The organism is Streptomyces bullii (assembly GCF_042657145.1).
GTDB lineage: Bacteria > Actinomycetota > Actinomycetes > Streptomycetales > Streptomycetaceae > Streptomyces > Streptomyces bullii.
The window spans coordinates 54,401-167,090 of sequence record NZ_JBHSNY010000001.1; the positions used below are offsets into that span (position 1 = coordinate 54,401).

Sequence of the window (112,690 nt, forward strand, 5' to 3'; positions counted from 1 at the left end):
TGTCCGCCTACGTCGTGGCGGCCCGCCGCACGGACGGCCCCCACGCCCGTTCCTACGGCGCCTTCCTCGAACTCGCCCTGGCCGTCGTGCTCATCCGCCTGTTCTTCGCCGTCGCCCTCGGCTCCCCGATCCCCGGCACGCACGTGATCGCCACGCTCCCCGAACTGCCGCTGCCCGACTGGGCCCAGGGCATCCGCCTGGGCGGCCGGGTCACCGCCGAGGCCCTCGTCTTCGCCCTGTACGACGGACTGAAACTGGCCACCCTGCTGGTCTGCGTCGGCGCCGCGAACGCCCTCGCCAACCCCTCCCGCCTGCTGAAGTCCCTCCCCGGCGCCCTGTACGAGACCGGTGTGGCCGTGGTCGTGGCCCTCACCTTCGCCCCGAACCTCGTTACCGACGTGCGGCGGCTGCGTGCCGCGCGCCGTCTGCGGGGCCGCCCCGACAAGGGCGTACGAGGGTTGCTGCAGGTCGGTCTGCCGGTGCTGGAGGGTGCCCTGGAGCGGTCCGTCGCGCTGGCCGCCGCGATGGACGCGCGCGGCTACGGCCGCAGCGCGCGGGTCCCCGCCCCGGTGCGCCGGACCACCACCGCCCTCACCCTCGGCGGCCTGCTCGGCGTGTGCGCCGGAACGTACGGGCTGCTCACCGCCGAGGGCGGCACGTACGGGGTTCCCGTCCTGCTCGCCGGTCTCGCCGCCGCCCTCGGCGGGCTGTGGCTGGGCGGCCGGCGCTCCCTGCGCACCCGCTACCGCCCGGACCGCTGGAACACCCGGGCCTGGCTGGTGGCCGGTTCCGGCGTTGCGGTCGCGGCGCTGCTGGCCCTGGCCGCCTCCCGCGACCCGGCGGCCCTGCACCCCGGCGTGGTGCCCCTGGTCGCGCCGGCCCTGCCCGTGTGGCCCGCCGCGGCCGTCCTCCTCGGCCTGCTCCCGGCCTTCGTCGCCCCGGACCCCAAGGAGCCGTCGTGATCCGTTTCGAGGGTGTCTCCGTGACGTACGACGGGGCGCCGGGACCGACCGTCAGCGGTGTGGACTTCGAGGTCCCGGAAGGGGAACTCGTCCTGCTCGTCGGCCCGTCGGGCGTCGGCAAGTCGACCGTGCTCGGCGCGGTCAGCGGTCTCGTCCCGCACTTCACCGGCGGCACCCTGCGCGGCCGGGTCACGGTGGCCGGGCGGGACACCCGTACGCACAAGCCGCGTGAACTCGCCGACGTGGTGGGCACGGTGGGCCAGGACCCGCTGTCCCACTTCGTGACGGACACCGTCGAGGACGAACTCGCCTACGGCATGGAGTCGCTGGGCCTCGCCCCCGACGTCATGCGGCGCCGCGTGGAGGAGACCCTCGACCTGCTGGGCCTGGCCGACCTGCGCGACCGGCCCATCGCCACGCTCTCCGGCGGCCAGCAGCAGCGGGTCGCGATCGGTTCGGTGCTCACCCCGCACCCGCGGCTGCTCGTCCTCGACGAACCGACCTCCGCCCTGGACCCGGCCGCCGCCGAGGAGGTCCTGGCGGTCCTGCAACGCCTCGTGCACGACCTCGGCACGACGGTCCTCATGGCCGAACACCGTCTGGAGCGCGTCATCCAGTACGCCGACCGGGTCGTCCTCCTGCCGCGTCCGGGCGCCGCCCCGGTCCTCGGCGCCCCGGCGGAGGTGATGGCCGTGTCCCCCGTGTGCCCGCCGGTGGTGGACCTGGGCCGCCTCGCGGACTGGAGCCCGCTGCCCCTGACGGTCCGCGACGCGCGCCGGCGGGCGGCACCCCTGCGGGAGCGGCTGGAGCGGCGGGCGGCCACGGCTCAGGGCACGGCGCCCGCCGCTCCCCCGCCGCCCGTCCCCCGCCCGGCTCCCCTCACCCGGTGGCGTCCGCGCAGGCGCCCCGCCCCGGCCACGGCACCGCCCGCCCACGCGGCCGACGTGCGTTCCCTCGCCGTCCGCCGCGGCCGTGTCCAGGCCCTGCGCCACGTCGACCTGACCGTCGACGCCGGTGAGACGGTCGCCCTCATGGGCCGCAACGGCGCAGGCAAGTCGACGCTGCTGGGCGCGCTGGCCGGGCTCGTGGAACCGGCCGCGGGGTCGGTGCGCGCCGGTGACGCGGTCCCGCACCGCACCCCACCGCGTGACCTGGTCCGCCGCGTCGGGCTCGTCCCGCAGGAGCCGCGCGACCTGCTGTACGCCGACACCGTGGCCGCCGAGTGCGCGGCGGCCGACGAGGACGCGGGCGCGAGCCCCGGCACGTGCCGTGCCCTGGTCTCCGACCTGCTCCCCGGCGTCACCGACGACATCCACCCCCGGGACCTCTCCGAGGGCCAGCGGCTGACTCTCGCCCTGGCCGTCGTCCTGACCGCCCGCCCACCGCTCCTGCTGCTGGACGAGCCGACCCGCGGCCTGGACTACGCGGCGAAGGCGCGCCTGGTCGCCGTGGTGCGCGGCCTGGCCGCCGAGGGGCACGCCGTCGTGCTCGCCACGCACGACGTGGAGCTGGCCGCCGAGCTGGCCCACCGGGTGGTGCTGCTCGCCGACGGCGAGGTGATCGCCGACGGCCCGACGGCGGACGTCGTGGTGTCGTCCCCGTCCTTCGCCCCGCAGGTCACCAAGATCCTGGCCCCGCAGCGGTGGCTCACCGTCTCCCAGGTCCGCCGGGCGCTCGGTTCGTGCTCCGCGCCCCACCCGGGAACGGCCTCATGACCCCCGGGCATCCCTCGGCCCCCACGCCCCCGACCGCCGCGTCCGCGACACGCCCCAGGTCCCAGCGCCAGGCCCAGGCCGTCCGGCTCGGCCCGCGCTCCCTGGCGGCCCTCGCCCTGGTCAGCGCCGTGGGGGTCGTCGCCTTCGGCTGGCCCTTCCTCGCGCCGCCGGGCTCCGGGATCGGCGCGCACGCGCAGGACGCGCCCTGGCTGTTCGCGGGGCTGCTGGTGCTGCTGGTCGCGATCGTCGCGGCGACGATCTCCGAGTCCGGGCTCGGCCCGAAAGCGGTCGCGATGCTCGGCGTCCTCGCGGCCACGGGCGCGGCCCTGCGCCCGATCGGCGCCGGCACGGCCGGCATCGAGCCCATGTTCTTCCTGATGGTGCTGAGCGGCCGGGTCCTCGGCCCCGGCTTCGGCTTCGTCCTGGGCGCGGTGACGATGTTCGCGTCCGCGCTGCTCACGGGCGGGGTGGGCCCGTGGATGCCGTTCCAGATGCTGGCCCTGGGCTGGTTCACGGCGGGCGCCGGCCTGCTCCCCGGCCCGGACCGGCTGCGCGGCCGTGCCGAACTGCTCCTTCTCACCGGCTACGGCTTCCTCGCCGCCTTCGCCTACGGCCTGGTCATGAATATGCAGGGCTGGCCCTACCTGGACCCGGACGGCTCCGCCATCGCCCCCGACCCGGACGCCGGGGCCCTCGCGAACGTGGCCCGTTTCGTCACGTACTGGCTGGCCACTTCGCTCGGCTGGGACCTGGGCCGCGCCACCGTCACCGTCGTGCTCACCCTCACCCTCGGCACTCCTGTGCTCAAGGCGCTGCGCCGTGCCACCCGCCGCGCCGCCTTCGAGACGCCGGTCACGTTCGAGGACGCCGCCGAGGTGAAGCGCCCCACATGACGTGGATCACCTACGAAGCGGGGCCGTACTCACCACGGGCCGGCCACACCTCCCGCTCACCCTTCTGACCTGGCGATTGCGAGCCGCGTCACAGAACGGCCCGTCACCTCACATGCGACCACCACTAGTAAAAGGGGTGATTGCGGACGAATCACCGGCCTGTTTCTCTGGACGGGTCGCCAGGCGCCGACGTGCCCCCCGGGCCGCGGCGCCGACGCATGTCCCCCCACCGCGCATCGCGTGGTTCCGGCATGCCGCGACAGCCCCGTCCCCCACGAAAGGCCCCCTGTGACCGCCGCCGTTTGCGTCCTCCGCCGCATCGCCACCCCGAAGAAGGCCCTCGCCGGCGCCGCCGTCGCCGCCGGCTCGCTGCTGGCCGCCGGCCCCGCGCAGGCCGCGACGACCGGGTCCTCCGCCCAGGCGATCGCCCAGAAGATGATCGGCGACTCGGCCCAGTACCAGTGCTTCTCGAAGATCGTCGAGCACGAGAGCGGCTGGGACGTGAACGCCACCAACGCCTCCAGCGGCGCCTACGGCCTGGTCCAGGCCCTGCCGGCCGCCAAGATGGCCTCGGCCGGCTCCGACTGGAAGACCAACCCGGCCACCCAGATCGAGTGGGGCCTGGACTACATGAAGGACCGCTACGGCAGCGCCTGCGACGCGTGGACGTTCTGGCAGGCCAACGGCTGGTACTGAGCCCCGGCCCGGCCCCTCGGAGCCGAAGGCGGCGGCCCCCTGGATCCCCGGGGCCGTCGCCTTCGTCGTCCCCGCGCACGCCGACGCCCCCGCGCGAGCACGTCGGCGCGTACGTCAGACCGCACTCACCCGCAGTTCCTTCACCCCGTTGATCCACGCGGACCGCAGCCGCCGAGGCGCGCCGACGAGCCTCAGTCCGGGCAGGGCGTCCGCCACGGCGTCGAAGATCAGGTCGATCTCCAGCACGGCCAGCGACTTGCCGAGGCAGTAGTGCGGCCCGCCCCCGCCGAACCCGAGATGCGGATTGGGGTCGCGGGTGACGTCGAAGGTGCCGGGCTCGTCGAAGACCTCGGGGTCGTGGTTGGCGGAGGCGTAGAACAGGCCGACCCGGTCCCCCTTCCTGACGTGCTTGCCGCCGAGCTCGGTGTCCTGCGTGGCCGTGCGCTGGAACGCGGCGACGGGCGTCGCCCAGCGCACGATCTCCTCGGCCGCCGTCGCCGGGCGCTCCCTCTTGTACAGCTCCCACTGGTCGGGGTGGGTGAGGAAGGCGTGCATGCCGTGCGTGATGGCGTTGCGGGTCGTCTCGTTCCCCGCCACGGCCAGCATCAGCACGAAGAAGCCGAACTCGTCGGAGTTGAGGTTCCCCTCGCCCTCGGCCGCGACGAGCCGCGTGACGATGTCCTGGGCCGGGCACTGCTTGCGGTCGGCGGCCATGCTCATCGCGTACGCGAGGATCTCGGTGGCCGACTGCGCGCCGACCTCCTCGGTGATGGCGTACTCCGGGTCGTCGTACGCGATCATCCTGTTGGACCAGTCGAAGATCCTGCTCCGGTCCTCCTGCGGTATGCCGATCAGCTCGGCTATCGCCTGAAGCGGCAGTTCGCAGGCGACCTCGGTGACGAAGTCGAAGGGCCCGGGGTGCGCCCGGGCGCCGGCGACGATGGCCCGCGCCCTGGTCCGCAACCGCTCCTCCAGCGCACGGATCGCCCGGGGTGTGAACCCCCGCTGCACGATCTGCCGCACCCGGGTGTGCTCGGGCGGGTCCATGTTGAGCAGGATGAGCCGCTGGGCGTCGATGGCGTCCCGCTCGATGTGCTCGCTGAAGCGGATGATCGCCGTGTTGAGGTACGACGAGAACAGTTCCGGGTGCGTGGAGACGTACTTGACGTCGGCGTACCGGGTCACGGCCCAGTAGCCCTCGTCCTGGAATCCGGCCAGACCCGCCGGCTGGGGGATCCAGCGCACCGGCTCGGCCCGGCGCAGTTCGGCGAACTCGGGCAGGGGCACACGGTGGTGCAGCAGATCAGGGTCGGTGAAGTCGAACCCGTCGGGCAGCGCTGGACAGGACATGGCAGGCTCCAGCCATCTGACGGACCATCAGCGAGTCGCGGTGAAGGTAGTAACGGGTTCTACAAGGCGCAAGGGCTTCGACGCCCGCAATCCAGCGCCGAGTTCGCCCGGATCACGACTTCGGCGACTGCACGACCCTTGCGGTGACGCGTGCCATATCCGCAGACTGCACACAGAACTAGAACGCGTACTAGTTCTGGACGAGCTCCCGGAGAGGACCCGCACCCATGGCCGCGGAACCCGTGATCGTCGAAGCCGTACGCACCCCCATCGGCAGGCGCGGCGGCGCGCTCGCCGCTCTGCACCCCGCCTACCTCCTGGGCGAGACGTACCGAGAACTCCTCGGCCGCACCGGCATCCCCGCCGACTGCGTGGAACAGATCGTGGGCGGCACGGTCACCCACGCCGGCGAGCAGTCCATGAACCCCGCGCGCACGGCCTGGCTGACCATGGGCCTGCCCTACGAGACGGCCGCGACGACGGTCGACGCCCAGTGCGGGTCCTCGCAACAGGCCTCCCACATGGTCGCCAACATGATCGCGGCGGGTGTGATCGACGTCGGCGTCTCGTGCGGGGTGGAGTCGATGTCGCGGGTGCCGCTGGGGTCGGGGTCGAAGCACGGGCCCGGGAAGCCCTTCCCGGACGAGTGGAACGTGGACCTGCCCAACCAGTTCGAGGCGGCGGAGCGGATCGCGCGGCACCGGGGTCTGACGCGGGAGAACGTCGACGCCCTCGGACTCCTCTCGCAGCAACGGGCCGCGCACGCGTGGGCGGAGGAACGGTTCAAGTGCGAGACGTTCGCCGTGCAGGTGCCGACCACGGAGGAGGAGCAGTACGCCGGTCAGGGCATGTGGCGTTCGGTCGACAAGGACGAGGGGCTGCGCGACACGTCCCCGCAGGCGCTGGCCGCGCTCAAGCCGATCATGCCGACGGCCGTGCACACGGCGGGCAACTCCTCGCAGATCTCGGACGGCGCGGCGGCGCTGCTGTGGGCGTCCAAACGGATGGCGCGCGCGCTGAAGCTGAGGCCGAGGGCGCGGATCGTCGCCCAGGCGCTGGTCGGCGCCGACCCGCACTTCCACCTGGACGGGCCGATCGACGCGACGAACGCCGTCCTGGGCAAGGCGGGGATGTCCCTGCGCGACATCGACCTCGTGGAGATCAACGAGGCGTTCGCGTCAGTGGTCCTGAGCTGGGCGCAGGTGTTCGACCAGGACCTGGACGCGGTCAATGTGAACGGCGGCGCGATCGCGCTCGGGCACCCGGTGGGAGCCACCGGGGCCCGGCTCGTCACCACCGCACTGCATGAACTGGAGCGGGCCGACAAGGAGTTCGCGCTGGTGACGATGTGCGCCGGTGGCGGGCTGGCCACCGGGACGATCATTCAGCGGCTGTAGAAGCCCGCCCCGCGCAGGCGGCGAACGCGGCGGGGGCGACCACGCGGCAGCAGTCCCGACTGTGGTGAGCCGGCCGCTCCCGCTGACGCCGACTGGCCACGGCCACGAGTCGCCCGGTCGCCTCCACGGAAGGGCGTGACAGCCGTCTTCATCGCGCGCACCGCCCGTCGCGGGCGTAGACGATGACCTGTCCGCCGCGCAGCCGGGTGCGCTCGCAGATCTGGAAGTACGCCTTCAGTGTCTGCCGTTTGACCAGTTCCCGGGCGAAGGGATCGAGCGGCTCGCCGGGCAGGTCGGACAGGACGATGACGCGGTCCGACGCCAGGATGCGCCGCCGGATCGTCTCGGCGGGAAGCTCGGTGCCCTGAAGGGTGCGCGAGCGCACCGGCGACTCGGCGAGGGCCAGGTCGTCCAGTCGGCCGTGAAGGGACGGGTACGACAGCAACCACTCGCGGCGCCGGGCCGGCATGAACAGCACCCCGTCGCCGGGACGCGCCGCGTGCTCGACGGCGTGCGCGAGGGCGACGACATCGTCTTTGCGGCTCTCCGGCGAACGCACCAGCAGCGACCACGGCAGCAGAACCGCGACGGCCGCCGCGGCGAGGCCACCGGCGATCAGCGTCCGCACGGCGGGGGCGAAACGCCGCCGCAGACCCACCGCCCGGTCCAGCGCGGCTCCGGCCAGGAGCGCCAGCCCCGTCATGCCGTACAGCACGTACCGCTCCACGTACCACGGCGTGACGAGGGAGACCGCCATCAGCAGGCCCGCCGGCACCACGAGTACGGGCAGCGCGAGGGATGCCAGAAGCCCCCTGCCGAGAAACCGGCACAGGAGCACTCCCACGGCCACGGTCGCCAGGAACTGAAGCCACAGGGCGAGGCCCGGCCGACCGAGCCAGCCGAGTTGCCGGTCCGCCTGCCCGGCGCCCACCACCGCCAGCGGCACCACGGTCACCAGCACGCCTGCCGACGCCGCGCCCCAGCGCCGCCACACGCGGTGCGTCCCGCGCAGCCACCACAGGGTCAGCCCGTGGGCCACCAGGACCAGCGCGGCGAACGCGTGCAGCCAGCAGCCCAGTGCGAGGAGCAGCGCGTACATCGCCCACCACGGGCGGCGGTCCGCTCCGATCCCCCGGAGGAAGGCGTACGTGGCCCATGTGACGGCGGCCGTGACCAGCGCGTACGAACGGCCTTCCTGCGCGTACTGCTGCGTCACCGGCAGCAGGACGAACACGAGTCCCGCAAGAGTCCCCGCCCGGGGTCCGGCCAGCCGGGCGCCGATGGACCCCACCCCCGCCGCGGCGAGGGCCGTCGCCACCGTCGACGGCAGCCGCAGGGCCGTCAGGCCGCCGTCCCACAGCGCGAACACGGCATGCATGAGGAGGTAGTACAGGCCGTGCACGGCGTCGATCGTGCCCAGCAGGTCCCACAGCTCGCCCAGGGAGCGATGCGCCACCTGGTAGGTGACCGACTCGTCGCGCCACATGCTGTCCTGGCGGTCGATGCCCCACAGTCCCAGGACCAGTGCGGAGACGGCGGGCACCAGCGCGGGCGCCGCCCTCCCGACGCCCCGGCTCGGCCGGTTGGCCGCGGTGCCCGGGCCGCCGGTCCCGCTCCCGCTCGCAGGGCCTGACACAAGGTCGGGATGCCGGCTGATGATCTTCTCCTGAGAAGTCCGCGTGCTGATCGCCCGACCGCGGCCGGCAGCGCTCGCCCGTGACTCCTGGGGTCCGGTCCGGACCCTAGGGCGCCGGGACATGTCCCGGCCGTGCCGTCGCCCGGGCATCCGGCCGGCGTGTGTCCGCGACGCGGTCCGCGACGACTGCGCGCGGCCCGAGGAGGAGGTGGGCCAGGCCGAGTCCCGCGCCGACCACCAGGGCCCCGCCGACAGCGTCGAGCACCCAGTGGTTGGCGGTCGCGACGATCGCGCACAGGGTGCACAGCGGATGCAGCATGCCGAGCGCCTTCATCCACCACCGGGACGCCAGGAGCGCGATCATGACCCCGCACCACAGGGACCAGCCGAAGTGCAGGGACGGCATGGCGGCGTACTGGTTGGTCAGCTCGGTCATCACCCCGTAGTCCGGCCTGGAGAAGTCCTGCACGCCGTTGACGGTGTCGATGAAGCCCAGCCCCGGCATCAGACGCGGAGGGGCCAGCGGATACAGCCAGAAACCCAGCAGCGCCAGAACGGTGGCCAGGCCGAGTGCGGAGCGCGCCCACCGGTAGTCCGCGGGGCGGCGGACGTAGAGCACCGCGAGGATGGCGAGCGGGACGACGAAGTGGAACGACGTGTAGTAGAGGTCGAAGGAGAAACGCAGCCAGTCCACCTTCGCCACGGCGTGGTTGACCGCGTGCTCTATGTCGAGGGACAGCCGCTTCTCCAGTGCGTGGATCCGGTGCCCGTGACGCTCGGCGGTGGCCCGGTCGGCCGTCGCGGCGAGCCGGACCTGCTGGTAGGCGGCGTACGCGACCCGCGTCAGCAGCAGCTCCAGCAGGAGGTTCGGCCGGCTGAGGACGCGGCGTGGGAACGGCAGCAGGGGAACACGCCACAAGCGGGCGGGCACGGGCGCGGCGTACTCGGTCGGTACGGGCGACCGGTAGCACGGCGAGGAGCGGGGCAGGAACGGTACGGCGGTGGCGGCGGCGAGCGCGGCCAGCAGGACGACGTTGTCACGCAGCGGGAGCAGGGCCCCGATGTTCGGCATGATCATCCTGGTCGGCAAGGTCATGACGAGGACGACGGCGACCGGCCACACGTACCGGTCGCAGGCGCGTTCGCCGACCCGGCCGACGACCGCGAGCAGCACCCACAGCAGCTGGTGCTGCCACGCCGTGGGCGACACGACGATCGCTGCGCACCCGGTGACGGCGACCGCGAGCAGCAGCTGTCCGTCACGGGCGTAGCGGACGGCGCGGCGCAGACCGAGCGCGACGACGGCCGCGCCGACCGTGAGGAAGAGCGCGATCTCCAGGGGGCCCGTCAGGCCGAGGCGCAGCAGGGCGCCGTGCAGGGACTGGTTGCCGAGGTCGTCGGCCCGGCCGCCGAGGCCGACGCCCGCCATGTGGTGCACCCAGTAGATGGAGGAGTCGTGCGGCATCGCGGCCCAGGCCAGCGCCGTGCATCCGGCGAACATGGCACCCGCCGACTGCGCGGCCCGGCCGCGGCCGGTGAACCACAGCAGCGGCGCGAAGAGCAGCAGGGTGGGCTGGAGCGCGGCGGCGACGCCGATGAACAGGCCGCCGGTCCTCTGGCCGTGCGCGACGAAGCAGCCCAACAGGACGAACAGCACGGGGATGATGCTGGTCTGGCCCAGGTGGAGGGTGTCGCGCACCGGCAGCGACAGCATCAGCAGACTGATGGCGACCGGCGCGGCCAGCTGGGCGGTACGGCGGCCGACCGGCTGCGGCAGGGCACGGGCGGCGACCAGTCCGAGGGCCGCCACGAGCAGCAGCGTGCCGAAGGTCCAGCCCCAGCCGAGGGCCTGTTCGGCCGACCGGGTGAGCGGCTTGAGCACCAGCCCGCCGAAGGGGGTGCCGGTGAAGCGCGTCGAGTCGTACAGCGACCCGTTGACGTGCAGGACGCCGTTCGGGCCGACCCAGGTCTCCAGGTCCGTCAGCCGCTCTCCCCGCGGGGTGCTCAGCACGACGGCGACCTGTCGTACGCCGAGGACGGAGGCGATCAGCCACAGTCCGAGGCGCGCCACGCGCAGACTCGCCCCGGCCTCACCGACGGCCGTCGGCCCGAACGCCTCCGCCGGTCGCCCGCCGCGTTCCGCATTCGCCACGCCTCGTCGGCCTCCCGCCCCGTTCGTCCCAGCGCGCACCGCCGCGCCGGGGTTCCCTCGGCGAACCCGTGAGTGGCTCGCACCACCCCGGAGTGAGACGCAGGCCACCCCGCTGCTTCACCTGACGCCCGCCTCCATGTGTCCGGACGACGATAGTGCGCAAGCGGTCGAGTTGCCTCTCATCGGCGCGAGAAGGATCACACGGGCTTTCCGGAGAAACCACCCGGCGGCGTGCATACGTGCCTGCGTATCGGCCGTTTAGATGCACTGCGCAACGATCGGCGTACCCCCCGTAAGGGAGCGAACGGCGCCTATCGTCGCTTTTCGGCCCGCCGACAGCGCCGCCGCGCGGACCGCGTCCCTGTCCCCGTCGAAAGGTAGGCGAGCGAAGTCTTGTCGACTGCCGCAGTCGCCGCTCCCCCCTCCCTGAAGAAGACCGGAACCGCGCACTCCCCCGACGCCACCGTCACCGACCCCGCGCTCGTCAGGCGCGCCGTGAAGGCGGCCGCGCTCGGCAACGCCATGGAATGGTTCGACTTCGGTGTCTACAGCTACATCGCGGTCACGCTGGGCAAGGTCTTCTTCCCCTCGGGCAACCCCACGGCCCAGCTGCTGTCCACGTTCGGCGCCTTCGCCGCGGCGTTCCTGGTCCGCCCGCTCGGCGGCATGGTCTTCGGCCCGCTCGGCGACCGCGTCGGCCGCCAGAAGGTCCTGGCGCTGACGATGATCATGATGGCGGTGGGTACGTTCGCCATCGGCCTGATCCCGTCGTACGCGACGATCGGCGTAGGCGCGCCGATTCTGCTGCTGACGGCCCGTCTGGTGCAGGGCTTCTCCACCGGCGGCGAGTACGCGGGCGCGTCCACCTTCATCGCCGAGTACGCCCCCGACAAGCGGCGCGGCTTCCTCGGCAGCTGGCTGGAGTTCGGGACGCTCGCCGGGTACATCGGCGGTGCGGGGCTCGTCACGCTGATGACGGCGCTGCTGTCCTCCGACGACCTGACGTCCTGGGGCTGGCGCATCCCGTTCCTGATCGCGGGCCCGATGGGCATCATCGGGCTGTACCTGCGGATGCGGCTGGAGGAGACCCCGGCGTTCGCGGCGGAGGCCGAGAAGGCGGAGGCCGCGCGGCCGAAGGTGCCGCTGCGGGAGATGGTGGCCGGGCAGTGGAAGGCCCTGCTGCTGTGCGTGGGTCTGGTGCTGGTCTTCAACGTCACCGACTACATGCTGCTGTCGTACATGCCGAGCTACCTGACGAGCGAGCTGCACTACGACGAGACGCACGGCCTGCTGGTCGTCCTCGGCGTGATGGCCCTGATGATGATCGCCCAGCCCTTCGTGGGCGCGCTGACCGACCGGGTCGGCCGCCGACCGGTGATCGCGACGGGCTGTGCCGGTTTCCTCCTCCTGTCCGTCCCGGCCCTGCTGCTGATCCGCGAGGGCAGCGTGTTCGCCGTCGCGCTCGGCATGGGCGCGCTGGGTCTGCTGCTGGTGTGCTTCACGGCGGCGATGCCGTCGGCGCTGCCGGCCCTGTTCCCGACCCGGGTCCGCTACGGCTCCCTGTCGATCGGCTTCAACGTCTCGGTGTCCCTCTTCGGCGGCACGACCCCACTGGTGGTCACGGCGCTGATCGGCGCGACCGGCGACATGATGATGCCCGCGTACTACATGATGGCCGCGGCCGTGATCGGCGGCGTGGCGGTGTGGCGCATGGCGGAGTCGGCGGGCCGGCCGCTGCCGGGCTCGGCACCGGCGGTGGCCGACGCGGAGCGCTGAGCGCGTGGGGCTGAGCGCGTGGGGCCCCGGTTTGGCCGCGTGCGCCGGGTGCCTCGGCGGCCTGTGCGGCTTCCGTTGGGGTTGCCGTGGCGCCTGCGTGTGGGTGGTGGGTCGGGGCCGCGCCGGCGGGGTCCGGCCTCGGTCCGCCGCCCTGCGCCTCACGGGGTGCTGTGCGTGTCCGGCAGCCGCTGCGGGCGGGCCCCCGACCCGTCCCCTTCCCGCCGTGGACGACCGCATCCAGCCGCGGGTGCGCGGAGCCGCCCGGCCGACTCGGTGGGCGTGGGCGGCACCCCGTCGAGCACGCATCACCGCGCACCCTGAGCCACGCAGCGACACACTGGTGGGAAACCCACCCGCGGACGAGAGACTCGCGGCTATATTCGTTAGCACAGCTAGTTAGAAACTCTAACTAGCCTAGGGAAGGCTTAGGTGCATGAGCGAGTCGCAGCTCTGGGACGACGTCGACGACTACTTCACCGCCCACCTGGCGCCGAACGACGACGCGTTGGAGGCCGCCCTGCGCGACAGCGAGGCCGCTGGGCTCCCCGCCATCAGCGTCACGGCGAACCAGGGCAAGCTGCTGCAGATCCTCGCCCAGCTCCAGGGCGCCCGCCACATCCTGGAGATCGGCACGCTCGGCGGTTACAGCACCATCTGGCTGGGCCGCGCCCTCCCGGCCGACGGCCGGCTCATCTCCCTGGAGTACCACCCCAAGCACGCCGAGGTCGCCACCCGCAACATCGCCCGGGCCGGCCTCGACAAGCTGGTCGAGGTGCGGGTCGGCCCGGCGCTGGAGTCGCTGCCCAAGCTCGCCGACGAGAACCCGCCCCCGTTCGACCTGGTCTTCATCGACGCCGACAAGGTCAACAACCCGCACTACGTCGACTGGGCCCTGAAGCTCACCAGCACGGGCAGCCTCATCGTCCTGGACAACGTCGTACGGGGCGGCCGGGTCGTCGACGCCCACAGCGCCGAACCCGACATCCAGGGCACCCGCGCGGCGATCGAACTCATCGCCCGCCACCCGAGGTTGAGCGGCACCGCGATCCAGACGGTCGGCGGCAAGGGCTACGACGGCTTCGCCCTGGCACGCGTGCTGGCGTGACGCCCTCCGCGGCGCCGCACGTCACGCCTCGTGGCAGAAGCCGACGTTCACGCTGCGCGGACCGGTGCGGTCCTGGATGACGATTTCGCCGCTGCCGCCCCGGGGCAGCGGCACGGTGCCGCCGTACGCGACGGACTGGGCGTACTCGCCGATCGTCAGCCGGACCTCGGAGGACGGGTCGGGCTGGGAACCGCGCAGCCAGGTCAGCTGCCAGCCGCCGTCGGGCCCGCACAGGAACTCCAGGTGCACACGGGAGACGAACAGCCAGTCGTCCGGCGTCGCCAGCCGGCACACCGACTTGTCGCGGCCCACCCGCAGCACGGCGCCCGGCTCGCTGGGCGCGTCGGCCATGAGCATGCCGGCCGTGGCGCCCGCGTCCGCCGCGGAGACGGCGGCCATGGTGAGTTCGAGCACGTGCGCTCCTCCTGAGACTCCTGAAGACCGGGAACGGCCTTGCCCGGTGGCCGGGTTGGTCACCGCCGCCGCATGATAAATCGCCCGGCAGTACGGTGTCCGGCACAATGGCCTCATGACCGAGCGAAAGCCACCCGGTGTTCCGTTCGAGTCCTGGGTCGAGAAGCAGATCCGCGACGCCGAGGCGCGCGGTGAGTTCGACCGGCTGCCCGGCGCGGGTGAGCCGCTGCCGGGAGACCTGGAGTCGTCGTACGACGAACTGTGGTGGGTGAAGCGGAAGTTGGCCCGCGAAGGCGTCTCCGTCCTGCCGCCGGCGCTGGCGCTGCGCAAGGAGGCGGAGGACGCGCTCGCCGCAGCGTACGCGGCCCCCTCCGAGCAGGCCGTCAGAAAGGTCCTGACCGACATCAACGGCAGGATCCGCGACATGATGTTCAAGCCGCCGCCCGGCCCCCCGCTGGGCATGAAGCCCTACGACGTCGACGAGGTCGTACGCCAGTGGCGGGAGCGCCGGGCGGCGCGTGGATCACAGGGCGGCTGACTCGGTGCGCCCCGCTCACCGGGCTCACACGCGCAGCAGCCGTTCGGCCAGCTCCCGGTAGTCCCGCAGGGCCAGGCGGAGCTGTTCGGTGTCGGTGCTGGTGGTGGGCTTGCCTCCGCCCGCGTCGGCGGACTGCCACGACCTGCGCAGCGTACGGCGGCGCTGTGTCACGGCGTCCGTGAAGCGGGAGGCGATCTCCTCCAGCGCGTGGTCGGCCTCTTCGACGGCGTCCCGGGGGCGGTCGACGAACTCGGCGACGGCGTGCTGCAACCGCGCGGCGAGCTGGTCGCACTCCTCGTGGGGAAGCAGTTGGGCGCCGGTACTCCCCTGGCCGTCCCGCCGGCCGTCCCTCGCCGGGCTGCCTGCCGTGCCGTCGTCGGCGGCGCTGGTCTCGCCCGCGCCACGGACGTTCCCCACGGCCGGGTCGGCCGTGCCGGGAGTGCTCCCCGTTCCGGTGCCGAGGGCGGTCTCGCCGCGGGCGTCGGGGGTGGTCTGGCCGCGGTCGGCGGAAGTGCCGTCGCCGGGCGGCCGGGTCACGTCGGACATGTGCCTCAACTCTCCTTCGCCTGACGCCGGTGGAACACGGGCAGGTGGCCACGGGCGGCCGGGGTCCTGCGGCCGCCGTTCAGGCCGGCCCCGTGCCGCCCGCCGTCGTGCCGCCCGCCGTCGTGGTGGGCCGGCCGCACCAGTTCCTCGAACAGGGCGCGGGCCTCGACCATGGCCTCGCGCATCTCCTCCGTGCCCGCGCCGCCGTCCTGGTCGCCGCTCACGCGTGCCACGCGGTGGACGCGCCGGTAGCCCTCGACGTGGTGGGCGTGGTGCACGGACAGCGCGGCGAGCTGCTCCTCGTAGTGCCCGCCGTCCGGGAAGCCCCGGGCTCCGGCCAGCTCGGCGAGGAGCCGGTCCGCCTCGGCGACCGCTTCCCGCGGCGAGTCGACGAACCGCTCCTGGGCGGCCGTCCAGCGCGCCTCGAACTGCTCGCGCTCGGCGGGCTCCAGAGGCCGCTCGCGCAGGTCGCCGTGGCGCTCCACGCGTTCGGCGAGCTCGCGCTCGGCTGCCTTGGCGTCCCCGTCGTGCCGGGCGACGGCCCGGTCGTACTCGGGCCCGAAGCGCCGCTTGAGGCTCATACCGCGCTGTGGTCCGCGGGAGCGCAGGGTCAGGACGGCCGCGACGAGGACGACGGCCGCCACGATCACGATCAGAGCGATGATCACGCCTGTGGACATGAATGCCTTCCGGGTTCTCGACCCAGCCGGCTCCTGTCGAGCCGGCCCGCCGACCGGGTAGCCCCGCGAACAGCCCTCAAACGGCGCGCCGGCGCGGGAGCCCCTCCCGGGCCCAGGCATCCCCCACGGCAGCCACACGCCACGTCAGGCCCGCCTGCGGTGGCCTGCGTGCCTGGGGGACGCTTGCGGTGGCATGTGCCGCGGGGGGTGGGGATGCCCCAGCCGCGCAGCCAGCCCAGGCACACCCCACCAACCCGCACAGGCCGCCGCGGACATCCCCGCCCCCCCCCCGCAGACCTCAACCCGCCCGCACCACGCCCCGCTCCTCCCCGGGCCGCTCACGCTCCGACCCGCACAGGTCCCTGTTCAGCTCCTTCACCAGCCGCACCAGATCGGTCGGCCTCCCCGGCCCCCACCAGTCGCCGAGCAGTTCCGCCAGGGACTCCTCCCGCGCCTGCGCCAGCCGCTCCGCGACCTGCCGCCCCTGCTCCGTCAGCACGAGGTCCAGCCCCTGCCGGACCGCGAGCTGCCGCTCCTCCACCTGCCGTGCGGCGTCCATGATCACGGTCAGCGGAACAGGAGCGCGCTCGGCGAGCACCGCCGGCTCCACCGAGCCGTACTTCCTGATCCGCAGCAGCAGCCAGCTCGCCCCCGGCAGCAGGTCGTAACCCGCCCGTGCGGTGATCTTCTGGTAGATCTCCCGTCGCCCCTCCCGCGTCCCGAGCACCGACAGCGCCCGGCACGCCTCGTCGTACGACGACCGCTCGACCGGATTGCTGGCGAACGTCTCCGTGCCGTCGGGCGCGGTGACGGATCCCCGCAGCCGGTCCTCCCTGAGGAACCAGGCCAGCACGAACGCGAGGAGCGCGACGGGAGCCGCGTACAGGAAGACGTCCGTGATGGCCGACGCGTACGCGTCCACCGCCGCCGGACGCAGTGCGGGCGGCAGCGCCGCGATGCCGCGCGGGTCCGCCTCGATCGTGTCCGCCGAGACACCGCCCGGCAACCGCGCACCCCGCAACGCCTCCGTCAGCTTGTCGCCCAGCCGGTTCGCGAAGATCGTGCCGAAGACGGCGACGCCGAACGACGCGCCGATCGAGCGGAAGAAGGTCGCGCCGGACGTGGCGACGCCCAGGTCCTCGTACGCGACGGCGTTCTGCACGATGAGCACCAGCACCTGCATCACCAGGCCCAGCCCCAGCCCGAACACGAAGAAGAAGCCGCTCATCTCGGCGGTGGAGCTGCCCTGGTCCAGCCGGTGGAGCAGGAGCAGGCCGACCGTGGTCACGGCGGTGCCCGCGATCGGGAACACCTTCCAGCGGCCGGTACGGCTGACGATCTGTCCGGAGACGGTCGAGGACAGCAGCAGACCGAACACCATCGGCAGCATGTGCACACCGGACATGGTCGGGGAGACGCCCTGCACGACCTGGAGGAACGTCGGCAGGTACGTCATCGCGCCGAACATGGCGAAGCCGACCACGAAGCTGATGACCGCGGAGAGGGTGAACGTACGGATCCGGAACAGCTTCAGCGGCAGCACGGGTTCCGCGGCCCGCCGCTCCACGGCCACGAAGACGACGGCCAGCACGACGCCCAGCACCGCCAGCCCGACGATCTGCGGCGATCCCCAGCCCCACGTCGTCCCGCCGAGCGAGGCGACCAGCACCAGGCAGGTGGCGACCGAGGCGATGAGGAAGGTGCCGAGGTAGTCGATGACGTGCGGCATGCGCTTGCGCGGGATGTGCAGCACCGCCGCGATCACCGCGAGCGCGACGACGCCGACCGGCAGGTTGACGTAGAACACCCACCGCCAGCTCAGATGCTCGGTGAACAGCCCGCCGAGCAGCGGCCCGAGCACGCTGGCCGCCCCGAACACGGCGCCGAACAGACCCTGGTAGCGCCCCCGCTCCCGAGGCGAGACGATGTCGCCGACGATCGCCATCGACAGCACCATCAGCCCGCCGCCGCCCAGGCCCTGCACCGCCCGGAACGCGATCAGCTGGGTCATGTCCTGCGCCATGCCGCACAGCGCTGAGCCGACCAGGAAGAGCAGGATCGCGGTCTGGAACAGCTTCTTGCGCCCGTACTGATCGCCGAGCTTGCCCCACAGCGGGGTCGCGGCGGTCGAGGCCAGCAGGTACGCGGTGACCACCCAGGACAGGTGCTCCATACCGCCGAGTTCGCTGACGATGGTGGGCAGCGCGGTCGCCACGATGGTCTGGTCGAGGGCGGCGAGCAGCATGCCGAGGAGCAGCGCGGCGATCGAGACGAGGACGTTTCCGGGCACGTGCTCGTCGTGCCGTTCGGGCTGCGGTCGCGGGGCGTGGTCCGCCGTTCCCGTCCTACCGTGCACATCCCCGGTCATGCAGACCTCCCGAGGGTCTCGCGACACCATCCCATGGTGAAGGGTGTGACCCGTTATGGCCTGTTGAGTCCACTTGGAATTCGGCATTCCGGGGGCTTCCGGGCGACGGTGTGAAGGAGCTCTGCATAATCTCTGGAGTTCGCGAGGGGGAGTTACGCGAGGGGAGGGAAACGCGTGGAACAGCCCAAGGGCCACCCGTGTCCGGAGTGCGGTGCACCCAGAGAGCCGGACAACACGCCCTCCTGCACCTGCGCCGAGCGCGCCGCCGAGGCTCTGCGCGAGACGCGTACGGCGGAGGCGGCCGCCGCGGAGGACTTCGATCCGCTGCGCATCCGGCCGTACGTCGCACTGGACGCCGGCCCGCAGGACGGCGCGGGCGGTACCGCCGCGGCCGGGAGGACGATGCCCCTGCCCACCGCCACGCCCGCGGCGCGTCCCGCCGCCGCGGCACCCGCCACGCCTGAGGCGCACCCCGCCCCGGCGGCACCCGCCACCCCGGACGCGACAGCGGTCCTTCCGGCCGCGTCCACGGCCACCTCCTCGGCTGCCCCCTCGGCCGCATCCACGACCCCGCCGACCGGGGGCCCGGCACGGGACTTCGCCGGGCCGGGCCCGTACGAGACCGGCGAACAGCCACCACGCCGTCGCCGCGCCGCGTCCGTGGTCGCCGTCGCGGGGGCGCTCGTCGCGGTGGTCACGGCGGCCGGGTACGCGAGCGGGCTGTTCGCGTACGAGTCGCCGTCCCGGGACACAGCCCTGCCGGACGACGTACGGGCCAGCGTCCCGGACGACGCCTCGGCGGGCGCACCGTCGACGGAACCGGCCCCGGCCACGCCGTCCGCACGCCCCGGCAGCGCCGCGCCCGCGCGGCCGCCGGCCTCCAGCGCGAGCCCGTCGCCCTCGCCGTCCCCGTCGGTGACCAGCGCGTCGCCGAGCCCGACGCAGCCGTCCGGGCCCGCGTCGCCGGCCCCGACGGCCTCCGGTGCGAACGGCTCCATGCAGGCGCCCGACGACGACGCCGAGAGGTCCGCCCCGGTCCTGCGGCGCGGCGACCAGGGCCCCGAGGTCACCGAACTCCAGCTACGCCTGCGCCAGCTGTACCTCTACAACGGCCCGGCCGACGGCCACTTCAGCAGCCAGGTCGAGGACGCGGTGCGGACCTACCAGTGGTCACGGGGTGTCTCCTCCGACGAGCTGGGGGTGTACGGCCGGGAAACACGGACGAAGCTGGAGTCGGAGACGAAGGAGCCGTAGCCGGTGTTCGGCCTTCCGACTTCCGTCGTCCGTGTTCCGTCGTCCGTGTTCCGGCGTCCCTGTTCCGGCGTCCCTGTTCCGACTTCCGTGGTTCGACTTCCGTGGTTCGACTTCCGGCTTCCGTCTTCGAAGATGCCTGCGGCGGCCTGCGCGGCTTCGGTGGGGCTTGTTGTAGCGCCTGCTCGTGCGTCGTGGGTCGGAGCCGCGCCGGGGGGTATCCATCCTCGGTCTGCCGCACGGTCATTTACAGCGGCTGCTCTGCGGTTCCGGCAGCCGCAGCGGGCGGACACCCCCCGACACGTCCCCTCCCCGCGGTGCGCGACTGCGGCCGCGCGTGAGCCCAGCTGCGGGCGGGCGAGCCGCCAGCTGCGGGCAGTCGCGCCTCCCTCAGTGTTTCAACGGCCTGGGGGGACAGCCACGGCGGCACGGGGTGAGCGCAGCGGCACCCCGTCGCGCCGGGCCGCGCAGTCCCCCGCCCCCAGCGCAACGCACGCCGTCGAGGCGCCACCACCCAGGCGGTCGGGGTGCTGCACGCTCGGTCACGGACCAACGCCGCGCACCCGACAACCGGCCGCACCGACCAGCCCAGCGCCCGCCCCGGGCCCTCACCCCACGTACAGCCGAACCGTCCCGTCCCCGAGAACCTCCAGCCGTACCTCCGTGAGATCCCGCACCACCACATCGGGCTCATGGGCCCCGGCCCGCGGCCCGACCCCCACCACCCTCATCCCAGCGGCACGCCCCGCGGCGATCCCGGCCCCGGAGTCCTCGAACACCACACAGTCCGCCGGCGCCACTCCCAACTCGGCGGCTCCCTTCAAGAACCCTTCAGGATCGGGCTTGCTCGCGCCGACCGACTCCGCGGTCACCCGCACCTCGGGCATCTCCAGCCCGGCCGCGGCCATCCGCGCCGTGGACAGCGCGACGTCCGCCGAGGTCACCAGCGCATGCGGCACCTGCGGGACCTGCACCGCCCCCACCGGCCCCCCGCGCAGCGCGGCGAGAAGCTCCCGGGCCCCGGGGATCGCGACGACCCCCTCGGTGTCCGCGGTCTCCTCCGCGAGCAGCCGTGCGTTGTCCGCGTAGTTCTGCTCCATCGGCCGGTCGGGCAGCAGCAGCGCCATCGAGGCGTAGCCCTGCCGCCCGTGGACGACCTTCATGACCTCGTCGCCGTCGAGTCCGTGCCGCTCCGCCCAGCGGCGCCAGACGCGTTCGACCGAGGCGTCGGAGTTGACGAGGGTGCCGTCCATGTCCAGCAGGAGGGCGCGGGCGGTGAGCACGGCGGTGGCCGTCATCGGCAGCTCCAAGGCTCAGATGCGCGAAAGGGCCCCCGGGCCCCGGAAGGACAAGGCGGCCCCGCCCGCCGGTCAGGGAAAACGGGCGGGAGCCACTTTGTTCCTCCACGGTACAAAACAATCCCGGCATCCCGCCACCGTCTTCTCCAACTCTTCACCGGCCGTTCAGTCGCAGACCGGCACAGACCGCCCCGGACCGACTCGGCCGACGCGCGGCGACCGTCCGCGCCGACAGCGAACAGCCGGTCGCGGCCGACCCGGCCGGCCAGGGTCACCCGGACACCGCCTCCCACAGGCTCCACACGCCGAGCGCCAGCATCACCAGCGCCGCGATCTGCGTGATCAACCGCAGCGGCACCCGCTTCATCAGGGCCTTCCCGCCGACGATGCCGAGCCCGGCCACCGCCCACAGCGCCAGTACCGCGCCCAGTCCGACCGAGAGGGGATCGTCGTACCGCGCCGCGAGGTTCGCCGTCATGATCTGGGTCAGGTCGCCGAACTCGGCGACCAGGATGAGCATGAACCCGGACCCGGCGACCTTCCAGAAGGACTGGTTCTCCGGCTTGCGGATCTCCTCCTCGCCCTCGCCCTTCTTCATCAGCAGCATCGCCGCCCCGCCCAGGAACAGCACACCGGTGAGCGCGTGCACGATCTGCTGCGGCAGCAGCGTCAGCACGCTGCCTGCCGCGACGGCGAGCGCGACATGCAGGGCGAAGGCCGCGGCGACGCCGGCGAAGACGTAGGAGGCGCGGTAGCGGGTGCCGAGGACGAGGCCGGCGAGTGCGGTCTTGTCCGGCAGTTCGGCGAGGAAGACGACGCCGAAGGCGACGGCGGTCACGGTCAGGCTGATCAAGGTTCCTCAATCGGTCGGGGCTGCCCCACCGAGAGTGTGCTTGCTGTACGCGGACACCTCGGCACGGCAGCGCACACGGGCACCCGTGCCGTGGGGCACGGGCGTGCACTGCTTGCCGAAGGTCTCGCTGGCCAGACCGCCGTACGCGTGATCCGTACGGGCTCCGGCTCCGGGCGCCGGCTCAGCGGGCTGAGCAGTATGTCGACGGTCCGGCGAGGAGCTACTCCCCTTCTGCGCGTCCCATCGTACGCGACGCGCATCCGGCAGAAAGTTCGACCGTGAAGCTTGTCGTGTCATGTACACGTCATTAACTTCTTACCGAACGCACACCTCCCCGCAACACGGTGCGGCGAGCATTCCCACGCTCGCAGCTCAACGCCCCCACCCCACAAGGGAGTTCGCATGCCGAAGTTCTACGCGCGTCGACGGCTCAGCATACTCGCGGCGCTCACCGGGCTCATAGCCTGCGTCGGGCTCTTCAACGGCCCGACCGCCTCCGCCGCCCTCCCCACCCCGGTCAGCGGCTCCACCGCGCGCGGCTACCTGGCCACGCTCACCGTGGCCACCGAGGACCGCACCGGCTACAACCGTGACCTCTTCCCGCACTGGATCACCCAGTCCGGCACCTGCAACACCCGCGAGGTCGTCCTCAAGCGCGACGGCACGAACGTCGTCCAGGACTCCTCCTGCGCCGCCGTCGGCGGCAGCTGGTACTCCCCGTACGACGGTGCGACCTGGAGCGCCGCCTCCGACGTCGACATCGACCACCTGGTCCCGCTCGCCGAGGCCTGGGACTCCGGCGCCGACAGCTGGACCACCTCCCGCCGCCAGGCCTTCGCCAACGACCTCACCCGCCCCCAGCTCATCGCGGTGACCGACAACGTCAACCAGGCCAAGGGCGACCAGGACCCGGCCACCTGGATGCCCTCGCGCACGGCCTACCGCTGCACGTACGTCCGCGCCTGGGTCCAGGTGAAGTACTACTACGACCTCTCGGTCGACCCGGCCGAGAAGTCCGCGCTGCAGAACTACCTCGCGAGCTGCTGACACGCGCGTTTTCGTGTCGGGGCCTCCCCGCCGACCTCCGTCGTTCCGTACCGTACGGGGCGACGGAGAGGGGAACGCCATGGCCGGACTGCGCCTCGGACCACTGCTGAGATACACCGACGGCTCGTCCGCGACCGTGTGGGTCGAGGCGAGCCGTCCGTGCACCGCCGAGGTGCGCTGTGCCGACGGCGCCGGCGGCACGGCCCGCACCTTCCAGATCGCGGGCCACCACTACGCGCTGATCCCGGTGACCGGTCTGACGGCCGGTACGACGACGACGTACGAGGTCCTCCTCGACGGCACCCGGGTGTGGCCGCTGCCCGACTCCCCCTTCCCGCCGTCGGCGATCCACGCGCCGGGCCCCGACGGCGGACTGCGCGTCGCCTTCGGCTCCTGCCGCTGGGCCGCCCCTCCGGCCGGCGGGCACGACCCGGTCGGCCCCGACGCCCTGGACGCGCTGGCCATCCGCCTCGCGGCCGATCCGGAAGGTGAGCGGCCGCACGTTCTGCTGCTGCTCGGCGACCAGGTGTACGCCGACGAGACCTCCGACAGCACCCAGCGCTGGCTGGCGGCCCGCCGCGATCTGAAGGACCCCCCGGGCAGCGGGGTCGCGGACTACGAGGAATACACGCACCTCTACTACGAGTCGTGGCTCGACGCGCGCATCCGCTGGCTGCTGTCCACCGTGCCCAGTTGCATGATCTTCGACGACCACGACGTCATCGACGACTGGAACACCTCCGCCGCCTGGCTCGCCGACATGCGGGCCACCGACTGGTGGCGGGAGCGGCTGCTGAGCGGCCTGATGTCGTACTGGGTCCACCAGCACCTGGGCAACCTCTCGCCCGACGAGCTCGCGGCCGACCCGGTGTACGAGGCGGTCCGCGCGGTCCCCGACGGCACGGATGTGCTGCGCACCTTCGCCGCGCGGGCGGACGCCGACCCGACCACGGCGCGCTGGAGCTACCGGCGCGACTTCGGGCGGGTACGGCTGGTGATGGTGGACAGCCGGGCGGCCCGCGTCCTCGACGAGGGCCGCCGCGCGATGCTCGCCCCGGCTGAGGACGCCTGGCTGCGCGAGCAGGTGCTGGGCTCGCCGGGGTCCTACGACCACCTTCTCGTCGGCACCTCCCTGCCCTGGCTGCTGCCGCATCTGGTGCACGACGCGGAGGGGTGGAACGCGGCGCTGTGCCGCGGGGAGCGGGGCGCCCGCTGGGCGCGGCTCGGGGAGAAGGTGCGGCGGGGGGCCGATCTCGAACACTGGTCGGCGTTCCCCGAATCGTTCGCCGGGCTGGCGGACCTGATCGCCGAGGCCGGATCGGGGCGGGACGCGCCGGCGACGGTGTGCGTGCTGTCGGGGGACGTGCACCACGCCTACGTCGCCGAGCCGTCCTGGCCCGGCCGCGGACTGGACGCCCGGGTCGTCCAGTTGGTCTGCTCCCCCGTCCACAACTCCGTCCCGCTGTCGATCCGCCTGGCCTTCCGCGTCGGCTGGAACGCGGTGGCCCGGACGATCGGCCGCTGCCTCGCCCGGCACGGCCGCCTGTCCCGCCCGCCGATCCGTTGGCGCAAGACGGGCGGCCCCTGGTTCGGCAACCAGCTCATGACCCTGACGCTGCGGGGCCGTTCGGCCCGGCTGCGCCTGGAACAGGCACGGGCCCGGGAGGGAGCAGGCCCGCACCTGACGGCGCTGCTGGACTCCGAGCTTGCCCCCTAACCCACCCGTTCCGCCCGTTTGCTGTCACCGTGCCCCCGATGCTCGTGACGCATCCCACAGCGAGCGTCAATCCTTCCCCACGGCCTCGGTTTACCGCTCTCCGCGACGGCATGATGAGGCGGACCGTCCGCTTCCCCGCCGACGGACCGCCGACACGCGCCCACAAGCCCGGGAGTCCCACCCTTGTCTGCGTCGACCGAGGAATCCGTACCGGCCGAGAATCCCGCACCGGTCTCCGTCGCCCTGGTCGGCGCCGGACCGCGCGGCACCAGCGTCCTGGAACGCCTGTGCGCGTCCGCCGGCGAACTCCTCCCGCCCGGTGCGCGGCTGACCGTCCACGTCGTCGACCCGGCCCCGCCGGGCCCCGGCCGCGTCTGGCGCACCGCGCAGTCGCCCGAGCTGCTGATGAACACCGTGGCCTGCCAGGTGACCCTGTTCACCGACGACAGCGTGGACTGCTCGGGGCCGATCCGCCCGGGCCCGAGCCTGTACGAGTGGGCGGGCGGCACGCTGGGCCCGGACGAGTACCCGACCCGGGCCCACTACGGCCGCTACCTGGAGTGGGTCTTCGCGAAGGTGGTGCGGGAGGCGCCACCCGCCGTGCGCGTCGAGACCCACCGGGCCCGCGCGGTACGGCTCGACGACGCCCCCGACGGCCGCCAGTCCCTCACCCTCGACGACGGGCGGGTCCTGACCGGCCTGTCCGCCGTCGTGCTCGCGCAGGGCCACCTCCCGGCGGTCGCGGACGCGGTGCAGCGGCGGCTGGCCGCGCACGCCGAACGCCACGGCCTGCGCTACGTCCCGCCCGCCAACCCGGCCGACGTCGACCTGTCGGCCGTGGCCCCCGGTGAACCGGTCCTGCTGCGCGGCCTCGGCCTCAACTTCTTCGACCACACGGCGCTGTTGACGACCGGCCGCGGTGGCCGTTTCGTACGGACGGCCGGCGGCGCGCTGCGCTATGTGCCCTCCGGGCGGGAGCCGCGTCTGTACGCCGGTTCGCGGCGGGGCGTCCCGTACCAGGCGCGCGGCGACAACGCGAAGGGGCCGTACGGCCGTCACGTCCCGCTGGTGCTCACCCCCGAGGTGATCGCGGGCTTGCGCAAGCGCGCGGACTCCGGTGAGGCGCCCGACTTCCTCGCGGAGATATGGCCGTTGGTGGCGAAGGAGGTGGAGACGGTCTACTACACGGCCCTGATCGGCCGGCCCGGCTTCACCGAACGGTTCCTCGCCGTCCCGCACCGCGATCCGCACGAGGCCCGGCTGCTCGACGAGTTCGGCGTGCCGGAGGCCGACCGCTGGTGCTGGGACCGGGTCTCCCGGCCGTACCAGGGGCGTTCCTTCCCGGACGCGGGCGCGTGGCGGGAGTGGTTGCTGGCGTATCTGCGCGAGGACGCCGCGCAGGCCGCGCTGGGCAATGTGCGCGGCCCGCTCAAGGCGGCCCTCGACGTCCTGCGCGACCTGCGCAACGAACTCCGGCTCGTCGTCGACCACGGCGGGCTGACCGGCGTCTCCCGCCGTGACCACCTGGACCGCTGGTACACCCCGCTCAACGCCTTCTTGTCCATCGGCCCGCCCCGGCGCCGCATCGAGGAGCTCGCGGCCCTGCTGGAGGCGGGCGTCGTCGAGGTGCTCGGACCCCGGCTGGATGTGAGGGGCGAGGCCGGGGGGTGGGTGGCGCACTCGCCGGAGGTACCGGGCTCCGCCATCCGTGTGACCACGCTCATAGAGGCGCGTCTGCCGGAGCCCGACCTGCGGCGCACGGCCGACGATCTCCTCGCCTCGCTGCTGAAGACGGGCCAGTGCCGTCCTCACGTCGTCGACGGTTACGAGACGGGCGGGTTGGATGTCACCCAGCGCCCCTATCATCTGATGGACCGTCAAGGATGCGCCCACCCAAGGAGGTTCGCCTTCGGGGTCCCGACGGAGGGGGTGCACTGGGTGACGGCTGCGGGGGCCCGGCCAGGTGTGGATTCAGTCACACTGTCGGATGCCGACGCGGTGGCGAGAGCCGCCCTACGTGCGGTCGCGCCTCCAGAGACTGGCGAACCGGAAGTGCACCTATGGCCAAATGTTGAACTTGCAAGCATTGATTAGGTTCACCTAGCGTGGCGTTACCAGTCGGTTTCTGTCCCCAGACCGGCCCGCCCCGGGGCCGGCCTACCGAAGGAGCGACCCCCCACATGACCGGACGCCTCAACAGCGCCCAGCCCTACGCCCTTGGCCTGTTCCGCATCGTCGTCGGACTGCTCTTCGCCTGCCACGGCGCCATGGGCCTGTTCGGCGCCTTCGGCGGCGTCGACGGCAAGGGCGGCGCAGCCCAGACCGGCGCCTGGCCCAACTGGTACGCGGCCGTCATCGAACTCGTCGGCGGCGCCCTGGTCCTGCTCGGCCTGGGCACCCGCATCGCGGCGTTCATCGCCTCGGGCGCCATGGCGTACGCCTACTTCAAGGTCCACCAGCCCCAGGCCCTGTGGCCGATCGAGAACAACGGCGAGGGCGCGGCCCTGTACTGCTGGGCCATGTTCCTGCTGGTCTTCACCGGCTCCGGCGCGTTCGGCGTGGACCGCCTGCTGGCCAGGCGCTCGTCGGCGCAGAAGCCGGCGAGGGAGCAGGCCCCGGTGGCCGCCTGACCTCCTCCCACCGAATGTGACGCCGGGCGGTGTCCTCCCCGTACGCGGGGAGGACACCGCCCGGCGTCGCGTCGAGCTCCTCGGCGGAGCGGGGCGTCACGGCTCGGCGGGGGAACACCAGGCTCGGCGGAGTGAACTCCGTGCCGGACACACGAGCCCCCCAAGAACCTCCTGTCACACCCCAGGCGTACGCTGTATGGCTGTCATCGGCCACTCCTGCCGCTCCCCCCGCGACACAGCGCGGCACGGTCTGGCCCACGGGGGAGTCACGGGGAGTAGCGGTGCTGGAAAATATGGGGTCGCTGACCGGCAGCCCATGGATCTACGCGGTGGTGGCCCTGTCGGTGCTGCTCGACGTGTTCCTGCCGGTGCTGCCGAGCGGCGTGCTGGTGATCACGGCCGCCACGGCGGCGGCCGCCGGCACGGCGACCGACGTGCCCGACATCCTCGTCCTGACACTCTGCGCGGCCACCGCCTCCGTCATGGGCGACCTGGTGGCCTACCGCCTCGCCTGGCGCGGCGGCGCCCGCCTGGACCGGGCGATCGCCCGTTCCCGCCGCCTGACCACCGCGCAGGAACGTCTCGGCGCGGCCCTGGCCCGGGGCGGCGGCGCCCTGGTCGTCCTGGCCCGTTTCGCCCCCGCCGGCCGCTCGGTCGTCTCCCTCGGCGCCGGCGCCGCGCACCGCCGCGTCCGCGAGTTCCTCCCCTGGTCCGCCCTGGCCGGCGCCTGCTGGGCCCTGTACAGCGTGACCCTCGGCTACCTCGGTGCCCACTGGCTCGGGGCGACCTGGCTGGCCACGGCGGTCTCGGTGGCAGCCCTGTTCGGCGCGGGGGCGGCAGCGGCCTACCTGATGCGCAGACAGCCGCAGGCGGCTTCGGAGGCTTCGTAGCCGCCCAGGCGTCGAGCCTCCGTGGCGTCGGAGACGTCGTAGCGGCCTGCAGCCCTGGAGGCGTTGTAGCGGCCCGTGGCAGCGGAGGCGCGGCACAGCGCCTGACGGCACCGGAAGCGTCACAACGCCCCGCGGCATCGGAGGCGTCGTGGCGGCCAGCCGCGTCGGCCGGCCGCCACCCGCCGGGTGCTACCCCACCCGCCGGGTGCTAACCCGCCCGCCGGGCCGCGGCCCCCCGCACCTCCAGCCCGTCCAGCAGCTCGGCCGTGGCCTCCGCGATCACATCGACGGCCCGTTCGAACACCTCCTGGTTGTGGGCGGCAGGCGCCCGGAAGCCGGACACCTTCCGCACGTACTGCAGCGCGGCAGCCCGAATCTCCTCCTCGGTGGCCTCCTCGGCCAGCACTGGGGGACGCAGCGTCTTGATACTCCGGCACATGCCCCCAGTCTGACCCGCCGGACCTGCCTGGGACCACACCCCGCGCACTTGCGATGATCACCGCGGCGGCCACCACCGAGGGGCCGACCGACGAGAGGAACATCCACCATGGGCAACGAACTCACCGTGGCCGTCCTCGGCCCCGGCGGCGTGGGCGGTCTCCTCGCCGCCCTGCTGTCCCGCGCAGGCCACCGGGTGATCTGCCTGGCCGGCGAGGCGACGGCCGACACCCTGCGCACCCGGGGCATCCGGGTACACAGCGCCCGGTTCGGCGACGTCACGGCCGAGGTCGAGGCGGACACCCACCTGCGCGAACCGGTCGACGCCTGCCTGGTCACCGTCAAGCACACCAGCCTCGACAGCGCGCTGACCCGGGTCCCGCCCGCCGCTCTCGGCGACGGCCTCCTCGTACCGTTCCTGAACGGCGTCGAACACCCCGCCGCCCTGCGCGCCCGCTACCGTCCCGACCGGGTCGCCCCCGCCGTCATCCGTGTCGAGTCGACCCGCGTGGCCCCCGGCGTCATCGACCACGGCAGCCCGTTCGCCGAGATCGACCTCACCGGCGCCCAGGTGCCCCCCGCACTCCTCGACATCCTTGCCGGAGCCTTCGGCGCCGCCGGCCCGGCCACCCGGGTCCTGGCGGACGAGACGGCCGCCCTGTGGGCGAAGATGGCGTTCCTCGCGCCGTTCGCGCTGCTGACCACCCGCTACGGCCTCCCCCTGGGCGACGTCCGCACACGCCACCGCGCGGAGTTGACCGCCCTGGTCGAGGAGACGGCGGCGATCAGCCGCGCCTGCGGCGCCCCCGGCGACCCGGCCGAGGCCCTCGCCCGTTACGACGCCTTCCCTCCGCAGACCAAGTCGTCGATGCAGCGCGACGCCGAGGCGGGCCGGCCCCTGGAACTGGACGCCATCGGCGGCGCGTTGCTCCGCGCCGCCGCACGTCATGACGTACCGGCCCCGGTCACCGCCCGGGTGACCGGGGAGTTGAGGGCTGCTGCCGGACACTGAGGGCGGCCGGTGTCGGTCGGGGCCCGTTCGCATGAACCACGGGAAGAAACACGCCACCTAAAATCGAACAGGCGTATCATTGGGTCGTGGCTACGACCTATGACTTTCCGAGTGACCTCCTCGCCGGTCAGGAGGAACTGCATCAGGTCCGGGCCGAGCTGTCGGCCCTGCTGAAGCGGCTGCCCTGGTCGGTCGAGCCGCTGGACGGCTTCAGTGACGACAACGGCTGGCGCAAGGTGGAGCGCCCCGCCTCGCCCGGCTGGACCGCCGACGAACAGGCCGAGGTGGAGAAGCTCCGCAGACGCGAGCACGAACTCGCGGTGTTCGTCAGCACCCACCGCTACTGGTCGGAGCTCACCGGCCCCGACCGGGTGGACGCCCGCTCGCAGCTGAAGCACGCCCATGAGGCTCCGCCCGAGGACGCCGAAGAGGCATGAGAGGGGGGTGGGGAGGCAGCCGACGCGGTACGCCGGCTGCCTCCCCACCCGACCACCGTCAGACCGTCAGCCCTTGCCGAGCAGCTTTTTCATCTCGGTGATCTCGGCGTTCTGGGCCGTGATGATGTCCTCTGCCAGGGCCTTGGCCGGCCCGTTACGCCCCTCCGTCTTCTGCGTCGTGGCCATCTCCACGGCCCCCTCGTGATGCTCGACCATCATGGTCAGGAACATCGTGTCGAAGGTCTTGCCGGACGCCTTCTGCAGCTTCGCCATGTCCTCCTCGCCCATCATCCCGGGCATCCCGGAGTGACCCGAGTGGTCCATGCCGGGCATCGACTCGGGCACCTTCTCGCCCCAGGTCTTCAGCCAGCCGGTCATGGTCCTGATCTCCGGGTCCTGCGCCTTCTCGATCCGTACGGCGAGGTCCTTGACCTGCTCGGAGGCGGCACGGTCGGCGGCCAGCCGGGCCATCTCCAGCGCCTGCTGGTGGTGCGGGATCATGCCCTGCGCGAAGGCGACGTCCTGGGCGTTGTGCGCACCGGCCGTGGCCTCGGCGCTCGCGGTGGCCTCGGAGCCCGCGGTGGCATCGGCGCCGGCGGACGGCGTGGTGCCACCGTGACCGCCGTGGCCACTGCCGCCCTGGCCGTCTCCGCCGCAGGCGGCCAGGACGAGTCCGGCGGTCGCCGTCACCGCCACCAGGGCGGCCCGGCGGGTCAGCGTACGGGTGCGGGAACGGATGCCGGTACGGGTGTTGCTGGTCATGCGTGAACTCCTGCTGTGGAGAGGGGTTGGGGTCGCGTTGATGCGCCGCACCGCGCCGACGGGGCGTGGCACGGCCGGGGCGGCCCTAGATCCGCAGGAGTTGGAGTTCGGCGAGGTCCGGCGGGGCGCGCGCACCGTCCGGACCCGCCGCCGCCCACGCCGGTACGGCATCGGCCCGTACGGGCACGGGAGTCGGGTCGGCAACGATCACGGGCAGCGCCGGCCCACCGCTCACCGCCCCCGACGCGCAGGTCGGGTCGGCGTGCTGGGCGTGTCCGCCGCCGCAGTGACCATCGGTGCACTCGCCGTACAGCGCTGCTGCGAGAGGCGTGGACGGCCGGTGCTCGGCGACGACACCCGTCGTGGACGGCCGGTGCTCGGCGACGACACCCGTCGTGGACGGCCGCTGCTCAGCCGCGACGGCAGCCGTGGAAGACCGATGCGCCGCGGCGACAAGCGTTGAGGGCCGAAGCGCGGCTGCGACGGCAGTCGTGGACGGCTCGTGCGGCGTGGGCCCGACCGTCATGGACGCCGTGGACGGCCCGCTCGCTGTGGCGCTCACCGCCATGGAGGTCTCGTGCGCTGTGACGCCGACGGCCGTGGACGACCGGTCGTGGGAATGCCCCGTCGCATCGCCCCCGGGCGCCAGCCCGTGCATCGCGAGCACGCCCGCCAGCAGCCCGAGCACGCACACGGCCCGCCACCACCGCACGCGCGGTCGCGGGTCTCGCTGCTCCGGGCTGTTCACGGGGCCCATCCTAGAGAAACGCCCCGGACCGAGGGCGGCCCGGGGGCGTTACATGGGTGAACTGGGTGGGCGCGGACGGTTTCGAACCGCCGACATCCTGCTTGTAAGGCAGGCGCTCTACCCCTGAGCTACGCACCCGTTCCCCGGGCTGCGCCCAGGTCGAGTCGACAGCCTACATTGCCTGGGCCCAGGTCCGGCAAACCCGTGTGCAGGGGGTTATCCCCACCTGTGATCGGGGTGTCCGCCCGATCGTCCGGCGGGCGGCGGATCCCTACCGTTCTCAGGAGTGGAACCGACCGACTCGGACCTCGGTCCGGCCCCAGGGGGAGAACATCATGGCCCGTACCACCACCGCTTCGGCCCGTGCGGCCCTCGTCACCGGTCTCGTCGCGGCGCTCGCCGCCACCGCCGTCGCCTGCGGACCCTCCGCGACCGACGACAAGGACCCCGACCAGCGGGCCTTCGAACTGGACGGCCGTACGCTCACCGTCGACGCCGACGACTCGGCTCTGGAGATCGTCGCGTCCGACGACACCGCGGAGGGCACGGTCGAAGTCACGCGCTGGTTCAAGGGATCGGTCGCGATCGGCGAGGACCCCAAGGCGCGCTGGTCGATGGAGGGCGACCGCCTGGTGCTGCGCACCGACTGTTCGGGCTTCGTCTCCGCCTGCGGCCCGGCACCGCATCGAGGTCCCGCGCAAAGTCGGCGTACGGGTCGACAACAACGACGGGAGCGTGCGCGCACGGGGCTTCAAGGAGGCAGTGGACATCACCACCGCCGACGGGTCCGTCGACGTCACCGACTCCAGCGGGCCGCTCGCACTGCGCACCGGCGACGGCTCCATCCGGGCGGAGGTCACCTCCCGCCGGGTGCGCGCCCGGACCAGCGACGGCTCGGTGGCCCTGGAACTCGGCGCCGTACCGGACCGGGTCGAGTCCCGTACGCAGGACGGGTCGGTCTGGATCACCCTGCCCAGGGCGGAGTACCGGGTCTCCACCCGCACCGGTGCCGGTGCGCAGGAGGTGTCCGTGCCCCGGGACGATTCCAGCTCCCATGTGGTCAAGGCCGAGACGGACGACGGCAAAGTCACCGTCAGTACCGCGAACTGACCGGCCCGTGTGTTCGTCCATAACCGGTGGGACAATGGCACCGGGCAGGGTGGACGACAGTGCGGGAGAGGGATGTGACGGCGACACCAGCACAGCCGGACTCGCCGTCGGTGCCGCGCGCCCACCGCGCGCGTCGTGTCGTACACCGCGCCGTACCAATCCGCCCACGCCGCAGCGGACCGGCCCGGCCGCGCCGGGCGCCCGGGCCGGTCCGCGACGCGCTCACCCTGATCGGTCTGCCGCTGATCGCCGCGCTTGCGCTGCCCGCCGCGTTCGCCGGCGGCGGCACCCGGCGCTGGTTCGGCGGGCGGGCCGAGAGCCAGCGGGCCGAGGCACAGGCCGCGAAGGACGCGGCGGCAGCCGCGTTCTACGACCTGGACACCGCCCAGCGCGACCTGCGGATCTCCATCGAGACGATCACCGCCGTCGACGACTCCCCCGCCGCCCGGCGCGCGGTCGCCGACTTCGAGGCGCTCGGCCGGCGCATCGACGAGGTCAGCCACCGGTACATCAACGCCGTCGACGCCCACGACCTGGACCGGGACGACCTGGAGGCCTCGGCCGCGTCCCGTGCGCGTGCCGAGCTGACCGCCGCCAAGGAGGAGCTCGGGCAGGTCAAGCAGGAGCTGGACCAGTTCGCCGACGGCCTGGGGCCGCTGCTCGGCAAGGCCGAGACCCAGCTCGCCCGGCTCGCCCCCGCCGTCGAACGCGCCCGGCAGGCCCTGCTCGCCGCCTCCAATGCCCTGGATACCGTCCGCTCCTCCGGTTTGAAGGCGGACGACCTCGCCACCCGGCTGGCCGCCCTGTCCCCGGAGCTGACCCGACTGAACCAGGGCGCCGGGCAGCACGGTGTGCCCCAGACCCTGGAACGGGCCGAGCGGGTCACCCGGGAGGCCGAAGCGGTCCGTGTGGAGGCCGAGCGGCTGCCCGAGCGGGCCGCCGAGATCGACCGCCGGCTGGTCTCCCTGCGCACCCGCGCCCAGGCCCTCACCACCCGCGCCGAGCAGGTCGAGCCGGTGCTGAGCGAACTGCGGCGGCGGTTCACGGTGGCCTGCTGGCAGGACCTCCAGCACGTGCCCGAGCAGGCCGCCGAGACCGTACGGCAGGCCGAGCGGAAGCTGGCCGAGGCGCAGAGCGCACGGGACGAGCAGCGCTGGGCGGACGCGACCGCGCTGCTGTCGACGGTGCGGGCACTGCTGAACGCCACCGACGAGGCCGTCTCTGCCGCCGGAGACCGCCTGCGGCGCCTGAACGCCGTGCAGAAGGACTCCCAGCACGAGATCGAACGCACCCGCTTCGCCATCCGTGACGCGCAACGCCTCGCCATGGCCGGCCGCAACACCCCCGACCCGCGCCACGCCCGCCCCCTGGACGACTCGGTGGCCCGTCTGGACCGCGCGATCGCCACCCTGGAGGGCCGCCACCCCGACTACTGGCACTTCTTGACGGAGACGGAAGCGGTACGACGGACGGTGGCACGGGTGGTGGCCCAGATCCGGGAGGAACGGGGAGCCGCACCGCACTGACGGCCGGCGGCCCGGGGGGCCGTACCGACCGGGGCAGTGGCGCCGGGGCGGCACCGGTTCCGTCCCGCATGGTGTACCGGACGCCCGCCGCGCACGCCGTCCGCCGGTTAACCTGTGCCCATGCCTCGCTACGAGTACCGCTGCCGTACCTGCGGCGACACCTTCGAACTCAGCCGGCCGATGGCCGAGTCCTCCGCTCCCGCCGCCTGCCCCGCGGGCCACGACGACACGGTGAAGCTGCTGTCCACGGTCGCGGTGGGCGGCACGGCCTCCTCCGCCCCGGCTCCCGCGCCCCGCGCGGGCGGTGGGGGCGGCTGCTGCGGCGGCGGATGCTGCGGCTGACGCCGGGGCGCCGTCCCGGGGGGCCGGCTCAGCTCCCCAGGTAGCGGAGCACGGCCAGGACCCTTCGTGAATAACCTTCACCTCCCGTCAGCTCGAGCTTGTCGAAGATCGCGTCGGTGTGTTTCTCCACCGCGCTCTGCGAGATGTGCAGCCGTCGCGCGATCGCCGCGTTGGTGTGCCCCTGCGCCATCTCGGCCAGCACGGCCCGCTCCCGTGCGGTGAGCCGGGCGAGCAGGTCGGTGTGCGTGGTGCGGCCGAGCAACTGGCGTACCACCTCCGGGTCGAAGGCGGCCCGGCCACGGGCGACGCGCTCCAACGCGTCCAGGAACTCGTCCACTTGGACCACCCGGTCCTTGAGCAGGTAGCCCACGCCTTCGGAATCACCGGTCAGCAGCTCCGTCGCGTACCGCTTCTCGACGTACTGCGACAGCACCAGCACACCGACCTGCTGGGACTGGCGCTGCGCCGCAACCCCAAGCGGGCCCACCTGGATCGCGCCGAGAAGGCCGAGAGCCCAGCGGCAGGCCACGTACCGCAGGGCCCGCACCTCCGTGTACGCGGGCGGGATGGGCACGCCCAGCCAGGTCTTCAGCCGGGCGCGCTCCCACTCGGTCAGTCTTCGCGCGCCCGTGAGAAGGGGACGGAGCACGGCGCGGCGGCCGGCCGGCCAGGCCAGCACCGGCAGCAGGGTCAGGCCGGCCAGGACGGTGAAGGGCAGCTCGACGGCGGCCGCGGCGGCTCCTGCGATGAGCCCCACCGCGCACCTCAGTCCACGTCGCGCCATGTCTCGCATGATCGCGAGGCCAGCCCGGCGCGAGGGCCGAGCACACTGCGGAAAACCGCAATTCCCGCCTGTGGTCGACCGCAGGTCATCGTGCGGTCCTCCTCAGGGTCTCTTCAGCCGCGATTTCCTAACGTGATCGCATGACAGCCATCGCAGCGCAGACGATCACGGCGTCCACGACGGCCGGGGCACCGGTACGGGTCCTGGCCGCGGACGGCGGTGCCGCACCGCAGTGGGTCCTCGACCTCATGGACGCGTTGGGCGCGCCGGGCGCGGGCCTGGCGATCGCCTTGGAGAACCTCTTTCCTCCCCTGCCGAGCGAAGTGATCCTGCCGCTCGCCGGGTTCGCGGCCGGCAGCGGCCGAATGAGCCTGCTCGCCGCCCTGTTGTGGACGACAGCGGGCTCAGTGATCGGCGCGCTCGCGCTGTACGGAGTGGGGGCGCTGCTCGGCCGCGACCGGACGCTCGCGATAGCCGCCCGGCTGCCGCTGGTGAAGGTGGCGGACATCGAGCGTACGGAGGCGTGGTTCCTGCGGCACGGCACCAAGGCGGTGTTCTTCGGCCGGATGATCCCGATCTTCCGCAGCCTGATATCGGTGCCAGCGGGCGTGGAGCGTATGCGCCTGCCCGTGTTCCTCGGCCTGACCACGCTGGGCAGCGCGCTGTGGAACACCGCGTTCGTGCTGGCGGGTTACGTGATGGGGGACAACTGGCCCGAGGTCACGCGCATCGTGTCGACGTACTCGAAGGTGGTCCTCGTGGGGGCCGCGCTGGCGGTGCTGGTGTTCATCGGCCTGCGTCTGCTGCGGCCGGGCGACGGCCGGCGTCGGCGGGGGCGGGCGGGCGCACGCCCCCAGGACGCGGATGTCACCGTGGCGGCCGCACCGCCCGCAGGAACTCCCGCAGGATCCGTTCCCCCGCCAGCACACCCCGCTCGGGAAGCGCGCTGATCGCGGGGGCCGTCCAGCCGCTGTCGGCCAGCTCGCCGTGGCCGGGGCGCCAGCCGCGGTCCGCGGCGAGGAGGAGGTCGGCGTCGAGGAGGGAGTCTCCGGCGGCGAGGGTGAGGGTGGCGCCGGCGCGGCGGGCGACCTCGTGCATGGCCGCGCTCTTGGTGAGCGGCTTGGGAACGGCGTAGATCTTGCGACCTTGAAGGGAGACGGTCCAGCCGCGGTTCTCCGCCCACACCGCGAGTTCCTTCACCCAGTCCTCGGGCAGGAGTTCCCGCTCGACGACGAGGTAGGCGAAGAGATCCTCGGCGATCCGGTGCTTGCGGACCCAGACCGGGTCGGCGGCGCGCAGCAGGTGCTCCTGCACCTCGTCGAGCGGGGCGCACTCGTCGGCCAGGTGGGCGGTCACGCGCGCGTGCCACTCGGGGTCGCTCACGCCGTCCACCAGCAGGTGCCCGCCGTTCGCGCAGATCGCGTACTTCGGCGGCGGGCCGGGCAGGTTGATGCGCTGGTACTGCTTGCGGGTGCGGGTAGTGGTGGGCACGAACAGCGCGGTGTCGCCGAGGTCGGTGAGGAGCTGGGCCGCCGTCTCCGTCATGTACGACAACGGCTTGCTCTCGTGGACCTCGACACAGAGCAGCCGGGGCGCGCGGGCGTCCGGCATGGTCAGTGCAAGAGCAGCGGAGGAGTAGATCAGTGTGCGATCGAGGTCGCTGGCGACGATCACCGGCATCAGACCGTCACCGCCTTGCCGTCGGCGCCGGTGGCGCCCCGGGTGTACTTGGGGTGGATCAGGCCGACACAGGTGTAGTGCAGGTCGGTGACCTCCTCGACGGGCACGCCGCGCTGTTCGGCGAGCAGCCGGACGTGGTCGAGGTCGCTGCCCGCGCCGGCCCGGGCCAGCACCTTCCAGGGCACGCGGCGCAGCAGCACCCGGGTGGTCTCGCCGACCCCGGGCTTGACGAGGTTGACGTCGTGGATGCCGTACTCCTCGCTGATGCGCTCGACCGCCGCCCAGCCCTCCCAGGTGGGGGTGCGGTCGGTGGCGAGCAGTTCCTTGGCCTGGGTGTCGACCGCGTCCGTGACCTCCGGGAAGCGGGCGGACACGGCGTCCACGAAGGCCACCGAGACGTCGACGCCGGCGAGTTCGCGGTAGAACTTCGCGCCGTGGTAGTCGTGCGGGCCGACCAGGTCCGCTCGCAGCACGGTACGCGAGATCAGGCCGGAGACCGTCGAGTTGAGGCAGGCGGAGGGGATGAGGTAGTCCTCGCGGGTGCCGTAGGTCCGCACGCACGAGCCGGGGTCGGCCAGCACGGCGATCTCCGGGTCGAAGCCGGTGATGCCGTCGGACGTCTCGAACTCTTCGAGGGCCTGGGCGAGTTCGCGGGTGATGGCGCCCTTGCCGGTCCAGCCGTCGACGAAGACGACGTCGCGCGGGTCGTGGTGTGCGGCCAGCCAGCGCAGCGCGTTGGCGTCGATGCCGCGGCCGCGGACGATGGACACGGCGTAGTGCGGCAGCTCGACGCCGTGCCGGTACTGAGCCCAGCGGCGCATCAGGATGCCGATCGGGGTGCCCGCGCGGGCCAGGGAGACCAGGACGGGCCGGGGCGAGCGCTCCGCGAGGACCGTCTCGGTGACCACGCCGACCGCCTGGGCCAGCCGGGCCGCGGAGGCGTCCAGGGCCGAGTGGAACAGGCGCTGGTACTGCTCGCTCGGCTGGTACTCGACCGGCAGCGACTCGGCGTAGTGCGCGCCGCCACTCTGGATGGCCTCCTCCCGCTCCTCGGTCGGGGCCTCCAGCGTCACCTCCGAGAGGTCCTGCAGCAGCCAGCCGACCTCCTCGGGCGCGTACGAGGAGAAGACGGGGCCACGGAGCGGCGCTGGCAGCATGGAGGGCCTTTCGGGGGCGGACGGCGGTGCGGGGACGTAACTGGGCACGACCGCGAGGAGGACCTGCGGGGTGTGCGCGGCGAGCCGGGCGAGCAGGCCGTCGGGCGCGCGCAGGGCGGGGGTGTCCGCGACCGAGTCGACGACGGCGACGACGGCGTCGAAGCCGGCGCCCGCGACGTTGTAGGCGTAACGGTCGCCGGGGCCGTCGGCGGGGTCGTCGTGGGCGGGGAAGACCAGGCGGGTGCGTATCGCGTAGCCGGGGTCGTCGACGGCGAGGACGGGCGAGCGGGTCGTGGTGGAGTAGCGCACCTCGGCACGCACCGTCTGCTCCAGCGCGTGGGCCAGTCTCAGCGGCGCGTACATCAGCTCCTCGAAGCCGAGGACGAGCACACGTCGGGCGTCGCGGGGCAGCGCTTTCGAGAGCCGCGCCGCCATGGCGGGCAGGGCGGCCTCCAGTCGTGCCCGATGCGCGGGGGTGAACCCGTGCCGCCCGCCGTCGGGCAGTCCGCGGGGCCAGTCGAGGTCGACGCGGGTGACACGGCCCTGCGACGGCGGCTGCTCGGCGGCTTCCGGCGGCTGGTGCCGCGCCACCAGTTCCTGTCCCTTGTGCAGGACTCCCTCCGGCAGGGTCACCGTGCCGGAGGCCGCCGCGACCAGGTCGACGCGGGCGCCGATCTCGCGGGCGAAGTCGTCGAGGCGGTCCGCGTCGGCGGCCGAGCGCATGTCCACGAGGGCGACCACGACGTAGCGCCGGCGCGGGTAGCGGGCGTGCAGCTCGCGGATGGTGTTCAGCACCGTGTTACCGGTGGAGAACTCGTCGTCGACGAGGACCAGCGGCCCGTCGCCAGCCAACAGCGCCGGGTCCTCGGGCAGCAGGAGGTGGGAGGTGGCGTGGGAGTGGGACTCCTCGAAGCCGCCCGCCTGGGCGACACCGGTGACCGGGCGGCGGGTGGAGTGCAGGTAGGGCGCGGTGCCCAGGCCGTCGGCGACCGAGTGGCCGAGCCCGGTCGCGGTCTCCGCGTAGCCGAGGACGACCGCCTCGCCCGCCTGGTCTGCGAGCAGTTCGCGCACGCGCCGGCCGAGCGTGACGCCGTGGCCGTACACGACGGACGGCGACTGCGGGACGTGCTTGCCGAGCACGTTCGACACGAGCAGGTGGGCCCGCTTGGGGTTGCGGCGCAGCGCCAGTCCCAGCAGGTCGGTCAGCGTGTCGTCACCGGTGAGCTCGACACCGAGCCGTTCGGCGACCCAGCTGCCGGACCAGACACCGCCGGCTCTGTCCGCCGCCCCGGCCCGCGCCGCACGGCGCGCCTCGGGGCGTTCCCCCTCGTTCACTGCCTTCTCCCTGAGTTCCTTGCGTCGGTTTCCCTGCATTCTGCCTGGTCAGTCGGGCAGTCCGGCGGCGAGCAGCTCCACGAAGCCGATGTCCTCGTTGGCCACGCCGAAGACCTCGGCGCGCAGCAGGGTCCGCTCGGCCCAGGCCCGGTGCGGTTTCACCTCGTTCATCTTGTTCGTGTACGCCGACCTCAGCACACCCCCTCCACAGCGCTCGGGCTTCAGGATGTCCTGGGCGTCGCTGTACTCCTCGTGACTGACCACCGACAGCGCGTGCACCGCCGGGACGTGCGAGGGGTGGATGCAGGTCTTGCCCAGCAGGCCGTTGGCCTGGTCCAGCGAGATCTCCCTCAGCAGGCCGTCCATGGCGTGCTCAATCAGCTTCTCGCGCAGCTCGACGGCCTGCACCTCCAGGAAGGGGCTGTGCCGCAGCTGTGGCTTGAACATGCGCTCCTGGACCCGGAAGTACTCCCAGACCGGCCCGGTCACGGTGAAGCCGGTGCCGTCGGCCCGCCCCAGCATGTTCACCACGTCGGCGATCACGGAGGCGACGATCTGGACGTCGTAGGCGGTCATGTCGGGCGCTCTGCGCAGTCCGTAGGAGGAGCAGAAGTCCGTCACGCCGAGGCGCAGGGCGAGGACGCGCTCGCGGTACTTGTCGACCGCGCGGTAGATGCCCTCCAGGGTCGCCACGCGGGACTCCCGGTACAGCAGCTCCGGCGACTCCAGGACCGGCATGGCGAAGAGCCGCTGTCCGCTGTCGGCCTCGGTGTCGGCGAGCGCCTCCAGGAAGGGCATGCCGCGTTCCTCGGTGAACTTCGGCAGCACGAACCCGGACAGCAGCCGGACGGACGGGCCGAGACGTCGTGCCAGGTCGGGGATCTGCTCGGGGAAACGGACCCGGATGAACAGCAGCGGCAGGTCCGCCCCGGGCCGGGCGGCGAGGTCCGCGAACTGCCGGACGAGGTTCTCCTCGCCGGCGGCGACGTCGGCGTCGTCGATCGAGTCCTCCAGGCACAGCACCATCGACACCACGCCGCGGGCCGCCTGCTTCACGATGTCGTCGGCGAGGCGGGGCCTGGTAGCCGGACTGTAGAGCGTGGCGCCCAGGGCCGCGGCCAGGAGCCGGGCCGGGGACTCCGGCGTGAACGCGCACGGCTCCCGGTGGAAGAGACGCTTCCGCAGCTCAGGGGCGATGTGCCCGAAATGACGCATGAGACTCCCCCGTGGTGGTTGGGCGACCTGTGGACTGCCCGAAGGTGGCCGGTAATAGTACGTAGAACTCCATGTCGGAGGTTCCCTTCGCGCATGAACTTCCGGTTACCCACCTGCGTCGAGGACCTACCCCCGCGTTGTCGTGAGCAGGACCGAGACGGCAGGATGACGGCATGACGCACGCGATGCTGAAGGGGTCGAACGTCCCGCTGGAGGCCACCACGGTGCGCGCCGTGCTGCGCTGGACGCCCGGGCAGGGGGTGCCCGACGTCGACGCGTCCGCGCTGCTCCTCGGCCCCGACGGTCGTGTGCGCTCCGACGAGGACTTCGTCTTCTACAACCAGCCCCGGCACCCCTCGGGCAAGGTCTGGTGGCTCGGCAAGAAGCGGGTCGCCGACGGCTCCACCGACACGATCCAGACCGATCTCGCCGGTGTCGAGTCCGAGGTGAGCCGAATCCTGCTGGTCGCATCGGCGGACGACGTCCCCTTCGACCAGGTGCCGGACCTGCGCATCCTGCTGTACGACGCCACGGTCGCCGACGGTGAGCCGCTGGCGTACTTCGACGTCGAGCCGCAGACGGGCAAGGAGACCGCGCTGATCTGCGGTGAGCTGTACCGGCGCGGGGAGGGCTGGAAGTTCCGCGCGCTGGGCGAGGGCTACACCAACGGCCTGAAGGGCCTGGCGACCCAGTACGGCATCACGGTGGACGAGTCGGAGGCGGCGGAGGAGGAGCAGCCCGCGGCGGCCACATTCGCCGCTCCGGCCCCGTCGACCGCTGCCACCCAGCCGGTTCCGCCCCAGTCGACGCCCGAGGTGTCCCAGCCGCTGCCACCGGAGCAGCCGACGACGGCGCCCAGCCAGCCGTCGGCGCCCGCCCAGCCGACGGGTGTCCCGGCCCAGCCCGCGTACGGCTACCCGCCGCAGCAGCCCCCCGCGACGACGCAGCCGGCGTACGGCTATCCGCACCCGACCAGCCAGCCCGCCTACGGCTATCCCCAGGCGCCGGCTGCCGCGGCGACCGCAGCCCCGTCCGGCTACGGCTTCCCGCCCCCGGGCGCCCCGGTTCCCGACCCGGACTTCAGGCTGCCGCCGCAGGGGCCACAGTTCATCGGACGTTGAGAAGGCGCATCTGAGGGGCGCCGGGACCGGGCGACAAACCGGCGGCGAAGCGCAGCCGCCCACGCCCACCGCGCCCCGAGCGCTCGGGTGCCAGCCGAGTCACCAGGCGAAGGGCACGGAGCGGCGGCGGCGAACCGTCACCGCTCCACCTTGCTCTTGTAACCCCGCCCCCACTGCAGGCCCCACCCGTACAGCCGGTCCAGCTCGGCCTGGAACCCGTACACGAACTTCACCTCGCGCCGGACGATGATCTCGTTCTTGACGTTCTCGATCATCACCACGGCGCAGGAGCGGGCCTGCGGCTGCCGTTCGTCCAGGCCTATCTCGATGCGCGGCCCGTTGCTGGGGAACAGCGTCACGAGTGCGTGCGTACGGTCGAATGCCGGCGTCTGGTCGTAGATGTAGACGAAGACCAGCAGTCGCCTGATGGACTCGCGGTGGTCGAGGTTGATGTACATCGTCTCGCCCGACGCCGATCCGAACCGGTCGTCTCCGCTGAGCTTGACGTACGGCGCTGCGTTGACGTCCCCGAGGAAGCCGCCGAGCGGCTGTACGACGCCCTTGGTGCCGTCGGACAGCTCGTACAGGCAGCCGAGGTCGAGGTCGACGTTGACCATGCTCTGGCTGTGGCCCATGACCTCGGGCGGCTTGAGCGCCCGGAACGGGTGCCGCCACAGGCTCTCCCGCTGGGAGCCGCCGAAGTCGGACGTGCGCATCCGCCAGGACAGATTGATGCGGAGGTGGCCCGAGGCCGCCCCCTGTTTGGTCAGCGACACCGTATGGTGCCGTTTGGTCAGCTCGATGGCGCTGGACCCCGGGCTGCCCGAGTCGAACTCGGCCGCGCGTCCGCCCAGGAGACCGTCGAAAAAGCCCATTCCCGCCCCATGTCCTTACGTCGTCAACGCCGCGGGGCGGCCGTCGAGGAGTCGTCCCCGATGGCCGCCCCGCACAGAGCGTTCCTCACACGGAAGGTCGTCACACTCCGGACGAGACCTCAGTCTTCTCGTCCGACCCGGCTTTTCCCTCGGCCGCCGCCAGTGCGCGGTTGCGGCGGACGGAGGACCAGAAGGAGGCGCCGATCAGGACGACACCGATGAGACCGGTGATGATCTCGTTGATCTCGTACTGGATGGTGACGAGCAGGATGACGGCGAGGGCACCGATCGCGTAGTGGGCGCCGTGCTCCAGGTAGACGTAGTCGTCGAGGGTGCCCTGGCGCACCAGGTAGACGGTGAGGGACCGGACGTACATGGCGCCGATGCCGAGGCCGAGGGCCATCAGCACGATGTCGTTGGTGATGGCGAAGGCGCCGATGACGCCGTCGAAGGAGAAGGACGCGTCCAGGACCTCCAGGTAGAGGAACATGAAGAACGCGGCCTTGCCGGCCAGCGCGACGGCGGACTTGGGCTTTCCGGTCCGCTCGGCCTCTTCCTCCGCTTCGTGCTCGCGCTCCTCCTCCTCTTCGAGCTTGTCCTCGAAGTAGCCGGACAGACCGCCCACGATCATGTAGGTGATCAGGCCCGCGATGCCGGACAGAAGCACCGTCTCGGCCTTGTCGACGTGTGCGCCGCCGTGCTGGTGGGCGTGGGTCGCGAAGGTCATCGCCGAGACCAGCAGGATGATCAGCGCGATGCAGACCGACAGCATGTCGACCCTGCCGAGCTTGGCCAGCGGCCGCTCCAGCCAGCCCAGCCACTTGATGTCCCGGTCCTCGAAGATGAAGTCGAGGAAGATCATCAACAGGAACATGCCACCGAAGGCCGCGATCGCCGGGTGGGCGTCGGTGACCAGCTCCTGGTAACGGTCCTTGTCGCTCAGCGCGAGGTCGACCGCCTCGATCGGGCCCAGCTGGGCGCTGACGGCGACGATCACGACAGGGAAGACCAGCCGCATGCCGAAGACGGCGATCAGGATGCCGATGGTGAGGAAGATCTTCTGCCAGAAGGCATTCATCTTCTTCAGAATTCCGGCGTTGACCACCGCGTTGTCGAAGGACAGCGAGATCTCGAGGATGGACAGGATCGCCACGATGCCGAAGGCGGTCCACCCCCCGAAGAGGATCGCTGCGACCAGGCCGAGCGCGGTGACCGCGAACGACCACCCGAAGGTTTTCAGAACCACTGGCTACCCAATCGTGTGTGTACGGGGCTCCCCCGCGCCGTACCCGGCTTTACGAAACATTGACTCCGAAGTCTAGAGCGATCCCCCGCAGCCCCGACGCGTACCCCTGTCCCACGGCCCTGAACTTCCATTCGCCCTGGTACCGGTAGACCTCACCGAAGATCATCGCGGTCTCCGAGGAGGCGTCCTCGCTGAGGTCGTAGCGGGCGAGTTCCTGGCCGTCGGCCTGGTTCACCACGCGGATGAAGGCGTTGCTGACCTGGCCGAAGGTCTGGCCGCGCTCGTCGGCCATGTGGATGGAGACCGGGAAGACGATCTTGTCGACCTGCGGGGGCACCTTGGAGAGGTCGACCAGGATCGACTCGTCGTCGCCGTCTCCCTCACCGGTGAGGTTGTCGCCGGTGTGCTCCACCGAGCCGTCGGGGCTCTTGAGCTGGTTGTAGAAGATGAACCACTCGTCCCCGAGCACCCGGCCGCCGCCGCACATCAGCGCGCTGGCGTCGAGGTCGAAGGGTGCTCCGGTGGTGGAGCGCGCGTCCCAGCCGAGCCCGATCATCACCTGCGTGAGGTTCGGTGCGGCCTTGGACAGGGAGACGTTGCCCCCCTTGGCGAGCGTGACGCCCATGATGCTGGTCCCTCCCCTGTTGGGCCTGTCTTTTCGGATCACCCCGGGGCGGCGGGGCCCGGCACGCACACCGACCCCGCTCACCGGCGCTTGTCCGGCACCGCCCCTCGGAGTCGGGCTGACCCGAAAGACAGGCCCGGTGATGCTTCTCTGGCTGTCCTGCGCGTCCGGCGCCGCACGTAAACCGTGCGACGCCGGACAGAGACCTTCGAAAAGGCGAATGGCTCAGACGTTCACGCCGAAGTCCTGCGCGATGCCCCGCAGACCCGAGGCGTAACCCTGGCCGATGGCACGGAACTTCCACTCGGCGCCGTGCCGGTACAGCTCGCCGAAGACCATGGCGGTCTCGGTGGAGGCGTCCTCGCTGAGGTCGTAGCGGGCGATCTCGGCGCCGCCGGCCTGGTTCACGACGCGGATGAACGCGTTGCGGACCTGGCCGAAGGACTGCTGGCGGTTCTCGGCGTCGTAGATCGAGACCGGAAAGACGATCTTCTCGACGTCGGCCGGGACCGCCGCGAGGTTGACCTTGATCTGCTCGTCGTCGCCCTCGCCCTCACCGGTGAGGTTGTCGCCGGTGTGCTCGACCGAGCCGTCCGGGCTCTTGAGGTTGTTGAAAAAGATGAAGTGCTGGTCGCTGGCGACCTTGCCGGAGTTGTTCAGCAGCAGCGCGCTGGCGTCCAGGTCGAAGTCGGTGCCGGTCGTGGTGCGGACGTCCCACCCCAGACCGACGATGACCGCGGTCAGGCCCGGCGCCTCCTTGGTCAGCGATACGTTGCCGCCCTTGCTGAGGCTGACTCCCACGAGTCCTCCATTGGTGTCCAGGGGCGGGGTGCCCCGTAGTGCTCGGATGTCGGATCAACGAGTCGATCCTAGTGACGGGTTCCCGCCCCCCGCAGGCCCCGGAGCCGAAGAATCACACGGTGTCGGCCGTGCCCGGCGGCGTCACAGGGTGTCGAGCGCCTTCACGTAGTCGTTCAGGTCACGCGCGTCCGGCAGTCCGTTGACCACGGTCCACCGCACGACGCCTTCCTTGTCGATGATGAAGGTCCCGCGCACGGCGCAACCCTTGTCCTCGTCGAAGACGCCGTACGCGCGCGAGACGTTGCCGTGCGGCCAGAAGTCCGACAGGAGCGGGTACTCCAGCCCCTCCTGCTCGGCGAAGACGCGCAGGGTGTGGATGGAGTCGTTGGAGACGGCGAGCAGCTGGGTGTCGCGGTCGGAGAACAGCGGCAGGTGGTCGCGCAGCTCGCACAGCTCGCCCGTGCACACGCCGGTGAAGGCGAAGGGGTAGAAGAGCAGCACCACGTTCTTGCGGCCGCGGAAGTCGGAGAGCTTCACGGTCGCGCCGTGGTTGTCCTTGAGCTCGAAGTCGGGAGCCTTGTCGCCGACCTGGATCGCCATGGTCCTGTTGGTCCCTTCGGAGGTCGTTCGGGCGAGAACACCCTACGCAGGGCACACCACAGGCCGACGGGCGGGCTGACGTCGTCAGCCCGCCGCGTCCGTACGACTGACGTCCGGATCTCTAACGCTTCGACTTGGCGGCCTTCGGGGTCGCCAGCCGGCTGCCGCTCCAGTCCTTGCCGACGCTGACGCTCTTGGACGCCGTCAGGCCGGCCGTGGTGGCGGCTTCCGAGATGTCGCTCGGCTCCACATACCCCGCACGGCCGGTCTTCGGCGTGAGAAGCAGGATCGCGCCGCCCTCTTCGATGTACGTGGTGGCATCCACCAGCGCATCCGTCAGGTCGCCGTCGTCGTCACGGAACCACAGCACAACGGCGTCGGCCACGTCGTCGTAGTCCTCGTCCACCAGGTCGCCCTCGACGGCTTCCTCGATGGCCTTGCGGAGCTCCTGGTCCACGTCTTCGTCGTAGCCGATCTCCTGGACCACCTGCCCGGGCTGGAACCCCAGCCTGGCGGCAGGGTTCGTCCGCTCCTCCGCGTGGTCCGCGGTCGCGCTCACGGGTTGCCTCCTGATCATGTCTTGGGAATATCTCAGCCACGCGCGTGCGCGAAGCATTGGCCGTAGTCCACACGGGCGGGGCGGATCGCGCAAGTACCCGGCCGTTCAGACCGCCGAAACGGTGACGATCCTGGTGGTCTCACCGCAACTCCATGCACACCATCATGGTCCGAGGTGACACACAACACACCTTTCTGCCCTGTTTGCACGTTTGGGAATCGTCTGTGGGCAACCGCCCCTGGTTACTCCTCAGTAGAGGTGACGTTTTCCGCCCCGAGGTACACGATGGGGAGCGGTGCAGGCACCCCCGAACAGCGGCCCTAGACAGGTGAGGAACAGCGTGGCTTCCGCATCCGATCGCAACCCGATCATCATTGGCGGCCTTCCGAGTCAGGTTCCTGACTTCGATCCCGAAGAGACGCAGGAGTGGCTCGACTCCCTCGACGCCGCCGTCGACGAGCGCGGCCGGGAGCGGGCCCGCTACCTGATGCTGAGGCTGATCGAGCGGGCCCGCGAGAAGCGCGTGGCCGTGCCCGAGATGCGCAGCACGGACTACGTCAACACCATCCCCACCAAGAGCGAGCCGTTCTTCCCGGGCAACGAGGAGATCGAGCGCAAGATCCTCAACGCGACCCGCTGGAACGCCGCCGTAATGGTGTCGCGGGCCCAGCGCCCGGGCATCGGCGTCGGCGGCCACATCGCCACGTTCGCCTCCTCCGCGTCCCTCTACGACGTCGGCTTCAACCACTTCTTCCGCGGCAAGGACGAGGGCGACGGCGGCGACCAGGTCTTCTTCCAGGGCCACGCCTCGCCGGGCATCTACGCCCGCGCCTTCCTGCTGGACCGGCTCGGCGAGCAGCACCTGGACGGCTTCCGCCAGGAGAAGTCGAAGGCGCCGTACGGGCTCTCCAGCTACCCGCACCCGCGCCTGATGCCGGACTTCTGGGAGTTCCCGACGGTGTCGATGGGTCTCGGCCCGATCGGCGCGATCTACCAGGCGCGGATGAACCGCTACATGCACGCGCGCGGGATCGCCGACACCTCCAAGTCGCACGTGTGGGCGTTCCTCGGCGACGGCGAGATGGACGAGCCGGAGTCGCTGGGCCAGCTCACGCTCGCCGCCCGTGAGGGCCTGGACAACCTGACCTTCGTCGTCAACTGCAACCTCCAGCGCCTCGACGGCCCGGTGCGCGGCAACGGCAAGATCATCCAGGAGCTGGAGTCGGTCTTCCGGGGCGCCGGATGGAACGTGATCAAGCTGATCTGGGACCGCACCTGGGACCCGCTGCTCGCGCAGGACCGCGACGGCATCCTGGTCAACAAGATGAACACGACCCCGGACGGGCAGTTCCAGACGTACGCCACCGAGTCCGGCGCGTACATCCGCGAGCACTTCTTCGGTGACGACCACCGGCTGCGCGCGATGGTCGAGCACATGACCGACGACCAGATCCTGCACCTGGGCCGGGGCGGTCACGACCACCGCAAGATCTACGCGGCGTACAAGGCGGCCGTGGAGCACAAGGGCCAGCCGACGGTCATCCTGGCCAAGACGATCAAGGGCTGGACGCTGGGGCCGAACTTCGAGGGCCGCAACGCCACCCACCAGATGAAGAAGCTGACGGTCGACGACCTCAAGCGCTTCCGGGACCGTCTGCACCTGCCGATCTCCGACAAGGAGCTGGAGTCCGGCCTGCCGCCGTACTACCACCCGGGCCGGGACTCGGAGGAGATCCAGTACATGCACGACCGCCGCAAGGGCCTCGGCGGTTACGTCCCCACCCGCGTCGTACGGTCGAAGCCGCTGCCCCTGCCCGACGACAAGACGTACGCGACCGTGAAGAAGGGCTCGGGCCAGCAGTCCATCGCGACGACCATGGCCTTCGTCCGTCTTCTCAAGGACCTCATGCGGGACAAGGAGATCGGCAAGCGGTTCGTGCTGATTGCGCCGGACGAGTACCGCACGTTCGGCATGGACTCGTTCTTCCCGAGCGCGAAGATCTACAACCCGCTGGGCCAGCAGTACGAGGCGGTCGACCGCGATCTGCTGCTCGCCTACAAGGAGGCGCCGAACGGCCAGATGCTGCACGACGGCATCTCGGAGGCCGGCTGCACGGCCTCGCTCATCGCGGCCGGTTCCGCCTACGCCACGCACGGCGAGCCGCTCATCCCGGTCTACGTCTTCTACTCGATGTTCGGCTTCCAGCGCACCGGCGACCAGTTCTGGCAGATGGCCGACCAGCTGGCGCGCGGTTTCGTCCTGGGCGCTACCGCCGGCCGTACGACCCTGACCGGCGAGGGCCTCCAGCACGCCGACGGCCACTCGCAGCTCCTGGCCTCCACCAACCCCGGCTGTGTGGCGTACGACCCGGCGTTCGGCTACGAGATCGCGCACATCGTCAAGGACGGCCTGCGCCGGATGTACGGCGGCTCCGAGGAGCACCCGCACGGCGAGGACGTCTTCTACTACCTGACCGTCTACAACGAGCCGATCCAGCACCCGGCCGAGCCGGAGAACGTGGACGTCGAGGGCATCCTCAAGGGCGTCTACCGCTTCAGCGAGGGCACCGGCGGCGCCGTCCCGGCCCAGATCCTGGCGTCCGGCGTGGCGCTCCCGTGGGCGATCGAGGCCCAGAAGATGCTCGCCGAGGAGTGGAACGTCAAGGCCGACGTCTGGTCGGCGACCTCCTGGAACGAGCTGCGCCGCGAGGCCGTGGCCTGCGAGGAGCACAACCTGCTGCACCCCGAGGAGGAGCAGCGCGTTCCGTACGTGACACGGAAACTGGCCGGCGCGCAAGGGCCGTTCGTGGCCGTGTCTGACTGGATGCGGTCGGTTCCCGACCAGATCGCGCGCTGGGTGCCGGGCACCTACCAGTCCCTCGGCGCCGACGGCTTCGGCTTCGCCGACACGCGGGGCGCGGCCCGCCGCTTCTTCCACATCGACGCGCAGTCGATCGTGGTCGCGGTCCTCACCGAACTCGCCCGCGAGGGCAAGGTGGACCGCTCGGTGCTGAAGCAGGCCATCGACCGGTACCAGCTGCTCGACGTGTCGGCGGCCGACCCGGGCGTCGCGGGCGGCGACGCCTGACGGACGAGGGCTGTCCAGGGGTGGTGCACCCGCGGGTACACCACCCCTTCACGTTTCCTACCATTCGCCCATGAAGCTGCGTTCGCCCCAAGCCCGTTGGGAACAGCACACACAGCGGCCGCTCCTCGGCCTGGCCGTGGCCTTCGCCGTCGCCTACGCCGTGCCGATCGTCCGGCCCGAGGCGAGCCGGGACGTCGTCGAGGTGTGCACGGCGGTGGAGTGGGTCGTGTGGGGCGCGTTCGCGCTCGACTACGTCGTACGGCTCGCCCTGGCGGAGCGGCGCTGGCAGTTCGTACGGACGCACTGGCTCGACCTGGGGGCGGTGCTGCTGCCGCTGCTCCAGCCGATGCGGCTGCTGCGGCTGGTGTCGACGCTGCTGCTGGTCGGGCAGCGGGCGCGGATGGCCTCGCAGATACGGCTCACGACGTATGTCGCCGGGTCGGTGGTCGGGCTGCTGATGTTCGGCTCGCTCGCCGTGCTGTCGGTGGAACGGGACTCACCGGACGGGAACATCAGGACGCTGGGTGACGCGGTGTGGTGGTCGTTCACGACGATGACGACGGTGGGGTACGGGGATCACGCGCCGACGACCGGGCTGGGGCGGATGCTGGCGGTGGGGCTGATGCTGTCCGGGATCGCGCTGCTGGGTGTGGTGACGGCGAACATCGCGGCGTGGTTCATAGCGCGGTTCGAGAAGGACGACGTGGAGGAGCGGCGGCAGACCCAGGCGATACGGGAGCTGACGGAGGAGGTACGGGCGCTGCGGGACGAGGTGGCCGCGCTGAAGGGGCTGAGGGGAACGTCGGCGACATAGCGCACCCGCAGGGTCGCGGCCGGGGCCGGGCGGGTGTGCCACCCCGCGCGGCCGGGGCCGGGCGGGTGTGCCGCCCCGCGCGCGGGGGACCACGGCGCCCACTCGCGGCCCCCGGGGATACCTCCCCGCCCTCGAGGCGCCGGCGGAGGCACGCATGCCCGCCGCTCACGCCAAGCGTCGCCCCGTACGGCTCCGGCGCCTCGCTCCCCCGGGAGGCAGAAAGGGGCCCCCGGGGGAAGCAGAAAGGGGCCCCCGGCCGGTCGCCGGAGGCCCTTCCACTTGCTTCCCCGGGTCAGAACAGCATGCCGTTGCCGGGGGTCGTCGCTCCGGCGAGCCAGATGACTGCCAGGAGCGTGTCTATGGCGCCCAGGACGAGGGCGACCACGGCCGTCACAGGGCGGGAGCCCGCCCAGGTGCGGCCCATGGCGAGCCAGCCGCAGACGATCGCGACGGGGCCGAGGATGATCCCCAGCACGAAGAATCCCGCGATCGCGCAGATGACTCCGATGACTCCGAGCGTCGCGCGATCCGGCCCGGTCCGTGACCACGTCCGGCCACGTGAGCGGGGGTACCTGCGCGTTCCGTGTCCGAAGCTCGCCATCATCAACTCCCTGAACCCCTCAGACAGTTGGATGCGTTACGGGGTTCGGTGCGGCGAGTACCACCCGACACGGCGGCCATTCCTCCCGTTTTCAACGGAAGTAGGCACTACGGTCCGCTGCCTGCGCGCTGCCCCCCTCCAGCAGCGCGCCGCAGCCGGCGTCCCCCATGCCCTGCGGAGGACTTGACCCACTGTGACCTGCGATGCCGCTGGAGGGGAGAGATCAGCGGTCTTGTTCACCCTGATAGGCGAACGAAACCCCGTACCGGGTCAGAGGTGACCCACGCCCGCGCCGGCCTCCGCGTTCGCCCCGCGCTTGGTGAGGAACGCGACGAGCACGGCCACGGCGGCGACCCCCGCCGCGACGAGCGAGGCCAGGCTCATGCCGGAGATGAACGTGTCGTGCGCGACCTCGGTGATCTTCGCGGCGATCGGCTCGGGCGTGCCCTTGGCGACCGGTGCCACACCGACCTGGACGGCCTCGGCGGCCTGGTCCAGCTGGTCCGGCGTGAGCTGCGGAAGCCCGGCGTCCTTCCAGTTGCCGACGAGGTCGCTGTCGACCTTGGACGCCATCACGGCACCCAGCACGGCCGTGCCGAGGCTGCCGCCGATCTGCATCGCCGCCTGCTGGAGGCCGCCGGCGACACCGGACAGCTCCATGGGCGCGTTGCCGACGATGACCTCGGTGGCGCCGACCATGACGGGCGCGAGGCCGAGGCCCAGCAGGGCGAACCAGACGGACATGGTGCCGCTGCCCGTGTCCGTCTCCAGCGTGGACATGCCGTACATGGCGATGGCGGTGAGCGCCATGCCGCCGGCCAGCGGGACGCGGGGACCGAACTTGGTGATCATCGCGCCCGCGAGCGGGGAGCCGACGATCATCATGCCGGTGAGCGGCAGCAGGTGCAGACCCGCGTCGATCGGGCCCATGCCGTGCACGTTCTGGAGGTAGAACGTCACGAAGAACAGGCCGCCCATGAAGGCGATGGCCATCAGGACCATCAGCACGACACCCGCGGAGAGCGGGACCGAGCGGAACAGACCCAGCGGGATCAGCGGCTCCTTCACCTTCGTCTCCCAGAAGGCGAAGAGCGCGAAGCCCACGGCCGACGCGGCGATGAACGCCCACGTCCTGCCGTCGCCCCAGCCCCACTCCGGGGCCTTGATCAGCGCCCACACGAGGCAGAACATGGCGGCCGACAGCAGGGCGATGCCCAGCACGTCGAAGGAGCGCGGGGCGTTCTCGGCACGGTGGTCGAGCAGGATCACGACGCCGAGGACGACGGCGAGGATGCCGACCGGCACGTTGATGAAGAACACCGACTGCCAGTTGACGTGCTCGACGAGGACGCCGCCGAGGATCGGCCCGCCGGCGGTGGAGGCGCCGATGACCATGCCCCAGATGCCGATGGCCATGTTGAGCTTCTCGGCGGGGAAGGTGGCCCGCAGCAGGCCGAGCGCGGCCGGCATGAGCAGCGCGCCGAACAGGCCCTGGAGCACACGGAAGGTGACGACCAGAGCGATGCTGCTGGACAGGCCGATGGCGCCCGAGGCGGCGGCGAAGCCGACGACGCCGATGAGGAAGGTCTGCCGGTGTCCGAAGCGGTCACCGAGCTTGCCCGCGGTGATCAGGGAGACCGCGAGGGCGAGGAAGTAGCCGTTGGTGATCCACTGGACCTCGGCGAAGGTGGCGCCGAGGTCCCTCTGGATGGCCGGGTTGGCGATGGCCACGATGGTGCCGTCGAGGGCCACCATCATGACCCCCACTGCGACGGTTATGAGGGTGAGCCAAGGGTGCCCGCGCAGCCCCTTGGCCGGCGTCGCGTCCGACGGGGCTGCCGGCGCCTCGCCCCCCGACCCCGTCGTGTCGATGGTGGTCTGACTAGTCATGTGTTCGAGGCTAATGACAGCCACTGACAGTTGACAAACCAATTCACAAGTCGGTGACTGACACGACACCACGTATAGCCTGAACTGGGAGAACGGTGCGGAGGAGAGGCCCCTTGAAAACGGCGGACGGCGAGCACAGGGTCCTGGGCCTGCGTGAACGCAAGAAACAGCGCACCCGGGACACCCTGCTGCGGGCCGCCCTCGAACTGTTCACCACGCGCGGGTACGAGGAGACGACCGTCGACGACATCGCCGCGGCCGCCGACGTCTCGCAGCGCACCTTCTTCCGCTACTTCGCCAGCAAGGAGGAGGTCGCGTTCTTCGTGCCACGCCTGGCGGAGTCGCACATCGTGGCCGCCGTGCGCGCCCGCCCGCCCGGCGAGGCGCCGCTGGAAGCGCTGCGCCGGGCCGTGCTGGAGAGCTGGGACACCATCAACGAGGCCGTCGAGCGGATCGTGCCGATCGACCTCCACATGCGGGTCTACCGGGTGATCGAGTCGACGCCCGCCCTGCTCGCCGCGCATCTGCGGCGCTCGGCGGAGCTGGAGGAGCAGCTCGCGGGCATCGTCGCCGAGCGGGAGGGACTGGACGTGGACGCGGATCCGCGCCCGCGGATCCTGGTCGCCTGCTTCGGCGGGGTGATCCGCGTCACGGAGCGGATGTGGTCCGCCGGGGACGACTTCAGCCTCGACGCGATGCGCGCGCTCATGACCGCCTACCTCGACCAGGTGGGCCCGGCCCTCGCGGGGAACTGGCGTACGGATTGAACCCCGAACGCTTCTGACGAAACGTGATCCCAGTCACTTGGTTAACGTGAGACCCTCTCGTTCTCCTAGTGTGTCCTTTCAGTGACTTCCTTCGACACCTCCCCGCAACTGAACGTCTGGCGTGCGCTGCTCGCGCTGGCCGTGGTCTTCGTGATGCTGGCGACCACCGGCTGGACCGCCCTGCGCAACCAGCGGAGCGAGACACCGCTCCAGGCCTCGCTCAGTGCCTGGGAGCACGGCCGGATCGGCGAGCACCGGCTTCCGGACCCGCAGTCGGCCCCCCTCCGCCTGGCCCGCTTCTTCTCCTCCCTCACCGAGGGGCAGCGCGCCTCCCTCGCCCGCCGCTATCCGCTCGCGGTCGGCAACATGAACGGCGCCCCGGTCGACCTGCGCTACCGGGCCAACCGCATCGCGCTCGGCCAGGCGCGCAAGGTCGAGCTGACCCGGAGCCGCGACAGCCGCCTCACCCCGGCCGGGCAGCAGGAGGCGGACCGCCGTATGCGCCGCTTCGAGGTGCTGATGGAACCCGGCCGCCGCATCCTCGCCTTCGACCCGGAGGGGTCGGGCCGGGTCGCGGAGGTGTTCGGCGATCTGCGCGGGGCCGACCGGGTCTCCGTCGTCGTGCCCGGCGTCGACACCGACCTGCTCACCTTCCAGCGCACCTACCGCAAGTACTCGGCGCCCGTCGGCATGGCCGAGTCCCTGTACGCGGCCGAGCGCGCGGCGAGCCCTACGACCCGTACGGCCGTGATCGCCTGGGCCGACTACACGGCACCCAGCGGCCTCGGCATGGACGCGGCCACGGCGATGCGCGCCGAGGTCGGTGCGGTACGGCTCAACGCGATGCTGCGCGGACTGCCCGGCGCCGCGCCGGTCTCGCTGTTCTGCCACAGCTACGGCTCCGTGGTGTGCGGGCTCGCCGCGCGCGCCCTGCCGGGCCGGGTGACGGACATCGCGGTGGCCGGCAGCCCCGGTATGCGCGCCGAGAAGGCCTCGAACCTGCGTACCACCGCCCATGTGTGGGCCATGCGGGACTCCGACGACTGGATCCAGGACGTGCCGTACCTGGAACTGGGCGGGTTCGGCCACGGCGCCGACCCGGTGTCGGCCGGGTTCGGGGCGCGGGTGCTGTCGGCGCGGGGAGCACAGGGTCACAGCGGCTACTTCGTGCCCGGCACGCAGAGCCTGACGAACTTCGCAGAGATCGGTGTAGGCGCGTACCACGCGGTGCACTGCGCGCACGAAGACGACGTCTGCCGGACGGGTTTGTCCGGTACGACGACGGCCGGACGCGCGTAGAGGCGGGAGGGACTGCGGTGTGCGCGGGGATGGGATGAAGGAGCGCGTGCCGCATACGATGAGCCGCATGGGTGACGTACTGGCCGGATTTCATGCCGCCTGGGAGTTCGAGTCCGACTCCGTGCTCATCCGTTACGAACGGGGGATTCGGACACCCAAGTTGTTCCAGGCGCTCGGGGAGCGACGTGTTCCCCTGGAGGCGCTCGCGAGGGTGACGCTGACGCCCGGCAGACGCGGCACCGTCGTCCTGCGCGCCGAACCGCGCCCGGGCGCGGACCCCTTGATGGAGGTGGCGGCGGGGCAGCTGAAGGAGAGCTGCGACCCCTACCGGCTGGTGCTGCCCGCCGAGCGGGAGGTGCTCGCCGAGTACTACGCCGACGAGTTGCGCGGGCGGCTGACCGAGTCCGGGCCCGCCGAGCGTCACCTGGTGGCGGCCCCCGAGGCGCCGCTGCGGTTCAAGGCGTACGACGGCAAGGCGTCCTTCGACGGCACGTCGGTGTCCTTCCGGTGGTTCTGGACCGGGGCGTCGTCGGCGAAGTGGAAGGCGGGCGACCAGACGTTCGCGGTCGCCGACCTCAGCGGGGTGGAGTGGCGGTCCCCCGAGGTGTTCGAGGGGCATCTGCGGTTGCTGCGGCGTGATGCGGACGCGCCGGGTGTGCAGCCGGACCAGGATCCGGCCGCTGTCGTGTTCGGGCTGGGATACGGGCCGGTGCACGAGTCCTTGCCGTTCGCGGCGGCGGTGTCGGCGGCGGTCCGGGACCGCGGGCCCGTGGCCGCCGTCCCGGCCGCGGCGCCCCGCCGCGACCCCGCCGACATCGCCGAGCGCATCCGTCATCTCGGGGAGTTGCATCAGGCCGGGCTGGTGACGGATGAGGAGTTCTCGGTGAAGAAGGCGGAGTTGCTGGCGGAGCTCTAGCGCCTGCCGGGTTCCCGTCGTCGGCGGGTGCGGGTCGGCGTCGGACGCTCGCGCCGTTCCCCGCGCCCCTGAGGAACCTTCACTCGCGGCCCGCGGAAGCGAACCGCATGTCCGCGTAGCGGTCGCCCGCGACCTGGTCCGCGATCGGGTCCAGCAGGGCCAGTTCCTCTTCGGTGAGCACGATCCGAGTCGCGCCCACGTTCTCCTCCACCCGGGTCGGCCTGCGGGTGCCCGGGATCGGGACGACCGGGAGGCCGTGGACCGATGCCTGCTGCTGGACCCACGCCAGGGCGATCTGGCCGAGGGAGGCGCCGTGGGCCTCGGCGACGGCACGGACGGGTTCCAGCAGGGCCGCGTTGGCGGCCGCGTTGTCGCCGGTGAAGCGGGGCTGCTGGCGGCGGAAGTCGTCGGCCGTGAGGTCCGTCTCGGCGTTGACGAAGGACCCCGTCAGGAAGCCTCGGCCGAGCGGGGAGTACGGGACGAGCGTCACGCCCAGTTCGCGGGCCGCGGGCACGACCCTGGGCTCGATGTCCCGGCTGAACAGCGACCACTCCGACTGCACGGCGGCGATCGGGTGGACGGCGTGCGCGGCCCGCAGTTCGCCGGCGGTGACCTCGCTCAGGCCCAGTTGCTTGACCTTGCCCTCGCGGACCAGCTCGGCCATGGTGCCGACGGTCTCCTCGATCGGCACGTTCACATCGCGCCGGTGCATGTAGTAGAGGTCGATCACGTCGACGTCGAGCCGCTTCAGGCTGGCCTCGACGGCCTGGCGGATGTAGGGCGGGTCGTTGCGCACGACGCGGCGCGTCGGGTCGTCCGGCGGGATCGACAGGGCGAACTTGGTCGCGATGACGACCTCGTCGCGGTGCGCCTTGAAGAAGGGGGAGAGGAACCGCTCGTTCTCGCCCGCGCCGTACGCGTCCGCCGTGTCGTACAACGTGACGCCCAACTCCAGCGCCCGCTCCAGGGTGGCCCGGGAGGCGTCCGCGTCCACAGGCCCGTAGGCGAAGCTCATGCCCATGCAGCCGAGGCCCTGGATGCCCACTTCCGGGCCGTCGCCGCCCAGCTTCACCGTCGGTATCTTGCCGTCCGTCATCGGGACCTCTCCGACGCCAGGGCGCGCCCGGCGTCCGCGTAGAAATTGATCTTCCGGTCGAGCACGGCCAGCGTGCCCTGGAGTTCGGTGATCCTGGCCAGCACGTCCTCCCGGGTCGCCTTCAGCAGCTCGAATCGCTCGTTGTAGGTGTGGTCGCCCTCGCGCACCAGTTCCGCGTAGCGGACCATGTCCGCGACCGGCATGCCGGTCAGGCGGAGCTTGCCGACGAGGTCCAGCCAGTCCAGGTCGCGGTTGGTGTAGCGTCGCTGGCCGGTGTGGGAGCGGTCGATGTGCGGCATCAGCCCGATGCGCTCGTACCAGCGCAGGGTGTGCGCCGTCAGGCCGGTGAGGGCGGCGACCTCGCTGATCGTGTACTTGTCCTCGCCGTCCGGGCGCCGGTTCTGCGGCCGCGGACCGGCGCAGGTGTCGGTACTGGTACTCGTCGTGGTCTCGGTCTCCATCACCGTCATGGCCTCAACGCTAGGACCTTGGAGCGCACTCCAAGCAAGCGTCGGCGGTAAGAAATCGGCAGGACGCGTCCTGATCCGGCTGGTCGGCGCATGGGTCAACGGGGCGCCGGGCAGGTGGCGCTGACCGCATCCGCGATCCCAGCAGGGCCGAGCCGCCGTACCCGTGGCTCGGCCTCACCCGGGACCGGGACCCCTCGATGCGCCTGCGCCGGGGAGCGGCTTAGGCTCGCAGCATGTCCTTGAAGAGCCTCACGTTGATCGAGAACTGGCCGGTTCCCACCGCCGCGGTGGGCGTCGTACGGGCGGACGGCACCGTCCTGGGCGCCCACGGGCCGGTCGACCGGCGTTTTCCGCTGGCCTCGGTCACCAAGCCGCTCGCGGCGTACGCGGTGCTCGTCGCGTACGAGGAGGGGGCGGTCGAGCTCGACGAGCCGGCCGGGCCGCAGGGCGCGACCGTACGGCACCTGCTCGCGCACACCTCGGGGCTCGCCTTCGACGAGCACAAGGTGACGGCCCCGCCCGGTGAGCGACGGCTGTACTCCAACGCAGGGTTCGAGCAGCTGGCGGATCACCTCGCGAAGGCGACCGACATCCCCTTCGCGGAGTACCTGCGGCAGGCGGTGCTCGAGCCGCTGGGCATGACGGGGACGGCCCTGGAGGGCTCGCCGGCCAAGGACGGGGTGTCCACGGTGGAGGACCTGCTGCGTTTCGCGGCCGAGGTGCAGGCCCCCCGCCTGCTGGACCCGCGGACCGTCGCCGAGGCGATGACCGTGCAGTACCCGGGCACGAAGGGCGTCCTGCCCGGCTACGGGCACCAGAACCCGAACGACTGGGGGCTGGGCTTCGAGATCCGCGACGCCAAAGCGCCGCACTGGACGGGGTCCTCGTCCTCACCGCGCACGTTCGGGCATTTCGGGCAGTCCGGTACGTTCCTGTGGATCGACCCGGAGGCCGGTGCCGCGTGTGCGGCGCTGACGGACCGGGCGTTCGGGCCGTGGGCGATCGAGGCGTGGCCGGCGTTCACGGACGCGGTGCTGGCGGAGATCCGTTAGTCGGCCGACATCTCCCACATCAGCAGTTCCGCTCCCGAACCCGCCGCGACCGCCTCCAGGTCCTCGGCGCCCGTGATCCGGGCCGCGTCCGCGGGGCCCAACTCCTCGCCGCCCAGGCGCACCTGGCCCCGTAGGACGTGCAGGTACACGTACGCCGCGTCCGGCACCGCCGTCCGCTGCCCCGCGGACAGGCGGCGTACGTGCAGCATCGCGCCCGCCTCGGGGAGCGCGTACGGCGTGGAATCGGCGATGCCGTGGACGACCTCGTAGAAGGGGTCGCCGCCGGGGTCGCGGGGGGCCAGCCACATCTGGAGGAAGGTCAGGGGGGTCGGGCCGTCGTTGCGTTCGACGTGCCGGACGCCCGCCGCCGCGCTGAGGCGCTGCACGTCGCCGGGGCGGACCACGCTCTCGTGACCCGTGGAGTCGCGATGGGTCAGTTCGCCCTCGACGACCCAGGTCACGATCTCGGTGTGGCTGTGGGCGTGCTCGTCGAAACCGGCGCCGGGGGCCAGGTGCTCCTCGTTGCAGGCGATCACCGCGCCGAAGCGAAGGTTGTCGGGGTCGTAGTGGGGGCCGAAGGAGAAGGCGTGCCAGGTCTCGATTCCGGCCGCCGGTTCGCCGCCCCGGTAGCGCTCGTCCGCGCGCCGTACGTCCATCACGAGCACCACCGTAGACCCGCGACGGACCCGCCGAGGACCTCACCTCCCCGAACCCTCCGCTCCGCGCGAGCAGGGGGTACCCACCCCGGCAGCGCACCCTCCCGTCCAGATAAGGCAGTCTTGTCCCCGTGCCCGAACCCGAAGCCAGCAAGAACGAAGCCGCAGCCCACGGCGACCACCCGCACGCCGCGACGCTGAAGCGGCTGGAGAAGTCCTCCGGATCCCTGGCCGCGCAGGCCATCGCGCGGATGGACGAGACGCTGCCCTGGTACCGGGCCATGCCTCCGGAGAACCGTTCCTGGATCGGGCTGGTCGCGCAGGCCGGTATCGCCGCCTTCACCGAGTGGTTCCGGCACCCGGACGCCCCGCAGGCCATCTCCACCGATGTCTTCGGCACCGCGCCGCGCGAGCTGACCCGGGCCATCACCCTGCGCCAGACCGTGGAGATGGTGCGGACCACGATCGAGGTCATGGAGTCCGCGATCGACGAGGTCGCGGCACCCGGCGACGAGTCCGTGCTGCGCGAGGCGCTGCTCGTGTACGCCCGCGAGATCGCCTTCGCCACCGCCCAGGTGTACGCCCAGGCCGCCGAGGCACGCGGTGCCTGGGACGCGCGGCTGGAGTCCCTCGTGGTGAACGCCGTGCTCAGCGGGGAAGCCGACGAGGGCGCCGTGTCCCGGGCAGCCGCCCTCGGGTGGAACTCGCCGGAGCACGTGTGCGTGGTGCTCGGGACCGCGCCCGACGGCGACTCGGAGCTGACCGTGGATGCCATCCGGCGCGCCGCCCGGCACGCCAAGCTCCAGGTGCTGACCGGGGTGCTCGGGGACCGGCTCGTCGTCATCGCGGGCGGCAGCGACAACCCGCTGGCCGTCGCCAAGTCGCTGATCGGACCGTTTGCGGCGGGGCCGGTCGTGGCGGGCCCGATCGTGCCGGACCTGCTGGCCGCGACCCGGTCCGCGCAGGCCGCCGCGGCCGGTCTGAAGGCGTGTTCTGCCTGGCAGGACGCCCCGCGTCCGGTCCTGGCGGACGACCTGCTTCCGGAGCGGGCGATCGCCGGCGACCCCTCGGCCCGTGAGCAGCTGGTGGAGGAGATCTACAGACCGCTGGAGGAGGCCGGCGCCGCCCTCCTGGAGACGCTGAGCGTCTACCTGGAACAGGCCAGCAGTCTGGAAGGCGCCGCCCGGATGCTGTTCGTTCACCCCAACACCGTGCGCTACCGGCTCCGACGTGTGACTGACGTCACCGGCTGGTCGCCCTCCGATGTACGCTCGGCCTTCACACTGCGGATCGCGCTGATCCTGGGGCGTCTGGCCGATGGAGATCTGCAGCCCTAGGGTTTTGTCGGGGCTCCACAAAACCCCTTCCTGTTCTTCGTCCTTGTCCCCACGGGCGGCCGTGGCCGTCCCCAAGAGAGAGTGTGAGAGTGCTCGTACTCGTCGCTCCCGGCCAGGGCGCCCAGACGCCCGGCTTCCTGACTGAATGGCTCGAACTGCCCGGTGCCGCCGACCGCGTCGCCGCCTGGTCGGACGCCATCGGCCTCGACCTCGTCCACTACGGCACGCAGGCCGACGCGGACGCGATCCGCGACACGGCCGTGGCCCAGCCGCTGCTCGTGGCGGCCGGGATCCTCTCCGCCTCGGCACTCGGTGACATGACCGACATCGCGCCGGGCGCGGTCGCGGGGCACAGCGTCGGTGAGATCACCGCCGCGGCGTTCGCCGGGGTTCTCGACGACACCGCCGCGCTGAGCCTCGTACGCAAGCGGGGGCTGGCCATGGCAGAGGCCGCCGCGATCACCGAGACCGGGATGGCCGCGCTGCTCGGCGGCGACCCCGAGGTGACCGTGCCGCACCTGGAGAAGCTGGGCCTGACCCCGGCGAACATCAACGGCGCGGGCCAGATCGTGGCGGCCGGCACCACGCAGCAGATCGCCGCGCTGGAGGCCGACAAGCCCGAGGGCGTGCGCAAGGTCGTCAAGCTCCAGGTCGCCGGCGCCTTCCACACGCACCACATGGCCCCCGCGGTCGACGCGCTGGCGAAGGCCGCCGAGGACCTGGCGCCCGCCGACCCGAAGGTCACGTACGTCTCCAACAAGGACGGCCGGGCCGTCGCCACCGGCGCCGAGGTGCTCGAGCGCCTGGTCGGGCAGGTCGCCAACCCGGTCCGCTGGGACCTGTGCATGGAGACCTTCAAGGAGCTCGGCGTCACCGCACTGCTGGAGGTCTGCCCGGGCGGCACGCTCACCGGGCTCGCCAAGCGCGCCCTGCCCGGCGTGAAGACGCTGGCCCTGAAGACACCCGCCGACCTCGACGCGGCTCGCGAGCTCATCGCCGAGCACAGCGCCTCCTAGGAGCCCACATGGCGAAGATCAAGCCCAGCAAGGGCGCCCCGTACGCGCGCATCCTCGGTGTGGGCGGCTACCGCCCCACCCGGGTCGTGCCGAACGAGGTGATCCTGGAGCGGATCGACTCGTCCGACGAGTGGATCCGCTCGCGCTCCGGCATCGAGACCCGGCACTGGGCGTCGCCGGAGGAGACCGTCGCGGCGATGTCGATCGAAGCCTCGGGCAAGGCGATCGCGGACGCCGGGATCGACGCGGAGCAGATCGGCGCCGTGGTCGTCTCGACGGTCTCGCACTTCAGCCAGACCCCGGCCATCGCCACCGAGATCGCCGACAAGCTGGGCACGAACAAGGCCGCCGCCTTCGACATCTCCGCGGGCTGCGCGGGCTTCGGCTACGGGCTGACCCTCGCCAAGGGCCTGATCGTCGAGGGTTCCGCCGAGTACGTCCTCGTCATCGGCGTGGAGCGGCTCTCCGACCTGACCGACCTGGAGGACCGGGCCACGGCCTTCCTGTTCGGCGACGGCGCCGGCGCGGTCGTGGTCGGCCCGTCCCAGGAGCCCGCGATCGGCCCGACGGTCTGGGGCTCGGAGGGCGACAAGGCCGAGACCATCAAGCAGACCGTGCCGTGGGACCGCTACCGCATCGGCGATCTCGCGGAACTGCCCCTCGACGCCGAGGGCAACGTCAAGTTCCCTGCGATCACGCAGGAGGGCCAGGCGGTGTTCCGCTGGGCCGTGTTCGAGATGGCGAAGGTCGCCCAGCAGGCGCTGGACGCGGCCGGGATCACCCCGGACGACCTGGACGTCTTCATCCCGCACCAGGCCAACGTGCGGATCATCGACTCGATGGTGAAGACCCTGAAACTGCCGGAGCACGTCACGGTCGCCCGTGACATCCGCACCACCGGCAACACCTCGGCCGCCTCGATCCCGCTCGCGATGGAGCGGCTCCTGGCGACCGGCGAGGCGAAGAGCGGCGACACCGCGCTCGTCATCGGCTTCGGGGCGGGTCTCGTCTACGCCGCGACTGTCGTTACCCTCCCCTAGGCACTCCGTGCCGGATCATGCGGTCCGGCACGGGACAGCAAACACCTGCCGCTGACGCGGCGGGCCGCAAACCCTCTGAATATCTACGAAGGAGCGCCGACATGGCCGCCACTCAGGAAGAGATCGTCGCCGGTCTCGCGGAGATCGTGAACGAGATCGCCGGCATCCCGGTCGAGGACGTCCAGCTGGACAAGTCCTTCACCGACGACCTGGACGTCGACTCGCTGTCCATGGTCGAGGTCGTCGTCGCTGCCGAGGAGCGCTTCGACGTCAAGATCCCGGACGAGGACGTCAAGAACCTCAAGACGGTCGGCGACGCGACCGACTACATCCTCAAGCACCAGGCCTAAAGGCCCTGCCTGGGCCGTGTCCCGGCCCCGCCACCCGGCGGTGGCGCCGCTGATCCTCGTATCCGTTGGAGAAAGAATTCCCGTGAGCTCGACCAATCGCACCGTGGTCGTCACCGGTATCGGCGCAACCACACCGCTGGGTGGCGACGCAGCCTCTACCTGGGAGGGCCTGGTCGCCGGACGTTCCGGCGTCAAGCCCCTGGAGCAGGACTGGGCCGCCGAGCAGGCGGTCCGCATCGCGGCCTCGGTCGCCGTGGAGCCGACCGAGGTCATCCCGCGGCCGCAGGCCCGACGCCTGGACCGCTCGGCGCAGTTCGCGCTGATCGCGGCCCAGGAGGCGTGGAAGGACGCCGGTTTCGAGGCCAAGGCCGGTGAGGGCGCCGACGTCGATCCCGACCGGCTCGGCGCGGTCATCGCCTCCGGCATCGGTGGCGTGACGACGCTGCTGGACCAGTACGACGTGCTGAAGGAGAAGGGCGTCCGCCGCGTCTCCCCGCACACCGTTCCCATGCTGATGCCGAACAGCCCGTCGGCGAACGTGGGTCTGGCCGTGGGCGCCCGCGCCGGTGTGCACACCCCGGTCTCCGCCTGCGCGTCGGGCGCCGAGGCCATCGGCTACGCCATCGAGATGATCCGCACCGGACGCGCCGACATCGTCGTCGCCGGCGGCACGGAGGCGGCGATCCACCCGCTGCCCATCGCCGCGTTCGGCAACATGATGGCGATGTCCAAGAACAACGACGACCCGCAGGGCGCCTCGCGTCCCTACGACGTCGCCCGCGACGGCTTCGTCCTCGGCGAGGGCGCCGGCGTGATCGTCCTGGAGTCCGCCGAGCATGCGGCCAAGCGCGGTGCGCGGGTGTACGCCGAGGCGGTCGGCCAGGGCATCTCCGCCGACAGCCACGACATCGTGCAGCCGGAGCCGGAGGGTCGCGGCATCTCGCACGCGCTGCAGAACCTGCTGGAGCGCACCGGCCTGGACCCGGCGGAGATCGTGCACGTCAACGCGCACGCGACGTCGACGCCGGCCGGTGACATCGCCGAGCTGAAGGCGCTGCGGAAGGTGTTCGGTGACGACACCGACCACATCGCGGTGTCCGCGACCAAGTCGATGACCGGGCATCTGCTGGGTGGTGCCGGTGGGGTCGAGTCGGTGGCGACGGTGCTCGCGCTGTACCACCGGGTGGCGCCGCCGACCATCAACATCGAGAACATCGACCCCGAGGCCGAGGCGAACGCGGACGTCGTCCGCGGGGAGGCGCGCAAGCTGCCGGTCGAGGGCCGCATCGCCGCCCTCAACGACTCCTTCGGGTTCGGTGGGCACAACGTGGTGCTGGCGTTCCGGACCGTGTGATCTCTGAACGTCGTTCGGCCCGGATTCCGCAAGGAGTTCGGGCCGTCGTCGTTGTGGGGTCCGTGACGCGCCGGGTGCTGCTCGTCCGTGGCTGGTCGCGCGGTTCCCCGCGCCCCGGGAGGGCGTTGTCGGGCAGGTGTCAGACGACCTGGTGGAGCCAGCGGACGGGGGCGCCCTCGCCGGCGTAGCGGAACGGTTCCAGTTCGTCGTCCCAGGGCTTGCCCAGGAGCTTGGAGATGTCCGCCTCCAAATCCGTCTCGCCCTTCTGGGCGCGGAGCAGGGCGGCGCGCAGGCGGTCCTCGGGGATGAGGATGTCGCCGTGGATGCCGGTGACGGCGTGGAAGATGCCGAGCTCGGGGGTGCAGCTGTAGCGCTCGCCCTCGGCGGTGGCGCAGGGCTCGGCGGTGACCTCGAAGCGGAGCAGGTGCCAGCCTCTCAGCGCCGAGGCCAGCTTGGACGCCGTGCCCGCCTCGCCCTGCCAGGAGAACTCCGAGCGCCAGGTGCCCGGTGCGGCGGGCTGCCGGATCCAGTCCAGGCTGACGCGCGTGCCGAGCACCCCGGCGATGGCCCACTCGACGTGCGGGCACAGCGCGCGCGGCGCGGAGTGCACGTACAGAACTCCACGTGTCGTCACCGGAACCTCCGGGCAGAGCGGGACATCTTGGAAACGGGCGGAACGGCCGTGGCCGGGCGGGCCACGCTGATGGCGAGGCTACCGTGCGGCGGCGCAAGGAGTGTGACGTACCGTCGGTCCCACTGCCGGGAAACGCCTGCCATTCACCCAGGGGGACGCTTGTACGGGTGTGAGCCGTTGCACCTGGCCCGGCGGGAACCCTCGTGCGTTGTTATTGGTTGGGGACAGTGGACGGCGAGGCGAGGGGATGGACCGGGGCATGCCGAAACGAAGCCGCCGTTTGCAGGGCGTTCTCGCCGTGGCGACCGCGGCCGTCCTGGGCGTCGCCGGGTGTGACGCCGTCGGTGGCGACTCCCCCGCACCCTCCCGCACCGAGGGCAGGCAGGGCAGGCCGTCGCCGAAGCCCACGCCCGTGTGGGACACCACCCCCGCGTCGATCGCGGCGGTCGGCGACTCCATCACCCGCGGTTTCGACGCCTGCTCGGTCCTGGCGGACTGCCCGGAGGCGTCCTGGGCGACCGGCAGCAGCAAGGAGGTCGACAGTCTCGCGGTACGGCTGCTGGGGCGGGCCGGGGCGGCGAAGCGGAGCTGGAACCTCGCCGTGTCGGGGGCGCGGATGGCGGACCTGCCCGGCCAGATGGCCCGGGCGGTGGCGCACAGGCCCGCGCTGGTGACGGTGATGGTGGGGGCGAACGACGCCTGCCGGCCGACGACGTCGGCCATGACGCCGGTCGCCGGCTTCCGCGCCGACTTCCAGGACGCCCTGCGCGCGCTGCGTGCCGCCCTGCCGAAGACGCAGGTGTACGTGGCGAGTGTGCCGAACCTGAAGCGGCTGTGGTCGCAGGGCCGTACCAACCCGCTGGGCAAGCAGGTGTGGGAGCTCGGCATCTGCCCGTCGATGCTGGGCGACGCGGACGCCCTGGACGCGGCGGCGACGCTGCGGCGGGACACGGTGCAGAAGCGGGTGGAGGACTACAACGAGGTGCTGAAGGAGGTCTGCGCCAAGGACGAGCGGTGCCGTTACGACGGCGGCGCGGTGTACGACTACCGCTTCGGCCCGGAGCAACTGAGTCACTGGGACTGGTTCCACCCCAGCGTGAACGGCCAGGCGCGGCTGGCGGAGATCGCGTACCGGACGGTCACGGCGAAAACCCGCTGACCTAGAGTTCCGCGCATGAACGAACTTTTCGGCACACTTTCCGACGGCACCCCCGTCCACCGCTGGACATTGCGACGGGCGGGCGTACGGGTGCGGATCCTGTCGTACGGCGGGATCGTGCAGTCCGTCGAGGTGCCGGACCGCGACGGTCGTGCGGGGAACGTGGTGCTGGGGTTCGCGGATCTCGGCGGTTATCTCGCGCACCCGGAGCCCTATCTCGGCGCTCTGATAGGCCGCTACGCCAACCGGATCGCCCAGGGCCGTTTCATGCTGGACGGGCGGTCGTACACGCTCGCGCGCAACAACGGGCCGAACGCGCTGCACGGCGGCGAGCGCGGCTTCGACCAGCGGGTGTGGGACGTGCGTCCGGTCGAGCACGGAGTGCGTCTGACGCGGATCAGCCCGGACGGCGAGGAGGGGTTCCCCGGGCGGCTCGAGGTCGCGGTGACGTACACGCTGGACGCGACGGGCGCGCTGCACATCGCGTACGAGGCGGTGACGGACGCGCCGACGGTGGTGAACCTGACGAGCCACGGCTACTTCGACCTCGCCGGTTCAGGGAACGCGGGCGGCCACGAACTGCGCGTCGCCGCCTCCCGATACGCGCCGGTCGACGCCGACCTGATCCCGACCGGAGCCCTGGAGGACGTCTCGGGCACCCGCTTCGACTTCCGTGCGCGGCGCGCGGCCGGTTCCGGCTACGACCACACCTTCGTCCTCGACAAGGGCGTGACGCAGACGCCCGTGGAGGTCGCCGAGCTGTACGACCCGGCGTCCGGGCGGCTCCTGACGGTGGCGACCACGGAGCCGGGGATGCAGGTGTACACGGCGGACCACCTGGGCGAGCCCTTCGCACCCGGGGCCGGGATCGCACTGGAGACCCAGCACTTCCCCGACTCCCCGAACCGGCCCGGGTTCCCCAGCACCGTCCTGCGGCCGGGCGAGGTGTTCCGGTCGGAGACGGTGTACGGGTTCTCGGCGCGCTGACGGCGGAGGTGAGCCCCGGTCCGGGGTCAGGTGCCGGACCGGGGCTGCTCGGGGGGCTTCTCCCGGATCAGACGTTAATCCTCGCGGTCAGCGCGCGGCCGGTGATCGAGCGGCCCGCCCGGATCTCGTACGAACCCTTCACAAACGGTCACGAGTTGGTCATCTCGTCCCGGATGTCGAAGGCGCGGCGCGGCGAGCGGTCCGCGGGTGCGGTGCGTGGGACGTCACTCGGCCGCCGCCACCCCGGCGCCGAGAGCGACGAAGAGGCACCCGGTGATCCGGTCCCAGCGGCGACGCCGGTCCGGACGGCCCAGCACGGACCGCAGGCGGGCGGCGAGCGGTACCAGGGCCAGCCAGTAGCCGACGCCTATGACGATGTGAGCAGTCGGGGCCGGGCACGAGGTAGGCGAGCAGGACCACCCCCAGGAACCCCACAAGATCCGGCACCACCGCGCCCTCCTCCCGCGTCCGGCCGCCGGAGGCACCGTGCGGTTGCGGGTGCCACGCGAGCGGTGGGTCATGCGGGAATGGGGCATGCGGGCCTGGTGCAGGCGGTGCGGCGCCCGTACGCCGCCACTAGCGAGCCGGTACGGCCGCCACGACCTCCACCTCGACCAGGGCCTCCGGGCGGAAGAGCCGCGTGGCCTCGAAGGTCATGCTGGTGGGCGGGGTCCTGGTGAGGAACTGCCGCCGCACGGTGCCGTACTCCTCCAGCCGGGAGATGTCGGTGAGGTACGTACGGATGTTGACGACGTCGGCCAGGGTCGCGCCCTGCGCCTTCAGCAGGGCGGCGATGGTCTCGAAGACGCCGCGGGTCTGTTCGGCGAGGGTGGCGCCCTCGGCGATCTGCCCGGAGAGGAACAACAGGGCGCTGCCGTCGGCCTGTTCGACGCGGGCGACCTGGGAGTAGTAGGGGCTGAGCGGCTGGGGTGCGGAAGCGGGGTTGTCCAGGGTGACGCGCATGGCTGTCCTCCAGCGGTGTTCAGGCGGTCCGCACGGCGGTGGCGGCCCGTGCGATGTCGGCGTGGGCGAGGGCCGGGTCGGCGGCGGCCCGGCGGTAGTGCTGCGACGCGGCTTCCAGGGCGGGCAGCCGGGCCGCCCGCGTGGCCAGGTCGAGGTCCTTGACCGCGAGGGTGGTGCCGAAGTGGACGTCCTCGGCGGCGGCGCGGGCGAGCGCTCCGCCGAGCGGGCTGTGTGCCAGCGCGGTGCGGGCGGTGTCGTCGTCGAGGCCGAGCGCGTCGGCCAGGCGCAGCGCCTCGGCGACGACGGCGACGCCGCCGAGCACGGCCGCGTTGACGACGAGTTTGAGGGCGGCGCCGGAGCCGAGCGGTCCGGTGCGGGTGACCTCGCCGAGGTGGGCCAGGACATGGGCGACACCGGTCGTGTCACCGCCCGCCAGGATGCCGAGCCGGCCGGCGGCGGCCCGGTCGGTGCTGCCCGTGACCGGCGCGTCCACGAGCCGCACGCCGTCCTTCAGCCGGGCGGCCAACTCCGCGACGGCGTCCGGCCCGACCGTGGACATCTCCAGCCAGGACGTGCCGGGCCGCAGCACGGGCGCCACGGCGTCGGCGACCGCGCCGAGCGCCTCGGGCCCGGCGAGCATCGTGATCACCACGTCGGCGTCGCGCGCCGCCTCGGCCGGGGATGCGGCCCGCACGGCGCCCTCGGCGGCCAGGGGCTCGGCCTTGACCGCCGTGCGGTTCCAGACGGTCAGCGGATGTCCTGCGGCCAGGAGGCGGCGGGCCATGGGCGCGCCCATGTGCCCGAGGCCCAGGAAGGCGATCTTCTCCATGCCGACGACGCTACGGGCGCCCTGACGATGCGACAAGCGAATGTCTAGCATGGCAGCCATGTCCAAACAGCATGCGTTAGCAGCGGACGACGGCCTCCCCGAGCTCTCCACCGTCTGGCTGCGGGTCTTCCTCGAGGTCGCCCGGCACGGCTCGTTCACGGTCGCCGCCCGGACGCTGGGCTGGACCCAGTCGGCGGTGTCGCGGCAGATCTCCTCGCTGGAGACCGCGCTCGGCGGCGGACCGCTCTTCGACCGGCTGCCGCGCGGGGTGCGACTGACGGAGGCCGGGCGGGTCCTCGTACCGCACGCCGAGGCGGCCGCCGCCGCGCTGCACGGTGTCCGGCGCGAGCTGGCCGCGCTGCGCGAGGCGGTCGGCGGACGCCTCCGGTTCGGCGCCTTCGCCACCGCCGACGCGGCGCTGGTGCCGCAGACCCTGGCCGCCTTCCGGGCCCGTCACCCGCACGTCCACGTCACCCGCGAGGAGGGGCTCACCCCGGCCCTGCTGGACCGCCTGACCGCCGGGCACCTGGACCTCGCGGTCGTCTCCACCACGGGCCGCGCCCCGCTGGAGACGTACACCCTGCACCACCTCCTCGACGAGTCCCTGTACGTCGCCGTCCCCGCCGACCACCCCGCGACGGGACACCAAGGACCCGTCGAGCTCGGCGAGTTCGCCGACGCCGACTGGATCTCGGGAAGCCCCCGCCCCGAGGGCACCCTGCTCGACGCGGCGCTGCGCCAGGGCTTCCGGCCGCGCGTCGCGCACGTCGTCGGCGAGTGGACCGCCAAACAGGGGTACGTCGCCGCGGGCCTCGGCGTCACGTTGGTCCCGGCCCTCGCCGCCGGTTCCGTGCGCCCCGACGTCGCGTTGCTGCGCGTGCTCGACGCGGGCGCCCCGGCCCGGGCCGTGTACGCCGCGGCGGTACGGGGACGCTCACTCCCACCGGCCGCCGCGGCCTTCCTCGACGCACTGCGGGAGGCGGCCGCGGCGATCCCGTGAGGCGTGCGGCGTGGCGTTCGGTCCTTGCGTCGCGTGATACTGCGGCTCGTTGCGCGTGTCCACGACGGAAGGCAGAACTCCCTTGAATTCGCTACGCGTTCGGATCGGCGTTCTCGGTCTGGCCCTGCTGGCCGGTCTCGCCTCACCGGCGGCCGCGACCGCCGCCGAGACGGCCCCCTCCCCCACCGTCGAGGAGCGGCGCCTCGACAGAGCCGTGCCTCAGGAGATCCTGCGCCGCTCCGGGTTCGACACGGTGGCGCCGCGCCTGGCCCGCGCCCTGGAGACGGCGCGTTCCCACGCCGAGGCCCGCCGGGTCGTCGTACGCGAGGGGTCGGCGCTGTGGCGGCGGGCCGTCGAGCGGGCACAGGGGCGCGGACCGGCGGGCGGTGACCTGAGCCGGGACGACGACCGGCCGCTGTACTGGGCGCGGCTCGCGATGACGAAGCACCTGCGTACCTGGGAGCCGGGGTTCGGGCTGAGTGACGCGGAACGGGCCGAACTGACAGCCGACCTGGAGCGCACCTCGCGGGGCCAGACCGACATCCGCCCTCCGCAGGGCAGGGGAGTGAAGCGAATCCTGGTGACCGGGTTCGACCCGTTCACCCTGGACCGGGACATCCGGATCTCCAACCCGTCCGGCGCCACCGCGCTCGCCCTCGACGGCACGGTGATCGAGACGGCCGGCGGCCCGGCCCGCGTGGAGACGGCCGTGTTCCCGGTGCGCTGGCAGGACTTCGCGGACGGCACCGTGGAGCGGACGCTGCGGCCCCACCTGCCGAAGGTGGACCTGTTCGCGACCGTGAGCCAGGGGCGGGTCGGCCGGTTCGACATCGAACGGACCAACGGGGCCTGGCGGGGCGGTTTCGCCGACAACGAGAACATCGGCCGGACCGGGACGATCCCGGTCGCCGACCCGGCCTCGCAGCCGCAGTGGACGACGACCACCCTGCCGTACCGGGAGATCGTCGCGGCGAGCACCGGCCGCTTCCCCGTGTACGACAACACCGCGGTGACCGAGATACCGGCGGGCGGCACCGAGCCCGTGGTACGCCCGGACGGACCGACGCCCGGCTCGACGGCCCGTCAGGGCGGCGGCGGGGACTACCTGTCCAACGAGATCGCCTACCGGGCGACGCTCCTGCGGGACCGGCTGGGGCTGCACGACAGGCTGCCGGGCGGGCATGTGCACACGCCGGTGCTGCAGTTCGGCGCCGGCAACACCAGCGAGGTCACCGACGCGGAGTTCGTGCGCAACCGGCTGGACATCATCGCCCAGGTGCGGTCGATCGTGGCGGTCGCGGCCGGTGCTAGTGCGACGGAGCGAACGCGAGGCTGACGCCGAGGCCGGCCAGTACGGAGCCGATGAGCTTGTTGAGGACCTTCTGGCCGCGCAGCATCAGCGTCCGCATGCGGTCCTGCGAGAAGAACACGGCGACGACGGCGAACCACAGCAGGTGGGCCAGCGACATGAACAGCCCGTAGCCCACCTGCTGCGGCACCGGCGTGCCGGGGCCGACGACCTGCGCGAAGGTCGAGACGACGAACAGGGTCGTCTTCGGGTTGAGGACGTTGGTCAGGAAACCGGCGCGCAGGGCCGCGAACGGGGTGAGGTCCGCCCCGCCCTCCAGGTCGACCTTCACCTCGCCGCGGGCACGGAAGGTGCGGACGCCGATGTAGACCAGGTAGGCGGCGCCGGCCAGCTTGACGACGGTGAACAGGAACGTGGACGACGCGATCAGCAGGCCGACGCCGAGCATCGTGTACGTCACGTGCACCAGGACGCCGGCGGCGACACCGACCGCGCCGAGCAGGCCGGTGCGGCGGCCGTGGAGGTAGCTGTTGCGGACGATCATCGCGAAGTCGGCGCCGGGGGCGACGACGGCCAGGACGGTGATGACGGCGACGGCGAGCATCTCGGTCACCGGGCGGCCTGCTGCCCTTCGGGCGTGGCGGCGTCCTCGCCGGCGCTCTCCTCACCGAGCAGATCGCGTGCCATGAGGGTGGCGCCCGCGACCACGCCCGGCATCAGGAACACCGCCACGAACGGGACCAGGAAGGCCAGGCTCAGGGGGGTGCCGAAGCCCCAGACCAGGGTCTTGCGGGAGCGGAGCAGGGCGAGGCGGTCGCGCAGGTCGACGCCGCGGCGCTGGAGGGCGACGGCGGTGAGTTCCTCGGTGAGGAAGAAGCCGGTGACGACGAAGCCGATCACCGGGACGACCGTCTGACCGACGACCGGGATGAAACCGAGGGCGAACAGCAGCACGCCCCAGACGGCGGCCCTAGCGACGATCCGGAGGCTGTCGCGGGCCGAGATCCACAGCTCTTGATAGAGCGGCAGGTCCGACTCGGGCGCGGTGCCGTCCGGGGAGACGTCCCGATCGACCTGCTCGGAGAGGCTCTCGTAGAACGGCTGCCCGATGAGCAGGGTGACCGCGGTGAACGTCAGGACGGCCAGGAGCAGGCAGAGGGCGAACAGCACGGCGGTGAGGAAGCCGCGGAACAGGCCGATCCAGGGGCTCGACCAGTCGTCGGCGAACGGGGTCGCCCAGGCGACGAGGTCCGTGCCCCACAGCGCCAGCGCGACGAGCGCCGCCGCGTACAGGACGAGGGTGATCAGGCCCGGCAGCAGCCCGAAGCCGTACTGCTTGCCGTGCCGGGCCACCCATCGCTGGCCCTTCAGGAGATAGCTGAATCCCGCCCCAAGATCTCGCATGGGCAAACTCTAGCGGGGTGTGGTGCCGATCCCGCGACGAGAGATCATGTCCGGCCGGGCGCGCCGGCAGGGGGCCTGTCCGGTCCGGCCGGCCGGTGGGTCAGCTCCCGGTGGCCGGGCCGAGCATCCGCCGCAGGGCGTCCCGCAGCGCGACCCGTTCGCCCTCCGAGAGTCCCGCCAGCGGTTCGCGGGCGAAGCGCAGGGAGTCCCGCAGGGAACGCGCCACCTTCCGGCCCTCCGCCGTGGCCGCCGCCAGCTTCACCCGTCGGTCGGCGGGGTCCGGGCGCCGCTCCACCAGGCCCCGTGCCTCCAGGCGGTCCATGATCCCCGTGACGTTCGACGGCTCGCACTTCAGCCGCTGCGCCAGCCTGCGCATCGGCAGCGGCTCCAGCGACAGCAGGCTCAGCAGGCGCGCCTGCGCCCCGGTGAGCGCGTGCTCCGCCGCCGCCTCCTCGTAGTCCGCGTGGAACCGGGCCACGACCTCGCCGATCAGCTCGACGACCTCCAGGGTCAGTGCGTCGGGGCGGCCGGGGGCGGGTGGTGTGGTCATGGGTCCCAGGGTACCCGCTTGTTTGACAACCTGAAATATTCAGAGGCATCGTTGTTTCAGGTACTGAATCATTTCGCCAGTGTCCGAGAGGACGAGAAGAGAGGCGCTCCCATGACCGACACCACCCCCCTCCCCGCCGTCAGCCGCGAGTGGCACCTGCTCAGCCGCCCCGTCGGCTGGCCGAAGCCCGAGGACTTCGCCCTCGTCGAGGCCGAGGTGCCGACCCCGGGCGAGGGCCAGGTGCTGGTACGGAACCGGTACCTCTCCGTCGACCCCTACATGCGCGGCCGGATGAGCGCCGCCAAGTCCTACGTCGCGCCCTTCGAGCTCGGCAAGGTCATGCAGGGCGGCGCCGTCGGCGAGGTCGTCGCCTCCGACGCCGAGGGAATCGCGGTCGGCGACCACGTCCTGCACTTCTTCGGCTGGCGCGAGTACGCGGCCGTGGACGCGAAGAACGCCGTGAAGGTCGACCCCGGGGCCGCGCCGCTGTCGACGTACCTCGGCGTGCTGGGCATGACCGGCCTGACCGCCTACGCGGGTCTGCTGCGCACCGCCTCCTTCAAGGAGGGCGACGCGGTGTTCGTGTCCGGCGCGGCGGGCGCCGTCGGCTCCCAGGTGGGGCAGATCGCCAAGCTCAAGGGCGCCTCCCGGGTCATCGGGTCGGCCGGCTCGAAGGAGAAGGTCAAGCTGCTGGTCGAGGAGTACGGCTTCGACGCCGCCTTCAACTACAAGGACGGGCCCGTGAGCGAGCAGCTGCGCGCCGCCGCCCCCGACGGGATCGACGTGTACTTCGACAACGTCGGCGGCGACCACCTGGAGGCCGCCATCGGCTCCCTCAACCAGGGCGGCCGCATAGCGGTCTGCGGAATGATCTCCGTCTACAACAACACCGAGCCCGCCCCGGGCCCGAGGAACCTGGCCCGTCTCATCCAGACCCGCGGCCGCATCGAGGGATTCCTCGTCGGGGACCACTACGACCTCCAGCCGCAGTTCGTGGAGGAGGTCGGCGCCTGGGTCCGGTCCGGGCGGCTCAAGTACCGGGAGACCGTCGTCGAGGGCATCGAGAACAACCTCGAGGCCTTTCTGGGCGTGCTGCGCGGCGACAACACCGGGAAGATGATCGTCAAGCTCTGAGCGACGGTACTCCCGGTCACCCCTGTTCCCTGGATTTCCGGCATGCGGTAACTTCTTTCCGAATCCGTCCCGGCCCGGGCGCGAGCCGCGGCGGACGACCGAAGGAACACCACCGCATGCCCATCCAGCAGTCCGATGTCCTCTACACCGCTGTCGCCACCGCCGAGAACGGCCGTGACGGGCGGGTGGCCACCGACGACGGCAGGCTCGACCTGGTCGTCACCCCTCCCCGGGAGATGGGCGGCAGCGGCGCCGGCACCAACCCGGAGCAGTTGTTCGCCGCCGGCTACAGCGCCTGCTTCCAGGGCGCCCTCGGCGTCGTCGCCCGCGAGAAGGGCGCCGACCTGACCGGTTCGACCGTCACCGCGAAGGTCGGCATCGGCAGGAACGACGACGGGTTCGGGCTCATCGTCGAGATCTCGGCCGACCTGCCGAAGGTCGACGCCGGCACCGCCCGCGCGCTCGTCGAGAAGGCCCACCAGGTGTGCCCGTACTCGAAGGCGACTCGCGGGAACATCACCGTGACGCTCGTGTGACGCCGCTCGTTGCGCACGGCGGAGGTCGCACCCTTGGACGTGGGGTGCGGCCTCCGCCGTGCGCCGCCCGGGGCGGGTGCGCCCCGGGCGGATGCGCTCACAGGGCGAGTGCCGCCCGGTGGATCGCCCGCGCCAGGCGGTCGTTCTCCGGGGCCGCCCCGCCCGGGAAGGCGAAACGGCGCCGGGTGTACCCGTAGGCCAGGCCGCTGCGCGGGTCCGCGAAGGCCTGGGACCCGGCCGCGCCGCTGTGCCCGATCGTCCCGGCGCCCAGGAACGGGTGCCAGGTGTCGGCCGTCGCCTGGAAGCCGAGCCCGAACGACTTGTGCGCCCGCGCCACCAGGTCGTAGCCGACCGAGTGCAGCTGGCCGAACTCCGCCACCGTGTCCGGCTTCAGCAGCGGCGCCTTCTCGTCGACCTCGCTGATCGCCGCCGCGTACATCCCGGCCAGGCCGCGCGCGGAGGCCACCCCGCCGACCGACGCCGGGCCCTTGGCGCGGACCAGCGGCAGGTTGGGCAGCGACTCCAGGTCGGTCGGCTCCGCCGCGTTGCGGTTGAAGGCGATCGAGGCGAGCGTGTGCGGGCCGGCCGGGGCCGCGTCGAACAGCGCCCGCTGCTCGGGCGTGGGAGCCATCGGCTGCGTGCTGCGGAAGCGCGGCTCCTGGGGCGCGGGCAGGCCCATGAAGAAGTCCAGGCCGTACGGGGCCCTCACCCGCTCCTCGTACACCTCCTGGAGCGTGCGGCCCGTGGCGCGGCGTACGACCTCGCCGGCCAGGGCGCCGATGACCAGGGCGTGATAGCCGAACGCCGTGCCCGGGCGCCAGAACGGGCGCTGGTCGGCGAGCCGTTCGGCGAGCAGGCGGTCGTCGGCCAGCTCCGCGAGGGTGAACCCGCTGTCCGTGCCGACCACGCCCGCCCGGTGGGCCAGCAGCTCGCGCAGGGTCAGCTGGCCCTTGCCCTCGGCCGCGAACTCCGGCCAGTAGTACGTCACCTTGCGGTCCAGCTCCAGCGTGCCGTCCTGCACGAGCAGGGCGACGACCAGGTGGGCGGCGCCCTTGGTGGACGAGAAGACGCCGTACAGGGCGTCGGCGTCGGTGCCCGCCCACAGGTCGACGACCTTGCGGCCGTGCACGTAGGCGCACAGCTGGCCCTCGTAGTCGGGCCGCTCCCCGGCGACGAACGCTGCGAACTCCGCGCGCACCGCCTGGAAGCCGTCCGCCACGGTGCCGTGGATCTCCTGCGTCATCCGCTCTCCTCACCTGAACCGCTGTGTGCGACTGTGAACAATGCCCGCGCCACCTGGGGGAAGTCTCCCTTGGGGTGGGCCCGGAAGAGGGGTTCGGTGCCGAACAGGACCGTGCGCGGGCCGCTGACGACCGACGCCTGCCCGGAGGCCGCGGCCGGGCCTCCGCCGCCGTCCCGTCCCGGACGCCAGTGCCCGGAGACCAGCGGGTTGCCGGAGCCGTACGACTGTTCCACGCGTACCTCGGGGCCGAGGTCCGTGAACCAGACCGGCGCGTAGACGAAGCCGTGGTCCGGGGCGCCGGAGGTGACGGGGCCCAGGTTCCGCACCCGCACCACGCCGTTGGCGTCCTCGTTGCCCTCGACGGGCTTGACCGACAGCAGGCCCGCCGCAGGGCCGCTCCGGTCGCGCCCCGGCCGACCAGGCCGTGGCCGTCCAGGAAGGCGTCCAGGGCCGTGCGGGCGGACGCGGTGAGGCCGGCGTGGTTCAGGCCGGCCGAGACGATCAGCACGTCCGTGCGGGACCAGTCGAAGCCCGCGTTGAGGATCTGCGTCGAGACCGGGGTCACCTCGAAGTTCATCTCCCGCAGCGCGAACAGCTCACCGGGTGTGACGGCCGCGGCCACGCGGAGGCGGCGCAGGGGCGTGGTGCCGGTGCTCCTCGTCGCGTCGAAGGCAACGTCGTACATCCGGGCCGCGACGGCCGCCCGGTGCCGTGCCGACGCCGGCACGATCGCGCTGCCGTCCGCGGCCCGGCGCACCGTGACGCCCTGCTGCAGAAGGGAGTTGAGCGCGGCGATCTCACGTGGGTCGTCCAGGCGCAGCCGCAGGGCGCCGTGCGGGGCGACGCGGGCGACGGGTGCGGCCGAGGTGACGGGGCGCAGGGGCGCGCCCTCGAGGCTCGCGGTGCGCACCGGCTCCACCGTGGCGCCCCACAGGCGGCCCAGGCTCCAGCCGGAGATGTCGTACATCACCGACACCTTGTCGCTGATGTCCCGCCCGTCGGCGAGCAGCGCGTTCGCCATGCCGCGCTTGGGCTGGCGCATGTCGACGACGTGACTGCCGGCCGGGTAGGTCCGTCCGGCGAGCCGGAACGGGCGGGTGGCGCGGGTGACGCGGACGTCGTTGGCGAGGAGGTGGTCGACGAGGCGGGCCGCGGCGGGAGCGGAGCGCTGGGCCCGGGAGCCGCCGGCCGGGATGACGTAGGCGCGCGGGAAGGCGGTCGTGTAGACGTCCTCCGGGCCGATGCCGGGGACGCCGGGAACGGTCTGCGGGGACACCGGCACCTGCGGGGCGCCCGCCGCGCCGCGCCGGAACACCTCGATCTGGTCGGCGAGAAGGGTCCCGCGGTGTTCCCGGGCGTGGTCGAGGGTGGCCTCGATGGCAGCGCCCGCCACGGCCGTGTTGATCGCCGAGCGGCGGCGCAGCTCGGTGACCGGCAGCTCGTCGTAGGCGTCGTTGTTGACCCGGAGCGGGATCTCCACGGTGTGCGCGGCCACCGTGCCGTGGAAGGCCGCGTACTGCGGTGTGAAGATCGGCGGCCAGTCGTCCCAGCCCTCCTCCTGGTCGCGGAACGGGATCTGGACCGGCTCGACGCCGTCCTTGCCGGGCGTGTAGCCGAGGCCGTTGACGGCGGCCTCCATGCCGAGCGCGTTGGCGTAGCTGTTCTTCAGGAAGAGGTCGTACTCGTAGTTCTCGCCGTGCGGGGGCGTGGTGGGCTCGATGAGGGTGCCGTTGACGTAGCCGTGCAGGTCGAGCAGGACGGCCGGCTGGGTGTCGAGTTCGATCCTCCGCATCGCGCGGGTCTCGGGCTGGGAGGCGGTGACGAAGTCCCGGTTGAGGTCGAAGCCGTTGGCGTTCGCGCGGGTTCCGGCGATACGGCCGTCGGGGTTGGCGGTGATGTTGAAGTAGAGGCGGCTGTGCGCGAGGAGGTCCTTCGTCCGCCTGTCGTTCGCGGTGGCGAGCCGCTCGATGGTCTTCAGGGAGGCGTCGGTGCCCTCCCACTCGTTGCCGTGGATGTTGCTGTTCACGAAGACCGGGAGCTTGTAACTCTTCCTGACCTCCACGGACTTGGCTGCGGTCACGGGCGCGTTCTCGATGAGCTCGCGCATCCGTTCCTGGGCGCGGGCCTGGCGGGCGGTCTCGGGGGCGGTGACGGTGACGAGGTAGAGCCGGTGGCCGCCGGCCGAACGGCCGACCACCTCCACGCTCACCCGGTCGCCGAGGCGCTGGAGGGCGTTCAGCCGGGGGGCGATGGCGTGGTACGGGGTGAGGCCGAGCTTGAGGGACGAGTCGCCGGGGTCGGCCCGGTCGGGGGCGAGGGTCTGCTCACGCGGGTAGCCGCGGGTGGCCAGGGCCGGGGTCTCGGCGGTCAGGGCACGCCGGGCCGCGTCGGCGGGGGTGCGGGCCGCCCGGTCGTCGACGGCGCTGCCCTCACGGGTGACGGGGTCGCTCTCCGCGGCGGCGGTGCCGGGGGTGAGCAGCAGTGAACTCGCCGTGATGAGGGCGAGGACGGTGATGAGGACGGGTCTGGCAGGACTCGCAGGAACGGTTCTCGTGGTGCGCACGCGTACCTCCTCCGGGGCTTCCTGAGATCGGTACGGCGAGGTGTACCGGTTCGACTCAACCGCAACAAGGACGCGTTGGTCTCACTCATGCCCCGTATGGACCACTGCGGGCGGATGTGAAGAGGCGCGCGGGGTGTGCGCGACGGGGCATGCGGAGCCCGGGCGGAGCAGGCGAACCGGGTGCCGGACACCGGCGCGACGGAGGGCAGCCTTCACTGCCTTCACCGCCCGGCAGGGACGACGTGCTGCGGTGGCCCGTACCACGACCGACATCACCGGTCAGCTCCTGGACACCGCCGGGTACCTCACCCGGATCGCCGTCAACGCGCCGGGCCACACGACGGTTCGGGCCCGGAGGCGCTGCGGGTGCTGCGGCGGACGGCGGCGGAGCGGCCGAGCGGGCGCGTCCCCGCGGGCGCGGGTGGCGGTCGGGAGGTTCCCGCCGGTCCACCGGCCGCGGCTTGCGCGGCTCCCCGAGCAGTATGCGCCGGGAGTCCGTTCACCGCGTCGGCGCCACGCTGACCCGGCTCGGCACCAGCGGGGCGCCGCCGGCCGGGCACGCCGTGGGCGAACCGGTACAGGTACTGCTCGCCGTGCTCGGGGACAGCCCGCTGCCGGTGCTGGACGAGGGAGCCGGCCGTCGAGGAGTTCGCGGCGGCGCTCGGCGACCTCGTCGAGCGACTCACCACTGCCGACGCCGGCCGGTGCCGCTCGGGCGTCCTGCTCGCCCTCACGCCCGTGCTCAGGGCCACGACGCGGGCACTGGACGACTGCTACCAGAACTGCGCCGCACCGCCGACGGGTTGACCGCCGCGTCGGCGCCCCACCTGCCTGGGCGGGGCGTGCGCTGCTGCCGTCGCAGATGGCTCTCGCCGAGCGGACGGCGCCGCGAGCGCCGACGTCGTCCGCGCGGCCCTGCCTCCGCCGGCCGACCTCACGGAGGCGGCGGAGGCGACGAAGGCCGCGCCCGGCCGGCCCTGGTGGCCTGGGAGGAACTGCTCATGGCGGTTCTGGAACGCGCACAGCCGGCGCCACCCACGCGGGCCGACCGGCCCGAGCGGCGGCGGTAGGGGTGTCGGCGGCGTCCCCGTCGGCCGAGAAAGAGCGTGGTGGTGGCTGTGGCCCCGGAGTGAGCGCCGCTCTCCTCACGTGACGGGCAGCCCTCACCACCCAGCCGTCACGGACCCAGCAGGCCAGGGGAACGACCTGAACGGACCTGACTCACCGTCACGTGCACCACCACAGGAAACGGTTGCACGTCTCCGTCGGCTCCGGCTCGGGGACCGGGGCCGAGGTCGTCGGGTCGGACGACGGCTCCGGCGTCTCGGCCGGGGGCGGTGCCGTCGGGCCGGTCTCCGGGCGGCCCGGGGACGTGTCCGCAGTGGGTGACTGGGCGTCCTCGGTGGTGCCGTCCTCGGGTTCTTTCGACTTCTTCTTTTTCGGGGATTTCGAAGCCGACGGGGAGTCGGAAGCCTTCGCGGACGGGGACTCGGACGCCGCAGCGACCCCGGGACGACCGTCCTGGGCGGGCGGTGTCGTCTCCCCGGCCTCCACGGACGCCGCGCCGTCCGCCGACTTGCCCCCGGCCGCCGACGGCTGCGGCGTCGACGCCGGTCCGTCCAAACCGAGCTCGGCGAGGCTCAGTCCGCCCGCCGCCAGCACGAACCCCGCGGTGACCAGCAGGGCCCGGCGCCGCCGCCGACGGTGCGCCGCGGCCTTGCGGTCCCGCCGGCTCGCGCCACCCGGCCCGGGCTCGTCCGCGGCCGGCCCACGGCCACGGCTCCGGCGTCGAGCGGCCGGTCCCGGCGCCCCCTCGGCCTCGTCCTCGCGACCGTCGTCCGGGTCGTCGTACCCGTCGTCGTACTCGTCGTCGTATGCGTCCCCGTGTTCGACCTGGTGTTCGCCCTCGTACGCGTCGGACTCGGCGTACTCGCCGTGCTCGGCGTGCTCCACGTGCTCCGGGCGGGTGTGGTGATCGCCCTGGGCGCCGTACCCGTCGCGCTCGCTCCGGCCGTCGTGCGCCTCGCCCCCGCCGTATCCGCCCTGGGAGTGGGGGGCCGCCACCGCGGCGGGGCCGGCGTCGGCGTACTGCCCGTACCCGTGCGCGCCGTACCCGTGCCCGTCCGTGCCGTCGTACGGGGCGGTGTACTCCGGGCGCGTGCCGCTGTCGCCCGCGGGGCCGCGGAGGGTCTCCGCTGGGGTGCCGCACCCCGGGCAGGCGAGGGCGCCGTTGAGGTGCCTTCGGCACGGGTCGCAGTAGTCCATGACGCGGGAAGGTTAAGTTCCGCCCGGGTAACGTTCCTAGATCCAGCTGTGAAAGTTCTGTAGGGAACCGGACGTTCCCCCTCTTTCGAAACTGTCGAAACCGTTATGCGCGCGACCCATTGACACTCACACCGCCCCGTCTTTACTGTCACGCCAGCATTTCGAACGTGTGCCGAAATATCGAACGCGCTCGAATCCGCCAGAGAGCCGAAGCCAAAGCAGACGAAACAGACGACGCAGCAAGGGGCAACTGCCGTGCGCATCACCGGAATCAGCACGCACGTGGTCGGGACGCCGTGGCGCAACCTGACGTACGTACAGGTGCACACCGACGAGGGGCTCACCGGAGTCGGCGAGACCCGGATGCTGGGACACACCGACGCTCTCCTCGGTTACCTGAAGGAAGCCGAGGTCAACCACATCCTCGGCTCGGACCCCTTCGCCGTCGAGGACCTCGTCAAGCGCATGAAGTACGGCGACTACGGTCGCGCCGGCGAGATCGTGATGTCGGGTATCGCCGTGATCGAGATGGCCTGCTGGGACATCAAGGGCAAGGCCCTCGGCGTCCCCGTCTGGCAGCTGCTGGGCGGCAAGGTCACCGACAAGGTGAAGGCGTACGCCAACGGGTGGTACACGACGGAGCGCACCCCGGAGGCGTACCACAAGGCCGCCCAGCTGGTCATGGAACGCGGCTACAAGGCCCTGAAGATCGACCCCTTCGGCACCGGCCACTTCGAGCTCGACCACGAGCAGACGCTGTACGCCGTGTCGCTGATCGAGGCCGTGCGGGACGCCATCGGGCCCGAGTCCGAGCTGATGCTGGAGATGCACGGCCGCTTCTCCCCCGCCACCGCCGTCCGGCTCGCCAAGGAGATGGCGCCGTTCAAGCCGGCCTGGCTGGAGGAGCCGGTCCCGCCGGAGAACCTCAAGGCGCTGAAGAAGGTCGCCGAGAAGGTGGACATGCCGGTCGCCACCGGTGAGCGCATCCACGACCGGATCGAGTTCCGCGAGCTGTTCGAGGACCAGTCCGCCGACATCATCCAGCCGGACGTCGGCCACATCGGCGGCATCTGGGAGACCCGCAAGCTGGCGGCGACCGCCGAGACCCACTACATGCTGGTCGCCCCGCACAACGTGGGCGGCTCGGTGCTGACCGCCGCCTCCCTCCAGGTCGGCTTCACCTCCCCCAACTTCAAGATCCTGGAGCACTTCAACGACTTCGCGGACGCCGAGATCAAGAAGGTGATCAAGGGGGCGCCGCAGGTGGTCGACGGCTACTTCCACATCTCGGACGCCCCCGGTCTGGGTGTCGAGCTGGACGTGGACGCCGCCGCCGAGTTCCCGCAGCAGCGGGCCCACTTCGACCTGTGGGCCGAGGGATGGGAGAAGCGGAACCCGAAGGACGCCCGGTGAGCTCCGCCGTCGTCGTCGACGCCCCGGGCGCCTTCCACTTGGCCGAGCACACGCCCCGCGACCCCGGTCCGGGCGAGGCGCTGGTCCGGGTGCACGCGAGCGGGATCTGCGGAAGCGACCGCGAGGTGCTCCAGGGCAACCGGCCCGAGGGATACGTCCGCTACCCGCTCACGCCCGGCCACGAGTGGTCGGGAACGGTCGAGCGGGTCGGCACGGCGGTCCCCCGGTCGCTGGTCGGGCGCAAGGTCGTCGGCGAGGGCTTCCGGAACTGCCAGGTCTGCGACCGCTGCCACGCGGGCGAGACCACGCTGTGCAGCGCCGGGTACGAGGAGACCGGGTTCACCCAGCCGGGCGCGATGGCGCCCACGCTGACCCTCCCGGCCCGTCTGCTGCACGTGCTGCCCGACGACGCCGATCTGACGGCGGCGGCGCTGCTGGAGCCGGCCGCCTGTATCGCGGCCGCCGCCCTGAAGGCGAACGCCCGGCCGGGTGAGAAGGTCGCCGTGGTCGGCACGGGAACGCTCGGGATGTTCGCGGTGCAGTTCCTGAAGGCGGTCTCGCCCAGCGAGCTGCTGGTCGTCGGCACCCGCCGGGACCGGGAGGCACTGTCGCGGCAGTACGGCGCCACCGACTTCCGCACGAAGGACCAGGAGCTGCCGGACGACTTCGACGTGGTGATCGAGACGGCCGGGTCCGCCGACGCGGCCCGGATCTCCGCGGCCCTGCTGCGGCGCGGCGGGCGGCTGGTCCTGACCGGCATCCCGGCGCCGGGCGCCGACGGTCTGGACCCCACCGACCTCGTCGTACGGCAACTGGAGGTGCACACCGTCTTCGGCGCGCCGCCGGACGCCTGGGCGCACACGGTGCGGGTGTTCGCCGCCGGTCTGCTCGATCCGCTGCCGCTGGTGACGCACGAGCTGCCGCTCGCCGAGTTCTCGCAGGCCATCGAGCTGGTGGGGTCCGGCGATCCGAAGGTGGGCAAGGTGCTGCTCCGCCCCTAGACGTACGCCGGTACGGGGGCAACCTGACGGCTCCCGTACCGGCGTACACCCAAGCCTTCGCCGGGCTCGTACCCGGAGCCCTCCGCACCCCGAGCCGCGAACCTCGTCCGACATATCGAACACAAAGGACTTCCTGTGACCGACGCTTCCGCCACGGCAGCCCGCAGGCCCGGTGAGCAGGCGCTCACCGCCCTCGGCCTGGGCGCGCCCGCCCTCGACCCCGCCGACGCCTCGCCGCACTCCTTCCCCGGCGGCGGCCGCTGGCGCACCGAGATCCCCTCGTGCGAGGGTCCCGAGGCGCTGACGGTGGTCCTGAAGGAGGCCTCGCGGCTGGACGTGCCGATCCACCGGATCAGCCAGGGCAGCGGCGTGTGGATGCTCTCCGACGCCGAGATCACCGAGATGGTCGAGGCGACCGGCGAGCGCGACATCGAGCTGTGCCTGTTCACCGGCCCGCGCGGCACCTGGGACATCGGCGGCTCCACCCGGACCGACTCGCGCGGGGCGGGCCTGAGAGCCCGCGGCCACGACGCGGTCGCCGGGTGCGTCGAAGACGCCGTGCGGGCCACGGAGCTGGGCGTCAAGTGCCTGCTCGTCGCCGACGAGGGCGTGCTGTGGACGCTGCACCGGGCGCGCGCGGCCGGCATCATCCCGGCCGACACCACGCTGAAGGTCTCGGCGCTCATCGGCCCCGTCAACCCGGCGGCGTACGCGGTGTACGAGCGGCTCGGCGCCGACTCCGTCAACGTGCCGAGCGATCTGACGCTCGATCACCTCACCGAGATCCGCCGGGTGTCCGGCGCTCCCATGGACATGTACATCGAGGCCCCCGACGATCTCGGCGGCTATGTGCGGATGTACGAGGTCGCCGAGCTGATCCGGCGCGGCGCACCGCTCTACCTGAAGTTCGGCCTGTCCAAGGCACCGGGGATCTACCCGTACGGCCACCACATGCGGGAGCTGACCCTGGCCACCGCCAAGGAACGGGTGCGGCGCGGCCGACTCGCCCTCGACCTTCTGGCACGGCACGGAGCGGACGGCGACATGGCGCCGCTCGGCTCACGGCTTCCGGGCGATCTGCAACGGTTCGAAATTCCGTCATAACGTTCCGGAAACTCGGCTTCACAAAAGAAGACACAGCCGCGCACAATCCCACACATCTCTTCTCGGTCTCCCCGGCCCGACCCCCGGAGCGACTTCGCACCCCCAGACCGAGCCCTGCACACATCAAGGATGATGACCATGCGTAACCGCAGAGCCGCACTCGCCGCGATAGCCGGAGCCGCCTCCCTCGCCCTCACCCTGTCCGCCTGCGGTCAGAGCGGCGAGGGCGGCAGCAAGGAAGAGGGCGGGGATGCCAAGGGCGGCACCATCGGCATCGCGATGCCGACGAAGTCCTCCGAGCGCTGGATCGCCGACGGCAAGAACGTGGTCGCGGACCTGGAGTCCAAGGGCTACAAGACCCAGCTCGTCTACGGCGAGGACAAGCCCGACCAGCAGGTCTCGCAGATCGAGAACCTGATCGCCCAGGGCGTCAAGGCTCTGATCATCGCGGCCATCGACAACAAGTCGCTGGACAACGTGCTCCAGCAGGCCAAGGACGCCAACATCCCGGTCATCTCCTACGACCGCCTGATCCTCGGCACGCCGAACGTCGACTACTACGCGTCCTTCGACAACGAGAAGGTCGGCGAGCTCCAGGCCACCTACATCGTCGAGAAGCTCGGACTGAAGGACGGCAGCAAGAAGGGCCCGTTCAACATCGAGCTGTTCGCCGGCTCGAACGACGACAACAACACGCGCTACTTCTTCGGCGGCGCGATGAAGGTCCTGCAGCCGTACATCGACAAGAAGCAGCTCGTCGTCCGCTCCGGCCAGACCAAGCTCACCCAGGTCACCACCCTGCGCTGGGACGGCGGCACCGCCCAGAAGCGCATGGACGACATCCTGACCTCGGCCTACAAGAGCCAGCGGGTCGACGCGGTCCTCTCGCCGTACGACGGCATCTCCATCGGCATCCTGTCGGCGCTGAAGTCGGACGACTACGGCTCCACGAGCAAGCCGCTGCCGATCGTCACCGGCCAGGACGCCGAGGTCGCCTCGGTGAAGTCGATCATCGCCGGCCAGCAGTCGATGACCGTCTACAAGGACACCCGCGAGCTCGCCAAGGTGGCCTCCAACATGGTCGACGCCCTGCTCAACAAGAAGAAGCCCGAGGTCAACGACACCAAGACCTACGACAACGGCTCGAAGGTCGTCCCGGCGTACCTGCTGGAGCCGGTCGCCGTCGACAAGGCCAACTACCAGAAGGTGGTCGTCGACTCCGGCTACATCAAGGAAAGCGACCTGAAGTAACCGCCGCCAACCGACCGACGATTCACCACTGACTGGAAGGCACGACCATGGCGGGACCCGTCCTGGAAATGCGCTCGATCGTCAAGACCTTTCCCGGCGTCAAGGCGCTGTCGGACGTCACGCTGACCGTCCAGCAGGGCGAGGTCCACGCCATCTGCGGGGAGAACGGCGCCGGCAAGTCGACCTTGATGAAGGTCCTCTCCGGCGTCCACCCGCACGGCACGTACGAGGGCGAGATCCTCTTCGAGGGAGAGGTCTGCCGGTTCAAGGACATCCGGGCCAGCGAAGAGCGCGGCATCGTGATCATCCACCAGGAGCTGGCCCTGGTGCCCTACCTCTCCATCGCGGAGAACATCTTCCTCGGCAACGAGCACGCCACCCGGGGGATCATCAGCTGGACCGAGACGCTCAAGCACGCCACCGAGCTGCTGCGGCGGGTCGGTCTCAGCGATCACCCCGACACCCGCGTCGCCGACATCGGCGTGGGCAAGCAGCAGCTCGTGGAGATCGCCAAGGCCTTGTCGAAGAAGGTCAAGCTGCTCATCCTGGACGAGCCGACGGCCGCGCTGAACGACGAGGACAGCGGCAAGCTCCTGGACCTGATCCTGGAGCTGAAGAAGCAGGGCATCACCTCGATCATCATCTCTCACAAGCTCAACGAGATCCGCAAGGTCGCCGACTCGGTGACCATCCTGCGCGACGGCCGCACCATCGAGACCCTCGACGTGAAGGCCCCGCAGACCACCGAGGACCGGATCATCAGCGGCATGGTCGGCCGCGACCTGGAGCACCGCTTCCCGGAGCGGACCCCGCACCAGCCGCAGGACGGCGAGGCGCCCGCCCTGGAGATCCGGGGCTGGACCGTGCACCACCCGATCGACCAGCAGCGCAAGGTCGTCGACGACGTGTCGCTGCACGTGCGGCGCGGCGAGATCGTCGGCATCGCGGGCCTCATGGGCGCCGGCCGCACGGAACTCGCGATGAGCGTCTTCGGGCGGTCCTACGGCCGGTACGCGGGCGGCACGGTCCTCAAGGACGGCAAGGAGATCCGTACGAAGTCCGTCCCCGAGGCGGTCAAGCACGGCATCGCCTACGTCACCGAGGACCGCAAGCACTACGGCCTCAACCTCATCGACACCATCAACCGGAACATCTCGCTGACCGCCCTGAGCAAGGTCGCCAAGCGGGGCGTGGTCGACGAGCACGAGGAACGGCAGGTCGCCGAGGGCTTCCGCAAGTCCATGAACATCAAGGCGCCGACCGTCTTCGAGCCGGTGGGCAAGCTGTCCGGCGGCAACCAGCAGAAGGTCGTCCTCAGCAAGTGGATCTTCTCGGGTCCGGACGTGCTGATCCTGGACGAGCCGACGCGCGGCATCGACGTCGGTGCCAAGTACGAGATCTACACGGTCATCGACCAGCTGGCCGCCCAGGGCAAGGCGGTCGTCTTCATCTCCTCCGAGCTGCCGGAGCTGCTCGGTATGTGCGACCGCATCTACACGATGGCCGCGGGGCGGCTGACCGGTGAGTTCTCGCGGGCCGAGGCCTCACAGGAATCGCTGATGCGTCAGATGACGAAGGACAAAGAGGTAACCCGATGAGCACCGATGTGACCGCCAAGACGCCGGCCCCCGCGCCGCCCGGCAAGGGAGGGGCGGCCACAGGCGACGGACTGCTGCAGCTGTTGCTGGACGGCATGCGCCGCAACATGCGGCAGTACGGCATGCTGATCGCCCTCGGCCTGATCGTGGTCCTGTTCGCCGTGTGGACCAATGGCGACCTGCTGCTCCCGCGCAACGTCTCCAACCTGGTCCTGCAGAACAGCTACATCCTGATCCTCGCGATCGGCATGATGCTGGTCATCATCGCGGGCCACATCGACCTGTCGGTCGGCTCGCTGACGGCGTTCGTCGGGTCGATGGCCGCCGTGTTCATGGTCAGGAACGACCTGCCGTGGCCGGTCGCCGTGCTGCTGTGCCTGGCCGTCGGCGCCATCGCGGGCGCGGTGCAAGGGTTCTTCATCGCGTACGGCGGCATACCGTCGTTCATCGTGACCCTGGCGGGCATGCTGATCTTCCGCGGTCTGACCGAGATCTTCCTGGACGGGCAGACGCTCGGCCCGTTCCCGGACGGCCTGCAGAAGGTCGCCAACGGCTTCCTGCCCGAGGTCGGGCCGAACACCAACTACCACAACCTCACGTTGCTGCTGGGCTTCGCGCTGATCGCGTTCGTGGTCCTGCAGGAGATCCGTGACCGCAAGCGGCAGCAGGAGTTCTCCCTGGACGTCCTGCCCACCAAGCTGTTCCTGCTGAAGCTGGTCGCGATCGGCGCCGCCGTGCTCACGCTGACGCTGCTGCTGGCCAGCTACAAGGGCGCGCCGATCGTGCTGCTCATCCTCGGCGTGCTGCTCGTCGGCTTCGGCTACGTGATGCGCAACGCGATCATCGGCCGCCACATCTACGCGATCGGCGGCAACCTGCCCGCGGCCAAGCTGTCGGGTGTGAAGGACAAGAAGGTCACCTTCCTGGTCTTCCTGAACATGGGCATGCTCGCGGCCCTGGCGGGTCTGGTCTTCGCCGCCCGCTTCAACGCGGCCTCTCCCAAGGCCGGCCTCAACTTCGAGCTGGAGGCGATCGCGGCCTCGTTCATCGGCGGCGCGTCGATGAGCGGCGGTGTCGGCACCGTGCTCGGCGCGATCATCGGTGGCCTGGTCCTGGGCGTGCTGAACAACGGTATGAACCTCGTCGGCATCGGCACCGACTGGCAGCAGGTCATCAAGGGCCTGGTGCTCCTGGCGGCGGTCGGGTTCGACGTGTGGAACAAGCGCAAGGTCGGTTCGTAGAAACAGACCGGGCCCCGCCGGAAGGCGGGGCCCGGTCCTTTCGACAGCAGTTTCCCAACGAGGTGGAGCCGCACATGGAACTGAACAGACGCACGGTCATCGCGGGGGCAGCGGCGGCGGGCATGGCCGCCACCACGCTCGGCGGCACGGCGCACGCCACGGGAGGCAGGAAGCCGGTGAAGACGCTCTTCGGCAAGCTCGCCGACGGCACGAAGATCCACAGCTGGTCGCTGGAGAACGGCGGCACCCGTCTGAAGGTCCTCTCCTACGGCGGCATCGTCCAGTCCCTGGAGATCCCCGACCGCCGCGGCCGGTACGCCAACGTCTCGGCGGGCTTCGACACCATCGAGGACTACGTCGCCAAGAGCCCGTACTTCGGCGCGCTGATCGGGCGGTACGGCAACCGCATCGGCAAGGGCCAGTTCACCCTGGACGGCAAGAAGTACCAGCTGTCCGTCAACGACGGCGTCAACAGCCTGCACGGCGGCGCCAAGGGCTTCGACAAGCGGGTCTGGGACATCGAGCCGTTCGTGAAGGGCTCCGACGTCGGCCTGTACCTGTACTACACGAGCGTCGACGGGGAGATGGGCTACCCGGGCACGCTCAAGACCAAGGTGACGTACACCCTCACCAAGCACGGCGACTGGCGCATCGACTACGAGGCCACCACCGACAAGGCCACCGTCGTCAACCTCACCAGCCACGTCTACTGGAACCTGGCCGGCGAGGGCAGCGGCACGATCGAGGACCACGAGCTGACGATCGCCGCGTCCCGCTACACGCCCACCGACTCGGGTCTGATCCCCACGGGCGAGCTGGCCAAGGTCGCCGGCACCCCCTTCGACTTCCGCAAGGCCAAGCCCATCGGCCGGGACATCCGTGTCGCCCACCCCCAGCTGGTCACCGCCAAGGGCTTCGACCACAACTGGGTCCTCGACAAGGGCATCACCGCCCGGCCCGAGCACGTCGCCACCCTGCGCGACCCCGCCTCCGGCCGCACGATGAAGATCGCCACGAACGAGCCGGGCCTGCAGTTCTACTCCGGCAACTTCCTCGACGGCACGCTGACCGGCCCCTCCGGCCGGACCTACCGCCAGGGCGACGCCCTGTGCCTGGAGACGCAGCACTTCCCCGACTCGCCGAACAAGCCGTCGTTCCCGTCGACCGTGCTGCGACCGGGGCAGACGTACCGGACGACGACGATCCACTCGTTCGGCTGCTGAGCGTCCGGACCGGAGGCCCCCTGTGCCTTCACAGGCGGCACACAGGTTCTGCCCGAAATCCCAGCGGTTTTCCCGGCGATTGAACGGTGCCACCTAAGCCTCCGTATCCAAGGGCGGCCCGCGCTCCCCCGCGCGGGCCGCCCTTGAACGTCGGGCCCGGCCGTCCCCAACGGGCCCGCCTGTTACGGAGGTTCCATGGCCGACAACGTCACGTCGCTGTTCCGCAGCACTGCGGCCCACAGCCCCTCCATGGCGGCGCTGACACGCGAGGGCGGCGACGGGGCCGGACCCGTGGACTTCTGCATCCCCTGCAACCCCTACTTCCCCACCCCGGCGATGTTCGACGAGATGGCGGGCAGGCTGCGGGACATCATCACGTACTACCCGTCCAGCGCCGACACGATCACGGCCGAGCTGTGCGGCCTGCTCCAGCTGCCTCCGCAGTGCGTGGCGATGGGCAACGGCTCGACCGAGCTGATCACGTGGATCGACCACCTCCTGGTCCGCGAGTCGCTCGCCGTGCCCGTGCCGACCTTCGGCCGCTGGACCGACCAGCCGATGGAGACCGGCAAGCGGGTCGACATGTTCCCGCTCCAGGAGTCCAGCGGATTCGCCCTCGACCTCGCCCAGTACGCCGAGTTCATACGGGCCCGGGGGACGCGGGTCGCGGTGATCTGCAACCCGAACAACCCCGACGGCGGCTTCCTGCACAAGCACGCGGTCGTGCAGTTCATGGACGCGATGGCCGACCTGGACCTGGTGGTCGTCGACGAGTCCTTCCTGGAGTTCGCCGACGCGGAGGCCGAGCCGAGTGTCGTCCAGGAGGCGATGCTGCGGCCGAACGTCATCGTCCTGCGCAGCCTCGGCAAGAACTTCGGCCTGCACGGCATCCGCTTCGGCTACCTGGTGGCCAACCCGGCCCTCGCGGGCCGCGTGCGCTCGATGCTGCCCAAGTGGAACCTCAACTCCTTCGCCGAGCACGTGGTGTTCATGCTCAAGGAGCACGGCGCCGAGTACGCGCAGAGCCTGATGCAGGTGCGCCGCGACCGTCTGGAGATGGCGAGCCAGCTGTCGGCGCTGCCCGGCCTGACGGTCTACCCCTCCCAGGGCAACTTCCTCTTCGTGCGCCTCCCCGTGGGCGCCGAGGGCACCGTGGTCCGGGACCGGCTGCTCACCGAGCACCGGATCCTGGTCCGCGAGTGCGGCAACAAGATCGGTTCGTCCAGTCGCTTCCTGCGTCTCGTGGTGCGCCCCCAGGTGGACGTGCGTCGCCTGGTATCCGGCCTGGAACAGGTGCTCTACGGGTCGTCCAGGAAGGGAGCCGCCGTACCCGAGCTCGCTCCAGGGACCAGCTACAGCTCGGGTACGGCGGCGGTGGACCGCCTGGTGAGCGAGACCAACGGGGCCGGTGTGCGGGGCCTCGCCGCCCAGGCCGCCGGTGCCGGTGGCCCGGGCCTCGCCGCCGCCCCGGCCGCCGGCACCGGCATGCCGCTCCCCGCCGCCGCGTCCGCCGCTCCGGCGGCCCCGGGCGGCGGGATGCCGATGCCGGCGGCACCCCAGCCGGTGCCGCAACCGACCCCCCGGTCGACGCCGCAGCCGGTTCCCCAGTCGATTCCGCAGACTCCGCAGTCGCCGCAGTCGTTCCCGCAGTCGTTCCCGCAGCCGGGGCCTCAGTCGATGCCGACGCCGGCAGCGGCGCCCGCGCAGCCCCTCGCTCCCGTGGCCCAGGTCCCGGCTCCGGCCCCGGTGCCCACGCCCGCACCGCAGGCCGTACCGGTGGCCCCGGCCGCCGCGGCCACCGGCCTCACCCCGCCCGGCGTCCCCGCCCGGGGCGGCCTCACCGCCGCCCAGGTCAGGGGCACCAACGGACTGGCCCCTGCTCCGGCGACCGGCTGGCCCGGCACGCAGAGCTGGCCGAACGCGGCGGGGATGGGCCAGGCCGGCTGAGCGGCGCGGACTACGCGGGGTTGAGCCTCCACTGCTGGCAGGCGTTGTTCAGCCACGACCACTGCCGTACGTCGGCGCCGTCCGCGGTGGAGCAGTCCGCGACGTCGGCGACCTTGCCGGTGGCCTTGTTGACGATCCGGACGTAGCCGCCGTCGGTGGCCACGAACCGGAACCGCTGGCAGTCGTTGTTCAGCCACGACCACTGCCGCAGGTCCGCCCCGTCGGCGCTGGAGCAGTTCTCGGTGTCGAGCACCTTGCCGCTGGCGACGTTGACGAGCCGGTGGGTGTCGTCGCCGAGGTCCTCCAGCCGCCAGCGCTGGTTGGCGCCGCCGTTGCAGGCGTACTGCATGACGTTGGCGCCGTCGGCCGACGAACTCGCGGCGACCTCCAGGCACTTGCCGCTGTTGCGGTTGGTGAGGGTGTAGGTGGTGGAGACGGCGGACGGCTCCCCGGACGGGCCGGCCAGCGAGGCGCCGAGCCGCACCGGCGTGCCGAAGTTCGGCGTGCCGTCGGAGTTCCAGGTGAACTTCTGCGCCCGGGTCGTACGCCCGTTGTCGCAGCCCTCGCTCGCGCTGTCGTTGGCGTGGTAGACGATCCAGTTCTCCCGGCCGTCCGGTGAGGTGAAGAAGCCGTTGTGCCCCGGCCCGTAGACGCCGTTGGCGTCGTTGCGCTGGAAGACCGGCGTGGACTTCTTCGTCCAGGAGGAGGCGGAGAGCGGATTGGAGCCGGTGAGCTCCAGCTGGCCGAGCTTGTAGTCCGGCGTCCAGCAGCCGCTGGCGGAGTAGATGAGGAAGGTCCGCCCGTCGCGCTGGAGGATTTCCGCCCCCTCGTTGACGGTGCCGCCCTGCCGCTCCCAGGCGTACGTCGGTGTCGAGATCGTCGAGTAGGACCCGCTGACGGTGTACGGGTTGGACATCGGCGCGATGACGAGGTTCTGCGTCCCGTTGGTGATCGCGCTGCCCAGCATGTACAGCCGGCCGCCCACGTTCAGCACGCTCGGGTCCAGCATCCAGACACTGCTGAGCTGCCCCTTGTAGGTGTACGGCCCCATCGGGTCGGAGCCGGCGCTCTCCAGCACGTGGCTGCGCTGCGTCGGGTTGTAGTCGGACACGTTCTGCCCGGCGACGTAGTACAGGTACCAGCGCCCGTTGAGGAAGTGCAGCTCGGGCGCCCAGATGTTGCAGCACCGCGAGGCCGCGTCGCCCTTCCACACCTGGACGCTGGGCGCGGTGGAGAGCCCGGCGAGGGTGGCGGACTTGCGGACGGTGATGACGTCGGTCCAACTCGTCGTCACCAGGTAGTAGTTGCCCTCGTGGTACGAGATCCAGGGGTCGGCGCCCTTCTGGGCCTTGACGGGGTTGGTGAAGGAGGCGGCGCTCGCGGAGGGCTGCCCGAGGGTGAGGGCCAGCAGCAGCGCCGCCAGCAGGGTCAGTAGGCGACGGGCCATCCGCTGCTCCAGTTCAAGAGGTTGATGCCCAGCTTGGGCGTGCCGTTGTCGTTGCCGTCGTAGTAGTGGTAGACGATCAGGTCGCCGTCGACGTCCTTCATGATCGACTGGCCGCCCGGGCCGATGACGCTGCCGTGCGACTCCAGCACGGGGGTGCCGCCGTTGTTCATCATCGAGACGCCGTTCTTGTCGCGGTACGGCCCGGTGATGCTGGTGGCGCGGCCGACCTTCACCTTGTAGGTGGAGTTGGTGCCGTTGCAGCAGGTGTCGTACGAGGCGAACAGGTAGTAGTAACCGTTGCGCTTGACGATGAAGGGCGCCTCGACGGCCTTGGTCCCGGTGGGCCGGGAGGCGAGCGAGTACCGGGTGGTGTTGGTGGACAGCTGCTTCCCGGTCGACGGATTGATCTGGATCATCTTGATCCCGGTCCACCAACTCCCGAAGGACAGCCACCACTTGCCGTCGTCGTCGACGAAGAGGTTCGGGTCGATGGCGTTGTAGTCGCTGGAGGAGCTGGAGGTGTAGACGGTGCCCTGGTCGGTCCAGGAGCCGGGCTGGCCGGTACTGGACGTCGCGAGCCCGATGGCGGACGTGTTCGACCCGAACTTGGAGACGGAGTAGTACATCAGGTACCTGCCGCCGTGGTACGAGATGTCGGGTGCCCAGGCCTCCGGGACGGAGGAGTAGTTCCGCCACCAACTGGGCCTGCTGGAGAAGGCGTCGCTGCCGTTTCTGAAGGCGGTGCGGTCGCTGGAGGTCTTGTTGGCGATGCCGCCGCCCGTGGCGTAGAGCAGGTACTGGCCGGAGGAGGTCCGGATCATCGTCGGGTCGTGGGTGACGACGTCTCCGGTGACGCGGCCGGGGTTGGGGTACGCCGAGGCGGTGGAGGGGACGAGGGCGAGGAGGGCGGCGGCGGGGAGGGCGAGGAGGGCGGTTCGGGTGCGGAGTGTTCGACGGGTGTGGGGAGAGCGGGGAGTGCGAGGGGTGCGGCTCATGCGGGTTCTCCTTGCGGTGGGGGTGGCTCGCCGTACGGAATATCGAACGGAGATCGCAAGTTCGAACGGACCGTAGAATCGAACCACTTGCGCGTCAATGGTTCGCGCACGACTCCGCCAGGGAGAGCCAGCCAGGCACGTCGGCACGGACGGTCTTGCCGGGCGGCTCACGGTCGAGCACCTCCCAGCGGTCGGCGAGGGCGTCGACGAGGAGAAGGCCGCGGTGGTGTTTCGTCGAGGGGGTGCGGGGACCGCTGGTCGGCGGGCGCCGACGGACGGAGTGCCCTGGGCATGACGGGCGTCCTCCAGAGGGCGGCGGGCCGCCTGGACGTCCAGGTCCGCGACTCCAAAGGACAAGCACGGCCCCCGCCTCACCCTCTCTTCCCCCGCCTGGGCCGACTTCCTCGACCACCTCGCCGGGGGAACCTCGGGCCGCTCGCCAAGCGGACGGCCAATACGGCTACTGCGGCCCGGCCGGCCCGTGGTCGGCGGGCGGGGTGGGTGGCGTGAGGACGTAACTTGTCAGGAGACCGGCCACACCCAGCAGGCACTCGACGTAGAGCGCGGTCGACTCGGAGACTTCCTGGCCCGCGGTGATCAGAACGACGCCGGTCACCAGAACGGCCAGGAACGCAGCGTAATGACGGTGCAGCACACTCCTGAGGGAAAACGGCATGGATGCTCGCCTCTTCCATTCCGTGCGGGGTCACAATGCCGTTCATTCGACCAGCCACCGGACCGGGCGTCCAGGAAAGTCCCGCTACGCCGAACTTCGTCCCAAAAACGTGTGATTCACTGAAGTTCACCGAAAGTCCGCGGCGGCGCCGGTGACGGTGCCATGATGACGCTCGCCGTGCCCGCGCTGGTCACCCGGGGGGACCGTGGACACCTCGTCGCATGCCGCCGCGCCACCCGTGCGGCGGTTCGCCGCTCAGCTGCGCCAACTGCGCATCTCCGCCGGCGAGCCGCAGATCAGGACGATCGCGGCGCGGGCCCAGTGCAGCCAGGCCACCGTGTCCGAGGCACTCAACGGGCGACGGCTGCCCAGCGAGACGGTCACCCACCGCCTGGTCGCCGCGCTGGGCGGCGACTGGGAGCACTGGCGGGAGATGTGGCGCACGGCCAGGACGGAACTGGACGTCCTGCGGCGCGAAGGCCAGGGTGCGGGGGTGCTGTCGCCCTTTCCCGCAGCCGGGCCGCCTATCGGACCGGACGGGGACACCGCGCACCTGACGATGGTGCGCTATCCGGATCCGCCCGCCTTCTACCGCGCCGCGGCCGACGGCATCCTCCGGGCCCGCTCCGAGATCCGCCTCACCTACGTACGCCTGCACCCGCCCGGCCAGTGGGGCGCCGCGGAAGCCGAGACCTACTACAGGACCGTGCTGGAGTGGGCCAGGAACCACTCGGCGAAGTCCGCCAGCGTCCGGCGCGTCATCGGCGTGCCGGAGGTGGGCGGTGTACCGAAGGCGGCCAATCTGGCGTGGCTGCGAGAACACCAGGCCGAGATCGCCGACATCTACGCCTACGAGGCACGCGTCATGCCCTGGGCCGCCTCGTTCGGCTGGTACAACATGGGCCTCATCGACGACGCCGTCAGCTATCTCTCCTTCTCCGGCGTCGGCCGCCAGCAACTCAAGGGCTTCAGCGTGGAGGGCGGTGTGTTCCTGCGGTACTTCGCGGCCAGTTTCGACCAGGCGTGGGGCGCGCTGGAGCCCCTGGACGTGTATCTGGCGCGGCACCCGGCGTGAGGGCGCGGGCTCGGGCACGGGCCGGCGCGCCGCTGGGACGCGGCCCGCCCGCGGGTGAACGCCGGTGCGGGCCGCACCCTTCACTCCGTCAGGACTCCGGGCACTCCTTCCACGCCAGGTGGTACACCGTGCTGATGTCCCCGTCGGTCGAGTCCATCGTCATGAAGCTGACCTTGTCGGGCGCCTGGGTTCCGGCGTTGACCCGCAGCTCCGTGTTGATGTTGAAATTGCGCTGGACTCCGCAGGGCGCCCAGACCAGTTGGGCCCAGTCCGTGGTGTCGGTGGCCTGCCAGTTGTCGTTGTAGGGGCCGTTGAAGGGGTGACTGCGGGACGCCGTGCTGGGTGAGCCCTGGAAGTAGTACGAGGCTCTCTGTGTGCCGGTCGCGCCCGGCTGGAGCGCGGCGAAGCCGCGGTAGTCCGCGCTGGCGATGGCGTAGGTGAAGCCCTGCGGGACGTGCACGATCAGGTTGAGCTGGCAGTTTTTGCGGAACGCCGTGGGGTCGGAGCCGCCGCCCGCCTGGGCGAGGTAGTCGCTGTAGGTCACCGTGAAGGCGGTGTTGTCCTCGGAGACGGCGACCGCCGTCGTGCCCTGCGGACAGCCCGAGCCGTTCACCGTGGCGACCTTGATGACGATCTTGTCCGGAGGCGGGTCGACGAACCCGGGGGACGGGGGTTGTGCGGGCAGTGCGGTGCCGAGGAGCGCGGCGATCGCGCCGCTCAGGAGCAGGCCACCGGCCATGGTTCTCCCATCCGATCAGTGGGGGGTGGAGTGGTGAGCTGGTCATGGGCATGCCAAATAGTGACCCACGACACCCCCCGCCTGTGAGAGATCGATGAAGGAGCTGTGAAGGCCGGGGGCGGTCGCATCGTACGCAGCCGGGTACGGGGCGGCCAGGTACAACTCCAGCCATTCACACGGGGCGGCGAGCGTGGACTGGGAGGGCGGCATGCCGTCACCCCTCGGAGTCGTGCCGCGCGGAGGCGTGCCCTGCTTTCTGGGCGTTCGCCGCCGTCGCCGCGCTCGGTGCCGTTCTCACCGTCGTGCGCCTGCGACGCCTGTGGCACGGACACCGGAGGCGCGCGCTGCCCGCCTGGACCTGGCTCCTCGGTGTCCTTCTCGCCCTGTACGGCCTGTACGTCGCCCACCGCGTGGCCGACGGCATCGTCGTCTAGCCGGTGCCGGTGTCGCGGCACCGCCCCGGCCTGCCCGCCCCTCACCCGGCACCTCATATGACCCCGGCGGGGGGCGCCGTACACAATGGCCCACCGGCACCCCTTACGGCAGGCAGTAACAGGAGGCGCTCCCTTGGAGCTCAGCAGGCGTACCTTCACCGCACTCGCCGGCACGGCGGCGCTCGGTCTCGCGCTGACCGGCAGCGGCGGGGCGCCGACCTCCGCTCACACGTCCCGGACCGTGCCCACCGGCCCGCCGCCCCCGCCGCCGCGCGCGGACGGCGAGCGGCACGAGGTCGGCTTCGACCGGTACTCGATCCTGGTGGACGGCCGGCGTCTCGTGCTGTGGTCCGGCGAGATGCATCCCTTCCGGCTGCCGAGCCCGTCCCTGTGGCGGGACGTTCTGCAGAAGATGCGCGCCCACGGCTTCAACGCGGTCAGCGCCAGCGTCGCCTGGAACCACCACTCCCCGGCGCCGGGCACCTACGACTTCAGCGGTGTGCGCGACCTGGACCTGTTCCTGCGCATGGCCGCCGAGACCGGCCTGTACGTCGTCCTGCGCCCGGGCCCTTACCTCGGCGGCGACGTCGACGGCGGGGGCCTCCCCGGCTGGCTGACGGCCACGGCGAGCAGGCCCCGTACGGCCGACCCGGCCTACCTGCGGCACGCGGCCGAGTGGCTGTCCGCCGTCGACGCCATCGCCGCCCGGCACCTGTTCACCCGGGGCGGGGGCACCGTCCTGCTGTACCAGCTGGAGGACGCGGACGACGCCCGGGACCGGCTGCGCCGGACGGTGCGCGCCGACGGCATAGACGTGCCCCTCCTCGACAGTGACCGGATGCGCGCGGACGACGGACGGCCCGACCCCTGGGGCGGGCCGGGCTACGCGCAGGTGCGCCGGTCACGGGACGCGGCGTACGAGCGGCGCACCCGCCTCGCGGAACTCGCCGGCGGGTTGGCCCTGCACAACGTCCGCATGGCCTTCGGCGGCACCTCGTGGGGCTGGCTGCCCGCGCCGGGCGTCTACACGTCGTACGACTACGGCGCGGCCCTGGACGAGGCGCGGAACCGCACGCCCAAGCTCGCCGCCCTGCACGAGCTGGGTCATCTGCTGCGGAGCGTGCCCGACTTCGCCAGGCTGGAGCGGGCGGCGCAGGTGCGCGCCGCGGACCGGCGGATCACGGTGGGCCGTCTGATCAACCCCGACACCGGCGCCCATGTCCACGTCCTGCGCAACGACTCCGCCGAGGCGGTCTCCGCCACGCTGCCCGACGCGGGGGTCGACGTGCCGGTCACCGTCCAGGCGCGGGACGCCAAGCTGCTCGTCACCGAGCTGGAGCTGGGGCGGCGGAAGCTGGCCTACTCCACCGTGCCGCCCATGCTGTCGCTGAAGGCCGGGCGGCAGGACGTCGCCGTGTTCGCGGGCCGGGGCGGCGAGATGGCGCAGGTGGTGCTGGACTGCGAGGTGCAGCCGGTCACCACCCGGCTGGACCCGGAGCCCGCGTGGTCGTACGCCGACGGAAAGCTGACCGTGACGGCCCCGCTGGGCCCCGGCGGACTGAACCGGGTCCTGGTGGAGGGCGGCGACGACGAGACGCCGATGCTGCTGCTGTTCGCCGACGACGCGACCGCGCTGCGGCTGTGGCCGTACGAGACGCCGTCCGGTTCGCTGCTCGTCTACGGCCCGGCCCTGCTGCGCGACGTCACGGTGCGCGGCTCCACGGTGCACCTCACCGGTGACACGATCGGTGAGACCGGCCTGGAGGTGTGGGGGCCGCGCGGCGCTACCGGCGTCACCTGGAACGGGCGGCCGGTGCCGACCAGGATCAGCGCCTCGGGGAGCCTGCTGGCCGAGCGGATGCTGCCCGGCGTGGCCCCGATGACGCTGCCCGCGCTCGACGGCTGGCGCCGCCGGACGGAGAACCCGGAGTCCGGGCCCGGCTTCGACGACTCCGGCTGGACGGCCGCCGACAAGGACTCCTCGCACAGCACCACGCCCGTGCCCGACGGGCAGCCCGTGCTGTTCGCCGACGACTACGGCTTCCACTACGGCGACGTGTGGTACCGGGGTGAGTTCACGGACGCGGAGGACCTGGAGTCGGTGTCCCTCGCCTACAGCACCGGCACGCTGGGGCTGCTGATGGCCTGGCTGGACGGACGGCCGCTGGGCACGCACCGTATGCCGGTGCCGGACGGCGACGGCGCCGGGAAGGGCACGTGGACGGCGACGGCCACCTTCGCCGTGCCGGAGAAGCTGCGTGAGGAGTGGCGTGAGACGTCGCGCGAGGAGCGCGGCGACGAGCCGCGTGCGCCTCGCCGGCACGTGCTGTCCGTCCTGGTCCGGCGCATGCAGCGGGACGGGGCCGACCCCAAGGCGGCGCGCGGGCTGACCTCGGCCCGCTTCAAGGGGGCTGCCCCGGACGTCGCTTGGCGGCTCCAGGGGCAGACGGCGCCCGACCCGGTGCGCGGGCCGCTGAACAACGGCGGGCTGTACGGGGAACGGGAGGGCTGGCATCTGCCGGGGTACGACGACGGCGACTGGGAGGCCGCCGAACTGCCGCGCGGCGACCGGCGGCAGGGCGTGACCTGGTACCGGACGGGCTTCCGGCTGAACGTCGCCCGCGACGTGGACGCCTCGGTCGGTCTCGTCCTGCACGACGACCCCGACCGTGCCTACCGCGTGCAGATTTTCCTCAACGGCTGGAACCTGGGCCAGTACGTCAACGACGTGGGCCCGCAGCACACCTTCGTCCTGCCGAACGGCATCCTGCGCACCCGCGGGGAGAATACCCTGGCCCTGGCGGTGCTGTCCGACGGGACCACACCGTCGGGCCCGTCGGACGTGCGGCTGACGCTGCTGGGGTCGGCGGCCGGCGGGGTGCCGGTGGAACCGGTGTGAGGGCGGTCGGCACGACGTCCTCCCCGCCGTCCTCGACCGCCCAGCCGCGCATCGAGCGCCGACCCGCCCGGGGCCGGTGTCAGGCCAGCCGGATCACGTTCCAGGACAACGGTTCCAGGACGGCGCTCAGCGTGCCGTCCTGGAGCGCGGTGCCCTCGACCGCGTGCGGGGTGACCCGCTCGGGCTCGTGGAGCGTGTTGCGGGCGTCGGGGTCGGCGTCCGCGAGCGCGCTGTGCTCGACGACCCGCTTCAGCTCAAGGCCGTTGAGGGCGACTTCGAGGGGCAGCGGTTCGGTGCGGCTTCGGTTGACGGCGAAGACGGTGACCGAGCCGTCCTCGGCGCGTACGGCGGTGGCGTGCAGCAGGTCGGCCTCGCCGTACTTCTTCGTCTCGTACGTCGGCGAGTCCACGCGCACGTCGAGGACCTGCCCGCGTCCGTACGTCGAGGCCTGTGCGAAGGGGAAGAACGTCGTCTGCCGCCAGGCCGGGCCGCCCGGCTCGGTCATGATCGGCGCGATGACGTTGACGAGCTGGGCGAGGCAGGCGACCGTGACGCGGTCGGCGTGCCGCAGCAGCGCGATGAGCAGCGAGCCGAAGACGACCGCGTCGGTGACGCTGTAGTTGTCCTCCAGCAGGCGCGGGGCCTCGGGCCAGTCGTCCTGCTCGAAGGTCCTGGCCTGCTCCTCCCAGCGGGAGAGGTACCAGACGTTCCACTCGTCGAAGGAGAGGTTGATCTTCTTCTTGGACTTCAGGCGGGCTCCGACGTGGTCGCAGGTGGCGACCACGTTCTCGATGAAGGACTCCATGTCGACGGCGGAGGCGAGGAAGGAGTCGACGTCGCCGTCGACGGGCTCGTAGTAGGCGTGCAGGGAGATGTAGTCGACCAGGTCGTACGTCTCCTTCAGGACGGTCGCCTCCCACTCGGCGAAGGTGGGCATGCCCTGACCGGAGGAGCCGCACGCGACCAGCTCGACGTTCGGGTCCTGCTGGCGCATGGCGCGGGCCGTCTCGGCGGCGACCCGGCCGTACTCCTCGGCCGTCTTGTGGCCGGTCTGCCAGGGGCCGTCCATCTCGTTGCCGAGGCACCACAGGCGGATGCCGAAGGGGTCCTTGTCGCCGTGCTCGGCACGCAGGTCCGAAAGCGCGGTCCCGGAGGGGTGGTTGGCGTACTCCTGGAGCTCCAGGGCCTCCGCCACGCCGCGCGTGCCGAGGTTGACGGCCATCATGGGCTCGGCGTGCGGGCCGATCTTCCGCAGGAAGGCGATGTACTCGGAGAGGCCGAAGCGGTTGGTCTCCGTGGAGTGCCAGGCGAGGTCGAGGCGGCGGGGGCGTTCCTCCGCCGGGCCCACGGAGTCCTCCCACTTGTAGCCGGAGACGAAGTTGCCGCCGGGGTAGCGGATGGCGGTGACGCCGAGTTCGCGGACCAGGTCCAGGACGTCCTGGCGGATGCCGGACGCGTCCGCTGTGCGGTGGCCGGGTTCGAAGATGCCGGTGTAGACGCAGCGGCCGAGGTGTTCGACGAAGGAGCCGAAGAGTCGGGGGTTGACCTCGCCGACCGTGAAGGCGGGGTCGAGGGTGAAGCGGGCGGTGTGCATGGTCGCCTTTCGGGGTGGTGGTTCGTGTTCCGCTGGCAGTTGCGGGGTGCCGGTGGTTTCTCGCGCCCCTAGCGGACGGTTGGCCAGCCGTCCTTCGTCCAGCTGAGCTCGTTGAGCCCCAGCTTGGGGGTGCCGTTGTCCTCGGCGTCGTAGTAGTGGTAGGCGAGCCAGTCGCGGCCCTTGTCGCGGAAGACCGACTGGCCGCCCGGGCCGATGTAGCGGCCGTGGCCGGCGAGGAGCAGGTCGCCGCCGCCCTCCAGCAGGGGCTTGCCGGTGCTGTCGACGTACGGGCCGGTCACCGACGTGGACCTGCCGACCCTGATCCGGTAGGTCGAGTTCACGCCCGAGCAGCAGGTGTCGTAGCTGGCGAAGAGGTAGTAGTAGCGGCCGTGTCGGACGACGTAGGGGCCCTCGACGGCGTACGGGGCGTCGGGGCGGGTCGCCAGGTGGTGCACGGTGGCGCCGGGGACCGCCTTGCCGGTCTCGGGGTCGAGCTCGACCATGCGGATGCCGGTCCAGTACGAGCCGAAGGCCATCCACAGTTTGCCGTCGGCGCGGATGACGCCCGGGTCGATGGCGTTCCAGGTGTCGGTCTTCTCGGAGCTGAAGACCTTGCCGTGGTCGGTCCAGGTGCCGGGCAGGCCGGAGCGGGAGGTGGCCACGCCGATCGCGGAGTGGTTGCTGCCCCAGGACGAGACGGAGTAGTACAGCCAGTACGTGCCGTCGCGGTAGGAGAGGTCGGGGGCCCAGGGGTCGCCGGTGTCGTTGTACTCGTACCACCAGCTCGGCGGCTCGGCGAAGGCGTTGCCGGCGTCGTCCCACTGTCTGCCGTCCTTGGACAGGCGGGCGCCGATGACGCCGCCGGTCGAGTACGCGACGTACTGGCCGTTCTTCAGGTGGCTGACGGTCGGGTCGTGGATGATCTGCTGGCCGGTGATGGGCCGCGGGTCGGGGTAGGTGACGTCCGCCTGGGCGGTGGTCGGCAGCAGGGCGAGGACGGCGGCGGCGAGGGTCGCCGCGAGTCTGATGCGCTTCACGCGTAGCTCCTTCTGGGGAGTCACTGGCCCGCGAGGCCGGTGTGCGCGACACCCGCCACGATCTGGCGCTGGAAGAAGACGAAGACGATGATCAGCGGCAGGCCCGCCATGAGGCCGCCGGCCATGAGCTGGGCCCACTGGATGCCGTAGGAGTTCATGACGGTCGCGATGCCGTTCGGCATGGTCATCAGGTCGGGGTTGTTGGTCACCATGTAGGGCCACAGGAAGTTGTTCCACGAGGCGATGAAGGTGAAGATGCCGACCGCGGCGAGGGAGGGGCGGGAGAGCGGCAGGACGATGGTGAAGAAGACCCGCCAGCGTCCGGCGCCGTCGATGAAGGCGGCCTCCTCCAGTTCGCGCGGGACGCCCTGGAAGAACTTGTAGAGGATGTAGACCATCGCGGCGGGCGCGCACTGCGGCAGGATCATGCCCCAGTAGGTGTCGACCATGCCCATCTGCTGGACGGTGGTGAACAGGGGCACGCCGAGCACGGCGGGCGAGATCATCAGGCCGGCCATGACCAGGCCCAGCAGGACGCTCTTGCCGCGGAACTCCGTGCGGGCGAAGCCGTATCCGGCGAGTGCGCTGACGAGCAGCACCACGGACGTCACGCAGACGGAGACGACCAGGGAGTTCACGAACCAGTTGGTGATGTTGCCGGTCTCGAACAGGGCCTTCCAGGCCTGGCCCGTCCAGTCCTTCGGCAGCCAGTGCGGTGGCACCTGGACGGCCTCGCTCTCCGACTTGAGCGAGGTGAACAGGCCCCAGGCGAACGGGGCCAGGAAGACCACGGAGACGGCCGTGCCCACGAGGGTGAGGACGATCTGGCTGGGGGTCCAGGCCGGCCTGCGGGGCTTGACGCGGATTTCTGCGGCGGTGGTCATCGGGCGCCCTCCTCACGGTTGCGCAGCAGCCACATCCGGGCGAGGGCGACGGCCGCGATGATCACGAAGAAGATGACGGAGATCGCGGAGGCGTAGCCCACGCGGTAGCTGGTGAAGCCCTCTTCGAGGGTGTACTGCACGAAGGTGCGGGTCGACGACTCGGGGCCGGGGGTGAAGTCCATCATCACGACGGCCTGGTCGAAGACCTGGAGCGAGGCGAGGATCTGCAGGGCGATGACGAGCCCGGTGATGTTGCGCAGCATCGGCAGGGTGATGTGCACCATGCGGTGCCAGGCGTTGGCGCCGTCGAGCTTGGCGGCCTCGTAGAGGTGGCCGGGGATGCCCTGGAGCGCGGCGAGGTAGAGCAGGAAGCTGAAGCCGACCGTCCACCACAGGGTGGCGATGACGATGGCGAGCATCGCGTACGACTTGTCGGTCAGCCACGGCGTCTCGACGCCGAGGACGTGGTTGATCATGCCCGTGCCGGGGTTGAACAGCCACTGCCACAGGTTGCCCGCGACGGTGGACGGCAGCAGGAACGGGGCGAAGAAGCACAGCCGCCACAGCCACTTGCCGCGCTCGATGTGGTGGGCGAGCATCGCGAGGAGGAAGGCGAGGACCGTGATGCAGGGCACGACCAGCAGCGTGAAGTATGCGCTGTGGCCGAGGGAGTCCCACATCAGCGGGTCCTTCAGGGCCTCGCGGTAGTTGTCGAGGCCGACGAAGTTCGCGCCTTCGCCGGAGATGTTGGCGTCCGTGAAGCTGAGGTAGAGGCCGCGCAGCAGGGGCCAGATCACGAAGAGCGCGAACAGGAGGAGGAACGGGGCGACGAACCAGCCGCCGTGTTGGAAGCCCTGCTGGCGGCGGAGGGTGGCGCTGCCGGCGGCGGTCGTGACGCGCGTGGGCGCGGCGATGGTCTGGGCACTGGTCGCCATCATGCGGCCGTACCTCCTTGTGCTGCGGTCCTGCCGTCCATGGGGTTCTTCATGGCGAGCAGCTGGGTGAGCGCGCCCTTCATGCGGCGAGCGGCGGCCTCCGGCCTGGTGGAGCCCATCGTCGAGGCGACGACGATCGGACCGACGCGCTGGGCGAGGATGCCGGTGGAGCCGGCGAACCACACCTTCGGCTCGGTGGCCTGGTGGTCCATGGCGGAGACGTACTCGTTCTGCGGGTCGAGCTTCTTGTACGCGGCCGTGGACAGGGTGGGCGTGTACGCGGGGATGTGGCCGCCGGCCGCCCACTGCCGGGCGTGCTGGACGACGTAGGCGGCGAGCTGGTGGGCGGCCTCGTTGGCGGGGCCGCCGCGGTCGGACTGGTGCGGCAGGACGAAGGCGTGCGACTCGGCGTGGGTGGCCGGCTTGCCGAAGACGGGCGGCAGCGGGGTCGCGCCGTAGTCGAGCTTCGCTCCGGAGAAGACCGGCACCGACCAGTTGCCCTCCCAGACGAAGGGCGCGCCGTTGAGGAACTGTTCGGCGCCCGCGGCGCCTGCGAAGCTCGGGTTGGCGTACCCGTCGGTGATGTGCCGGCGCAGGAACTCCAGGACCTGGGTGGCCTTGTCGGTGTCGAAGGTGACCTCGGTGTTGGCCGCGTCGAACCAGGTCCCGCCGAGCTGGGTGTAGAAGGCGACGAAGAACCACCACTGGAAGTTCTGGTCGTTGACCCACAGGCCGATGGTCTGCAGCCCCTTCTTGGTGGCCTTCTTGGCCTCCTTCAGGACGTCGAACCACTCGTTCGTCGAGGTCACGGGCACGATCCGGCCGTCGTCGCCGAGCAGTGCCGCCTTCTTCAGCACGTCCTTGCGGTAGAAGCAGAGCTGGACGTGGATGTCGAGGGGGAGGGCGTAGAGCTTGCCGTCGATGACGGCGCGCTTCCACAGCGCGGGGTTGAAGTCCTTCTCCCGCACGCCGTACTTGGCGAGCAGGCCGACGTCCCAGGGGTCCAGGAACCGGCCGGGTGAGAAGCCGGTGACGCGGCCCAGGTGCATGACGCCGAGGTCGGGCGCGCGGTTGCCCGCGGCCGCCATGGCGAGCTTGGTGTAGAAGGGGCTGCCCCACTGGAGGGTGGAGTCCTTCACCGCGATGTCCGGGTTGGCCTTACGGAAGGCGTTCAGCATCGCGATCATGTTGGAGCCGTCGCCGCCGCTGAAGAGGTTCCAGTAGCGCACGCGCGTGTGTGCCGAGGAGGCCAGGGCGTCGGCGCCCGTGCCGAGGGCCGCGAAGCCGAAGCTGCCCGCGACCGTGAGGCCGCCCGCCGCGGCCAGGAGTTGCCTGCGGTTCAGGTCAGGTCGTCCCATGCCCTGCCCTATCTGTTCGGAGCTCAGTGGTTCGACTGGGTCACGTTCGATATCTCGAATATCGCTCGTCAAGTCGAACGGACCGTACGATTGCAGCGCTGCAACGTCAATGGGTCGGGCAGAAGTTTGAGGAATCTCGGTCGTTGGTGGTTGAACGAACTGTCATGCGATCGCATGACGCGGGCAGTTCCGGACGCGTACTCTCGAACAGGCCGCCACAGGGCGGGGCGAAGGGGGTTCGATGGATCTCGCGGGCGCGCGGAGGACGGCGGCACGCCTCGCCTCGGCCCTGCGGCGCTCACGCGACGACTCCGCCAAGCGCGCACTGGTCGCCGAGCTGACCGACGCGCTGCGCGCCCGGCCCCGGCCGCCCTCCGGTGTGCGGGAGGTGTGCCGGGCGCTGTGCGAGGAGATGAGCGTGCGCCGCGGCGGACGACCCGTCGAGCTGCGCTTCGAACGCTTCCCGGACGAGATCGAGGTCACCGGGCTGTGGGTGGAGTTCCAGGACTTCGACCTCGTCATCGTCGAGGAGCGGGCCGAGGCGATGCAGCAACTGGTCATCCTGGGTCATGAGTTGTGGCATCTGCACGCCGGGCACGGCCACCATCACCTGGCCGGCACGGCGGCCGCCGAGGCCCTGGCGGGCGAGCCGGGCTGGCGGGACACCGCCCTGGCCGTGGCCGCCCGCAACGGCTCCCGTGAACGGGACGAGGCCGAGGCCGACGACTTCGGCCACCGCCTGGCGGCGGCCTTCCGTCCCCTGCTGTCCGGTGCCGGTGCCGGGCCGCCGCCCGGGCCGGTGCAAAGGTCCATGGGATACCGAGGACGGGGCGACCGCGGACCCGGAGGAGGAGGCGGAGCCCGGTGACTCCCGCACGACTGGCGCTGGACCCCGCCGACGTCCTCGGCGACGTGTCCGTCTCGTTCTGGCTGCCGATCGTCGCGCTGACCCTCGCCCTGGTCATCAAGCTGCCCAACCTGGTCAAGCTGTGGCGGGACCCGCTGCTGCGCGCCGTCGGCGGTCTGCTGCTGTTCGCGTGCGGGGTGTTCGTCTTCGCGTCCCCGTCCGTGATCGGCTGGACCAACCGTGTCACCGGGGTGCCGAACATCTCCGCGCCGCTGGTGTACTCCCTGATCACCGCGCTGTGCGCGTCCTGGCTGCTGCTGATCGTCGCCTGGCGCAACGGGCTGTCCGACCGCTCGGCCTCGACGCGCCGGGCGGCCCGGTGGGTCGTCTTCGCCTACACCGGCGTGGTGGTCGCCCTGTGGGTGCTCTTCGCGCTCGCGGACGTGCCCGTGGAACGCCGCCGGGACCTGGACACGTACTACGCCACGACGCCCTTCATGCGCGAGGAGATCCTGCTCTACCTGCTCGCGCACACCGTGGCCTGCTCGATCACGGCCCGGCTGATCTGGAACTGGGTCCGCACCGACGGACTGGACGCCTGGCTGCGCTGGGGACTGCGGCTGCTCGGCGTCGGCTACGCCACGAACCTGCTCTTCGACGCCGCCAAACTCACCGCCGTCACCGCCCGGCTGACCGGCCACGACCTGGACTGGCTGAGCACCAACGTGGCCCCGTCGGCGGCCTGCGTGTCGGCCACCCTCGTAGCGGTCGGCTTCATCCTGCCGCACAGCGGCCAGTACCTGCACGAGCGGTGGCACGCCCGGCTCGGCCACCGGCGGCTGCGCCCGCTCTATGTGCTGATGCGCTCCGTCAACGGCGGCGGCACCCCCTTCACGCCCCGCGCCACCTGGGAGATGCGCCTGATCCGCCGCGAGACGTTCATCCGCGACACCCTGCTGCAGCTCTCCCGGTACCTGGACGAGGACCTGCGCGACCGGTCGTACGACGCCGCCCGCGCCCTCGGGTCCGCACCCGACCGGGCCAAGGCGCTCGCCGCGGCCGTTACGATCCTGGACGCCGTCGCCGCCAGGGAGCGGTCGCCCGAGACCGACGGCGCCACCTCCCCGTCCGGCCCCGACACCACCTACCTGCTCCAGGAGATCCAGGCCGTGTCCCGAGCCCTCCGTCACCGCGACGAGATCGAGGCGGTCCGCGCCCGTGCGGCCGCCCCGGCAGAGAGAGTTGCCCGCGCATGAGTGAACGCCCCTCCCCCGTCAGAACCGCTGTCGTCCTCGGGGGGTCCCACACGGGCATGCTCGCGGCACGCGCCCTGGTCCGCTTCGCCGACCGGGTGATCGTGGTGGAGCGCGACGCGCTGCCCGCCGGCCCTGAGCCGCGCAAGGGACTGCCGCAGGCGCGGCACGCCCACATGCTCTGGTCGGGCGGGATGCGGGCCGTGGAGAACCTGCTGCCCGGGATCACCGGGTCGCTGAGGGACGCCGGGGCGCACCGGCTGCCGGTCACGACGGACATGGTCGTCCTGGGGCCGCGGGGCTGGTTCCGGCGCTGGGCCGAGTCCCACCACGTGGTCCTGTCCGGCCGCGACCTGCTGGACGCGACGATCCGGGCACGGGTGCTGTCCGACGACCGGATCGAGGTCGTGGAACGGACGGAGGCGGTCGGACTGGTCGGCACGGGCAGGGCGGACGCGGGCGCGGGCACGGCGGACACGGGTGCGGTGGGCGTCGGCGGAGCGGGTGCGGTGGGCGTCGGTGGGGCGGGCACGAGCGCGAGGAACACCGGCGTAAGGATCACCGGCGTGCGGATCCGTCCGCACGGCGGGCCCGAGCGGACGGTCGCCGCCGAGCTGGTCGTCGATGCCTCGGGCCGCGGCTCCGCGGCCCCCCGGTGGCTGGCGGAGTTCGGGCTTCCCGAGCCGGAGCGGCGCGAGGTCGACTCTGGTCTGGCCTACGCCAGCCGGCTCTACCTCGCTCCCGAGCAGGCCCGGGACGGCTTCCCGGTGGTCAACGTGCAGTCCGACCCGCGCGATGCGGGGCCGGGCCGGGCGGGCTTCCTGCTGCCCATCGAGGACGGCCGGTGGATCGTCACCCTGTGCGGCACGCGCGGCGGCCAACCCCCCACCGACGAGGAGGAGTTCCTCCGCTTCGCCCGTCAGGAGCTGCGGCACCCGGTGATCGGCGAGTTGATCGAACGAGCCGAGCCGCTGTCCGGGGTGTCCTTCACCCGCACCACCGTCAACCGCCGGTACTTCTATGAGCGGATGCCGGTGTGGCCCGAGAACTTCGTCGTCATCGGTGACGCGCTCGCCGCGTTCAACCCGGTGTACGGGCACGGCATGGCGGCCGCCGCGCAGAGTGCCGTGCTGCTGCGGGACGTGATCGGTCGGCACGGCTGGGGAACGCCGGGGCTGGCACGGCGTCTGCAGAAGGCGGTGGCCCGGCCGATCGACGCTGCCTGGGAACTGGCCGTCGGCCAGGACGTGTTCTACCCGGGCGCGACGGAGCGGGGCCCCACGCTGCGGGACCGGCTGGTGTCCGCGTACGTCGGCCGGCTGATGTACACGGCCACGGGCAACGGCCGCATCGCCCGCCGCGTGACCGATGTGACGTCGCTGGAACGGGGCGCGGAGGTGCTGCTGACGCCGAGCGTCCTGCTGGCCGCCGCGGTCGGACCGCACAAGCCGCCGCTCGGCGGCCCGCCGCTGACCGCGCTGGAGCGCAAGGCTGCGGGACTGCCGTAGCCGGACGGGGCGGGGGCCGACAGGAGCGCGAACCGACAGAACCCCCAAGCGGGGCGGGACGGGGAGCCGATGGGACCCCGGAGCGGGACGGGACCGGCGGAGCCCACAACGCCCCGAACCCGCAACGCAACCGGCGGAGCCCACAACGCCCCGAACCCGCAACCGGCCGGCGGAGTACGAACCCGGACCTGCCGCGAAGCCCACAACACCCCAGAGCGGGAACGTAACCAGCGGACCCACAAGAGCCCGAACCCGGAACGGACCAGCGGAGCCCACAACACCCCGAACCCGCAACGCAGCCGGCGGAGCCAGCAGGCGCCCGTGACCGCACGAGACGGAGCCGGGCCCCTGGCCGGATCGGACCGGCGGGGCCCGCGGGGGCTGTCGCGGGTCAGCCGGCGAACTCCGGCTGGGCCAGTCCCTTGCCCGCCCCCGGCACCACGAACAGGGAGCCGGCCAGCGCGGGCGGGGCCGTCAGCCCGGTGCGTGCCGTCGTGACGTACAGGTCGGTCAGGTCGGCCCCGCCGAACGCGCACGCGGTCACCAGCGGCACGGGCAGCTCGATCACCCGGTCCAGCGTCCCGTCCGGCGTGTAGCGGCGTACCGCCGCGCCCTGCCAGAGGGCGACCCAGACACAGCCCTCGGCGTCGACCGTCAGGCCGTCGGGGAAGCCCGCGCCCTCCTCGATCTCGGCGAAGGGACGCCGCCCGGACACCCGGCCGTCCTGGTGGTCGAAGACGTCGACACGGCGGGTCGGGGAGTCGATGTAGTACATCAGCCGCCCGTCGGGGCTCCAGCCTGTGCCGTTGCTGACGGCCACGTCGTCGAGGACGGCCTCGACCGTGCCGTCACCGGTGACACGGGAGAGCGTGCCGCCGCCCGGTGCCTCGTCGTAGCGCATGGTGCCGGCCCACAGCGCGCCGTCGGGGGCGACGGCGGCGTCGTTGGCACGGCGGCCGGGCACGGGCTCCCGGTGCAGCCAGCGGAAGGTGCCGTCGGGATCGAGCAGGCCGATCCCGTCGCGCAGGTTCAGCACCAGCCCGCCGTTCGAACGCGGTTTGACGGCCCCCACGTGCTGGTCCGTCCTGCGGACCGTCCGGCGGCCGGTGACCGGGTCGTACGTGTGGATGCGGGCGCCGAGGATGTCGATCCACAGCAGCCGGCCCGTCTTCGCGTCCCAGGTGGGGCCCTCGCCGAGGTCGGCCTCGGCACGGACGGCGACCTCGCAGGCGCCCTTGGCCGTCATGCCACGCTCCGGTGACCGAGGCGCTCGGACAGCTCGGCGGCGCCCTTGGCGGCGAGCTCCTCCAGCTCGGCGCGACGCTCCTCGCTCCAGCGGATCATCGGCACGGAGATGGACAGCGCGGCGACGACCTGGCCGGTGCGGTCCCGGACCGGCGCGGCCACACAGCTGACGTCCGGGTTGGACTCGCGCCGCTCCACGGCGATGCCCCGCTGCCGGATCTCGGCCAGGGTCTCGCGCAGGGCGGCCGGGTCGGTGATGCTGTTGGGGGTCATCGCGGCCAGCTCGGCGTCGTCGGGGAGGCGGGCGGCGAGCTCCTGCTCGGAAAGGGAGGCCAGCAGCATCTTGCCGACGGAGGTGCAGTGCGCGGGCAGCCTGCGCCCGGCCGCCGACACCATGCGCACCGCGTGCGTGGAGTCGACCTTGGCGATGTAGATGACGTCCCTGTCCTCGAGGATCGCCACGTGCACCGTCTCGTCGCAGGTCTCGGCGACGGACCGGGCCACCTGCTGGCCCTCGGCGGCCAGGTCGAGGTGCTCGGCGTAGCGGGCGCCGAGCTGGTACGGCCGTACGCCGAGCCGGTAGCGTCCGGGCTGGCCGGACACGGGCACGATGTACTTCCGGGCGGCGAGCGTGGTGACCAGCTCGTGCACGGTGGTGCGCGGCAACTGCAGCTTGCGCACGATGTCGGGGGCGGAGAGCGTGCCGTCCCCGTCGAGGAAGAGCTCGAGAATGTCGAGAGCCCGGGTCACGGCTGGTACGAGGCGTCCCACGACCGGCCCCCTCCCTAATGTGTTCTCAGCGCCCGCGTTCGAGATTTCAACAGGCGATCGGCATGACGAACACAGGCTAACCATAGAGGTATGCCCGGGCAATGGGCGGACCCGGAGCAAGCGGAAACCGACAAGCACCCCACGAGCACGTTGCGTGCACTTTAAAGTGCCGATGTGCGACACGTCACAGGTGTCGCAGAGGTGGGGGGAATTTCTGTGCGTGACATGACCATGGGCGCGAATGTGTCCCTGTCGGCCCTGAGCGAGAACGTCGGCTCCGTGATCGTGAGCCTGGGCTGGTCCAGCCCGACCGGGGAGGGCGACGCCGATGTGTCCGTCCTGCTACTGGACGGGAACGGCAAGGTGCGCTGCGACGCCGACTTCTACTTCTACAACAACCCGGTGGCCGCCGACGGCAGCGTGCATCTGCTCGGCAAGGAGCCCACCGGCGACGGCAGCGAGGACCGTATCAGCTTCGACCTGACGGCGATCCCGGCCGAGGTGGAGCGGATCGTCGTGGCCGCGAGCCGCTACGAGGGCGCGCGCTTCGGCGAGCTGGACGACGTGCGGGTGACGCTGGCCGACGCGGTGGGCGAGAGCCTCCTCCGGTTCGTCGTCGAGGACCCCGGCCAGGTGAGCGCGATCATCTTCGGTGAGCTGTACCGGCGGGGCGAGGAGTGGAAGTTCCGCGCCGTGGGGCAGGGCTACGAGAGCGGACTGGCGGGACTGGCGACGGACTTCGGCGTCGACATCGAGGACGACGAGGCGGAGTCCGCGACGTCGGTCGCGGAGGAACCCGAAGCCGTCCCCGCGCCCGGTGGCCCGCCGCGGGCGACGCTGGAGGCCGTCCCGGCACCGCGTCCGCCGGCCGACGAGGAAGCCGTCCCGAAGAAGGGGACGGCCCGGCCGCGGACCACGAAGAAGAAGGTCACGCCGCCGAGGGCACCCGTGAGAAGCCTGGCGGAGAACGACTCCTGGAAGCAGGCCCGGCTCTTTCCGGTCTCGACGCTCAAGAGCGACCGGGACCGGGAGATGCGCGCCACCTCGGTGCTGTTGTCGGTGATGGCCCAGGTGCCCCGGTTCGGCCGACGCATCACCGCCCCGTTCGGTGCGCCCTCCGGCCGTATGGAGACCTTCACCGAGGTCTCCTTGCCGCACGGAGACACGCCCCGGCGCCCCGACGGGGTCATCCGCGTCGAGCGCGCCGGGAAGCTGTGGACGGTACTCGTGGAGACCAAGACCAACGGCAATCCGCTGAAGTCCGACCAAGTCCAGGCCTACATGGACATCGCGGCCCGGCGTGGCTACGAGGCCGTGATCACCCTGTCCAACGACGTGGCACTGGAGGGCAGCCCGCTGGTCGACGTGAAGATCGACCGGCGGCGCAAGCACCAGGTGGCGCTCTGGCATCTGTCGTGGGCCGAAGTGGCCCATCAGGCGCAGATGCTGATCCGGCACGAGGGAGTCGGCAACGCGGCACGCACCTGGCTCCTCCAGGATCTGCTGCACTACCTCCAGCACGACAACTCCGGTTGCCACGGCTTTCAGAACATGGGCTCGGCCTGGGTGCCGGTGCGCAACGGCATCAATGACGAGACCCTCTGCC

General features: G+C 71.7%; 98 protein-coding genes, 1 tRNA gene and 2 pseudogenes (2 of these 101 cut by a window edge). 53 read left to right on the forward strand and 48 right to left on the reverse strand.

What is annotated here, in order from left to right:
- From ACFPZJ_RS00295 to ACFPZJ_RS00310, 4 genes are all read left to right on the forward strand, one after another.
- On the forward strand, nt 1–962 hold the 3' portion of the coding sequence (locus ACFPZJ_RS00295; protein WP_381015518.1) for a CbiQ family ECF transporter T component. It extends 118 nt beyond the left edge of the window; 962 of the gene's 1,080 nt are visible here — the last part of the coding sequence; its start codon lies beyond the left edge, outside the window; it ends in the stop codon at nt 960–962.
- Complete coding sequence (locus ACFPZJ_RS00300) at nt 959–2,677, forward strand: ABC transporter ATP-binding protein (protein WP_381015521.1); 1,719 nt, start codon at nt 959–961, stop codon at nt 2,675–2,677. Before ACFPZJ_RS00295 ends, ACFPZJ_RS00300 begins: the two co-directional genes overlap by 4 nt.
- A complete protein-coding gene (locus ACFPZJ_RS00305) occupies nt 2,674–3,570 on the forward strand; it encodes an ECF transporter S component (protein ID WP_381015524.1) in 897 nt (298 codons plus the stop codon). The genes ACFPZJ_RS00300 and ACFPZJ_RS00305 overlap by 4 nt, the downstream gene beginning before the upstream one ends.
- A gap of 288 nt (nt 3,571–3,858) precedes the next feature.
- Entirely contained in the window at nt 3,859–4,266 is a 408-nt protein-coding gene (locus ACFPZJ_RS00310) for an aggregation-promoting factor C-terminal-like domain-containing protein (protein WP_381015527.1), read from the forward strand.
- Nucleotides 4,267–4,380: 114 nt separating this feature from the next.
- Here the strand turns inward: ACFPZJ_RS00310 and ACFPZJ_RS00315 are convergent, their stop codons facing one another.
- Complete coding sequence (locus ACFPZJ_RS00315; protein ID WP_381015529.1) at nt 4,381–5,616, reverse strand: cytochrome P450; 1,236 nt, start codon at nt 5,614–5,616, stop codon at nt 4,381–4,383.
- Nucleotides 5,617–5,843: 227 nt separating this feature from the next.
- On the opposite strand from ACFPZJ_RS00315, the gene ACFPZJ_RS00320 reads away from it, so the two are divergent.
- On the forward strand, nt 5,844–7,013 hold the full coding sequence (locus ACFPZJ_RS00320) for a steroid 3-ketoacyl-CoA thiolase (protein ID WP_381015532.1): 1,170 nt from the start codon (nt 5,844–5,846) through the stop codon (nt 7,011–7,013).
- A 148-nt stretch (nt 7,014–7,161) separates the two neighbouring features.
- Here ACFPZJ_RS00320 and ACFPZJ_RS00325 read toward each other — a convergent pair whose 3' ends face one another.
- Together ACFPZJ_RS00325 and ACFPZJ_RS00330 are read right to left on the reverse strand one after the other, a co-directional pair.
- Nucleotides 7,162–8,556 carry a glycosyltransferase family 39 protein gene (locus tag ACFPZJ_RS00325; RefSeq protein WP_381015535.1) on the reverse strand — a complete coding sequence of 465 codons (1,395 nt, stop codon included), beginning with the start codon at nt 8,554–8,556 and terminating at the stop codon, nt 7,162–7,164.
- A 199-nt stretch (nt 8,557–8,755) separates the two neighbouring features.
- Complete coding sequence (locus ACFPZJ_RS00330) at nt 8,756–10,801, reverse strand: bifunctional glycosyltransferase 87/phosphatase PAP2 family protein (protein WP_381015537.1); 2,046 nt, start codon at nt 10,799–10,801, stop codon at nt 8,756–8,758.
- 393 nt (nt 10,802–11,194) lie between these two features.
- Here ACFPZJ_RS00330 and proP point away from each other — a divergent pair, with 393 nt between their 5' ends.
- Complete coding sequence (gene proP / locus ACFPZJ_RS00335) at nt 11,195–12,577, forward strand: glycine betaine/L-proline transporter ProP (RefSeq protein ID WP_381015539.1); 1,383 nt, start codon at nt 11,195–11,197, stop codon at nt 12,575–12,577.
- A gap of 433 nt (nt 12,578–13,010) precedes the next feature.
- Nucleotides 13,011–13,682 carry an O-methyltransferase gene (locus ACFPZJ_RS00340; RefSeq protein ID WP_381015542.1) on the forward strand — a complete coding sequence of 224 codons (672 nt, stop codon included), beginning with the start codon at nt 13,011–13,013 and terminating at the stop codon, nt 13,680–13,682.
- Between the two features lie 21 nt (nt 13,683–13,703).
- On the opposite strand, the gene ACFPZJ_RS00345 is transcribed toward ACFPZJ_RS00340, so the two are convergent.
- Nucleotides 13,704–14,096, reverse strand: a complete 393-nt coding sequence (locus tag ACFPZJ_RS00345; protein ID WP_381015544.1) for a hypothetical protein — start codon at nt 14,094–14,096, stop codon at nt 13,704–13,706.
- Nucleotides 14,097–14,211: 115 nt separating this feature from the next.
- Here ACFPZJ_RS00345 and ACFPZJ_RS00350 point away from each other — a divergent pair, with 115 nt between their 5' ends.
- On the forward strand, nt 14,212–14,634 hold the full coding sequence (locus tag ACFPZJ_RS00350; protein WP_381015546.1) for a DnaJ family domain-containing protein: 423 nt from the start codon (nt 14,212–14,214) through the stop codon (nt 14,632–14,634).
- A gap of 24 nt (nt 14,635–14,658) precedes the next feature.
- Here the strand turns inward: ACFPZJ_RS00350 and ACFPZJ_RS00355 are convergent, their stop codons facing one another.
- The 3 genes from ACFPZJ_RS00355 to ACFPZJ_RS00365 all read right to left on the reverse strand — a co-directional run bounded on the left by ACFPZJ_RS00355 (nt 14,659) and on the right by ACFPZJ_RS00365 (nt 18,228).
- On the reverse strand, nt 14,659–15,180 hold the full coding sequence (locus ACFPZJ_RS00355; protein WP_381015548.1) for a hypothetical protein: 522 nt from the start codon (nt 15,178–15,180) through the stop codon (nt 14,659–14,661).
- Nucleotides 15,181–15,185: 5 nt separating this feature from the next.
- The gene (locus tag ACFPZJ_RS00360) at nt 15,186–15,860 is read right to left on the reverse strand and encodes a hypothetical protein (RefSeq protein WP_381015550.1); all 675 of its coding nucleotides are present in this window, start codon (nt 15,858–15,860) and stop codon (nt 15,186–15,188) included.
- A 298-nt stretch (nt 15,861–16,158) separates the two neighbouring features.
- Nucleotides 16,159–18,228 (reverse strand): DHA2 family efflux MFS transporter permease subunit, encoded by a 2,070-nt coding sequence (locus ACFPZJ_RS00365; protein ID WP_381015553.1) that lies wholly within the window; start codon nt 18,226–18,228, stop codon nt 16,159–16,161.
- 174 nt (nt 18,229–18,402) lie between these two features.
- Here ACFPZJ_RS00365 and ACFPZJ_RS00370 point away from each other — a divergent pair, with 174 nt between their 5' ends.
- Nucleotides 18,403–19,482: a peptidoglycan-binding domain-containing protein gene (locus ACFPZJ_RS00370; protein ID WP_381015556.1), complete on the forward strand. Its 1,080-nt coding sequence runs from the start codon at nt 18,403–18,405 to the stop codon at nt 19,480–19,482.
- A 605-nt stretch (nt 19,483–20,087) separates the two neighbouring features.
- On the opposite strand, the gene ACFPZJ_RS00375 is transcribed toward ACFPZJ_RS00370, so the two are convergent.
- Together ACFPZJ_RS00375 and ACFPZJ_RS00380 are read right to left on the reverse strand one after the other, a co-directional pair.
- Nucleotides 20,088–20,777, reverse strand: coding sequence for an HAD-IA family hydrolase (locus ACFPZJ_RS00375; protein WP_381015559.1), 690 nt, complete (start codon nt 20,775–20,777; stop codon nt 20,088–20,090).
- A 271-nt stretch (nt 20,778–21,048) separates the two neighbouring features.
- Nucleotides 21,049–21,630, reverse strand: coding sequence for a TMEM165/GDT1 family protein (locus ACFPZJ_RS00380; RefSeq protein WP_381015562.1), 582 nt, complete (start codon nt 21,628–21,630; stop codon nt 21,049–21,051).
- Nucleotides 21,631–22,032: 402 nt separating this feature from the next.
- Here ACFPZJ_RS00380 and ACFPZJ_RS00385 point away from each other — a divergent pair, with 402 nt between their 5' ends.
- From ACFPZJ_RS00385 to ACFPZJ_RS00405, 5 genes are all read left to right on the forward strand, one after another.
- Nucleotides 22,033–22,677: an HNH endonuclease family protein gene (locus ACFPZJ_RS00385; RefSeq protein ID WP_381015565.1), complete on the forward strand. Its 645-nt coding sequence runs from the start codon at nt 22,033–22,035 to the stop codon at nt 22,675–22,677.
- 79 nt (nt 22,678–22,756) lie between these two features.
- Entirely contained in the window at nt 22,757–24,394 is a 1,638-nt protein-coding gene (locus ACFPZJ_RS00390) for an alkaline phosphatase D family protein (RefSeq protein ID WP_381015568.1), read from the forward strand.
- Nucleotides 24,395–24,577: 183 nt separating this feature from the next.
- On the forward strand, nt 24,578–26,488 hold the full coding sequence (locus ACFPZJ_RS00395) for an FAD/NAD(P)-binding protein (protein ID WP_381015570.1): 1,911 nt from the start codon (nt 24,578–24,580) through the stop codon (nt 26,486–26,488).
- A gap of 86 nt (nt 26,489–26,574) precedes the next feature.
- Nucleotides 26,575–27,024: a DoxX family protein gene (locus ACFPZJ_RS00400; RefSeq protein ID WP_381015573.1), complete on the forward strand. Its 450-nt coding sequence runs from the start codon at nt 26,575–26,577 to the stop codon at nt 27,022–27,024.
- Nucleotides 27,025–27,317: 293 nt separating this feature from the next.
- Nucleotides 27,318–27,914: a DedA family protein gene (locus ACFPZJ_RS00405; protein ID WP_381017253.1), complete on the forward strand. Its 597-nt coding sequence runs from the start codon at nt 27,318–27,320 to the stop codon at nt 27,912–27,914.
- 208 nt (nt 27,915–28,122) lie between these two features.
- Here the strand turns inward: ACFPZJ_RS00405 and ACFPZJ_RS00410 are convergent, their stop codons facing one another.
- On the reverse strand, nt 28,123–28,353 hold the full coding sequence (locus ACFPZJ_RS00410) for a DUF2277 domain-containing protein (protein WP_381015575.1): 231 nt from the start codon (nt 28,351–28,353) through the stop codon (nt 28,123–28,125).
- A 108-nt stretch (nt 28,354–28,461) separates the two neighbouring features.
- Here ACFPZJ_RS00410 and ACFPZJ_RS00415 point away from each other — a divergent pair, with 108 nt between their 5' ends.
- Together ACFPZJ_RS00415 and ACFPZJ_RS00420 are read left to right on the forward strand one after the other, a co-directional pair.
- Nucleotides 28,462–29,364 (forward strand): ketopantoate reductase family protein, encoded by a 903-nt coding sequence (locus ACFPZJ_RS00415; protein WP_381015578.1) that lies wholly within the window; start codon nt 28,462–28,464, stop codon nt 29,362–29,364.
- Nucleotides 29,365–29,450: 86 nt separating this feature from the next.
- Nucleotides 29,451–29,801, forward strand: a complete 351-nt coding sequence (locus ACFPZJ_RS00420; protein WP_381015580.1) for a hypothetical protein — start codon at nt 29,451–29,453, stop codon at nt 29,799–29,801.
- A 66-nt stretch (nt 29,802–29,867) separates the two neighbouring features.
- Here ACFPZJ_RS00420 and ACFPZJ_RS00425 read toward each other — a convergent pair whose 3' ends face one another.
- The 3 genes from ACFPZJ_RS00425 to ACFPZJ_RS00435 form a co-directional block, all read right to left on the reverse strand.
- A complete protein-coding gene (locus tag ACFPZJ_RS00425; protein WP_381015581.1) occupies nt 29,868–30,563 on the reverse strand; it encodes a DUF305 domain-containing protein in 696 nt (231 codons plus the stop codon).
- An 85-nt stretch (nt 30,564–30,648) separates the two neighbouring features.
- Nucleotides 30,649–31,311, reverse strand: coding sequence for a DUF6153 family protein (locus tag ACFPZJ_RS00430; RefSeq protein WP_381015584.1), 663 nt, complete (start codon nt 31,309–31,311; stop codon nt 30,649–30,651).
- Between the two features lie 66 nt (nt 31,312–31,377).
- Nucleotides 31,378–31,449, reverse strand: a tRNA-Val gene (locus tag ACFPZJ_RS00435).
- Nucleotides 31,450–31,646: 197 nt separating this feature from the next.
- Between ACFPZJ_RS00435 and ACFPZJ_RS00440 the strand changes: the two are divergent.
- From ACFPZJ_RS00440 to ACFPZJ_RS00450, 3 genes and pseudogenes are all read left to right on the forward strand, one after another.
- A pseudogene (locus tag ACFPZJ_RS00440) lies at nt 31,647–32,421 on the forward strand (DUF4097 family beta strand repeat-containing protein).
- Nucleotides 32,422–32,495: 74 nt separating this feature from the next.
- Nucleotides 32,496–33,947: a coiled-coil domain-containing protein gene (locus tag ACFPZJ_RS00445; RefSeq protein WP_381015586.1), complete on the forward strand. Its 1,452-nt coding sequence runs from the start codon at nt 32,496–32,498 to the stop codon at nt 33,945–33,947.
- Between the two features lie 120 nt (nt 33,948–34,067).
- Nucleotides 34,068–34,289, forward strand: coding sequence for an FmdB family zinc ribbon protein (locus ACFPZJ_RS00450; protein ID WP_381015589.1), 222 nt, complete (start codon nt 34,068–34,070; stop codon nt 34,287–34,289).
- Between the two features lie 28 nt (nt 34,290–34,317).
- Here the strand turns inward: ACFPZJ_RS00450 and ACFPZJ_RS00455 are convergent, their stop codons facing one another.
- On the reverse strand, nt 34,318–35,073 hold the full coding sequence (locus ACFPZJ_RS00455) for a response regulator transcription factor (protein ID WP_381015591.1): 756 nt from the start codon (nt 35,071–35,073) through the stop codon (nt 34,318–34,320).
- Between the two features lie 140 nt (nt 35,074–35,213).
- Between ACFPZJ_RS00455 and ACFPZJ_RS00460 the strand changes: the two genes are divergently transcribed.
- Complete coding sequence (locus ACFPZJ_RS00460; RefSeq protein ID WP_381015593.1) at nt 35,214–36,023, forward strand: DedA family protein; 810 nt, start codon at nt 35,214–35,216, stop codon at nt 36,021–36,023.
- On the opposite strand, the gene ACFPZJ_RS00465 is transcribed toward ACFPZJ_RS00460, so the two are convergent.
- Genes ACFPZJ_RS00465 through ACFPZJ_RS00475 form a run of 3 tightly spaced genes read right to left on the reverse strand, consistent with a single transcriptional unit; the run spans nt 35,941 to nt 40,460 of the window.
- Entirely contained in the window at nt 35,941–36,753 is an 813-nt protein-coding gene (locus ACFPZJ_RS00465; protein ID WP_381015596.1) for an HAD family hydrolase, read from the reverse strand. The genes ACFPZJ_RS00460 and ACFPZJ_RS00465 overlap by 83 nt on opposite strands.
- Nucleotides 36,753–39,284, reverse strand: a complete 2,532-nt coding sequence (locus ACFPZJ_RS00470; RefSeq protein ID WP_381015598.1) for a phosphoribosyltransferase — start codon at nt 39,282–39,284, stop codon at nt 36,753–36,755. Before ACFPZJ_RS00470 ends, ACFPZJ_RS00465 begins: the two co-directional genes overlap by 1 nt.
- Nucleotides 39,285–39,293: 9 nt before the next feature.
- Nucleotides 39,294–40,460, reverse strand: a complete 1,167-nt coding sequence (locus ACFPZJ_RS00475; protein WP_381015601.1) for an HpcH/HpaI aldolase/citrate lyase family protein — start codon at nt 40,458–40,460, stop codon at nt 39,294–39,296.
- A 173-nt stretch (nt 40,461–40,633) separates the two neighbouring features.
- On the opposite strand from ACFPZJ_RS00475, the gene ACFPZJ_RS00480 reads away from it, so the two are divergent.
- Nucleotides 40,634–41,581, forward strand: coding sequence for a TerD family protein (locus ACFPZJ_RS00480; protein WP_381015604.1), 948 nt, complete (start codon nt 40,634–40,636; stop codon nt 41,579–41,581).
- Nucleotides 41,582–41,718: 137 nt separating this feature from the next.
- Here ACFPZJ_RS00480 and ACFPZJ_RS00485 read toward each other — a convergent pair whose 3' ends face one another.
- The 6 genes from ACFPZJ_RS00485 to ACFPZJ_RS00510 form a co-directional block, all read right to left on the reverse strand.
- Nucleotides 41,719–42,456 carry a TerD family protein gene (locus ACFPZJ_RS00485; RefSeq protein ID WP_381015605.1) on the reverse strand — a complete coding sequence of 246 codons (738 nt, stop codon included), beginning with the start codon at nt 42,454–42,456 and terminating at the stop codon, nt 41,719–41,721.
- 100 nt (nt 42,457–42,556) lie between these two features.
- A complete protein-coding gene (locus tag ACFPZJ_RS00490) occupies nt 42,557–43,702 on the reverse strand; it encodes a DUF475 domain-containing protein (RefSeq protein WP_381015608.1) in 1,146 nt (381 codons plus the stop codon).
- A gap of 49 nt (nt 43,703–43,751) precedes the next feature.
- Nucleotides 43,752–44,327, reverse strand: coding sequence for a TerD family protein (locus ACFPZJ_RS00495; protein WP_381015610.1), 576 nt, complete (start codon nt 44,325–44,327; stop codon nt 43,752–43,754).
- A gap of 225 nt (nt 44,328–44,552) precedes the next feature.
- Nucleotides 44,553–45,128, reverse strand: coding sequence for a calcium homeostasis/redox stress adaptation protein (locus ACFPZJ_RS00500; protein ID WP_381015613.1), 576 nt, complete (start codon nt 45,126–45,128; stop codon nt 44,553–44,555).
- Nucleotides 45,129–45,269: 141 nt separating this feature from the next.
- Nucleotides 45,270–45,728, reverse strand: coding sequence for a peroxiredoxin (locus ACFPZJ_RS00505; protein WP_381015615.1), 459 nt, complete (start codon nt 45,726–45,728; stop codon nt 45,270–45,272).
- Nucleotides 45,729–45,849: 121 nt separating this feature from the next.
- Nucleotides 45,850–46,287, reverse strand: a complete 438-nt coding sequence (locus tag ACFPZJ_RS00510; protein ID WP_381015617.1) for a DUF3052 domain-containing protein — start codon at nt 46,285–46,287, stop codon at nt 45,850–45,852.
- Between the two features lie 340 nt (nt 46,288–46,627).
- On the opposite strand from ACFPZJ_RS00510, the gene aceE reads away from it, so the two are divergent.
- Both aceE and ACFPZJ_RS00520 read left to right on the forward strand, forming a co-directional pair.
- A complete protein-coding gene (gene aceE, locus ACFPZJ_RS00515) occupies nt 46,628–49,375 on the forward strand; it encodes a pyruvate dehydrogenase (acetyl-transferring), homodimeric type (RefSeq protein ID WP_381015620.1) in 2,748 nt (915 codons plus the stop codon).
- Between the two features lie 70 nt (nt 49,376–49,445).
- On the forward strand, nt 49,446–50,189 hold the full coding sequence (locus ACFPZJ_RS00520; RefSeq protein WP_381015623.1) for a potassium channel family protein: 744 nt from the start codon (nt 49,446–49,448) through the stop codon (nt 50,187–50,189).
- A gap of 292 nt (nt 50,190–50,481) precedes the next feature.
- Here ACFPZJ_RS00520 and ACFPZJ_RS00525 read toward each other — a convergent pair whose 3' ends face one another.
- Both ACFPZJ_RS00525 and ACFPZJ_RS00530 read right to left on the reverse strand, forming a co-directional pair.
- A complete protein-coding gene (locus ACFPZJ_RS00525; protein ID WP_381015625.1) occupies nt 50,482–50,793 on the reverse strand; it encodes a small hydrophobic protein in 312 nt (103 codons plus the stop codon).
- 267 nt (nt 50,794–51,060) lie between these two features.
- Nucleotides 51,061–52,680, reverse strand: a complete 1,620-nt coding sequence (locus tag ACFPZJ_RS00530; protein ID WP_381015628.1) for an MFS transporter — start codon at nt 52,678–52,680, stop codon at nt 51,061–51,063.
- Nucleotides 52,681–52,793: 113 nt separating this feature from the next.
- Between ACFPZJ_RS00530 and ACFPZJ_RS00535 the strand changes: the two genes are divergently transcribed.
- From ACFPZJ_RS00535 to ACFPZJ_RS00545, 3 genes are all read left to right on the forward strand, one after another.
- Nucleotides 52,794–53,447, forward strand: coding sequence for a TetR family transcriptional regulator (locus ACFPZJ_RS00535; protein ID WP_381015631.1), 654 nt, complete (start codon nt 52,794–52,796; stop codon nt 53,445–53,447).
- A gap of 81 nt (nt 53,448–53,528) precedes the next feature.
- Nucleotides 53,529–54,746, forward strand: a complete 1,218-nt coding sequence (locus ACFPZJ_RS00540) for an alpha/beta hydrolase (RefSeq protein WP_381015634.1) — start codon at nt 53,529–53,531, stop codon at nt 54,744–54,746.
- A 67-nt stretch (nt 54,747–54,813) separates the two neighbouring features.
- A complete protein-coding gene (locus tag ACFPZJ_RS00545) occupies nt 54,814–55,662 on the forward strand; it encodes a DUF4429 domain-containing protein (protein WP_381015637.1) in 849 nt (282 codons plus the stop codon).
- 79 nt (nt 55,663–55,741) lie between these two features.
- Here the strand turns inward: ACFPZJ_RS00545 and ACFPZJ_RS00550 are convergent, their stop codons facing one another.
- Nucleotides 55,742–56,758 carry an aldo/keto reductase gene (locus ACFPZJ_RS00550; protein WP_381015640.1) on the reverse strand — a complete coding sequence of 339 codons (1,017 nt, stop codon included), beginning with the start codon at nt 56,756–56,758 and terminating at the stop codon, nt 55,742–55,744.
- Nucleotides 56,755–57,228: a MerR family transcriptional regulator gene (locus ACFPZJ_RS00555; RefSeq protein ID WP_381015643.1), complete on the reverse strand. Its 474-nt coding sequence runs from the start codon at nt 57,226–57,228 to the stop codon at nt 56,755–56,757. The genes ACFPZJ_RS00550 and ACFPZJ_RS00555 overlap by 4 nt, the downstream gene beginning before the upstream one ends.
- A 233-nt stretch (nt 57,229–57,461) precedes the next feature.
- On the opposite strand from ACFPZJ_RS00555, the gene ACFPZJ_RS00560 reads away from it, so the two are divergent.
- The gene (locus ACFPZJ_RS00560) at nt 57,462–58,280 is read left to right on the forward strand and encodes a serine hydrolase domain-containing protein (RefSeq protein WP_381015646.1); all 819 of its coding nucleotides are present in this window, start codon (nt 57,462–57,464) and stop codon (nt 58,278–58,280) included.
- Here the strand turns inward: ACFPZJ_RS00560 and ACFPZJ_RS00565 are convergent.
- The gene (locus ACFPZJ_RS00565) at nt 58,277–58,936 is read right to left on the reverse strand and encodes a pirin family protein (RefSeq protein WP_381017256.1); all 660 of its coding nucleotides are present in this window, start codon (nt 58,934–58,936) and stop codon (nt 58,277–58,279) included. The two genes, ACFPZJ_RS00560 and ACFPZJ_RS00565, sit on opposite strands and share 4 nt — an antisense overlap.
- A 131-nt stretch (nt 58,937–59,067) precedes the next feature.
- Here ACFPZJ_RS00565 and fasR point away from each other — a divergent pair, with 131 nt between their 5' ends.
- The 5 genes from fasR (at nt 59,068) to fabF (ending at nt 64,033) form a co-directional block, all read left to right on the forward strand.
- Complete coding sequence (gene fasR, locus ACFPZJ_RS00570; RefSeq protein WP_381015649.1) at nt 59,068–60,273, forward strand: fatty acid biosynthesis transcriptional regulator FasR; 1,206 nt, start codon at nt 59,068–59,070, stop codon at nt 60,271–60,273.
- 89 nt (nt 60,274–60,362) lie between these two features.
- A complete protein-coding gene (locus tag ACFPZJ_RS00575) occupies nt 60,363–61,289 on the forward strand; it encodes an ACP S-malonyltransferase (RefSeq protein ID WP_381015651.1) in 927 nt (308 codons plus the stop codon).
- An 8-nt stretch (nt 61,290–61,297) separates the two neighbouring features.
- Complete coding sequence (locus ACFPZJ_RS00580) at nt 61,298–62,329, forward strand: ketoacyl-ACP synthase III (RefSeq protein ID WP_381015655.1); 1,032 nt, start codon at nt 61,298–61,300, stop codon at nt 62,327–62,329.
- Nucleotides 62,330–62,430: 101 nt separating this feature from the next.
- The gene (locus ACFPZJ_RS00585) at nt 62,431–62,679 is read left to right on the forward strand and encodes an acyl carrier protein (protein WP_030341284.1); all 249 of its coding nucleotides are present in this window, start codon (nt 62,431–62,433) and stop codon (nt 62,677–62,679) included.
- 82 nt (nt 62,680–62,761) lie between these two features.
- Nucleotides 62,762–64,033, forward strand: a complete 1,272-nt coding sequence (fabF, locus tag ACFPZJ_RS00590) for a beta-ketoacyl-ACP synthase II (RefSeq protein WP_381015658.1) — start codon at nt 62,762–62,764, stop codon at nt 64,031–64,033.
- Nucleotides 64,034–64,172: 139 nt separating this feature from the next.
- Here the strand turns inward: fabF and ACFPZJ_RS00595 are convergent, their stop codons facing one another.
- Nucleotides 64,173–64,667: a DUF3145 domain-containing protein gene (locus tag ACFPZJ_RS00595; RefSeq protein ID WP_381015661.1), complete on the reverse strand. Its 495-nt coding sequence runs from the start codon at nt 64,665–64,667 to the stop codon at nt 64,173–64,175.
- A 259-nt stretch (nt 64,668–64,926) separates the two neighbouring features.
- On the opposite strand from ACFPZJ_RS00595, the gene ACFPZJ_RS00600 reads away from it, so the two are divergent.
- Both ACFPZJ_RS00600 and ACFPZJ_RS00605 read left to right on the forward strand, forming a co-directional pair.
- Nucleotides 64,927–65,826, forward strand: a complete 900-nt coding sequence (locus ACFPZJ_RS00600) for an SGNH/GDSL hydrolase family protein (RefSeq protein WP_381015664.1) — start codon at nt 64,927–64,929, stop codon at nt 65,824–65,826.
- A gap of 15 nt (nt 65,827–65,841) precedes the next feature.
- Complete coding sequence (locus ACFPZJ_RS00605; protein ID WP_381015666.1) at nt 65,842–66,813, forward strand: aldose epimerase family protein; 972 nt, start codon at nt 65,842–65,844, stop codon at nt 66,811–66,813.
- 576 nt (nt 66,814–67,389) lie between these two features.
- Here ACFPZJ_RS00605 and ACFPZJ_RS00610 read toward each other — a convergent pair.
- Nucleotides 67,390–67,776: a RidA family protein gene (locus tag ACFPZJ_RS00610; RefSeq protein WP_381015669.1), complete on the reverse strand. Its 387-nt coding sequence runs from the start codon at nt 67,774–67,776 to the stop codon at nt 67,390–67,392.
- Nucleotides 67,777–67,795: 19 nt separating this feature from the next.
- Complete coding sequence (locus ACFPZJ_RS00615; protein WP_381015671.1) at nt 67,796–68,605, reverse strand: NAD(P)-dependent oxidoreductase; 810 nt, start codon at nt 68,603–68,605, stop codon at nt 67,796–67,798.
- Nucleotides 68,606–68,663: 58 nt separating this feature from the next.
- Here ACFPZJ_RS00615 and ACFPZJ_RS00620 point away from each other — a divergent pair, with 58 nt between their 5' ends.
- Nucleotides 68,664–69,605 (forward strand): LysR family transcriptional regulator, encoded by a 942-nt coding sequence (locus ACFPZJ_RS00620; protein WP_381015674.1) that lies wholly within the window; start codon nt 68,664–68,666, stop codon nt 69,603–69,605.
- An 82-nt stretch (nt 69,606–69,687) separates the two neighbouring features.
- Entirely contained in the window at nt 69,688–70,941 is a 1,254-nt protein-coding gene (locus tag ACFPZJ_RS00625; RefSeq protein ID WP_381015677.1) for a pyroglutamyl-peptidase I, read from the forward strand.
- Here ACFPZJ_RS00625 and ACFPZJ_RS00630 read toward each other — a convergent pair.
- The 3 genes from ACFPZJ_RS00630 to ACFPZJ_RS00640 form a co-directional block, all read right to left on the reverse strand.
- Nucleotides 70,913–71,527, reverse strand: coding sequence for a LysE family transporter (locus tag ACFPZJ_RS00630; RefSeq protein ID WP_381015680.1), 615 nt, complete (start codon nt 71,525–71,527; stop codon nt 70,913–70,915). The genes ACFPZJ_RS00625 and ACFPZJ_RS00630 overlap by 29 nt on opposite strands.
- Nucleotides 71,524–72,318, reverse strand: coding sequence for an EI24 domain-containing protein (locus ACFPZJ_RS00635; RefSeq protein ID WP_381015683.1), 795 nt, complete (start codon nt 72,316–72,318; stop codon nt 71,524–71,526). The genes ACFPZJ_RS00630 and ACFPZJ_RS00635 overlap by 4 nt, the downstream gene beginning before the upstream one ends.
- Before the next feature lie 100 nt (nt 72,319–72,418).
- Entirely contained in the window at nt 72,419–72,868 is a 450-nt protein-coding gene (locus ACFPZJ_RS00640; protein WP_381015686.1) for a MarR family winged helix-turn-helix transcriptional regulator, read from the reverse strand.
- A gap of 111 nt (nt 72,869–72,979) precedes the next feature.
- Between ACFPZJ_RS00640 and ACFPZJ_RS00645 the strand changes: the two genes are divergently transcribed.
- Entirely contained in the window at nt 72,980–74,002 is a 1,023-nt protein-coding gene (locus ACFPZJ_RS00645; protein WP_381015688.1) for an NADP-dependent oxidoreductase, read from the forward strand.
- Between the two features lie 116 nt (nt 74,003–74,118).
- Entirely contained in the window at nt 74,119–74,538 is a 420-nt protein-coding gene (locus ACFPZJ_RS00650) for an organic hydroperoxide resistance protein (RefSeq protein ID WP_381015690.1), read from the forward strand.
- Between the two features lie 97 nt (nt 74,539–74,635).
- On the opposite strand, the gene ACFPZJ_RS00655 is transcribed toward ACFPZJ_RS00650, so the two are convergent.
- The 3 genes and pseudogenes from ACFPZJ_RS00655 to ACFPZJ_RS00665 all read right to left on the reverse strand — a co-directional run bounded on the left by ACFPZJ_RS00655 (nt 74,636) and on the right by ACFPZJ_RS00665 (nt 80,609).
- Nucleotides 74,636–75,781 carry a serine hydrolase domain-containing protein gene (locus tag ACFPZJ_RS00655; protein ID WP_381015693.1) on the reverse strand — a complete coding sequence of 382 codons (1,146 nt, stop codon included), beginning with the start codon at nt 75,779–75,781 and terminating at the stop codon, nt 74,636–74,638.
- Nucleotides 75,778–78,344 (reverse strand): annotated as a pseudogene (locus ACFPZJ_RS00660) (M14 family zinc carboxypeptidase). The gene ACFPZJ_RS00655 and the pseudogene ACFPZJ_RS00660 overlap by 4 nt, the downstream one beginning before the upstream one ends.
- Before the next feature lie 1,227 nt (nt 78,345–79,571).
- On the reverse strand, nt 79,572–80,609 hold the full coding sequence (locus ACFPZJ_RS00665) for an SCO2400 family protein (RefSeq protein ID WP_381015696.1): 1,038 nt from the start codon (nt 80,607–80,609) through the stop codon (nt 79,572–79,574).
- Between the two features lie 255 nt (nt 80,610–80,864).
- Here ACFPZJ_RS00665 and ACFPZJ_RS00670 point away from each other — a divergent pair, with 255 nt between their 5' ends.
- The 8 genes from ACFPZJ_RS00670 (at nt 80,865) to ACFPZJ_RS00705 (ending at nt 91,387) form a co-directional block, all read left to right on the forward strand.
- Nucleotides 80,865–82,022 carry a mandelate racemase/muconate lactonizing enzyme family protein gene (locus tag ACFPZJ_RS00670; protein WP_381015698.1) on the forward strand — a complete coding sequence of 386 codons (1,158 nt, stop codon included), beginning with the start codon at nt 80,865–80,867 and terminating at the stop codon, nt 82,020–82,022.
- Nucleotides 82,019–83,023 carry a zinc-dependent alcohol dehydrogenase gene (locus tag ACFPZJ_RS00675; protein ID WP_381015701.1) on the forward strand — a complete coding sequence of 335 codons (1,005 nt, stop codon included), beginning with the start codon at nt 82,019–82,021 and terminating at the stop codon, nt 83,021–83,023. Before ACFPZJ_RS00670 ends, ACFPZJ_RS00675 begins: the two co-directional genes overlap by 4 nt.
- Nucleotides 83,024–83,158: 135 nt before the next feature.
- Nucleotides 83,159–84,127, forward strand: a complete 969-nt coding sequence (locus tag ACFPZJ_RS00680) for a glycosyltransferase family protein (RefSeq protein WP_381015704.1) — start codon at nt 83,159–83,161, stop codon at nt 84,125–84,127.
- Nucleotides 84,128–84,265: 138 nt separating this feature from the next.
- Entirely contained in the window at nt 84,266–85,378 is a 1,113-nt protein-coding gene (gene chvE / locus ACFPZJ_RS00685; protein ID WP_381015707.1) for a multiple monosaccharide ABC transporter substrate-binding protein, read from the forward strand.
- Between the two features lie 47 nt (nt 85,379–85,425).
- Nucleotides 85,426–86,976: a multiple monosaccharide ABC transporter ATP-binding protein gene (gene mmsA, locus ACFPZJ_RS00690; RefSeq protein ID WP_381015710.1), complete on the forward strand. Its 1,551-nt coding sequence runs from the start codon at nt 85,426–85,428 to the stop codon at nt 86,974–86,976.
- Nucleotides 86,973–88,217: a multiple monosaccharide ABC transporter permease gene (gene mmsB, locus ACFPZJ_RS00695; protein WP_381015711.1), complete on the forward strand. Its 1,245-nt coding sequence runs from the start codon at nt 86,973–86,975 to the stop codon at nt 88,215–88,217. The genes mmsA and mmsB overlap by 4 nt, the downstream gene beginning before the upstream one ends.
- Before the next feature lie 74 nt (nt 88,218–88,291).
- Nucleotides 88,292–89,440 carry an aldose epimerase family protein gene (locus ACFPZJ_RS00700; protein ID WP_381015714.1) on the forward strand — a complete coding sequence of 383 codons (1,149 nt, stop codon included), beginning with the start codon at nt 88,292–88,294 and terminating at the stop codon, nt 89,438–89,440.
- Between the two features lie 195 nt (nt 89,441–89,635).
- Nucleotides 89,636–91,387 carry a pyridoxal phosphate-dependent aminotransferase gene (locus ACFPZJ_RS00705; protein WP_381015716.1) on the forward strand — a complete coding sequence of 584 codons (1,752 nt, stop codon included), beginning with the start codon at nt 89,636–89,638 and terminating at the stop codon, nt 91,385–91,387.
- 10 nt (nt 91,388–91,397) lie between these two features.
- On the opposite strand, the gene ACFPZJ_RS00710 is transcribed toward ACFPZJ_RS00705, so the two are convergent.
- The 3 genes from ACFPZJ_RS00710 to ACFPZJ_RS00720 form a co-directional block, all read right to left on the reverse strand.
- A complete protein-coding gene (locus ACFPZJ_RS00710; protein ID WP_381015719.1) occupies nt 91,398–92,834 on the reverse strand; it encodes a family 43 glycosylhydrolase in 1,437 nt (478 codons plus the stop codon).
- Nucleotides 92,816–93,829 carry an arabinan endo-1,5-alpha-L-arabinosidase gene (locus tag ACFPZJ_RS00715; RefSeq protein ID WP_381015722.1) on the reverse strand — a complete coding sequence of 338 codons (1,014 nt, stop codon included), beginning with the start codon at nt 93,827–93,829 and terminating at the stop codon, nt 92,816–92,818. The genes ACFPZJ_RS00710 and ACFPZJ_RS00715 overlap by 19 nt, the downstream gene beginning before the upstream one ends.
- Nucleotides 93,830–94,289: 460 nt before the next feature.
- Nucleotides 94,290–94,505, reverse strand: a complete 216-nt coding sequence (locus ACFPZJ_RS00720) for a hypothetical protein (RefSeq protein WP_381015725.1) — start codon at nt 94,503–94,505, stop codon at nt 94,290–94,292.
- Between the two features lie 205 nt (nt 94,506–94,710).
- On the opposite strand from ACFPZJ_RS00720, the gene ACFPZJ_RS00725 reads away from it, so the two are divergent.
- A complete protein-coding gene (locus ACFPZJ_RS00725) occupies nt 94,711–95,580 on the forward strand; it encodes a helix-turn-helix domain-containing protein (protein WP_381015728.1) in 870 nt (289 codons plus the stop codon).
- An 88-nt stretch (nt 95,581–95,668) separates the two neighbouring features.
- On the opposite strand, the gene ACFPZJ_RS00730 is transcribed toward ACFPZJ_RS00725, so the two are convergent.
- Nucleotides 95,669–96,319, reverse strand: coding sequence for a DUF4360 domain-containing protein (locus ACFPZJ_RS00730; RefSeq protein ID WP_381015731.1), 651 nt, complete (start codon nt 96,317–96,319; stop codon nt 95,669–95,671).
- A gap of 302 nt (nt 96,320–96,621) precedes the next feature.
- Between ACFPZJ_RS00730 and ACFPZJ_RS00735 the strand changes: the two genes are divergently transcribed.
- Both ACFPZJ_RS00735 and ACFPZJ_RS00740 read left to right on the forward strand, forming a co-directional pair.
- Entirely contained in the window at nt 96,622–96,753 is a 132-nt protein-coding gene (locus tag ACFPZJ_RS00735; protein ID WP_381015734.1) for a hypothetical protein, read from the forward strand.
- A gap of 133 nt (nt 96,754–96,886) precedes the next feature.
- Nucleotides 96,887–99,652, forward strand: coding sequence for a glycoside hydrolase family 35 protein (locus ACFPZJ_RS00740; RefSeq protein WP_381015736.1), 2,766 nt, complete (start codon nt 96,887–96,889; stop codon nt 99,650–99,652).
- Nucleotides 99,653–99,731: 79 nt separating this feature from the next.
- Here ACFPZJ_RS00740 and arfA read toward each other — a convergent pair whose 3' ends face one another.
- The 5 genes from arfA to ACFPZJ_RS00765 form a co-directional block, all read right to left on the reverse strand.
- Nucleotides 99,732–101,246, reverse strand: a complete 1,515-nt coding sequence (arfA, locus tag ACFPZJ_RS00745) for an arabinosylfuranosidase ArfA (RefSeq protein ID WP_381015738.1) — start codon at nt 101,244–101,246, stop codon at nt 99,732–99,734.
- Nucleotides 101,247–101,314: 68 nt separating this feature from the next.
- The gene (locus tag ACFPZJ_RS00750) at nt 101,315–102,283 is read right to left on the reverse strand and encodes an arabinan endo-1,5-alpha-L-arabinosidase (protein ID WP_381015741.1); all 969 of its coding nucleotides are present in this window, start codon (nt 102,281–102,283) and stop codon (nt 101,315–101,317) included.
- Nucleotides 102,284–102,303: 20 nt separating this feature from the next.
- On the reverse strand, nt 102,304–103,167 hold the full coding sequence (locus ACFPZJ_RS00755) for a carbohydrate ABC transporter permease (RefSeq protein WP_381015744.1): 864 nt from the start codon (nt 103,165–103,167) through the stop codon (nt 102,304–102,306).
- Entirely contained in the window at nt 103,164–104,105 is a 942-nt protein-coding gene (locus tag ACFPZJ_RS00760; RefSeq protein WP_381015747.1) for a carbohydrate ABC transporter permease, read from the reverse strand. The genes ACFPZJ_RS00755 and ACFPZJ_RS00760 overlap by 4 nt, the downstream gene beginning before the upstream one ends.
- Complete coding sequence (locus ACFPZJ_RS00765; RefSeq protein WP_381015750.1) at nt 104,102–105,460, reverse strand: extracellular solute-binding protein; 1,359 nt, start codon at nt 105,458–105,460, stop codon at nt 104,102–104,104. The genes ACFPZJ_RS00760 and ACFPZJ_RS00765 overlap by 4 nt, the downstream gene beginning before the upstream one ends.
- A gap of 241 nt (nt 105,461–105,701) precedes the next feature.
- On the opposite strand from ACFPZJ_RS00765, the gene ACFPZJ_RS00770 reads away from it, so the two are divergent.
- The 3 genes from ACFPZJ_RS00770 to ACFPZJ_RS00780 are packed head-to-tail and all read left to right on the forward strand — an operon-like array spanning nt 105,702 to nt 109,068.
- On the forward strand, nt 105,702–106,328 hold the full coding sequence (locus tag ACFPZJ_RS00770) for a toxin-antitoxin system, toxin component family protein (protein WP_381015753.1): 627 nt from the start codon (nt 105,702–105,704) through the stop codon (nt 106,326–106,328).
- The gene (locus ACFPZJ_RS00775) at nt 106,325–107,563 is read left to right on the forward strand and encodes an MAB_1171c family putative transporter (protein ID WP_381015755.1); all 1,239 of its coding nucleotides are present in this window, start codon (nt 106,325–106,327) and stop codon (nt 107,561–107,563) included. Before ACFPZJ_RS00770 ends, ACFPZJ_RS00775 begins: the two co-directional genes overlap by 4 nt.
- Nucleotides 107,560–109,068: an NAD(P)/FAD-dependent oxidoreductase gene (locus tag ACFPZJ_RS00780; RefSeq protein ID WP_381015756.1), complete on the forward strand. Its 1,509-nt coding sequence runs from the start codon at nt 107,560–107,562 to the stop codon at nt 109,066–109,068. Before ACFPZJ_RS00775 ends, ACFPZJ_RS00780 begins: the two co-directional genes overlap by 4 nt.
- 391 nt (nt 109,069–109,459) lie before the next feature.
- Here ACFPZJ_RS00780 and ACFPZJ_RS00785 read toward each other — a convergent pair whose 3' ends face one another.
- Together ACFPZJ_RS00785 and ACFPZJ_RS00790 are read right to left on the reverse strand one after the other, a co-directional pair.
- Nucleotides 109,460–110,314, reverse strand: coding sequence for an SMP-30/gluconolactonase/LRE family protein (locus ACFPZJ_RS00785; RefSeq protein WP_381015759.1), 855 nt, complete (start codon nt 110,312–110,314; stop codon nt 109,460–109,462).
- On the reverse strand, nt 110,311–111,084 hold the full coding sequence (locus tag ACFPZJ_RS00790) for an IclR family transcriptional regulator (RefSeq protein WP_381015762.1): 774 nt from the start codon (nt 111,082–111,084) through the stop codon (nt 110,311–110,313). The genes ACFPZJ_RS00785 and ACFPZJ_RS00790 overlap by 4 nt, the downstream gene beginning before the upstream one ends.
- 225 nt (nt 111,085–111,309) lie before the next feature.
- Between ACFPZJ_RS00790 and ACFPZJ_RS00795 the strand changes: the two genes are divergently transcribed.
- Nucleotides 111,310–112,690, forward strand: partial view of a TerD family protein gene (locus tag ACFPZJ_RS00795; RefSeq protein ID WP_381017258.1) — the 5' portion only. Its footprint extends 632 nt past the window's final position; the window shows 1,381 of its 2,013 coding nt (coding positions 1–1,381); the start codon lies at nt 111,310–111,312; the stop codon falls past the right edge of the window.

Bases quoted from the DNA above. Each gene is read 5' to 3' on its own strand.
- ACFPZJ_RS00305 (WP_381015524.1), top strand. From the start codon at position 2,674: ATGACCCCCGGGCATCCCTCGGCCCCCACGCCCCCGACCGCCGCGTCC.
- ACFPZJ_RS00315 (WP_381015529.1), bottom strand. From the start codon at position 5,616: ATGTCCTGTCCAGCGCTGCCCGACGGGTTCGACTTCACCGACCCTGAT.
- ACFPZJ_RS00320 (WP_381015532.1), top strand. From the start codon at position 5,844: ATGGCCGCGGAACCCGTGATCGTCGAAGCCGTACGCACCCCCATCGGC.
- ACFPZJ_RS00340 (WP_381015542.1), top strand. From the start codon at position 13,011: ATGAGCGAGTCGCAGCTCTGGGACGACGTCGACGACTACTTCACCGCC.
- ACFPZJ_RS00350 (WP_381015546.1), top strand. From the start codon at position 14,212: ATGACCGAGCGAAAGCCACCCGGTGTTCCGTTCGAGTCCTGGGTCGAG.
- ACFPZJ_RS00355 (WP_381015548.1), bottom strand. From the start codon at position 15,180: ATGTCCGACGTGACCCGGCCGCCCGGCGACGGCACTTCCGCCGACCGC.
- ACFPZJ_RS00360 (WP_381015550.1), bottom strand. From the start codon at position 15,860: ATGTCCACAGGCGTGATCATCGCTCTGATCGTGATCGTGGCGGCCGTC.
- ACFPZJ_RS00365 (WP_381015553.1), bottom strand. From the start codon at position 18,228: ATGACCGGGGATGTGCACGGTAGGACGGGAACGGCGGACCACGCCCCG.
- ACFPZJ_RS00375 (WP_381015559.1), bottom strand. From the start codon at position 20,777: ATGACGGCCACCGCCGTGCTCACCGCCCGCGCCCTCCTGCTGGACATG.
- ACFPZJ_RS00385 (WP_381015565.1), top strand. From the start codon at position 22,033: ATGCCGAAGTTCTACGCGCGTCGACGGCTCAGCATACTCGCGGCGCTC.
- ACFPZJ_RS00390 (WP_381015568.1), top strand. From the start codon at position 22,757: ATGGCCGGACTGCGCCTCGGACCACTGCTGAGATACACCGACGGCTCG.
- ACFPZJ_RS00400 (WP_381015573.1), top strand. From the start codon at position 26,575: ATGACCGGACGCCTCAACAGCGCCCAGCCCTACGCCCTTGGCCTGTTC.
- ACFPZJ_RS00405 (WP_381017253.1), top strand. From the start codon at position 27,318: ATGGGGTCGCTGACCGGCAGCCCATGGATCTACGCGGTGGTGGCCCTG.
- ACFPZJ_RS00410 (WP_381015575.1), bottom strand. From the start codon at position 28,353: ATGTGCCGGAGTATCAAGACGCTGCGTCCCCCAGTGCTGGCCGAGGAG.
- ACFPZJ_RS00415 (WP_381015578.1), top strand. From the start codon at position 28,462: ATGGGCAACGAACTCACCGTGGCCGTCCTCGGCCCCGGCGGCGTGGGC.
- ACFPZJ_RS00425 (WP_381015581.1), bottom strand. From the start codon at position 30,563: ATGACCAGCAACACCCGTACCGGCATCCGTTCCCGCACCCGTACGCTG.
- ACFPZJ_RS00450 (WP_381015589.1), top strand. From the start codon at position 34,068: ATGCCTCGCTACGAGTACCGCTGCCGTACCTGCGGCGACACCTTCGAA.
- ACFPZJ_RS00455 (WP_381015591.1), bottom strand. From the start codon at position 35,073: ATGGCGCGACGTGGACTGAGGTGCGCGGTGGGGCTCATCGCAGGAGCC.
- ACFPZJ_RS00460 (WP_381015593.1), top strand. From the start codon at position 35,214: ATGACAGCCATCGCAGCGCAGACGATCACGGCGTCCACGACGGCCGGG.
- ACFPZJ_RS00465 (WP_381015596.1), bottom strand. From the start codon at position 36,753: ATGCCGGTGATCGTCGCCAGCGACCTCGATCGCACACTGATCTACTCC.
- ACFPZJ_RS00470 (WP_381015598.1), bottom strand. From the start codon at position 39,284: ATGCAGGGAAACCGACGCAAGGAACTCAGGGAGAAGGCAGTGAACGAG.
- ACFPZJ_RS00475 (WP_381015601.1), bottom strand. From the start codon at position 40,460: ATGCGTCATTTCGGGCACATCGCCCCTGAGCTGCGGAAGCGTCTCTTC.
- ACFPZJ_RS00480 (WP_381015604.1), top strand. From the start codon at position 40,634: ATGACGCACGCGATGCTGAAGGGGTCGAACGTCCCGCTGGAGGCCACC.
- ACFPZJ_RS00485 (WP_381015605.1), bottom strand. From the start codon at position 42,456: ATGGGCTTTTTCGACGGTCTCCTGGGCGGACGCGCGGCCGAGTTCGAC.
- ACFPZJ_RS00495 (WP_381015610.1), bottom strand. From the start codon at position 44,327: ATGGGCGTCACGCTCGCCAAGGGGGGCAACGTCTCCCTGTCCAAGGCC.
- ACFPZJ_RS00505 (WP_381015615.1), bottom strand. From the start codon at position 45,728: ATGGCGATCCAGGTCGGCGACAAGGCTCCCGACTTCGAGCTCAAGGAC.
- ACFPZJ_RS00520 (WP_381015623.1), top strand. From the start codon at position 49,446: ATGAAGCTGCGTTCGCCCCAAGCCCGTTGGGAACAGCACACACAGCGG.
- ACFPZJ_RS00525 (WP_381015625.1), bottom strand. From the start codon at position 50,793: ATGATGGCGAGCTTCGGACACGGAACGCGCAGGTACCCCCGCTCACGT.
- ACFPZJ_RS00530 (WP_381015628.1), bottom strand. From the start codon at position 52,680: ATGACTAGTCAGACCACCATCGACACGACGGGGTCGGGGGGCGAGGCG.
- ACFPZJ_RS00545 (WP_381015637.1), top strand. From the start codon at position 54,814: ATGGGTGACGTACTGGCCGGATTTCATGCCGCCTGGGAGTTCGAGTCC.
- ACFPZJ_RS00550 (WP_381015640.1), bottom strand. From the start codon at position 56,758: ATGACGGACGGCAAGATACCGACGGTGAAGCTGGGCGGCGACGGCCCG.
- ACFPZJ_RS00555 (WP_381015643.1), bottom strand. From the start codon at position 57,228: ATGACGGTGATGGAGACCGAGACCACGACGAGTACCAGTACCGACACC.
- ACFPZJ_RS00560 (WP_381015646.1), top strand. From the start codon at position 57,462: ATGTCCTTGAAGAGCCTCACGTTGATCGAGAACTGGCCGGTTCCCACC.
- ACFPZJ_RS00565 (WP_381017256.1), bottom strand. From the start codon at position 58,936: ATGGACGTACGGCGCGCGGACGAGCGCTACCGGGGCGGCGAACCGGCG.
- ACFPZJ_RS00580 (WP_381015655.1), top strand. From the start codon at position 61,298: ATGGCGAAGATCAAGCCCAGCAAGGGCGCCCCGTACGCGCGCATCCTC.
- ACFPZJ_RS00585 (WP_030341284.1), top strand. From the start codon at position 62,431: ATGGCCGCCACTCAGGAAGAGATCGTCGCCGGTCTCGCGGAGATCGTG.
- ACFPZJ_RS00600 (WP_381015664.1), top strand. From the start codon at position 64,927: ATGCCGAAACGAAGCCGCCGTTTGCAGGGCGTTCTCGCCGTGGCGACC.
- ACFPZJ_RS00605 (WP_381015666.1), top strand. From the start codon at position 65,842: ATGAACGAACTTTTCGGCACACTTTCCGACGGCACCCCCGTCCACCGC.
- ACFPZJ_RS00610 (WP_381015669.1), bottom strand. From the start codon at position 67,776: ATGCGCGTCACCCTGGACAACCCCGCTTCCGCACCCCAGCCGCTCAGC.
- ACFPZJ_RS00615 (WP_381015671.1), bottom strand. From the start codon at position 68,605: ATGGAGAAGATCGCCTTCCTGGGCCTCGGGCACATGGGCGCGCCCATG.
- ACFPZJ_RS00620 (WP_381015674.1), top strand. From the start codon at position 68,664: ATGTCCAAACAGCATGCGTTAGCAGCGGACGACGGCCTCCCCGAGCTC.
- ACFPZJ_RS00635 (WP_381015683.1), bottom strand. From the start codon at position 72,318: ATGCGAGATCTTGGGGCGGGATTCAGCTATCTCCTGAAGGGCCAGCGA.
- ACFPZJ_RS00640 (WP_381015686.1), bottom strand. From the start codon at position 72,868: ATGACCACACCACCCGCCCCCGGCCGCCCCGACGCACTGACCCTGGAG.
- ACFPZJ_RS00645 (WP_381015688.1), top strand. From the start codon at position 72,980: ATGACCGACACCACCCCCCTCCCCGCCGTCAGCCGCGAGTGGCACCTG.
- ACFPZJ_RS00650 (WP_381015690.1), top strand. From the start codon at position 74,119: ATGCCCATCCAGCAGTCCGATGTCCTCTACACCGCTGTCGCCACCGCC.
- ACFPZJ_RS00655 (WP_381015693.1), bottom strand. From the start codon at position 75,781: ATGACGCAGGAGATCCACGGCACCGTGGCGGACGGCTTCCAGGCGGTG.
- ACFPZJ_RS00665 (WP_381015696.1), bottom strand. From the start codon at position 80,609: ATGGACTACTGCGACCCGTGCCGAAGGCACCTCAACGGCGCCCTCGCC.
- chvE (WP_381015707.1), top strand. From the start codon at position 84,266: ATGCGTAACCGCAGAGCCGCACTCGCCGCGATAGCCGGAGCCGCCTCC.
- mmsA (WP_381015710.1), top strand. From the start codon at position 85,426: ATGGCGGGACCCGTCCTGGAAATGCGCTCGATCGTCAAGACCTTTCCC.
- mmsB (WP_381015711.1), top strand. From the start codon at position 86,973: ATGAGCACCGATGTGACCGCCAAGACGCCGGCCCCCGCGCCGCCCGGC.
- ACFPZJ_RS00700 (WP_381015714.1), top strand. From the start codon at position 88,292: ATGGAACTGAACAGACGCACGGTCATCGCGGGGGCAGCGGCGGCGGGC.
- ACFPZJ_RS00705 (WP_381015716.1), top strand. From the start codon at position 89,636: ATGGCCGACAACGTCACGTCGCTGTTCCGCAGCACTGCGGCCCACAGC.
- ACFPZJ_RS00710 (WP_381015719.1), bottom strand. From the start codon at position 92,834: ATGGCCCGTCGCCTACTGACCCTGCTGGCGGCGCTGCTGCTGGCCCTC.
- ACFPZJ_RS00715 (WP_381015722.1), bottom strand. From the start codon at position 93,829: ATGAGCCGCACCCCTCGCACTCCCCGCTCTCCCCACACCCGTCGAACA.
- ACFPZJ_RS00720 (WP_381015725.1), bottom strand. From the start codon at position 94,505: ATGCCGTTTTCCCTCAGGAGTGTGCTGCACCGTCATTACGCTGCGTTC.
- ACFPZJ_RS00730 (WP_381015731.1), bottom strand. From the start codon at position 96,319: ATGGCCGGTGGCCTGCTCCTGAGCGGCGCGATCGCCGCGCTCCTCGGC.
- arfA (WP_381015738.1), bottom strand. From the start codon at position 101,246: ATGCACACCGCCCGCTTCACCCTCGACCCCGCCTTCACGGTCGGCGAG.
- ACFPZJ_RS00755 (WP_381015744.1), bottom strand. From the start codon at position 103,167: ATGACCACCGCCGCAGAAATCCGCGTCAAGCCCCGCAGGCCGGCCTGG.
- ACFPZJ_RS00760 (WP_381015747.1), bottom strand. From the start codon at position 104,105: ATGATGGCGACCAGTGCCCAGACCATCGCCGCGCCCACGCGCGTCACG.
- ACFPZJ_RS00765 (WP_381015750.1), bottom strand. From the start codon at position 105,460: ATGGGACGACCTGACCTGAACCGCAGGCAACTCCTGGCCGCGGCGGGC.
- ACFPZJ_RS00770 (WP_381015753.1), top strand. From the start codon at position 105,702: ATGGATCTCGCGGGCGCGCGGAGGACGGCGGCACGCCTCGCCTCGGCC.
- ACFPZJ_RS00780 (WP_381015756.1), top strand. From the start codon at position 107,560: ATGAGTGAACGCCCCTCCCCCGTCAGAACCGCTGTCGTCCTCGGGGGG.
- ACFPZJ_RS00785 (WP_381015759.1), bottom strand. From the start codon at position 110,314: ATGACGGCCAAGGGCGCCTGCGAGGTCGCCGTCCGTGCCGAGGCCGAC.